Annotated in this window: 49 protein-coding genes and 3 pseudogenes (2 of these 52 only partly in view); 35 read left to right on the top strand and 17 right to left on the bottom strand. The window is 73.6% G+C overall.

Features of this window, described 5'->3' with window-relative positions; genetic code table 11:
- Positions 1-309, top strand: the 3' portion of a protein-coding gene (locus tag IE246_RS14430; RefSeq protein WP_189990785.1) for an HNH endonuclease. Its footprint begins 612 nt before the window's first position; the window shows 309 of its 921 coding nt (coding positions 613-921); its start codon lies beyond the left edge, outside the window; it ends in the stop codon at positions 307-309.
- A gap of 39 nt (positions 310-348) precedes the next feature.
- Here IE246_RS14430 and IE246_RS14425 read toward each other — a convergent pair whose 3' ends face one another.
- The 4 genes and pseudogenes from IE246_RS14425 to IE246_RS14410 all read right to left on the bottom strand — a co-directional run bounded on the left by IE246_RS14425 (position 349) and on the right by IE246_RS14410 (position 2,198).
- Entirely contained in the window at positions 349-780 is a 432-nt protein-coding gene (locus IE246_RS14425) for a TetR family transcriptional regulator C-terminal domain-containing protein (RefSeq protein ID WP_189990783.1), read from the bottom strand.
- 12 nt (positions 781-792) lie between these two features.
- A pseudogene (locus IE246_RS28245) lies at positions 793-909 on the bottom strand (TetR/AcrR family transcriptional regulator); the annotation flags it as partial.
- Positions 910-1,066: 157 nt separating this feature from the next.
- Positions 1,067-1,786, bottom strand: coding sequence for an SDR family NAD(P)-dependent oxidoreductase (locus IE246_RS14415; RefSeq protein WP_189990780.1), 720 nt, complete (start codon positions 1,784-1,786; stop codon positions 1,067-1,069).
- Between the two features lie 10 nt (positions 1,787-1,796).
- Complete coding sequence (locus IE246_RS14410) at positions 1,797-2,198, bottom strand: MAPEG family protein (RefSeq protein ID WP_189990779.1); 402 nt, start codon at positions 2,196-2,198, stop codon at positions 1,797-1,799.
- Positions 2,199-2,375: 177 nt separating this feature from the next.
- On the opposite strand from IE246_RS14410, the gene IE246_RS14405 reads away from it, so the two are divergent.
- From IE246_RS14405 to IE246_RS14330, 18 genes and pseudogenes are all read left to right on the top strand, one after another.
- The gene (locus IE246_RS14405; protein WP_189990778.1) at positions 2,376-2,729 is read left to right on the top strand and encodes a VOC family protein; all 354 of its coding nucleotides are present in this window, start codon (positions 2,376-2,378) and stop codon (positions 2,727-2,729) included.
- Between the two features lie 141 nt (positions 2,730-2,870).
- On the top strand, positions 2,871-4,478 hold the full coding sequence (locus IE246_RS14400; RefSeq protein ID WP_189990777.1) for a radical SAM protein: 1,608 nt from the start codon (positions 2,871-2,873) through the stop codon (positions 4,476-4,478).
- A 198-nt stretch (positions 4,479-4,676) separates the two neighbouring features.
- On the top strand, positions 4,677-6,077 hold the full coding sequence (locus IE246_RS14395) for an MBOAT family O-acyltransferase (RefSeq protein ID WP_189990776.1): 1,401 nt from the start codon (positions 4,677-4,679) through the stop codon (positions 6,075-6,077).
- 13 nt (positions 6,078-6,090) lie between these two features.
- Positions 6,091-6,339 carry an acyl carrier protein gene (locus tag IE246_RS14390; protein WP_189990775.1) on the top strand — a complete coding sequence of 83 codons (249 nt, stop codon included), beginning with the start codon at positions 6,091-6,093 and terminating at the stop codon, positions 6,337-6,339.
- Between the two features lie 118 nt (positions 6,340-6,457).
- Complete coding sequence (locus IE246_RS14385) at positions 6,458-7,255, top strand: thioesterase II family protein (protein ID WP_189990774.1); 798 nt, start codon at positions 6,458-6,460, stop codon at positions 7,253-7,255.
- 25 nt (positions 7,256-7,280) lie between these two features.
- Positions 7,281-22,997 (top strand): type I polyketide synthase, encoded by a 15,717-nt coding sequence (locus tag IE246_RS14380; RefSeq protein ID WP_189990773.1) that lies wholly within the window; start codon positions 7,281-7,283, stop codon positions 22,995-22,997.
- Positions 22,994-26,476: an SDR family NAD(P)-dependent oxidoreductase gene (locus IE246_RS14375; protein ID WP_189990772.1), complete on the top strand. Its 3,483-nt coding sequence runs from the start codon at positions 22,994-22,996 to the stop codon at positions 26,474-26,476. Before IE246_RS14380 ends, IE246_RS14375 begins: the two co-directional genes overlap by 4 nt.
- Positions 26,477-26,499: 23 nt before the next feature.
- The gene (locus IE246_RS14370) at positions 26,500-32,970 is read left to right on the top strand and encodes a type I polyketide synthase (protein WP_189990771.1); all 6,471 of its coding nucleotides are present in this window, start codon (positions 26,500-26,502) and stop codon (positions 32,968-32,970) included.
- Entirely contained in the window at positions 32,967-38,072 is a 5,106-nt protein-coding gene (locus IE246_RS14365) for a type I polyketide synthase (protein ID WP_189990770.1), read from the top strand. The genes IE246_RS14370 and IE246_RS14365 overlap by 4 nt, the downstream gene beginning before the upstream one ends.
- Positions 38,051-38,245 (top strand): annotated as a pseudogene (locus tag IE246_RS28300) (TubC N-terminal docking domain-related protein); the annotation flags it as partial. The gene IE246_RS14365 and the pseudogene IE246_RS28300, both read left to right, overlap by 22 nt.
- A gap of 33 nt (positions 38,246-38,278) precedes the next feature.
- Positions 38,279-39,187 (top strand): annotated as a pseudogene (locus IE246_RS28295) (condensation domain-containing protein); the annotation flags it as partial.
- Positions 39,188-39,442: 255 nt separating this feature from the next.
- Positions 39,443-42,163, top strand: a complete 2,721-nt coding sequence (locus tag IE246_RS14360) for an amino acid adenylation domain-containing protein (RefSeq protein ID WP_444545906.1) — start codon at positions 39,443-39,445, stop codon at positions 42,161-42,163.
- A complete protein-coding gene (locus IE246_RS14355) occupies positions 42,160-49,134 on the top strand; it encodes a type I polyketide synthase (RefSeq protein WP_189990768.1) in 6,975 nt (2,324 codons plus the stop codon). The genes IE246_RS14360 and IE246_RS14355 overlap by 4 nt, the downstream gene beginning before the upstream one ends.
- Positions 49,131-61,256, top strand: a complete 12,126-nt coding sequence (locus tag IE246_RS14350; protein ID WP_189990767.1) for a type I polyketide synthase — start codon at positions 49,131-49,133, stop codon at positions 61,254-61,256. Before IE246_RS14355 ends, IE246_RS14350 begins: the two co-directional genes overlap by 4 nt.
- Positions 61,243-67,653 carry a type I polyketide synthase gene (locus IE246_RS14345; protein WP_189990766.1) on the top strand — a complete coding sequence of 2,137 codons (6,411 nt, stop codon included), beginning with the start codon at positions 61,243-61,245 and terminating at the stop codon, positions 67,651-67,653. The genes IE246_RS14350 and IE246_RS14345 overlap by 14 nt, the downstream gene beginning before the upstream one ends.
- A complete protein-coding gene (locus tag IE246_RS14340; RefSeq protein ID WP_189990765.1) occupies positions 67,653-69,530 on the top strand; it encodes an HAD-IIIC family phosphatase in 1,878 nt (625 codons plus the stop codon). Before IE246_RS14345 ends, IE246_RS14340 begins: the two co-directional genes overlap by 1 nt.
- A 199-nt stretch (positions 69,531-69,729) precedes the next feature.
- Positions 69,730-69,975, top strand: coding sequence for an acyl carrier protein (locus tag IE246_RS14335; protein ID WP_189990764.1), 246 nt, complete (start codon positions 69,730-69,732; stop codon positions 69,973-69,975).
- Between the two features lie 23 nt (positions 69,976-69,998).
- A complete protein-coding gene (locus IE246_RS14330; RefSeq protein ID WP_189990763.1) occupies positions 69,999-71,171 on the top strand; it encodes a hypothetical protein in 1,173 nt (390 codons plus the stop codon).
- Positions 71,172-71,348: 177 nt separating this feature from the next.
- On the opposite strand, the gene IE246_RS14325 is transcribed toward IE246_RS14330, so the two are convergent.
- Positions 71,349-72,575 carry a cytochrome P450 gene (locus IE246_RS14325; protein ID WP_189990762.1) on the bottom strand — a complete coding sequence of 409 codons (1,227 nt, stop codon included), beginning with the start codon at positions 72,573-72,575 and terminating at the stop codon, positions 71,349-71,351.
- Between the two features lie 323 nt (positions 72,576-72,898).
- Here IE246_RS14325 and IE246_RS14320 point away from each other — a divergent pair, with 323 nt between their 5' ends.
- Positions 72,899-73,660 (top strand): thioesterase II family protein, encoded by a 762-nt coding sequence (locus IE246_RS14320; RefSeq protein ID WP_189990761.1) that lies wholly within the window; start codon positions 72,899-72,901, stop codon positions 73,658-73,660.
- Between the two features lie 13 nt (positions 73,661-73,673).
- Positions 73,674-74,183, top strand: a complete 510-nt coding sequence (locus IE246_RS14315; RefSeq protein ID WP_229837134.1) for a nuclear transport factor 2 family protein — start codon at positions 73,674-73,676, stop codon at positions 74,181-74,183.
- Between the two features lie 133 nt (positions 74,184-74,316).
- On the opposite strand, the gene IE246_RS14310 is transcribed toward IE246_RS14315, so the two are convergent.
- The 4 genes from IE246_RS14310 to IE246_RS14295 form a co-directional block, all read right to left on the bottom strand.
- On the bottom strand, positions 74,317-75,066 hold the full coding sequence (locus tag IE246_RS14310; RefSeq protein ID WP_189990759.1) for an SDR family NAD(P)-dependent oxidoreductase: 750 nt from the start codon (positions 75,064-75,066) through the stop codon (positions 74,317-74,319).
- A gap of 158 nt (positions 75,067-75,224) precedes the next feature.
- A complete protein-coding gene (locus IE246_RS14305; RefSeq protein WP_189990757.1) occupies positions 75,225-76,067 on the bottom strand; it encodes a sugar phosphate isomerase/epimerase family protein in 843 nt (280 codons plus the stop codon).
- Positions 76,064-77,869 carry a thiamine pyrophosphate-binding protein gene (locus IE246_RS14300; RefSeq protein WP_189990755.1) on the bottom strand — a complete coding sequence of 602 codons (1,806 nt, stop codon included), beginning with the start codon at positions 77,867-77,869 and terminating at the stop codon, positions 76,064-76,066. The genes IE246_RS14305 and IE246_RS14300 overlap by 4 nt, the downstream gene beginning before the upstream one ends.
- A gap of 20 nt (positions 77,870-77,889) precedes the next feature.
- Complete coding sequence (locus IE246_RS14295; protein WP_189990753.1) at positions 77,890-78,696, bottom strand: IclR family transcriptional regulator; 807 nt, start codon at positions 78,694-78,696, stop codon at positions 77,890-77,892.
- A 261-nt stretch (positions 78,697-78,957) separates the two neighbouring features.
- Here IE246_RS14295 and IE246_RS14290 point away from each other — a divergent pair, with 261 nt between their 5' ends.
- Positions 78,958-79,854: an NAD-dependent epimerase/dehydratase family protein gene (locus tag IE246_RS14290; RefSeq protein WP_189990752.1), complete on the top strand. Its 897-nt coding sequence runs from the start codon at positions 78,958-78,960 to the stop codon at positions 79,852-79,854.
- On the opposite strand, the gene IE246_RS14285 is transcribed toward IE246_RS14290, so the two are convergent.
- From IE246_RS14285 to IE246_RS14270, 4 genes are all read right to left on the bottom strand, one after another.
- Positions 79,845-90,323, bottom strand: a complete 10,479-nt coding sequence (locus IE246_RS14285; protein ID WP_189990750.1) for a non-ribosomal peptide synthetase — start codon at positions 90,321-90,323, stop codon at positions 79,845-79,847. The two genes, IE246_RS14290 and IE246_RS14285, sit on opposite strands and share 10 nt — an antisense overlap.
- A gap of 27 nt (positions 90,324-90,350) precedes the next feature.
- Complete coding sequence (locus tag IE246_RS14280) at positions 90,351-91,532, bottom strand: cytochrome P450 (protein ID WP_189990749.1); 1,182 nt, start codon at positions 91,530-91,532, stop codon at positions 90,351-90,353.
- 13 nt (positions 91,533-91,545) lie between these two features.
- A complete protein-coding gene (locus IE246_RS14275) occupies positions 91,546-92,436 on the bottom strand; it encodes a class I SAM-dependent methyltransferase (RefSeq protein WP_189990747.1) in 891 nt (296 codons plus the stop codon).
- A gap of 79 nt (positions 92,437-92,515) precedes the next feature.
- Entirely contained in the window at positions 92,516-94,219 is a 1,704-nt protein-coding gene (locus tag IE246_RS14270; RefSeq protein ID WP_189990745.1) for an ABC1 kinase family protein, read from the bottom strand.
- A gap of 492 nt (positions 94,220-94,711) precedes the next feature.
- Between IE246_RS14270 and IE246_RS14265 the strand changes: the two genes are divergently transcribed.
- The 7 genes from IE246_RS14265 (at position 94,712) to IE246_RS14235 (ending at position 103,986) form a co-directional block, all read left to right on the top strand.
- Entirely contained in the window at positions 94,712-95,086 is a 375-nt protein-coding gene (locus IE246_RS14265) for a DUF6312 domain-containing protein (RefSeq protein ID WP_189990743.1), read from the top strand.
- 58 nt (positions 95,087-95,144) lie between these two features.
- A complete protein-coding gene (locus IE246_RS14260) occupies positions 95,145-95,417 on the top strand; it encodes a DUF6200 domain-containing protein (RefSeq protein WP_189990741.1) in 273 nt (90 codons plus the stop codon).
- Between the two features lie 164 nt (positions 95,418-95,581).
- On the top strand, positions 95,582-96,658 hold the full coding sequence (locus tag IE246_RS14255; protein WP_189990739.1) for an efflux RND transporter periplasmic adaptor subunit: 1,077 nt from the start codon (positions 95,582-95,584) through the stop codon (positions 96,656-96,658).
- On the top strand, positions 96,658-99,780 hold the full coding sequence (locus IE246_RS14250) for an efflux RND transporter permease subunit (RefSeq protein WP_189990737.1): 3,123 nt from the start codon (positions 96,658-96,660) through the stop codon (positions 99,778-99,780). The genes IE246_RS14255 and IE246_RS14250 overlap by 1 nt, the downstream gene beginning before the upstream one ends.
- Before the next feature lie 82 nt (positions 99,781-99,862).
- Positions 99,863-101,284 carry a M20 family metallopeptidase gene (locus IE246_RS14245; protein ID WP_229837133.1) on the top strand — a complete coding sequence of 474 codons (1,422 nt, stop codon included), beginning with the start codon at positions 99,863-99,865 and terminating at the stop codon, positions 101,282-101,284.
- Between the two features lie 81 nt (positions 101,285-101,365).
- Entirely contained in the window at positions 101,366-103,573 is a 2,208-nt protein-coding gene (locus IE246_RS14240; protein ID WP_189990736.1) for an ATP-binding protein, read from the top strand.
- The gene (locus tag IE246_RS14235; RefSeq protein ID WP_189990734.1) at positions 103,570-103,986 is read left to right on the top strand and encodes a response regulator; all 417 of its coding nucleotides are present in this window, start codon (positions 103,570-103,572) and stop codon (positions 103,984-103,986) included. Before IE246_RS14240 ends, IE246_RS14235 begins: the two co-directional genes overlap by 4 nt.
- A gap of 27 nt (positions 103,987-104,013) precedes the next feature.
- Here the strand turns inward: IE246_RS14235 and IE246_RS14230 are convergent, their stop codons facing one another.
- Positions 104,014-105,120, bottom strand: a complete 1,107-nt coding sequence (locus IE246_RS14230; RefSeq protein WP_229837131.1) for an aminotransferase class V-fold PLP-dependent enzyme — start codon at positions 105,118-105,120, stop codon at positions 104,014-104,016.
- A gap of 14 nt (positions 105,121-105,134) precedes the next feature.
- Entirely contained in the window at positions 105,135-105,962 is an 828-nt protein-coding gene (locus IE246_RS14225) for an NmrA family NAD(P)-binding protein (protein ID WP_189990732.1), read from the bottom strand.
- Positions 105,963-106,050: 88 nt separating this feature from the next.
- Between IE246_RS14225 and IE246_RS14220 the strand changes: the two genes are divergently transcribed.
- Positions 106,051-106,653, top strand: coding sequence for a TetR/AcrR family transcriptional regulator (locus IE246_RS14220; protein ID WP_189990730.1), 603 nt, complete (start codon positions 106,051-106,053; stop codon positions 106,651-106,653).
- A 19-nt stretch (positions 106,654-106,672) separates the two neighbouring features.
- Here IE246_RS14220 and IE246_RS14215 read toward each other — a convergent pair whose 3' ends face one another.
- Positions 106,673-108,259 (bottom strand): helix-turn-helix domain-containing protein, encoded by a 1,587-nt coding sequence (locus tag IE246_RS14215; RefSeq protein ID WP_189990728.1) that lies wholly within the window; start codon positions 108,257-108,259, stop codon positions 106,673-106,675.
- Positions 108,260-108,478: 219 nt separating this feature from the next.
- Here IE246_RS14215 and IE246_RS14210 point away from each other — a divergent pair, with 219 nt between their 5' ends.
- The 5 genes from IE246_RS14210 to IE246_RS14190 all read left to right on the top strand — a co-directional run bounded on the left by IE246_RS14210 (position 108,479) and on the right by IE246_RS14190 (position 113,635).
- Positions 108,479-109,822, top strand: a complete 1,344-nt coding sequence (locus IE246_RS14210) for a substrate-binding protein (RefSeq protein ID WP_189990726.1) — start codon at positions 108,479-108,481, stop codon at positions 109,820-109,822.
- A gap of 109 nt (positions 109,823-109,931) precedes the next feature.
- On the top strand, positions 109,932-110,948 hold the full coding sequence (locus IE246_RS14205) for a branched-chain amino acid ABC transporter permease (RefSeq protein WP_189990724.1): 1,017 nt from the start codon (positions 109,932-109,934) through the stop codon (positions 110,946-110,948).
- A 3-nt stretch (positions 110,949-110,951) separates the two neighbouring features.
- On the top strand, positions 110,952-112,118 hold the full coding sequence (locus IE246_RS14200) for a branched-chain amino acid ABC transporter permease (protein ID WP_189990723.1): 1,167 nt from the start codon (positions 110,952-110,954) through the stop codon (positions 112,116-112,118).
- Positions 112,119-112,130: 12 nt separating this feature from the next.
- Entirely contained in the window at positions 112,131-112,886 is a 756-nt protein-coding gene (locus tag IE246_RS14195; RefSeq protein WP_189990721.1) for an ABC transporter ATP-binding protein, read from the top strand.
- Positions 112,883-113,635, top strand: a complete 753-nt coding sequence (locus IE246_RS14190) for an ABC transporter ATP-binding protein (RefSeq protein ID WP_189990719.1) — start codon at positions 112,883-112,885, stop codon at positions 113,633-113,635. The genes IE246_RS14195 and IE246_RS14190 overlap by 4 nt, the downstream gene beginning before the upstream one ends.
- A gap of 154 nt (positions 113,636-113,789) precedes the next feature.
- On the opposite strand, the gene IE246_RS14185 is transcribed toward IE246_RS14190, so the two are convergent.
- A protein-coding gene (locus IE246_RS14185; RefSeq protein ID WP_189990717.1) for a sensor histidine kinase crosses the window boundary here: on the bottom strand, positions 113,790-115,343 show its 3' portion. 1,182 nt of this gene lie beyond the right edge of the window; the window shows 1,554 of its 2,736 coding nt (coding positions 1,183-2,736); its start codon lies beyond the right edge, outside the window — the gene reads right to left on this strand; it ends in the stop codon at positions 113,790-113,792.

Here is a 115,343-nt window from a genome sequence, read left to right as displayed (position 1 = left end):
GGGATTCGCATCATCAACGGCGGTGGCCGCGCCGAGGTGCAGGCAGCCCACATCCGCCCCGTCGCGTCGGGCGGCTCGGACTCCGTACGCAACGGGCTTGCGCTGTCGGGCACCGTGCACTGGATGTTCGACCGCGGGCTGGTCTCGATCGACGACGACCTGACGATCCTGACCGCCGAAGGGCATCTGCCGCCGACGGTCACCCGCCTGTTCAACGAGGACAACCGTCTGATCGTCCCGTCGCGCGACGACCAGCGGCCGAACCCGAAGCACCTTCGGTATCACCGCAAGACGATCTTCAAGGGATAGGGCTTCAAGGGCTAGGGCGCGCCCGGCGCCGGGTCGCGTTCAGCCGGCCGGCTGCGCCGTCCCGCCCGTCAGCCCGTGCTTCAGCACGGCGATCACGTCGTGCAGCTGCGAGGCGTCGTTGGTGGTGCGCTTGACCAGCAGCGCGCCCTGCAGGGCGCCGAACACCAGCCGGGCCATCTTGGCCGGGTCGTCGCGCAGGGCGAACTCGCCGCGCCGGCGGCCGCGCTCCAGGGTCGCCGCCAGCCACGCCTGGTGCTCGGTGAAGAACCGGGCGACCCGGTCGCGCACCGGCTCCGGCAGCGCCGGCATCTCGCCGGCCAGCGCGCCGCACAGGCAGACCCGGTCCGGAGTGCCGGCGAATATCAGGTACGGCTCGAGATAGTGGTCGAGCATCGCCATCGCGGACTGGCCGTCGTCGGCGGCGATCACCTCGAGGGCGGCGCCGAAGCGGTCGGCGTAGCGGTCGACCACCGCCAGGCCGAGATCGGCCTTCGACGGGAAGTGATAGTGGATGCTGGCCTTGCGGATGCCGAGGGCGTCGGAAATGTCCTGGTAGCTGAACGCGTTGTAGCCGCGCGTCTGGATCAGCGTCTCGGCGATGTCGAGGATGTCCGCTGCGGTGTTCGATCGCGGGGACGGGGCTTTGGCGGGCGTGGTTATCGCTCGGGTTCCCGTGCTGCGGTAGGTGCCTGACGCTCCAAATACCCCGTGCCGGCGGCCGCGATCAATTCCTCGCGATCGGGGCCGCCGGGCGGGTTCAGAACTTCTCGGTGCTGGGGCGCAGGTCGAGCTCCTGGGTCCAGGCCGAGCGCGGCTGGCGGGCCAGGGCCAGGCAGGCGGCGGCGATGGCGTCGGGATCCATGCGTCCGTCCCCCGTGGGACCGTCCCCAGCGGGGCCGAACCGGCCGTCGGTCTGCGGCTCGTCGATCAGCCCGTCCAGGACGAGGTGGGCGACGTGGATCCCGGCCGGCCCGAACTCGCGGGCCAGCGACTGGGCGAGCCCGCGCAGCGCGAACTTGGCCGAGGCGAAGGCCGCGAACCGGGCGCCGGCCCGCACGCTGGCGGTGGCGCCGGCCAGCACGATCGTGCCATTCCCGCGCTCGACCATGGCCGGCAGCACGGCGCGGGCCGCGTGCACGGCGCCCAGGAAGCCGGTCCGCCAGACCGCCTCGAACTCGGCAGGCGCGGTCTCCAGGAACGGCCTGATCAGCAGCGTGTGCGCGGTGTGGACCAGCACCTCGACGCGGTCGGCGAACGGCGCGATCGCGGCCGCCGTCGCGGCGACGTCGGTCAGGTCGACGACGAGGTGGCTGTACCGGCCGGCGGCGACGGCCACCGCCTCGGTCGCCGGGCCGGTGGCGCGGTCCGACCGCGACAACCCGACGACGTCGTGGCCGTCGGCCGCGAACGCGGCCGCGAGGCTGACGCCGAGGCCTTCGCCGATGCCGGCGATCAGGGTGATCGGGCGGACGGTCATGGCACCTGCCTCACAGCCAGCCGAGGATCGAGGCGATGATCACGACCTGCGCCGCCCAGCCGGCGGCGAAGGCCAGCGTGCGGGCCACCGGGATGCCGGCGCTGTACACCACGAAGTGCGCGAGGCGGGCGAAGAAGTAGACGACGGCGGCCGCCTGGGTCGCCGGGGTCGAGATCGCCAGCGCGTGCGCGACCAGCACCGCCGGGACGAAGATCGCCAGGTTCTCGACCGCGTTGGTGTGCGCCTTGGCGGCGCGCTGCGCCCAGGCCGCCTGCGGCTCGCCGCGCTCCGGCAGCTCGGCGGACAGGGTCGCGCCGAGACCCCGGACCGCCATGCGGTTGAGGATGTAGGGCACCCAGAACAGCGCCGTCATCAGCACCGTCAACGTCATCCAGTACAGCTCGGTGGTCATATCCGTCTCCCTGTCGAGGCCGTTCCGTGGTGGACGAGCGAAATTTACCTACTAGAAGGTAGATTAGTCAATCTCCGACGATCGCCTCGACCGACGGTCGATTGTTCCTGATTTGTTCTGGACTCCGGATCGGGTGGGAGGCACAGTGTCCGCATCGAGACATCCGGTGAGGCGATCATGACGGCAACCGACAGCGACCGGCGGATCGACTACGTCGAGTTCGGCGTCGCCGACATCGCCCGCGCCAAGGCGTTCTACGGCGGGGCCTTCGGCTGGACCTTCACGGATTACGGGCCGGAATACTGCGAGTTCTCCGACGGCCGCATGAAGGGCGGGTTCACCACCCTGACGCCGCCGCGGCCCGGCGGCCCGCTGGTCGTGCTGTACGGCGACGATCTCGCCGACCTGCTCCGCCGGGTCGAGGCCGCTGGCGGAACGATCGCCCGGCCGGTCTTCGAGTTTCCCGGCGGCCGGCGGTTCCATTTCCTCGATCCGGACGGTTACGAGCTGGCGGTTTGGTCAGTCGCCTGAGCTGCGCGTTTTGCGCGAACATTGACACGAGGGCGGATGGCCGGTGAACTTCGGGCGTGGCCCCGCCGGCCCCGACCGCCGTTCCCCGACCGCCGTTCGTGCAACGCGAAGGCGGCACCCGCACCGAGGACGAGGCGACGCATGGCTGACCTCGATCTGATCCTGGTGACCCAGTCCAACGTCGTCGACTACGAGGGCTTCGGGGACCTGCCGCTGGACCGGCTCGACCTCTACAAGTCGCTGGTCTACCCGCGCATGGTGCACCACGGCGGCCGGTTCCGGTCGCACCTCGACTACCTGAACCACAAGCGTTTCGGGAAATACTTTGCCGACGCCAGCTACCCGGAACGGCGCGGCATGTACAACATCTGGAACCTCGCCTCGATGGCGGGCGTCCACCTCGCCAACTACCTGGCGCAGTTCGGCCTGCGGGTGCGGCTGATCAACAACCTGGATTCCGAGTGGGACTGGTTCGAGGAGGCGTATCGCGACTGCGCGACGCCGCCGCTGGTCGGGCTGTCTTCCACCTTCTATCTGTCCTGGAAGGAGGTCGGCGGCGTCGCCAAGCGGCTGCGCGGCCTCGACCCGGACATGGACATCGTGCTCGGCGGCGCCTTCGCCAATGCCGAGACCATCCACCAGAGCCCGGCGGCGTTCGAGGCGCGGATGCGGAAATACGGCTTCCGCTACGTGCTGCACGCCTTCAACTCCGAGCCCGACCTGCGCGACCTGCTGCTGGCCCGCCGGGCCGGGCGCAGCCCCGACACCGTGAACAACCTCGCCTGGATCGACGGCGCGCTGAAGACCGGCGCGTTCGCGGCGACCGGGACGCAGTGGAACACGCCGCTGCTGGCGCTTTCCGACGTGCCGCCGACCTGGGACCGGCTGGAGATGCCGTTCCTGAACCGCACCATCCAGATCCGCACGGCGGCGGGCTGCCCGTTCTCCTGCGCGTTCTGCTCCTACCCGACCACCGCCGGGCCCTGGAAGACCGTGGACGCAGACACGGTGCGGGCGCATCTCGACTCGGTCATGCGGATCCCCGGCGTCGACCGCGTGATCTTCATCGACGACACCTTCAACGTGCCGCCGCACCGCTTCAAGGAACTGGTCAGGATCTTCGCCGACTACCCCTTCGAATGGTTCTCGTTCCTGCGGGTGCAGTACGTGACCGAGGAGGTGATGGCGATGATGAAGGATTCCGGCTGCCGCGGGGTCTACCTCGGCATCGAGTCGGCCAGCGACCGGATCCTGAAGAACATGAACAAGCGGGCGACCGGCGCGCAGTTCGCCAAGGGCGTGCAGCTGCTCAACAAATACGACATCGACTACCTGGCGGCCTTCGTGCTCGGCTTCCCGGGCGAGACCGACGCGACCGTGCAGGAGAACGTGGACTTCATCCGCGACAACGGCGTGCGCTACTACTCGCTCAAGGAATTCTACTACATGCCGCACACGCTGGTGCACGAGCAGCGCGAGCGGTACGGCCTGACCGGCGACGGCGGCAAGTGGGCGCACGACACCATGACCCACGACCGTGCCGCCGAGATCAAGCTGGAGCTGTTCCAGTCGATCGACACCAGCACCCACGTCGATCCGGACACCAGCCTCTGGTACATGGCCTACCTGTACGACCAGGGCCTGTCCTTCCCCGAGATCCGGCGCGAGCAGGACGAGATCAACGGCCTGATGAAGGCGCAGCTGCGATCGCTCGGCAAGCCGGCCGATGCGGCGGTCGCCGCCGAGTGACCGTGTCCCGGGTTCGCGCGCAGGATCGCCCGATGGGTCCCGGCTCCGCCACGCCTGCGGCGCGCCGGTCCGGGATGAGGGTTGGAAGACGGTTGCCCCCCGAACCTCATCCCGGCCGCAGCGGCGCAGCCGCGGAGAGCCGGGACCCATGCAGGGCCCGTCGGCCGGCGGGCTCGCCTCCATGAACCACTCCCCCGCATGACCGTCGTCTCGCCGGTCTTCCTCGCCGTCGCCTTCCTGGCCGTCGTCGCGGTGCACGCGTTGCGCGGCCGGGTGCGGCGCGACCTGATCCTGCTGGTCGCCAGCCTGGGATTCGCGGCGGCGGCGCTCGACCTGATCTCGCTGGCCGGGATGGCGGTGTTCGTGGCCGCCGGCTTCGCCCTGCTGCGCGCAGTGGTCGCGGTCCGGCGCCCCGGCGTTCTGCCGGCGGCGGTCGCGGCGGCGGTGACGCTGTTCTGGCTGCTCGGCGAGAACGACGTGGCGCTCGGCCTGCCGCGGCCGGAGCCGGTGGTGCTGCTCGGCCTGTCCTACGTGATGTTCCGGCTCGTCCACCTGCTGGTCGACGTCGGCCAGGGCGAGCTGACCGAGCCGATCGGGGTCCGCGGCTATCTCGGCTACCTGCTGTTCTTCCCGAACCTGCTGGCCGGCCCGATCCAGCGCTACGAGCACCTGGCGCCGCAGCTCGCCGAGCCGATGTCCCCGCCGACCGAGGACGCGGTCCACGAGGGCATGCGCCGGGTGCTCGAGGGCGCCTTCCTGGTGATCGTGGTCGCCGGGCTCGCCCACCAGGGGTTCCTGGCCTGCCGGTCGGCGAGCGGCGGCATCGCCTTCGGCCTCGCCGCCCTGGCCTTCAGCCTCCACCTCTACGCCAGCTTCGCCGGCTACATGGGGGTGGTCGTCGGCCTCGGCCGGCTGCTGGGGCTGGAGATCCCGGAGAACTTCGACCGGCCGTGGCTGGCCCGCAACTTCCTGGACTTCTGGTCGCGCTGGCACATCACCCTGTCCGAGTGGTTCAAGTTCTACCTGTTCAACCCGGCGACCAAGGAGCTGCTGCGGGTGGTCGACCGGCCGGCCGCGGTACCCTGGCTCGGGGCGGTCGGGTACTTCCTGACGTTCTTCGTCATGGGCGTGTGGCACGGCACCAGCGCCACCTTCGTGGCCTACGGCCTGCTGCTCGGCCTCGGGGTCAGCCTGAACAAGGCCTGGCAGGTCTGGATGCTGCAGCGGCTCGGGCGGCGCGGCTACGGCGCGCTGATGGCCCGGCGCTGGTACGGCGTCGCCGCCCGGACCCTGGCGCTGTCCTGGTTCGCGCTCGCCCTGGTCCTGTTGTGGGCCGATCTGGGCGTCGTCGCCGCGACCGCGGCACAGCTCGGAGCCGGCGGCGTCGCCGAGGCCGTGGGCGTGGTGGTGGCGGCGATCGCGGTCGCCGCCGGCATCGGTTCGCTTACCGGCGTCGGGATCGCCTGCGGACGGCTCGAGGCCGTTGCCCGGCGTGACGGAATCGTCATGGCGGCCGGCGTCGCCCAGGTCGTCGCCATCGCCTACTATCTGCTGGTCCGGCAGGGAGACGTGCCGGTGCTGATCTACCAGGGGTTTTGAGCTGGAGGCGGGCGTGAGCGCGGAACGGTTCGAGACGGTGTGCGCGGTGGTGGCGGAGACCCTCGACGTCGATCGCGCCGAGATCGATGCGGATACATGCTCTGCGACCCTGCCGCTGTGGGATTCCCTGGCGCATCTGATGATCATCAACGCCGTCGAGAAACGCTTCGACATCGTCCTGCCGAGGCGTGACGCCTACACGGTCAGGAATGTGGGCGAGCTGGCCGGGCTGGTCGATCGCCAGCTCGCCACGGGTGCCTGATCGGCGTGCTGCAACGAAGAGTCGTATCGATGCGTCCGGAATGTAATTTATGGCGCGGGCGGCAGCGTGATACCGTCGCGCGGGGAGCGGGCGCCGCCTGAGGTTGCGGAGGGACGCGATGCCGATGGATGGACTGGGACCGCAGAGCCAATGGTTCGCGCGCGTCCGGCCGCGTCCGCAGGCCGCGGTCCGGCTGTTCTGCTTCCCGCATGCCGGCGGTGCCGCATCCAGCTACTTCCACTGGCCGGCGGCGCTGGACGGCGTTGACGTGCTCGCAGTCCAGCCGCCGGGCCGGGAGGGCCGGATCGCCGAGCCACCGGTCGCCGACATGGCGACCCTGCTGGAACGGCTGGTCGCCGCCGTCGAACCGTATCTCGACCGGCGGTTCGCGTTCTTCGGCCACAGCATGGGCGCGCTGGTCGCCTTCGAGCTGGCGCGTGAGCTGCGGCGCCGCGGCCTGCCGGCGCCGGAACGGCTGTACGTCTCCGGCCGCCGGTCCCCGACCGTGCCGACCGCCGAGGCGCCGCTGCATGTCCTGCCCGACGACGAACTGGTCGCCGAGCTGAATCGCCGGTTCGGCGGGCTGCCGGCGGCGATCCTGGCGGAGCCGGAGCTGATGGCGCTGTTCCTGCCGGTCATCCGGGCCGACCTGACGGTGCTGGAGCGTCACGGCTTCGCCACCGAGCCGCCGCTCGCAGTACCGATCACCGCGTTCGGCGGCGTGGACGACGCGCGGGCCACGGCGGACGGCCTCGAAGCCTGGGAGGAGCTGACAACCGGAGGATTTGCGATGCGGCGGTTCCCCGGCGGTCACTTCTATCTGCACGAGCGGCGCGAGGCGTTCCTGCGCGCCTTCGCCGACATGGTCGCTGCCGATCTCGGAACCGGACGGGCGCCGGGCGGCGCCGGTTCCTGATCCCGGCGACGGGAGCGCAGACGGCATGGCCCAGGTCCCGGATCCCGAAGACCTGAGCGGCGTCGTCGCGGACGCGGTGGCGGCGGCGGTCGGGATCGCCCCGGCGGCGCTCGATCTCGATGAGCGGTTCAGCCGCTACGGCCTCGACTCGCTGGCGGCATCCGGGCTGATCCGGGTGCTGTCGGAGCGCCTCGGCCGGCCGCTGCCGCCGACCCTGGTCTGGGATCACCCGACCACCGCGCGGCTGATCCGGTTCCTGTCGGGCGCGGCCGACCCGGCCGCCGACCCGGGCGCCATGCGGCCGATGGCCGAGGACGATCCGGTCGCCATCGTCGCCGTGGCCTGCCGGCTGCCGGGCGCTGCCGACCCCGAGGCCTATTGGCGGCTGCTGGTCGACGGCGTCGACGCGGTCGGCGAGATGCCGCGCAGCCGCTGGGACGTCGACGCGCTGTACGACCCCGATCCGGCGGCACCCGGTCGCATGGCGACCCGCTGGGGCGGCTATCTCGACCGGGTCGACGGCTTCGACCCGCTGTTCTTCGGCATGTCGCCGCGCGAGGCGGTCGAGGCCGACCCGCAGCAGCGCCTGATCCTGGAACTGGTCTGGGAGTCGCTGGAGCGCGCCGGGATGCCGCCGTCGCGCCTGCAGGGCAGCCGCACCGGCATCTTCATGGGGGCGATGTGGTCGGAGTACGGCCAGATCGCCGGCGGCCTGGACGCCATCGCCCAGCACTCGGCGACCGGCCGCGACACCGGGATCATCGCCAACCGGGTCAGCTACGTGCTCGGCCTGACCGGCCCCAGCCTGACGGTGAACACCGCCTGCTCGTCCTCCCTGGTGGCGGTGCACCTGGCGGCCCAGAGCCTGCGGTCGGGCGAGAGTACGCTGGCGGTCGCCGGCGGCGTGAACCTGATCCTCACCCCCGACAGCACGGTGGCGATGACCAAGTTCGGCGCGATGGCGCCGGACGGCCGCTCCAAGGCCTTCGATTCCCGCGCCAACGGCTATGTCCGCGGCGAGGGCGCCGGGGTGGTTGTGCTGAAGCCGCTGTCGCGCGCCATCGCCGACGGAGACCGGGTGCTGGCGCTGCTGCGCGGCAGTGCCGTCAACAACGACGGCCCGTCGAACGGCCTGACCGCGCCCAGCCCGGACGCCCAGCGCGGCGTGCTGCGCGACGCCTATGCCGCCGCGAAGGTGCCGCCGGCCGAGGTCGACTATGTCGAGGCGCACGGCACCGGCACCATGCTCGGCGACCCGATCGAGGCCGGCTCGCTCGGCGCCGTGCTCGGCACCGCGGAAGGGCGCGAGCGGACGCTGGTGGTCGGCTCGGCCAAGACCAACATCGGCCACCTGGAGGCGGCGGCCGGCGCGGCCGGCCTGATCAAGACGGTGATGGCGCTCGGGCACGGCACGATCCCGCCGGGCCTGCACTACCTGGCGCCGAACCCGCATATCGACTTCCCGGCCCTGAACCTGCGGGTGCCGACCGCGCCGGAGCCGTGGCCGGAGACCGGTCATCCGCGGCGCGCCGGGGTCAGCTCGTTCGGCTTCGGCGGCACCAACAGCCACGCCGTGGTCGAGGAATGGCGGGCCGAGCCGGTCGAGCCGCCGGCGCCGGGACCCGCATCCCGCAGGCTGGTGTTCGTCTACTCGGGCAACGGCGCCCAATGGGCCGGCATGGGCCGCGACCTGCTGGCGTCGGAGCCGGCGTTCCGGGCCACCGTCGAGGCCTGCGACGCGGCGTTCGCGACGCTGACCGACGAGTGGCGGGTGCTCGACCTGCTGGTCGCCGAGCCGGCGCGGGCCCGGGTGTCGGAGACCGCGGTCGCGCAGTGCCTGATGTTCGCGGTGCAGGTCGGGCTGACCCGGCTGCTGGAATCCTGGGGCTACCGGCCCGACGCCGTGGTCGGCCACAGCCTCGGCGAAGTGGCGGCGGCGCAGGCGGCCGGCGTGCTGGGCCTGGCCGATGCCGCCCGCGTGGTGTTCCACCGCAGCCGCCTGCAGGCCGAGGCTGCAGGACAGGGCGCGATGGCGCTGGTGCATCTGCCCTGGGACGAGGCCGAGGCGGCGCTGGCCGGTCATCCGGCGGTCTGCATCGCCGGCGCCAATGCGCCCGCGGCGGTGACCGTGGCCGGGCCGACCGAGGCGGTGGCGGCGGCGTCCGAGGCGCTGGTGGCCCGGGGCGTGACGGTGCAGCCGATCCGGGTCGACGTCGCCTACCACAGCCCGGCCATGGATCCGCTGCGGCCAAGGCTGGTCGAAGCGTTGGCCGGCCTGGTTCCAGGGCCCGGCAGCGTGCCGGTGCATTCGACGGTGACGGCCGGTCCCCTCGATGGGGCGGCGTTCGACGCCCGGTACTGGGGCCGAAACTTGCGCGAGCCGGTGCGCTTCGCCGAGACGGTCGCGGGCCTTCCCGATGACGCGGTGTTCGTCGAGGTGTCGCCGCATCCGGTGCTGTCTGGCGCGGTCGAGCAGGGGCTGGCGGCGCTCGATCGGGCGGGACCGGCGGTGCCGCTGCTGCGGCGGGCCGAGCCGGCGGCCGACTGCCTGCGCGCGGCGCTGGACCGGCTGGCCGCGGCCGGGATCGCGCCGGGCGAGCCGCCGGCCGACCGGCCGCTGCACGTCCTGACCCTGACGGCGAAGACCGCGGCGGCGTTGGCCGAGCTGGCGGCCCGCTACGCCGAGGCGCTGCCGGAAGAACTCGCGGATGCCTGTTTCACCGCCAACACCGGCCGCGATCCGTTCGACGAGCGCGCCGCCGTCCTGGCGCCCGACACCGGGACGATGCGACTGCATCTGTCGGCGCTGGCCCGCGGCGAAGAACCGGCCGGAAGCTGGCGTGGGGCGGTGAAGCCTGGTCGCCGGCCGGCCGTCGCGCTGCGGATCGGCGACGGTCCGCTGCCCTCGGGCCTCGACGACCTGGCGCGGCTGGCCCCGGCCTTCGCCGACGCGCTGGCGGAGGCCGACCCGGCCGCGGCGCTCGGCCGGCTGCTGACCGACTGGGGCGTGCCGTTCGCGGATGATGCCGGCGACGACGCCCTGGTCGTGGCGATCGGCGGCGCCGACGGCGACGTCCGGATCGGCGCCGGCGACGCCTGGGCCGAGGTGCTGGGCGCGCTGGCCTCCCTGTTCGTCGCCGGCGTGCCGGTCGACTGGCGGGCGGTCGACCGCGGCCTGCCGCGCCGGCGCGTGCTGCTGCCGACCTACCCGTTCCAGCGCCGGTCGTACTGGCCGGTGCCGTTGCGCGATGCGATGCCGGAATGGGCCTACGAGGTTGCCTGGGAACCGCGGGTGGGCGAGTTGCCCGATCCGGCGGCGCTGGTCGGCGGCCTGCCCTCGCCGCAACCGCCGACGGGCCTGGGTGCGGCGCTGGACCGGCTGGCCGGCGCCTACGCGGCCCGGGCGCTGCAGGGGCTTTCGACGACGGCCGCCGCGCCGCCGTTCCGCGACCGCCAGCTCGCCGCGCTGCGGGCGCTGGCGGCGGGCGCCGGCGATGCCGAGCCGCAAGCCCTGGTCGCGGAGATCGAGGCCGCCTGGCCGCAGGCTGCCGCCGAGCTGGCGGTGGTCCGCGCGGTCGGCGAGGCGTTGCCCGGCATTCTCGCGGGCACCGTCGACCCGGTCGGCCTGCTGTTCCCCGGCGGCTCGATGGAGCGGCTGGAGGCGGTGTACCAGCGCTCGCCGTTCGCGGCCGGGCTGGCCGAACGGTTGCGGGCCGCGTTCGCGGCGATCGCCGACGGCCGGCCGGGCCTGCGGGTGGTCGAGATCGGCGGCGGCACCGGCGGCACGTCGGCGCACCTGCTGCCGCTGCTGCCCGCCGCCGGCTCCTACCTGTTCACCGACGTCTCGCAGGCCTTCCTCGACCGTGCCCGCCAGCGGTTCGGCGCCGCGCCCGGGTTGGCGACCGGCCTGCTGGACATCGAGCACGATCCGGCGGCTCAGGGCATCGGCGCCGACCACGACGTCGCGGTTGCGGTCAACGCTCTGCACACGACCGCCGATCTGCGGGCCACCGTGGCGCACGCCCGCGCCACCCTGCGGCCCGGCGGCCTGCTGCTGCTCGGCGAGGTGACTGGCGCACCGGGCTGGCTCGACCTGGTGTTCGGCACCCTGGAGGGCTGGTGGCGGTTCGCCGACGGCGACCTGAGGCCGGCCAGTGCGCTGCTCGACGCCGATCGCTGGCGGACGTTGCTGGGCGAATGCGGTTTCGACGCCGTCGAGGTCGCCCCGGACGGCGACCGCCAAAGCCTGATCGTCGCCCGGGCCGCCGCGCGCCGGCTGATCCTCGCGGCCGGCGACCCGGTCCCCGAGACCGGTACCTGGGACGAGACGGTCCTCGAAGCCGCCGGCGACCCGGCGGCGGCCTGCCGGACGCTCGATCCGCTGGTCGCCGAGCCGCGGTTCGGACGGCTGTCGGTCGCCGGGCCGCCCGACGACCCGGCGACGGCCGCCGGCAGGGCCTACGGGCTGAGCGCGCTGCTGACCGATCCGGCGCGCTGGGACGGCGAGACCGGGCGGACGGCGCGGCTGCAGGCGCTGCCGGCACCGGTCAGCGACGGCCCGCCGGTGCGATCGGACGGCGTCTACCTGATCACCGGCGGCCTCGGCGCGCTCGGCCTCGCCGTCGCCGAGTGGCTGGTGGAGCGCGGTGCCCGGCATCTGGCACTGCTTGGCCGGCGGCAGCCGAATGCAGATGCATCGAATCGCATTGGGGTGCTGGAGGCGGCCGGCGCCGAGATCCTGACCGTCGCCGCCGACGTCGCCTCGCGGGCCGAGATGGAGGCGGCGCTGGCCGGCCTCGGCGACTGGCCGCTGGCCGGCGTGATCCATGCCGCCGGCGCCGTCTCGGACGACCCGGTGGCGGCGCTGGCCCCGAAGCTCGACGGCGCCCGCATCCTGGACCAGCTGACCCGGCGCGACGGCGTCGACCTGTTCCTGCTGTTCTCGTCGGCCGCCGGGACCTGGGGCGCCAGCGGCCGGGCGGCCTACGCCGCCGCCAACGCCGCCATGGACACCGTCGCCGCAGCACGGCGCGCCGCCGGGTACCCGGCGCTCAGCGTCGCCTGGGGCCGGTTCACGGTGCGCGGCCTGCTCGACGCGGCCGAGGACGCCGCGCTCGCCGAGATGGGGCTGCGGGCGATGGCGCCGGCGCCCGCCTTCGACCTTGCCCGGCGGCTGGCCGGGACCGACCGGGCGCATGCGGTGGTGGCCGATGTCGACTGGCCGCGGTTCCGGGCAGTCTACGAACTGCACGGCCCGAGCCCGCTGCTGCGCGACCTGCCGGCGGCGGAACCGGCCGGGGCGGCATCACGCCCCGAAACCGCACCGTCGGCCGACGGCTCGGCCTTCGACACGGTACGCCGTGTCGTCGCCGAAGCGCTGGGTTATGCGGCGGACGCCCTGCCGACCGATCGCGGCTTCTTCGACCTCGGCCTCGACAGCCTGATGACGGTCCGGCTGCGGGCCAGGCTGGAGGAGGCGCTCGGCCGGCCGGTGTCGACCGCGGCGCTGTTCGCCCATCCGACGGCCGAGGCGCTGGCGGCCTGGCTGGCGCCCGACGCGGCACCACCGGCCCCTGCGTCCGCGCCGGCTACCGCGACCAGCCACGCCGTCGCCGTCATCGGCATCGGCTGCCGGTTCCCCGGCGGCGTCGGCGACCCGGACGCGTTCGCGCGCCTGCTGTTCGACGGCGTCGACGCCGTCACCGAGGTGCCGGCGGCGCGCTGGGACTGGCGGGAGTGGGCCGCCGACCGGCCGGATGCGCCCGGCGCTATCGCCAGCCGCTGGGGCGGCTTCCTGGACGGGGTCGACCGGTTCGACGCGGCGTTCTTCGGCATCCCGCCCAAGGACGCCGCCTTCATGGACCCGCAGCAGCGTCTGCTGCTGGAGACCGCCTGGGAAGCGGTCGAGCGCGCCGGCATCGACCCGACAGGGTTGGCCGGCAGCCGCACCGGCGTGTTCGTCGGCATCACCGGCAGCGACTACGCCGCCCTCGCCCGCTGCGGCCGGCCGGAGGACCTGGAGGCCCAGGCGATCACCGGGCAGCCGGCCAACACCGCGGCCGGCCGGATCTCGTTCACCCTCGGCCTGACCGGGCCGGCGCTGGCGGTCGACACCGCCTGCTCGTCGTCGCTGGTGGCGCTGCACCTGGCCTGCCGGGCGCTGCGTGACGGCGAGTGCGACGCGGCGCTCGCCGGCGGCGTGAACCTGGTGCTGGCGCCCGAGACCTCGGTGATCCTGTCGCGCGCCGGAATGCTGTCGCCGACCGGCCGCTGCCACAGCTTCGACGCCGACGCCGACGGCTTCGTGCGGGCCGAGGGCTGCGGCATGGTGCTGCTGAAGCCGCTCGACCGGGCGCTGGCCGACGGCGACCCGGTCCTGGCGGTGGTACGCGGCAGCGCGGTCAATCACGACGGCAGGGCCAGCGGCTTCACGGTGCCGAACGGCTCGGCCCAGGCCGGGGTGATCCGGGCCGCTCTGGCCGACGCCGGCGCGGCGCCGGCGGACATCGCCTATGTCGAGGCGCACGGCACCGGCACCGGGCTCGGCGACCCGGTCGAGGCGCAGGCTCTGGCCGAGTTGCTGGCCGAGGGCCGCGACGGGCCGCTGGTCGTGGGCTCGGTGAAGAGCAACATCGGCCACGCCGAGTCGGCGGCCGGCATCGCCGGCTTCATCAAGACCGTGCTGGCGCTGCGGGCCGGGCGGATCCCGCCGAACCTGCATTTCGGCCGCCTGAACGAGCATATCCGCACCGATGCGATAGGCCTGCTGGTGCCGACCGCGCCGCTCGACTGGCCGGCGGGCGCGCCGCGGCTCGCCGGGGTCAGCGCGTTCGGGGCCAGCGGCACCAACGCCCACGTGGTGCTGGAGGCGGCGGCACCGGCTGAGCCGGCCGCGGTGGCACCGGCGCTCCGGATCGTACCCCTGTCGACCCGCGATCCGGCCGGCCTCGCGGCGCTCGGCGAGGCCGTGGCCGTCATGCTGGACGACGGCAACCTCGCCGACGTGGCGCGATCCGCCGCCGCGTCGCGGGCCGGGTTGCCGGTGCGCGGCTTCGCGCTCGGCGACGGCGCCGAGGAACTGCGGGCCGGGCTGCATGCCCTGGCGCCGGTACGCGCCGCCGAGCGGCCGAAGGTCGCGTTCCTGTTCACCGGCCAGGGCGCGCAATACGCCGGCATGGGTCGCGGCCTGTACGCGTCCGAGCCGGTGTTTCGCACGGTGCTGGACCGCTGCGAGGCGGTGGCGACGCCGCTGCTCGGCCGCAGCCTGCTGGCGGCGATGTTCGAGGAAAATGCAGGCGCATCGATCGACGGCACCGCCCTGGCCCAGCCGGCGCTGTTCGCACTGGAGTGCGGGCTGGCGGCGCTGTGGCGCTCCTGGGGCGTCGAGCCGGCCGCGGTGCTCGGCCACAGCGTCGGCGAGTACGCCGCCGCGGTCGCCGCCGGGGTGATGGAGCTGGACGCCGCGATGGCGCTGGTCGTCCGGCGCGGTGCGCTGATGCAGGCGTTGCCGGCCGGCGGCGGCATGCGGGCGGTGCTGGCGCCGGAGGCCGAGGTGGCGCCGCTGCTGGCCGCCGAGCCGTCGCTGTCGGTGGCGGCGGTCAACGGCCCGGCCAACACGGTGGTGTCGGGCCCGCTCGACGCCCTCGACCGGCTGAGCGCGGCGCTCGACGAAGCCGGGATGCCGTGGCGGCCACTGACCGTCAGCCACGCCTTCCACTCGGCCCTGCTCGAGCCGATGCTCGACGACTTCGTGGCGGCGGCGCGCGCGGTGGCCTACCGGCCGGCGGCGATCCCGGTGATCTCCAACCTGACCGGGGCGCCGCGCACCGAGTTCGATGCCGGCTACTGGCGCCGGCACGCCCGCGCGGCGGTGCGCTTCGCCGACGGCCTGCGGGCGGCGGCCGGACTCGGATGCACGGTGTTCGTCGAGCTCGGCCCGCAGCCGGTGCTGACGACCCTGGCCGGCGCCGTGCTCGACACGGCGACCCTGGTGCCCGGCCTGGCGCGCGACGGCGACGACCGGCGCCTGCTGTTCGAGGCGGCCGGCCGGGCCTGGCAGGCCGGGGCGCAGGTCGACTTCGCGGCGCTCCTGAACGAGCCGGCGGCCCGGCGCATCGCCCTGCCGACCACGCCGTTCGCCCGCAAGCGCCACTGGCTCGACTGGATCGATACCTCGCGGGCCGGCCGGCCGTCGGCGCCGCACCACGTCTACGAGATCGTCTGGGAGGTTGCCGAACCAAGCGCGGCGCCGGGCGGTACCTGGCGGCTGGTCGGCGGCGATCCTGCCTTGGCGGCGGCGCTGCGGGCAGCCGGCCTCGACCTTTGCGACGAGCCGACCGCGGGCGTGATCTGGGCGAACGGCCTGGGCTGCCGCGAGGACGAAACCGCCGCCCTGTGCGACGGGCTGCAGGCCCTGGTCGCCGCCTCGTCGGTTCCGGTGCATGTGCTGACCTATGGCGCCCAGGCGGCGTGCGGCGAGGCCGCGGATCCGGCAGCGGCGGCGCTGTGGGGCCTCGGGCGGGTGCTGGCGCTGCGCGAGCCGGAGCGCTGGGGCGGGCTGATCGACCTCGACCCGACAGCGCTGCCGGCCAACCAGGCGGCGGCGGTCGTCTCGGCCCTCGCGGGCGAGGAGCAGGTGGCGATCGGTGGCGGCCGGCTGCTGGCACCGCGGCTGGCGCCGGTCACCGCGACCCTGCCGGAGCCGATGCCGATCCGCGGCGATCGCACCTACCTGATCACCGGCGGGCTCGGCGCTCTCGGACTGGCGCTGGCGACGCACCTCGTCGCTGCCGGCGCCCGGCACCTGGCCCTGGTCGGTCGCACCGCCGGGCCGGACGGGCTGCCGGCGGCGCTGCGGGACGCCGGGGCGGAGATCCGCGTGTTCGCCGCCGACGTGGCCGACGAAGCAGCGATGGCTGCGGTCGCCGGGGCGATCGACGCCACCATGCCGCCGGTCGCCGGGATCCTGCATGCCGCCGGGGTGAAGGACGGGACGACGGCGGAGGTGCTGGCGCCGAAGCTGGCCGGTGCCTCGGTGCTCGACCGGCTGTCGCGGCGCTGGCAGAAGCGGGGCTGGCCGGTCGAGCTGTTCGCGCTGTTCGGCTCGGCCGCCGCGGTCTGGGGCGACCGCGACCTGCCGGGCTACGCCGCCGGCAACGCCGCGCTCGACGCCCTGGCGCACCGTCGCCGGGCCGAGGGGCTGCCGGCGACCGCCGTCGACTGGGCGCGCTTCGACGTGGCGGGCATGCTCAGCGACGCGGCAGCGGCGGATTTCGACCGGCTCGGCATCCGGGCGATCCCGGCCGAGCGGGCGTTCGCGACCATGCGGTCGCTGGCGGCGTCCGGCCGGCCGCAGGCGGTGGTCGCCGACGTCGACTGGGATGCGTTCCGGGCGGTCTACGAGGGCCGGTGCCCGCGTCCGCTGCTGTCGCGGCTCGGGTCGGAGAGGGCGCCGACCGCCGAGCCGCCGGCGCCGGCTTCCCTGCCGCCGCGCCCGGCCGTCGCCGCCCGGCTGCGGGTACTGGTCGCCGGCCTGCTCGGGGTCGAGGAGGCCGAGATCGACCCGGAGCGCGGGTTCTTCGCGCTCGGTCTCGACAGCTTCGGCGTGGTCGAGCTGCGGCGGGCGGTCGAGCGGGAGTACGGGCTGGAGCTGCCCACTTCGGCGTTGTTCGAGGCGCCGAATGTGGTGGCGCTGGCGGCCCGGCTGGTGCCGGATGCGACGGCGGAGACGGCGTTCGAGGCTCCGGCCGCGACCCATGAGCCGATCGCCGTCGTCGGCGCCGGGCTGCGGCTGCCGGGCGGGGTACGGGACCTCGACGGGCTGCGGCGCCTGCTGTTCGACGGGGTCGACGCCGTGGTCGACCTGCCGGAGGGACGGCGGACCGGGCCGGTGCCGGCCGAGCCGGCGCTGCGGCAGGCCGGCTGGCTCGACGCGGTCGACCGGTTCGACGCCGACTTCTTCGGGATCAGCCCGCGCGAGGCGGCACAGATCGACCCGCAGCACCGGCTGCTGCTGGAGACCGCCTGGGAGGCGGTGGAGAACGCCGGCTGGTCGCCGCCGTCCCTGCGCGACACCAGCACCGGGGTGTTCGTCGGCATCACCGGTACCGAGTACGCGGCGATGGCGCGGGCCGCCGGCCGGGCCGACGCCCATGCCGTCGGCGGCCAGTTCCTGAACGTGGCGGCCGGCCGGATCTCGCACGCGCTCGGCCTGCGCGGGCCGAGCCTGGCGGTCGACACCGCCTGCTCGTCGTCGGCGATGGCGGTGCACCTGGCCTGCCGGGCGCTGCGCGGCGGCGAGTGCGAGACTGCGCTGGCCGGCGGCGTCAACCTGGTCCTGGCGCCCGAGACCACGGCGATCCTGCAGGGTGCCCGCATGCTGTCGCCGGAGGCGCGCTGCCGGACCTTCGATGCCGGCGCCGACGGTTACGTCCGGGCCGAAGGCTGCGGGCTGGTGGTGCTGAAGCCGCTGTCGCGCGCCGAGGCCGACGGCGACCGCATCCTGGCGGTGATCCGCGGCAGCGCCGCCAATCATGACGGCGCGTCCGGCGGCTTCACGGTGCCGAGCGGGGCGGCGCAGGAGGCGGTGATCCGGTCGGCGCTGGCCGATGCCGGGGTCGCGCCGGCGGCGGTGTCCTATGTCGAGGCGCACGGCACCGGCACCGCGCTCGGCGACCCGATCGAGATGCACGCCCTCGACGCGGTCTACGGCGACGGCCGCGCCGACCCGCTGCTGGTCGGCTCGATCAAGACCAATATCGGCCATGCCGAGGCGGCGGCCGGGATCGCCGGGCTGCTGAAGGTGGTTGCCGGCCTCGGCGCCGGACGGATTCCGAAGCATCTGCATCTGCAAAGCCTGAACCCGCAGATCCGGGTGCCGCCGGAGCATGTCGCGGTGGCCACGGGGGAGACCGACTGGCGGCCGGTCGACGGCCGCCGGATCGCCGGGGTCAGTGCCTTCGGGGCCAGCGGCACAAACGTCCATCTGGTGGTCGAGGCAGGACCGCCCGTCGAGCCGCCGCGCGAAGCGGGGACCGCACCGTTGGTGCTGCCGCTGTCGGCCCGGCGCGCAGACGATCTGGCGGCGATCGGCGAGGCGGTGCTGTCGGCGCCCGACACGGTGGCCGCCTGCCGCGAGGCGGCGCTGTCACGCACCGGCCTGCCGTGGCGGGTCGCGGTGACCGCCACCGACCGCGAGGGGCTGCGGCGGGCGCTGGCAGAGGCGGTCCCGGTCCGCGCCGGCACCCCGCGCATAGCCTTCCTGTTCACCGGCCAGGGCGCTCAGCACCCGGGTATGGCCTGGTCGCTGTACCGGCACGAGCCGGTGTTCCGCGACGCCATCGAGCGTTGCGCCGCCGCCATGCGCGGCCGGCTGCCGGTACCGCTGACGAGCCTGCTGGACGGGACCTTGCCGGTGGTCGCGACCGAGCATGCGCAGCCGGCGCTGTTCGCCGTCGGCTGCGGCCTCGCGGCGCTGTGGCGGAGCTGGGGCGTGGTGCCGGAGGCGGTGCTGGGGCACAGCGTCGGCGAGATCGCCGCAGCCTGCGTCGCCGGCGCGATGAGCCTGGAGGACGCCGCGGCCTTCATCGTCGAGCGCGGCCGGCTGATGGGCTCGCTGCCGGCCGGCGGCGTGATGCTGGCGGTACCGGCGTCCGAGGCGGCGGTCGCCGACCTGTTGGGCCCGGAGGTCGAGATCGCCGCCCGCAACGGCCCGGACAACATCGTGCTGACCGGCGGGACCGAGGCGATCGATGCGGCGGCTTCCCGGCTGGCGGCGCGCGGCGTCGAGGGCCGGCCGCTGGCGGTCAGCCACGCCTTCCACTCGGCTCGCCTCGACCCGACCCTCGACGAGCTGGAGCGGGCGGCCGGACGGATCGCTTTCCGCCCGGCGACCATCCCGGTGGCCTCGAACCTGGACGGGGCGCTGCGGACGGCGTTCGACGCCGGCTACTGGCGCCGGCAGGCGAGGCAGCCGGTCGCGTTCGCCGACGGCATGGCGGCGCTCGCCGAGCTCGGCTGCGACACCTTCGTCGAGATCGGCCCGCAGCCGGTGCTGTGCGGGCTCGGCCGGCAGTGCGTCGAGGGCGGCAGCTGGATCGCCAGCCTGAGGCGCGACGCCGACGACGTCGCGACCCTGCGGACGGCAGCGGCGACCGCCTGGACCCTGGGCGCGCCGGTCGACTGGAGGGCGGTCACCGGGGCCCGGCCGAGGGATGCGGCGCCGCTGCCGGCCTATCCGTTTCGGGAGACCCGGCACTGGTTCGACGACGGGCGACCGGATGTCGGGCCGAGCCGACGTCGGTGGTTCGCGACGAAGCTGGACTCGCCGGGCCTGACGGCGCCGGCCTACGCCGACCGGCTCGGCCCGCCCGAGGTCCCGGGGCTGCAGGACAGCGGCGGCCTCGTGCATGTCGGTCTGCACCTCGCGTTCGTGGCGGCGGCGCTCGACCGGGCGGCAGCCGGCGCGACGGTGCTGGCGGACGCCGGGTTCCCGGCGGCGCTGGTGCTGGAGGCGCCGCGCGACCTGCAGGTGGTCGAGGGCCGGGACGGGCTGACCGCGCTGTACTCGAAGGCCGACGGCGGCGAGTGGGTGCGGCATTCGGAGATGCGCGTCGGGGATTTGGCGCCGGTGCCGTCCGAGTTACTCGATGTCGCAGCGGTCGAGGCACGCTGCGGCGAGACGGTCGCCGGTGACGACTTCTACCGCGACCTCGAGGCGCGCGGCTTCGCGCTCGGCCCGCGGCTGCGGCGGATCGAGCGGATTCGGCGCGGGGCGGGCGAGCTGCTTGCGGCGGTGACCCTGCCGCCCGACGACGATCCGCTTGCGTTCGGCCTGCCGGCCACCCTGTTCGAGGTGATGGCGCAACTGCCGGCGGCGGCGCACCCCGCGGCCGACGAGCCATTCATGCTGGTCGGCTGGCAGCGGCTGACGCTGACCGGGGTTCCGGCGACGGGATCCATGCTTCTGCATGCGGTGGCGAATCGGTCAGTGGACGGCGCGGTCATGACGGCGAGGATCAGGCTGGCTGACGCCGAGGGAAGGCTGCTCGCCGATGTCGAAGGCGCGGTGCTGAAACGGATCGAGGCCGGGGCGTGGCATGGCACGGCACCGGCGCCGTGGCTCGGCCGGGTGGAGTGGGAGCCGGTGGCGATGCCGCGCGCCGGCGCGGGCCCGGTCCGGCTGATCGCCACCGGCGACCGGACCGCGGCCCTGGCGGCGCGCTATGCGGGACCTGTCGACGACGTCGCGCCGGTGGTGGCGCTGCTGATCGAGCCCTCGGCTGCGGCCGAGCCGGAATCCCTGGCGCGGGCGATCGAGGCGCTCGACGGGGTCGCGGCCGGCAGCCGGCTGCTGCTGGTCACCCGGGGGGCGATGGTGCCGGCGGCGGAGATCTGTGCGCTCGCCGAGGGCGGGGCCGGGGCCTGGGGTCTCGCCCAGGCGATCCAGGCCGAGTATCCGGCCCTGTCCTGCCGGCTGGTCGACCTCGACCCGGCCGACGATTCCCTGGCGGTCCTGCAGGCCGAGGCCGCGGACGACGGGCCCGAGACCATGACCGCCTGGCGCGCCGGCCGGCGCCATGCGGCGCGGCTGGCGGACCTGCCGGCGAACGCGACGGACGGCCCGCGGCGACTGGCGGTCGGCCGGCCCGGCGAGCCCGAAAGCCTGTGCTGGGAGCCGGCCGTCGTTGCCGAGCCCGGGCCGGGCGAGGTGGCGGTCCGGGTGATCGCCGCCGCCCCGAACTTCCGCGACGTGCTGGCCGTGTACGGCCGGATGCCAGCGACGGCCGGGCTCGGGTCCGACGCCGCCGGCACCGTGGCGGCGGTCGGCGCGGGCGTCGCCGGGCTGTCGGTCGGCGACCCGGTGGTCTGCTACGTCCCCGGCGGCGGCGCGCTTGCCGACCGGGTCATGGGGCCGGCCCGGTTGGTCCGGCCGAAGCCCGGTCACCTGTCGTTCGCGGCCGCGGCGACCCTGCCGGTCGCCGGCCTGACGGCATGGCACGCCCTGGTCGAGCGGGCCGGGTTGCGGGCCGGCGAGACCGTGCTGGTGCATGCCGCCGGCAGCGGCGTCGGGCTGGCGGCCGCGGCGGTCGCGGGCATGCTCGGGGCCGAGGTGCTGGCGACCGCCGGCCCGGCCAAGCACGCGGCACTGCGGGCGCTCGGCCTGACGGTCGTCGGCAGCTCCCGCGACGGCGGCTTCGGCGAGGCCGTGCGGGCGGCGACCGGCGGGCGCGGCGTCGGCGTCGCGATCGGCGCGTTCGACGACACCGCCCGGGCGGCCGCGGCGGAAGCCCTGGCACCCGGCGGCCGGCTGGTCGACCTGACCCGGCGCGGCGACCCTGACGACGTCGACCTGGACCGCCTGGCCCGCGACGAGCCGGAGCGGTTCGACGCGCTGTTCGACGCGGTCATGGCGGCGGTCGCCGACGGCCGGCTGCCGCCGGTGCCAGTCGAGGCTGTCGACCGGACGGCCGCCGCCGACGGGTTCCGGCGGCTGGGTGCGGGCAGTGTCGTCGGCCGGCTGAGCGTGATGCTGGCGGACGAGCCGGCGCCGGAGCCGGCGGGCACCTGGCTGGTCACCGGGGCGGCCGGCGGCATCGGCAGAGCCGTGGTGCGTCACCTGCTCGACCGCGGGGTGCGCGGCTTCGTGCTGGTCGATCCTGCCGGCATCGCCGACGACACCGGCGCCGCCCTGGATGCGGCCGGCGCCGCGGCCGTGGTCTCGACCGCCGACGTCGCCGACGCAGCGGCGATGGAAGCGGTGTTCGCCGAGGCCGCGCGCCGATTGCCGCCGATCGAGGGGGTCCTGCATGCCGCGGCCGTGCTCGACGACGCGCCGCTGCGCGAGCTGGACGCCGGGCGCCTGGCACGGGTGTTCCGCCCGAAGGTCGAGGGGGCGCGGGTGCTTGACCGGTTGAGCCGGGGGCTGCCGGTCCGGTCGTTCGTGCTGTTCTCGTCGGTGGTGGCGAGCCTGCCGTCGGCCGGCCAGGGCGCCTACGCCGCCGCCAACGCGGCCCTCGACCACGTGGCCCGGCGCCGGCGCGCGCTCGGCCTGCCGGCCCGGTCGGTACGGTGGGGACCGTGGGCGATCGGCATCGGGGCCACGCTGGGCGAACGCAGCCGGGCGGTCTGGCGGTCCTGGGGGGTGGAGCCGCTGTCCGCCACTCAGGGCATGGAAGTGCTCGACGCGGTGCTCGGCGGGACCGGCGACCTGATCGCGCTGCGTGTCGACTGGCGGAGCTATGCGGCCCGCACCGAGGCGGCGCCGCCGCTGCTGGCCCGGGTGATGCCGAAGGCTGCGATGAAGGTCGAGCCCGAGGTTCCGGCCCCGCCCTCGGACGTCGCCGCGGTCTCGCCGGCCGACCTGCCGGGGGCGATCGATGCGATCGTCGCCGAGGCGGCGGCGTCGGTCCTGGGCCTGCGCTCCGCCGGCGACCTGGACCGGCAGCGGACGTTCAGCGAGCAGGGCCTGGACTCGCTGATGGCGACCGACCTGGCGGGTGTGCTGTCCCGGCGCCTCGGCCAGCGCCTGCCCGGCACCCTCGCCTACAATTTCCCGACGCCGGATTCCCTTGCCCGACATCTGGTCGACCGGCTGAACCCGATAGGGGAGGAACACCGGGGGTCGAATGTGCCATCCTCCGGGGCGTCCGACGGCGGAGGAGATGGCGTGACGGTGACTCTGCTCGACCGACTCGATGCGCAACTGGCCAGCATCGACCGGCTGCTGGGGGACGAGCCGTGACGACCGCGAATCCGCACGAGGACGCGCTGCAGCGCGCGATGCTGGCGCTCGAGCGCATGCAGGCGCGGCTCGAGGCGATGCAGAACGCGGCGCACGAGCCGATCGCCGTGGTCGGGCTCGGCTGCCGGTTTCCCGGTGCCGATGACGCGGACGCGTTCCTTGAGCGGCTGCAAGTAGGCTACGACGCGGTCGGCGCGGTTCCCGAGGACCGGGCCAGCCTGTTCGACGGTGCCGACGGCGATCTGCGGCGCGGCGGTTTCATGGCCGATGTCGCCGGTTTCGATGCAGGTGCATTCGGGATCGCCGAGGCCGAGGCGATCGCCATGGACCCGCACCAGCGGCTGCTGCTGGAGACCGCCTGGACCGCGCTGGAGGACGCCGGCGGGGCGGGCGGCGGCCTGGCCGGCACCCGCACCGGGGTCTGGCTCGGGCTCGGCGCCCAGAACAGCGACTATTCCTGGTGGCAACTGACCGACCCGGCGCGGCTGGACGCCAACGCGATCCCCGGCAGCTTCCACAGCCTGATGCCCGGCCGGCTGTCCTACCTGCTCGACCTGCGCGGCCCCAGCATGGTGGTCGACGCCGCCTGCGCGTCCGGGCTGGTCGCCGTTCACCTGGCCTGCCAGTCGCTGCGCCGGCGGGAGTGCGATGCCGCACTGGCGGCGGCGGTCAACCTGGTGCTGTCGCCGCTGGTCTCGCGGGCGGTACGGCAGAGCGGCCTGCTGTCGCCGTCGGGGGCCTGCCGCTCGTTCGACGACGCGGCCGACGGGTTCGTGCGCGGCGAGGGCGCCGGTGCACTGGTGCTGAAGCGGCTGTCCGACGCGGTCGCCGACGGCGACGCGATCTGGGCGGTGATCCACGGCTCGGCGGTCGGCCAGGACGGCCACAGCAACGGGCTGACCGCGCCCAGCGGTCCGGCCCAGCAGGCGGTGCTGCGGGCGGCGCTGGCCGACGCCCGGCTGGCGCCGGCGCAGGTCGGCTACGTCGAGGCGCACGCCACCGGCACGAGGCTGGGAGACGCGATCGAGGCCGAGGCGATCGGCGCGGTCTATGGGCAGGGGCGGCCGGCGCCGGTCCGGGTCGGCGCGCTGAAGCCTAATCTCGGGCATCTGGAGGCGGCGTCCGGCATGGCGGCGCTGGTCAAGGCGATCCTCGCCCGGCGCGCCGGCACGATCCCGCCGACCCGGCCGGTCGCGGCGCTGAACCGCGACATCGACCCGCACGAGTCCGGCATCGAACTGGTGACCGCCGAGACGCCGTGGCCGGCCGACGCGCCCTGCGCCGGCGTCAGCGCCTTCGGGATGAGCGGCACCAACGCCCACCTGATCCTGGGGCCGGCGCCGGAGCCGGCGGCCGCAGCATCGGCCGACCGACGGACCCGGGTCCTGTGCCTGAGCGCGGCGACCGACACCGCGCTGGCCGCGCTGGCGGGCGCGATCGCCGCCGCGCTGCACGACGACATGCCCTGGCCGGATTTGTGCGCGACCCTGAACCTCGGGCGCAGGGCGTTCGCCCGGCGCTGCGTGGTCGAGGCCGCCGACACCGCCGAAGGGCGGGACCGGCTGCGGGCCTTCGTGGCCGGCCGGCCGGCGGTACCGGTCACGCCGCTCGGTCGGGCGGCGGCGGCCGGGCAGCCGGTCGACTGGCTGGCCGAGCAGGGCCGTCCGGCCCGGCGGCTGCGGCTGCCGACCTACCCGTTCGAGCATCGCCGGTACTGGCCGGAGCATCTCGGCGGTCCGGCACGGGCCGAGACGGTCTTGCCGACGGTGCCGGCGGATTTCCTGCATCGACTGGCCTGGCAGCCGGCCGGCACCGCGACCCTGGGGCCGGCGCCGGCGCAGGTCCTGCTGTTCGGCGATCGCGCGCTGGCCGACCGGGTCGCGCCCGGGCTGGCGCGCGCCGGCATCCGCTCGGTGCTGGCCGACGGCCCGGGCGATCTGAGCCGCCATCCGGTGGCGCCGGTCCTGTGGCTGGTGGGGGACCTCGACCCGGCAGGGCACGCCGGGCATCTGGCCGGGCTGCTGGACCTGGTGCGGGCCCTGGCCGACGCACCGCGGCCGCTGCGGATCGTCACCGAGGGCGGAACCGGCGAGGCCGTGCTGCCGGCGATGGCCCTGGCGCTCGGCCGGGCGGTCGCCATCGAGCACGCCGACCTGGGTTGCCGCCGGATCGACCTGATTCCGGGCCAGCCGGATCCCGGCAACGCGCTGGCCGCCGAGCTGCGGCTCGACGACGGCGAGGAACTGGTGCGCCACGGTCCGGCCGACCGCGAGGTGGCGCGGGTCGTGCCGCTGTCGGTGCCCGCCGGGCGCTTTTCGGTCCGCCCCGACGCCGCCTATCTGGTCACCGGCGGGTTCGGCGGCGTCGGCCGGGCGGTCGCCGGCTGGCTGGTGGAGCGGGGCGCGTGCGAGCTGGTCCTGGTCGGCCGAACCGTCCGCGATCTGCCGGAGGCGACCGGATGGCGGGCCAGCGGCGTGCGGGTCCGCACCGAGGCGGCCGACGTCTCGGACGTGGTCGCGATCGCCGCGATCCTGCGGGCGCTCGACGCCGACGGCGTGCCGCTGGCCGGGGTGTTCCATTGCGCCGGAGTGACGGCCGACACGCTGCTGGCGAATGCCGGCGCGGCGGAGGTCGAGCGGGTGCTGCGGGCCAAGACCGAGGGGGCGCTGGCGCTCGACCGGGCGACCCGGGGCCGTGCGCTCGACGCGTTCGTGCTGTTCTCGTCGATCACCGCGCTGTGCGGGCTGGTCGGCACCGGCCTCTACGCCGCGGCCAATGCCGGGCTGTCCGCGATCGCCCGACAGCGGCGGGTGGCGGGGCAGCCGGCACTGTCGGTGATGTGGGGCACCTGGGCCGGCTCGGGCATGGCGGAGGCGGCGGGTGCCGACCTTGCCGCGCAGTGGGCGCGGCACGGCATCGCGCCGTTCGACGCGACGACCGGGCTGGCGGCGCTCGAGGCGCTGTTGGCGGCCGACGCGACCGAGGCGGTCGCCGGCCGGGTCGACTGGGACCGCCTGGCCCGCTGGTGCCGGCAGGAGGGCTCCGGCGCCAGCCTGTACGAGCGGGTGGCGTCGGACCTGCCGACGCCACAGCCGATCGGCGAGAGTCGAAGGTCCTGGACCTCCGGCGAGCTGGCGGCGGTGGTGCGGGCGGCGGTCGCCGCGGTGGTCGACCGGCCGGTCGGGGACCCGATGCTGGACCGGTCGTTCGGCGATCTCGGACTCGGGTCCCTGGCGGCGGTCGAGCTCCGGAATCGGCTTTCCGGTCAACTGGGTGTCCCGGTTCCGGCGACGCTGGCCTTCAACCATCCGTCGATCGCCGCCGTCGTGCGTTTCCTGGCCCGACGCGTTACGGTGTCGCCGGACCCGGCCGAGCCGGCGACTTCGGTGACTGCTCGCGTCGGTAGCATGACCGAGGCGGAGGCCGAACGGCGCATGGCGGCGCTGCTGGCCGAACTCGATGCAGCACGATCGAACTGACGACGACGGAGCAGAGCAGAGCCGTGGATACCGACGTCGATACCCTCAGCCCGCTGAAGCGTGCCCTGGTCGCGATCGAGGAACTGCGGGCGCGGCTGGCGCGGGCCGAGGGCGGCGGCGAACCGGTGGCGATCGTCGGCATGGGCTGCCGGCTGCCGGGCGGGGTCGACGGGCCCGAGGCGTTCTGGGACCTGCTGCGCGACGGCCGCGACGGGGTCGTCGAGGTGCCGGCCGAGCGCTGGAACGTCGACGCCTGGTACGATCCCGACCGTGCGGCACTCGGCAGGATGAACCTGCGGCGCGCCGGCTTCCTGGCCGGCGGGATCGACCGGTTCGACGCCGAGTTCTTCGGCATCGCCCCGCGCGAGGCCACCGCCATGGACCCGCAGCAGCGGCTGTTGCTGGAGGTCGCCTGGGAGGCGCTGGAGGACGCCGGCATCGCGCCGGACAGCCTCGCCGGCGCTCCCTGCGGCGTGTTCGTCGGGCTGTACAACGACAATTACGGGCTGACCGGGCGCGGCTCTCCCGCGGTCGAGGCGATCGACGGCTGGTCGGCGTCCGGCACCCACACCAGCGTGGCGGCCGGCCGGCTGTCCTACAGCCTCGGCCTGACCGGGCCGAGCCTGGCGGTCGACACCGCCTGCTCGTCGTCGCTGACGGCGGTGCATCTGGCGGTGCGGGCGATCCAGACCGGCGAATGCGCCATGGCACTGGCCGGCGGCGTCCACCTGATCCTCGGGCCGGAGGGGCTGGTCGCCAGCACCAAGCTCGGCGCCACCGCGCCCGACGGCCGCTGCAAGACCTTCGACGCGGCCGCCGACGGCTTCGGCCACGGCGAGGGCTGCGGCTTGGTGGTGCTGAAGCCGCTGGCGGCGGCACAGGCGGCCAGCGACCGTATCGTCGCCGTGATCCGCGGCTCGGCGGTCAACCAGGACGGCCGCTCGAACAGCCTGACCGCGCCGAATGGCCCGGCCCAGGAGGCGGTGATCCGGTCCGCCCTGGCGCGCGCCGGGGTGGCGCCGGGCGAGGTCGGCTACGTCGAGGCGCACGGCACCGGCACAAGGCTCGGCGATCCGATCGAGATCGAGGCGATCGCCGCGGCGCTGGGCGAGGGCCGGACCGACCCGCTGCTGGTCGGCTCGGTGAAGACCAATCTCGGCCACCTGGAGGCCGCCGCCGGCATCGCCGGGCTGATCAAGGCCGCGCTGTGCGTGAACCGGGGCGCGGTGCCGCCGCACCTGAACTTCAGGTCGCTCAACCCGGAGATCGATGCCGGGCCGGTCGATTTGCGGATACCGACCGCGACGGTGCCGTGGGACGGGATCGGCGGCCGGCGGATCGCCGGGGTCAGCGGCTTCGGCTTCGGCGGCACCAACGCCCATGTGGTGCTGGAAGGCCCGCCGGCGGTCGAGCCGGTCGAGGCGACCGCCGGTGCCGAGGCGCTGGTGCTGTCGGCGGCGACCGGGCCGGCGCTGACGGATCTGGCCGGCGCCTGGGCCGACTGGCTGGAGCGGACCGACGCGTCGCTCGCCGACGCCGCCGTGACGGCAGCCACCGGGCGGTCGCATCTCGGGGTGCGGCTGGCGGTCGCCGGCACCGACAGGACGACGGTCGCCTCCGCCCTGCGCAGGGCGGCTCCGGTGACGGCCGGCCGGCCGCCGAGGGTCGCTTTCCTGTTCACCGGGCAGGGCGCCCAGTATCCGGGCATGGCGCGGCAGGCCTACCGGCGCTGGCCGGCGTTCCGGGCGGCGCTCGACCGGCACGCCGCGGTGCTCGATGCCGAAATCGGCCGCTCGTCGCTCGACCTGCTGTTCGGCGACGCGCCGATCGACGACACCGCCCTGGCGCAGCCGCTGCTGGTGGCGGTCGAACTGGCGCTGGCGACGCTGTGGCGGTCCTGCGGCATCGATCCGTCGGCCGTGCTCGGCCACAGCGTCGGCGAGATCGCCGCGGCTGCGGTCGCCGGGGTGCTGTCCGCGGACGACGCCCTGCGGCTTGCAGTGGCGCGCGGCCGGCTGATGCAGTCGCTGCCGACCGGTGGAGAGGCGGGGAGCGGCGGCATGCTGGCGGCGTTCGCGCCGGCCTCGGCAGTGGAGCCGCACCTGGATGCGTCCCTGTCGATCGCCGGGCTGAACGGTCCGGCCAACACCGTGGTCGCCGGACCGGTCGCGGCCCTCGATGCGTTGGCCGGGCGGCTGGGCGAGGCCGGTATCGAGAGCCGGCGGCTGGCGGTCAGCCACGCCTTCCATTCCGCCCTGCTCGACCCGATCCTGCCGGAGCTGGAGCGCATCGCCGGCGGCATCGTCATGAACCGCCCGGCGATCCCGGTGGTGTCCAACCTGACCGGCCGGCCGCACGAGGCCTTCGACGCGGCCTACTGGCGCGACCATGCCCGCCACGCGGTGCGGTTCGAGGACGGGCTGCGCGCGGCCGCCGAAATCGGCTGCGACGTGTTCCTGGAGATCGGCCCGCAGCCGGTGCTGTCCGGCCTCGGCACGGCGGTACTGGAGGACGCCGCGTTCCTGCCGTCGCTGCGCCGCGGTACCGCGGATGACGAGCAGATCGCCGGGACCCTCGGCCGGCTGTACGAGCGCGGGGCGGCGATCGATTGGCGCGCCGTGCACCGGGACGGGCCCGGCCGGCGCTGCTCGGCGCCGACCTACCGATTCCAGCGCCGGCGCTACTGGTTCGACCTGCCGGACGCTTCGGCGCCGGCCCCGGTCGAGACCGCGGCCACCGGCTCAGCCGTGGTCTACGACTTCTACGACGAGCTGACCGTGGTCTCGCGTACCTACGACGCCAGCGCCGCGGCCGGCGACGACCTGGAAGGCCACCTTACCTTCGGGTTCCTGTCCGAGCCGGTGCCGGGGTTCTCCTGGGTCAGGGCGCTGTTCGAGAAGGACGAGGACCCGGCGGCCCACGACCTGTTCCGCCGCACTCAGCGCGCGCTCAAGGACAGCCTGTTCGACGGCGTCGACTTCACCCGCATGCGCCGGGTGTTCGACTACGGCTGCGGCCACGCCGCCGATCTGTGCAGCCTGGCCCAGGCACATCCGCACCTGAAGCTGCAGGGCTTCACGATCTCCGAGGGTCAGGTCCGGGTCGGGACCGAGCGGATCGCCCGGCTCGGCCTGGCCGACCGGGTGCGGGTCCACCGCAACGATTCCAGCGTCGTGCCGTTCCCCGGCAGCTTCGACCTGATCTACGGCTTCGAGGTCACCGGGCTGATCGAGAACAAGGACGGGCTGTTCGACAACGTCGCCGGGCACCTGGCGCCGGGCGGGCTGCTGGTGGTGGCCGACTTCGTGTCGACCGGCGACGCCATCGACAACCCGGACACTCACTCCTTCACGCCGAGCTACGACGACTGGATCCGCCTGTTGAGCAGCCGGCGTCTGCGACTGGTGCGCGCCGTCGACGCCAGCGCCGAGGTCGCCAACTGGCTCGACGATCCGGAGTTCGAGGCCAATGTCGACGCCCTGGTGGCGCGCTTCGGGCTCGGCGAGCTGACCCGCCGGCACCTGCTGTCGAACGGCAACATCGGCCGGGCGCTCAGGGCCGACGTCATGCGCTACCTGCTGCTGACGGCGCAGCACTCGCCTTACGAGGACGAGGCGGCGCTGACGGCGGCCAACACCGCGATGCTACGGGGGGCCATACCCTACCGCGACACGCCGCGGGCCCGCGCCGGCGGGCGGTGGCAGGGCTGGCTGTACGGGGTCGACTGGCGGGACACCCCGGCCGCGACGGCGCTGCCGGCCGCGGCGGAGATCGCCACCGGCCTCGCCGCGTCGGTCGAGCGCGAGCGGGCGGCCCTGCAGGCGTTCGGCGACACCGGGGCGGTGCTCGACCGGCTCAGCCTCGACTTCGCGGTGCGGGCATTCTGCGAGCTCGGCTGCCGGAGCGTCGACGACGCGCGCACGGTTGCGGTGGCGCCGGCGCACGCGCGGCTGCGGGACCGGCTGGTCGCGGTGATTCTGGCGGCCGGGCTGGACGAGCTGCCGGACCCGGGCGACGTCGCCGGGCGGGCGGACCGCGCGGCCGTGGACTATCCGGACGCCGAGGCCGAGCTGGCGCTGCTGCGGCGCTGCGGGCCGGAACTGGCGGCGGTGCTGGCCGGCCGGACCGATCCGCTGTCGCTGCTGTTCCCCGGCGGCAACACCGGCGCGGCCAACCGGCTGTACGAGACCTCGCCGTATTCGAAGGCGGTGCAGCGGCTGGCGGCCGAGGCGGTGGCGGCGCTGCCGCGCGACCGCAGCCTGTCGGTGATCGAGGTCGGCGGCGGTACCGGGGCGACCACGGCGCACCTGCTGGACGCCCTGCCGGCCGGCAGCCGCTACGTCTTCACCGACCTCGGCGCCTCGCTGGTGGCGCGGGCCGAGGAACGGTTCGCCGGGCGCGGGCTGGAGTTCGCGCGGCTCGACATCGCCCGGCCGGCATCGGGCCAGGGCATCGCCACAGGAACCTTCGACCTGGTGGTCGCCGCCAACGTGCTGCACGCCACGCCGGATCTCGCCCGCACCCTCGGGCATGTCCGTGAGCTGCTGGCGCCGGGCGGGCTGCTGCTGCTGGTCGAGAACACCGGTACCCTGAACTGGGGCGACCTGACCTTCGGCCTGACCGAGGGCATGTGGAACTTCACCGACACGACCTTGCGCGACTACGCCCTGCTGCGCCGGGACCAGTGGCGCGCGCTGCTGCCGGGCTGCGGCTTCGGCGACGTGGAGATCCTGACGCCGGGCGAGCCGGATCGTGGCGGCGTCTCGCAGCAATGCGTGATCCTGGCCCGTCGCGAGGAGCAGCGGCACTGGCTGCTGGCCGGCGGCGGGGATCGGGCGGCGGCGCTGGCGGCGGAGCTGGAGCGGGCCGGCGACCGGGTGACCCGCGCCGCGGCCGATGCCGTGCCGGCGCTCGACGGGATCACCGACACGGTGCTGCTGGAGCCCGCCGGCCGGCGCGAGGTCACGGACCAGAAGGCGATCCTCGCCCCGGCGCTGGCGCTGGCGCAGGCGGTGGCCCGGCTGGACACCCCGCCGCGGCTGACCGTGGTGACCGCCGGCGCGCTGCCTGGGGCCGGGCCGGTCGAGCCGGCGCAGGCGACCCTGCCGGGCTTCGTGCGCGCGGTCGCCGGCGAATTGTCCGACGCCCACCCGCGGCTGGTCGATGCCGAGCCGGATATCGAGGCGACTCTCCTGGCGGCCGAGCTGCGGCACGGGCGCGGGACCGAGGTGGCCCTGCGCGGAGACCGGCGGCTGGTCCCGGGCCTGGCGCGCCGGCAGCCGACGCCGGCACCGAACGTGCGGCTCGACCCCGACGGCAGCTATCTGGTCACCGGGGCGTTCGGCGGGCTCGGCCTCGAGGTCGCGCGCTGGCTGGCGGCGCATGGCGCGCGGACCCTGGTCCTGGCCGGGCGCAGCGAGCCGGCGCCGGATGCGGCCGCGGCGGTCGAGGCGCTGTGGAACGACGGCATGACCGTGCTGACCCGGCGCTGCGACGTCGGTGATCGCGCCGAGGTTGCCGCCCTGCTCGCCGACCTGCCCGCACCCCTGAAGGGCGTCATCCACGCCGCCGGTGCGCTGGCCGACGCCGGCCTTTCCCGGCAGAGCTGGGACGGCGTCGAGACCGTGCTGCGGGCCAAGCTGCACGGGGCCTGGAACCTGCACGAGCTGACCCGGGACCTGGCGCTCGACCACTTCGTGCTGTTCTCCTCGGCCGCCGGCCTGCTCGGGCCCGCCGGCCAAGCCAACCACGCCGCCGCCAACAGCTTCCTCGACGGCCTCGCCGCCTGGCGCCGCCAGCAGGGCCTGCCGGCGATCTCGATGGACTGGGGCGCCTGGGCGGAGATCGGCGCGGTGCCGAAGGCCGGGGTCGAGGCGCATGTCGAGCGCACCGGGCTGGTCCACATGGCACCGGACGAGGCGATGCGGGCGTTCGCCTGGGCGATGGCGGCGCAGCCGGAGCAGGTGACGGTCCTGGACGCCGACTGGGCGGCCTATCGCCGGCGGTTCCCGATCGGCGGCGTGCCGACCCTGCTGGCCGGGCTCGGCCGGTCGGTCGCGTCGACCGCGACGGCCCAGCCTGCCGAGGCGGTCGCCGAAACCCTGCGCGCGCGGCTCGCCGCCGCGCCCGCCGGACGCCGGATGGACCTGCTGGGCGACGCGATCCGCGACGAGGCGGCACGGATCATGCGGCACCCGGACCCGGCGGCGATCGACGACCAGCGGCCGCTGCGCGACCTCGGCCTCGACTCGCTGATGTCGGTCGAGCTGCGCAACGCCCTGGTGGCGAAGCTGGACCGCAAGCTGCCGGCGACCCTGCTGTTCGACCACCCGAGCGTGGCGGCGCTGGCGGCGTTCGTCGCTGCCGAGGCGTTGGCCGACCTGTTCGTGACGCCGTCCGCCGGTGCCGGGGCAGGTGATGGCGACGACCTCGTCGGCCTCGACGCCGCCGCGCTGTCCGACCTGCTGGACGCGGAGCTGGGAGGGGCGGCGTGAGCGCGGCGATCGAGGACCAGCTCCGGCGCGCGATCACCACCATCCGGTCGCTGCGCCAGGAGGTCGAGGCGCTGAAGGCGGATCGCCGGCCGGCGATCGCGGTGATCGGCGTCGGCTGCCGGCTGCCGGGCGGGATCGTCGACCTGGACTCGCTGTACGCCGCGCTGATGCGTGGGGCGGACGCGATCGTCGAGGTGCCGGCCGACCGCTGGGACGCCGACGCCTGGTACGACCCGGATCCGGACGCGCCGGGCCGGATGAACACCCGCTGGGGCGGCTTCCTGGAAGGCATCGACCGCTTCGACCCCGGCTTCTTCGAGCTGTCGGCCCGCGAGGCCGCTTCCATGGATCCGCAGCAGCGCCTGCTGCTGGAATGCGCCTGGGAGGCCATGGAGGAGGCCTGCCTCGCCGCCGACCGGCTGAAGGGCAGCGCCACCGGCGTGTGGGTCGGCATCAACGCGTCGGAATACTACGGCATGGGCATCGCCGACCCGGCGGCGATCGACGCCCACGCGATCTCCGGCGGGGTCGCCAGCGTGGCGGCCGGGCGGCTGTCCTACCTGATGGGGTTCAACGGCCCGGCGGTGGCGGTCGACACCGCGTGCTCGTCTTCGCTGACCGCGGTCCACCAGGCGGTGCGGTCGCTGCGCGCCGGCGAGACCGACCTGGCGCTGGCCGGCGGCGTCTACGCCGTGCTGCAGCCGAACCTGACGGTCGGGCTGTCGAAGCTGCACATGATGGCCGCCGACGGCCGCTGCAAATCCTTCGACGCCGCCGCCGACGGGTTCGTCCAGGGCGAGGGTTGCGCCGTCGTCGCGCTGAAGCGGCTGACCGACGCGCTGGCCGACGGCGATCCGGTGCATGCGGTGATCCGCGGCAGCGCCGCCAACCAGGACGGCCGCAGCGGCAGCCTGACGGCGCCCTCCCGAAGTGCCCAGGTGCAGGTCGTGAAGGCGGCGCTGGCCGACGCCGGGCTAGAGCCCGATGCCGTCGGCTATGTCGAGGCGCACGGCACCGGCACCGCGCTCGGCGATCCGATCGAGGTGCACGCGCTGGCCGACGCGTTGGGCCGCGACCGCAAGCGGCCGGTGGTGCTGGGGGCGTTGAAGTCCAACGTCGGCCATCTCGGCCCGGCCGCCGGCATCGCCGGGTTGGTGAAGGCGGTGGCGGTGGTGCGCGCCGGCACGATCCCGCCGAACCTGCATTTCCACGCGTTGAACCCGAACATCGCGCTCGACGGCCTGCCGGCGGTGTTCCCGACCGAGCCGACGCCGTGGCCTGAAGGCGACGGCCCTCGGGTCGCCGGGGTCAGCTCGTTCGGGTTCTCCGGTACCAACGTGCATGTGGTTCTGGAGCAGGCGCCGGAGCCGGCGGCCGCGGAGCACGCCACCGGGCCGGTCGTGCTGGCGGTGTCGGCGCGCGACGAAGCGGCCCTGGCGGAGAGCGTCGGGCGGACCGCCGACGCGCTCGCCGACGGCGTCGACCTGGCGGCGGCGAGCCGGACCCTGCTGCTGGGGCGGCGGGCGTTCGAGAACAGGGTCGCGGTGGTCGCCGGTAACCCGGCCGAGGCGCGCGAGCGGCTGGCCAAGGCGGTCCCGGTGAAGGCGGCGGCCCGGCCGCGGCTCGGCCTGCTGTTCGCCGGCCAGGGCGCCTGGGCCGCCGGGACCGGACGGGCGCTGGCCGAGGCCTTCCCCACTGTGCGCGCGACCCTGGACCGGGCCGAGGCGCTGGTGCCGGGCGTCAGGGCGACGCTGTTCGAGGACGCCTCCGACCGGGCCGACACCGCGAAATCGCAGCCGGCCCTGCTGGCGCTGCAATGGGCGCTGACCGAGCAGCTTCGGACCTGGGGCGTGGAGGCCATCGCCTGCGCCGGCCACAGCGTCGGCGAGATCGCGGCGGCGGCGGCTAGCGGCCTGATCGACTGGGAGGACGCACTGCGGTTCGCGCACCGGCGCGGGCGGCTGATGGGGGCGCTGCCGGCCGGCGGCGCCATGGCGGCGGCGATGCTGGAGCCGGAAGCCGCCGAGGCGCTGGTCGCCGGGACCGGCGGGGCGGTGTCGCTGGCGGCGGTCAACGGCCCACGCTCGGTGGTGCTGTCCGGCGATGCCGACGCGGTGGATGCGCTGACGGCAAGGCTGGAAGCCGACGGCGTGGCGGTGCGACGGCTGGCGGTCAGCCATGCCTTCCATTCGGCGCTCATGGAGCCGGCGGTGTCCGAGCTGCGCACGGTCGCGCCGTCGGGATCCGGCGGGTCGGCGACCCTGGTCTCCACCCTGACCGGTGACGTCGCAACGTCGGTCGACCCGGCGCACTGGGCCCGCCACGCCCGCGAGCCGGTGCGGTTCGCCGATGCTCTCGGGCCCCTGGCGGGGCTCGGCTGCACCAGCCTGCTGGAAATCGGTCCCGGCACCACCCTGCGCGACCTGGCGCGGCCGCAGCTCGGAGGTGTCCACGCGGTCTCGGCGCTCGGCGGGGCTGACGAGCGAACGGCTCTGCTGCAGGCCCTGGCCGACCTGCACTGCCAGGGCGTCGCCGTCGACTGGCGGACGCTGCTGCCGGCCGGGCCGCGGCTGCGGCTGCCGACCTATCCGTTCCAGCGCCGGCGTTACTGGCGCAACACGACGCCTGCGGCGGTGTCCTCGACCGGTGCATGGCCGCCGGGCGAGCGTGTGGTGACGCCGGCCGCCGAGGCGCAGTTCCGGCTGCCGGTCGGGCTCTCCGGGTTCCCGTGGCTGGGCGACCACCGGGTGCATGGGCGGGCCGTGGTGCCGGGGGCGTTCCAGATCGCCTGCCTCGCCGGGGCGTGGCGTCGCGTGAACGGCGACGGTCCGATCGGCATCGCCGACCTGACCTTCGCGCATCCGCTGGTGGCGCCGGAGGAGGGCACGGTCGAGGTCTGGACGTCGCTGGCGCCGGACGGCACCGCGCGGCTGCTGAGCCGCGACGGCGACGGTTGGATCCCCCATGCCGATGCGAGGCTCGGCGCGGCGGGCGGTGCTCCGGCCGCCGCTGACATCGAGCAGGTACGCCGACGCTGTCGCACGGAAATTGCCCCGGACGACTGGCGCGAGCGGCTGGCCGGAATCGGCATCGCGATCGGCCCGGCCTTCGCCGGCATTCGGCGGCTGTGGCGCGGCGACGGCGAGGCCCTGGCCGAGGTGCGGCTGCCGGACGGGCTCGCGGCGCCGACCGACGGGCTGCACCCGGCGCTGCTCGATGCCTGCCTGCAGGTGGCGGGCGGCACCCTCGCCGACGACCTGGCCGGCGAGCCGCTGCTGCCGGTCGGCATCGACCGGGTCGCGCTGTTCGGCCCGGCGGCCGGCCCGCTGTGGGTGCACGCGCGGGGTTCCGGCAAGGGCGAGGTGATCAGCACCGACCTGACGGTCTGCACCGAAGACGGCACGGTCGTCGCCACGATCGAGGGCCTGCACGTGCGCCGCGCGCCGGCCGGGCTGCTGCGCGGCGGGGCGGCGTCGCCGCTGTTCCATGCCGTCGACTGGCGCGAGGCCGAACCGCCGCAGGCAACCGTGGGAGGCCGTGTGGTGGTCGTTACCGCGGACCCGGCAAATGGGAGGACCTTGGCGGCGGCCCTGGGCGACCGGGCCGTCGTGATCGCCGATCCCGCCGACCTGCCGGTCCTGCAGGACGGCGATACGGTCGTCGACCTGACGGCGTGGGGCGAGGACGGCGATGCGTCCGGCGTGGCCCACAGCCTGGCCCTGGCCCGGCGAATCCTGCACGGCGCGGCGCGACCTTCTTTAATCGTGGTCACGCAAGGGGCGGTCCTGGACGGCCCGCGGCCCTGGCAGGCGGCACGTTGGGGGCTGGCGGCGACCCTGGTGCTGGAGCATCCGGAGCTGCGGGTCCGGCGGGTCGACGCCGATACCCTCGACGCCGTCGCGGCCGAGCTGGCCGGCGCGGACGGCGAGGACGTGGTCGCCTGGCGAAACGGGTCCCGGCTGGTGGCGCGGCTGACCGCGCGGCCGTCGGCGCTGACCGGGCGGCCGGCATTGCGCGGCACCGCGCTGGTCTCCGGCGGGCTCGGCGGGGTCGGTCGCCGGCTGGCCGGCTGGGCGGTGGATCGAGGGGCCGAGGCCCTGGTCCTGGCCAGCCGTAGAGCCGGTCCGGAACAGGTCGAGATGCTGTCAGCCGAGTTCGGCGTGCCGGCGCGGGTCGTTGCCGCCGACGTGTCGACCGAGGCCGGCGTGGCGGCGATGCTGGCCGCCGCCGACGGGCTGCCGCCGCTGCGAACCGTCGTCCACGCCGCCGGCGTGCAGGCGCCGGGGCTGCTGGCGGAGCTCGGCGAGGCGGACCTGCAGGCCGCGCTGGCCGCCAAGGCGACAGGGGCGGAGCTGCTCGACCGCGCGACCCGCGGGCTGGAGTTGGACCACTTCGTGCTGGTGTCGTCGATCGCCTCGGTGCTGGGGGCGGCGGGCCAGGGCGGCTATGCCGCCGCCAACGCCTTTCTCGACGCGCTCGCACGCAGGCGCCGGGCCGAGGGGCTGCCGGCGCTGTCGGTCGCCTGGGGGCGCTGGGCCGCGGCCGGCATGGCGGGAGAGCTGGACGAAGCGGCCCGGCAGCGGGTCGAGGCGCTCGGCATCCTGGCGATGGACGACGCGGCGGCGCTGCAGGCCCTCGACCTCGCTCTGACCGGCGGGCTCGTCGACCCGGTGGTCGCCGCCGTCGACTGGCGCCGCCATGCCGCGCGGCACCCGTCCGGCCGCACGCCTCCGCTGCTGGCATCGCTGGCCGGCAGTGCGGTGGCCGAGCCGGCGGCCGACGGGCTGCTGGAGCGGCTGCGCGAGCCCGGATTGGCCAACGGCGAGCGGGCATCCGTCCTGCGCGACTGGATGGCCGGCGAGGCGCGGCGGATCCTGGGGGCCGAGGCGGCCGGGGTCGATCCCGACCGGCCGCTGGTCCAGCTCGGCCTCGACTCGCTGATGGCGGTCGAGCTGCGCAACCGCCTGAACGCCGGGCTCGGCCGGGCGCCGTCGATCGCCCTGCTGCTGGGCGGCGCATCGCTGGCCGAGGTGGCGGAGCGGCTGGCCGGCGAGGCGGCGCCGGCGGCCGAGCAGACCGAGTGGGAGGAGCTGACGCTGTGAACGGCTCCGACCTCCCGAACCCCGCTGATCTTACCGCCGGCGAGCTGCTCGAGGACTTCGCGCGCCGCGGCGTCACCATCGCGCTCGATGGCCAGGGCCTCAGCATCCGCGCGCCCAAGGGCGTGCTGACCGACGCCGACAAGCGCACCCTGGCGCTCAACAAGGAGCGCATTCTGGCGCGGCTGCGTGCCGGCGGCTCGGACGACTTCCCGCTCACCGACGTGCAGCAGGCCTATTGGGTCGGCCGCCGCTCGGTAGCGCTCGGCAATGTCGGCTGCCACGCCTACCGCGAGTTCGCGGCCGACGACCTCGACATCGGGCGGCTGGAGACGGCCTGGCGCCGGCTGGTGGCACGCCACGACATGTTGCGCGCAATCGTCACCGAGGACGGCCGGCAGCGGGTGCTGGCGGAGGTGCCGGACTACCGGATCGACGTGCTGGACCTGCGCGGCCGGCCGGATGCCGAGGCCCGGGCGGCGGCGCTGCGCGAGACCATGTCGCACCACGTGTTCGAGCCGGCACGCTGGCCGCTGTTCGACATCCGGGTGACCCGGCTGGACGGCGAGGTCCGGCTGCACATGGGCATGGACCTGCTGATCGCCGACGCCGCCAGCATGCTGCAGTTGTACCGGGAATGGGGCGCTTTGTACGCCGATCCGGACGCCGCCCTGCCGCCGGTCGGGCGGCCGTTCCGCGAGTTCGTGACCGACGCGGCGCCGGACCCGGCCGAACAGGCGCGGGCCGAGGCCTACTGGACGCCGCGGTTGGCCGAGCTGCCGGGTCCGCCGGAGCTGCCGCGGGCCGGCGCGACCGAGGGACCGCCGCGCTTCGCCCGCCACAGCCTGATCCTGGACGGGCCGACGTGGCGCGCGCTCGGGGACCGGGCCCGCGACGCCGGCGTCACCCGCGCCAACCTGCTGATCGCGGCCTACGCCGACATCCTGGCGGCCTGGAGCAAGACCCAGCGCTTCCTGCTGACCCTGACCACCTTCAAGTCACCGCCCGGCTTCGAGCGGACGGTCGGCGACTTCACCTCGACCCTGCTGCTGGAGGCCGACGCCCGCGCCGCCACCTTCCGCGACCGCGCGACCGCCCTGCAGGCGCGGCTGGCCGAGGACCTCGACCACGACGCCTGGAGCGGGGTCCGCGTGATCCGCGAGCTGGCGCGCCGGCGGCACGGCGCGGTCGACTCGATCCCGGTGGTGTTCACCAGCGCGCTCGGCCACCGCGGCGAGGGCGAGGCGGCGCTGCCGATCGGCTGGCTCGGGCGCACCGTGCACGCCATCACCCAGACCCCGCAGGTCTGGATCGACCACCACGCCATCGAGGACGGCGACGACCTTGTGCTGTCCTGGGACGTGCTGGAGGGGATGTTCCCGGCCGGCATGGTGGAGGCGATGTTCGCCGCCTACGGCCGGCTGCTGCGGGCGCTGGCGGCGGGCGACGAGGCCTGGTCCTGGCCGCTCGGCCGGCATCTGCCGGCGGAGCAGGTCGAGCGCCGGGCCCGGGCCAACGCCACCGACGGGCCGCTGCCGCAGGGCTTCCTGCAGGACGGGTTCCTCGACTGGGCGGCGCGCCAGCCGGACCGGCCGGCGGTCGTCACCTCCTCGGTCAGCAAGACCTATGGCGAGCTCGCTGGCCATGCCCGCGCCGTGGCCCGGCAGGTGCGGGCGCGCGGGATCGGCCGCGACCGGCTGGTGGCGGTCGCCATGGAGAAGGGCTGGGAGCAGGTGGCGGCGGTGCTCGGCGTCGTCATGGCCGGGGCCGCCTACCTGCCGGTCGATCCGGCGCTGCCGGAGGCCCGGCGCGGCTATCTGGTCGAGAACGGCGGGGCGACCCTGGTGCTGACCCAGTCTCGGCTGGTGGGGGCGCGGCTGGCCGGCGTGGCCTGGCCGGCCGGTGTCGACGTGGTCGCGGTCGACACCCTGCCGCCGGTCGACGAGCCGGTGCCGCCGCTGGCCGACGCCGATCCGTCGGACCTCGCCTACGTGATCTTCACCTCGGGCTCCACCGGACAGCCGAAGGGCGTGATGATCGAGCATCGAGCTGCCCTGAACACCGTCGCCGACATCAATCGGCGCTTCGGGATCGGGGCCGGCGACGCGGTGCTCGGCCTGTCCTCGCTCAGCTTCGACCTGTCGGTCTACGACGTGTTCGGCCTGCTCAGCTGCGGCGGCCGGCTGGTACTGCCGGAGCCGGCGCGGCTGCGCGACCCCGGCCACTGGCTGGAGCTGATGCAGGCCCACGGGGTGTCGGTCTGGAACACCGTGCCGCAGCTCCTGGCGATGCTGGTCGAGCACGGAAGCGACATCGGCCCGGCCCTGCGGGTGGCGATGCTGTCGGGCGACTGGATCCCGCTCGGCCTGCCGGCGCGCATCAAGGCGCTGGCCAGCGGGGTGACGGTGTACGGGCTCGGCGGCGCCACCGAGGCGTCGATCTGGTCGAACTGGTTCCGGGTCGAGCGCATCGAGCCGGAGTGGCGCAGCATCCCTTACGGTTGGCCGCTGGCGAACCAGCGCTTCCACGTGCTGAACAAGGCGCTGGAGCCGGCGCCCGACGGCGTGCCTGGCCGGCTGTTCATCGCCGGCGCCGGGCTGGCGCGCGGCTACTGGCGCGATCCCGAGCGCACGGCGGCGAAGTTCGTCATCCACCCGCGCGGCGGCGAGCGGCTGTACGAGACCGGCGACCACGGCCGCTACCTGCCCGACGGCGCGATTGAGTTCCTCGGGCGCGAGGACGACCAGGTGAAGGTCCGCGGCCACCGCATCGAGCTCGGCGAGATCGAGGCGGCGCTGGCCGCCCATCCGGCGATCCAGGCGGCGGTGGCGGTCGCCTGGGGCGAGCCGCGCGGCGAGCGGCGGCTGGCGGCCTACGTGGTCGCCGACGACGCCCCGGCGCCGGATCCGAAGAAGGCGGCCGAGCAGGCGGCGAGGCTGGCGTTACTGCTGGAGCGCCCCGCCGTCCGCAAGCCGGCGCCAGGCGCCAACGCCCGGATCTCCCTGCCGGGTGCTGAGCCCGACGAGGAACTGTGGCACCGCCGCCGGTCGGTCCGGCGGTTCGACGCTGGGCCGGTGCCGCTGGAGCGGCTGGCTGCGGTGCTTGCGCAGTTGCGCCCGCGGCCGGCCGGCGTCGGACGCCTGCCGAAGTACCGCTACCCGTCAGCCGGCTCGAGCTACCCGCTGCAGGTCTGGGTGCTGGCCAAGCCCGGCCGGGTCGAAGGCCTGGACGGCGGCCTGTACTACCACCACCCGGAACGCCACGACCTGGAGCCGGTGGACCCGGACGCCGCTCTCGCCGCCGAGGCGCATGCCGAGACCAACCGGGCGATGGCCGAGGCGTCGGCCTTCATGATCCTGCTGGTCGCGCACTACCCGGCGATCCGGCCGCTGTACGGCGACCGGTCGCGCGACTTCTGCCTGCTGGAGGCCGGCGGCATCGGCCAGTTGCTGGCGGAGACCGCCGTCGGCGCCGGGCTCGGGCTGTGCCCGGTCGGCGTGCTCGACACCGCAGCGGTCGACCGCTCGCTCGACCTCGGGCCGGACCGCGAGCTGGTCTACGCCCTGGTCGGCGGCGTGCCCGACGGCTCGGACGACGACACCGCGGTACCGGCGGCAGTGGCCGACCTGGCGGAGGTTCTGCGGGACTGGATGCGCGACCGGCTGCCCGACTACATGGTGCCGGAGTCCGTCCAGCGCCTGGACGCCCTGCCGCTGACCGCCAACGGCAAGGTCGACCGCGCCCGCCTGCCGCAACCGGTGGCCGTCCGCCCCGCCATTGCGTCGGCGGCGGCCGAGGGCGCGCTGGAGGAAACCCTGGCCCGGGTGTTCGGCGAGGTGCTGGCGGTACCGGAGGTAGGCCGCGACGACGTGGTGTTCGACCTCGGCGGCACCTCGGTGCACATGGTGCGGATCCACCGCCGGCTGGAGCAGGCGCTCGGGCGCAGCATCGACATCGTCGACCTGTTCCGGTTCCCGAGCGTGGCCGCGCTGGCCGGGCATCTCGGCCAGGGCGGGTCTGGGGGGATCGCGGCCGATGCCGTGGCGCGCGGGGCGGCCCGCCGGGCGGCGCGGCGCGAGGAGCCGTCGTCATGAGTGCGGCCGGGAAGATCGCGATCGTCGGGATGAGCGGCCGGTTCCCAGGCGCGTCCGACGTCGCCGCCTTCTGGCGCAATCTGCGGACGGGACATGACGCGATAACCACGCTCGGCGCCGAGGACCGGGCCGCCGCCGGCATCGCCGAGGCCGAGTGGAACGACCCGCGCTATGTCCGGGCCACTCCGGTACTCGACGGCGTCGACCGCTTCGACCCCGGCTTCTTCGGCCTGAACGCCGAGCAGGCCGAGCTGCTGGACCCGCAGCACCGGCTGTTCTTCGAGTGCGCCTGGGAGGCCCTTGAGGACGCGGCGATCGTGCCGGAGCGGTTCGCCGGCCCGGTCGGGGTGTTCGCCGGCTGTGCCATCAGCTCCTACCTGCTGTTCAACCTGCTGCCCGGCCTGCGGGCCGGCGCCTCGCCGGCGACCCTGCTGGCGATGATCGGCAACGAGAAGGACTACCTGGCCAGCCACCTCGCCTACCTGCTCGGCCTGCGCGGCCCCAGCGTCGGCATCCAGACCGCCTGTTCGACCTCGCTGGTCGCGGTCCACACCGCCTGCCAAAGCCTGCTGGCCGGCGAGTGCGACGCGGCCCTGGCCGGCGGCGCCAGCGTGCGGGTGCCGCACCGGGTCGGCTACCGCTACGAGGACGGCTCGATCCTGTCGCCGACCGGGCGCTGCCGCAGCTTCGACGCGGCGGCCGACGGCACGGTGTTCGGTTCCGGCGTCGGCGTCGTGGTGCTGCGCCGGCTGGCGGACGCGCTGCGCGACGGCGACCCGGTGCACGCGGTGATCCTCGGCTCGGCGGTCAACAACGACGGCGCCGCCAAGGCCGGCTACACCGCCCCCGGGGTCGACGGCCAGGCGGCCGTGGTCGCAGAGGCGCTGGCGGTCGCCGGGGTCGAGCCGGCCGGCATCGGCTACGTCGAGGCCCACGGTACGGCGACGCCGATCGGCGACCCGATCGAGATCCGGGCGCTGACCCAGGCGTTCGCCGGGGTGCGGCCGGGCACGGTGGCGCTCGGCACCGCCAAGGCGTCGGTCGGGCACCTGGAGGCGGCGGCCGGGGTGACCGGGCTGATCGCCGCCGCCCTGGCGGTGCGCGAGGGCGTGGTGCCGCCGGTGGCGCATTTCCGCGAGCCCAACCCGCTGCTGCGGCTGGGCGAGACGCCGTTCGTGCCGGCCGGCGTCGAACGTCCGTGGCCGAAGGCTGGTATCCGACGGGCCGGGGTCAGCTCGTTCGGGATCGGCGGCACCAACGCCCATGTGGTGCTGGAGCAGGCACCGGAAGCGCCGGCCGTGGCCAAGTCGTTGGGGCCGTTCGTGGTGGCGGTGTCCGGGCGCGACGAGGCCGCCCTGGCCGAGGCCGTTCGGCGGCAGGTCGACGCGCTCGACGTCGATGCCGACCTGGCGGCCGTGGCGCGGACCGCGCTGCTCGGCCGCCGGGCGTTCGGGCAGCGGGCGGCGGTGGTGGCGCGGACCCCGGCGGAAGCGCGCGAGCGGCTGGCATCGGCAACGCCCGTCGCCGCAGCAGACCGGCCGCGGCTCGCCCTGCTGTTCACCGGCCAGGGCGCCTGGAAGCCTGGTGCCGGGAGGGCGCTGGCCGCGGCGTTCCCGGTGGTCCGCCAGACCCTGGAGCGCGCCGAGGCGCTGGTCCCGGGGGTCAGGGCGACGCTGTTCGAGGACACCGCCGACCGCGCCGATACCGCCCGGGCGCAGCCGGCGCTGGTCGCGCTGCAGTGGGCGCTGACCGAGCAGCTTCGGGCCTGGGGCGTCGAGCCGGCGGCCTGTGCCGGCCACAGCGTCGGCGAGATCGCCGCAGCGGCGGCGAGCGGCCTGGTCGGCTGGGAGGACGCCCTGCGGTTCGCCGCCGCGCGCGGCCGGCTGATGGGCGGGCTGCCGGAGGGCGGCGGCATGGCGGCGGCGATGCTGGAGCCGGCGGCGGCCGAGGCGCTGGCGGCGGAGCTCGGCCTGTCGCTGGCGGCGGTCAACGGCCCGCGCTCGGTGGTGCTGTCGGGCGCGGCGGCGGCGCTGGATGCGGCGCTGGTTCGGCTGGAGGCCGACGGCGTGCCGGCCCGGCGCCTGTCGGTCAGCCACGCCTTCCACTCGGGACTGATGGAGCCGGTGCTGGCGGACCTCGCCGCCGTCGCGCCACGGGGCGCCGGCAGCACTGTAAAGCTGGTGTCGACTCTGACCGGCGGCGTGGTCGAGGCGGTCGACCCGGAGCACTGGTGCCGGCACGCGCGCGAGCCGGTGAAGTTCGCGGACGCGCTGTCGACCCTGTCAAGCCTCGGCTGCACCGGCCTGGTGGAAATCGGGCCCGGCACCACCCTGCGCGACCTCGCCCGGCCGCAACTCGACGGCGTGGCCGCGACCTCGGCGCTGAGCTCCGGCGACGAGGTCGAGGCGCTGCTGCAGGCGGTGGCGGACCTGCATTGCCAGGGCGTGCCGGTCGACTGGGCGGCGGTGCTGCCGGCGGGCTCGCGGACCCGGCTGCCGACCTACCCGTTCCAGCGCAGGCGCTACTGGCGCGACCGGCCGGCTGCGGTGCCGGTTGCCGTCGGCACTGGCCTGCTCGGTAGCGAGATCGAGACCCCGCTGGCCCGCCGGCTGTTCGCGACCACCCTGACCCCGGCGTCGCCGGCCTGGCTCGGCGAGCATCGGGTGCAGGGGCGCGTGGTGCTGCCGGCCGCCGGGTTCGCGGCGATGGCGCTGGCGGTCGGTGCCGGGTCGCTGGGTGCGACCCAGATCGAGGCGCTGCTGGAGGTGCCGGAGGGTGGCGTCGCGGTCCAGACCGCGGTCGACGAGGACGGCACGGTGACGGTGCACGCCCGCACCCCCGACGGCTGGCGCCGGCACGCGACGCTGGCATCGGGATCGGCGGAAATGCAGGGCACGGTGGATATCGATGCACTCCGGGGAAGGTCCGGCGAGCCTGTCGACGCCGAGGCGTTCTACGGCCGGATGGCCGAGGACGGCATCGCCCTCGGCCCGAGCTTCCGATTGCTGAGCGAAATCCGGGCCGGCGCCGGCGAGGCGGTGGCGCGGGTGAGCGTGCCGAACGGCGATGCGCCGGTTCCCGCGCCGCTGCTCGATGCGATGTTCCAGACCCTGGGGGCCGTGCTCCAGCGTACCGACGCGCCGGGGCACCTGCCGACCGGGTTCGACGGGCTGGCCGTCGATGCCGGGGCCTTGGCGGGTGCCGGCGAGCTGTGGTGCCATGCCCGACTGCGCGACGGCACGGCCGATGCGCTGGTCGGCGACCTGGTGCTGGCGCGCGCCGACGGGACGGCGGTTCTCCGGGTCGACGGCCTGGTGTGCAGGCCGGCGGCGGCCGGCGAGGCGGTGCGGCGTCACCTGTACCGGCCGGTCTGGGTGCCGGCCGATCCGCGCGGCCTGCCGAAACCAACAGAGGTGGCGGCCGGGATTGTGTCGGCGGCCGACCTGTCCGACTACCAGGGCTTCGGCGAGGCGGTCGACGCGCTGTGCGGCGCCTATGTGGCGCAGGCGTTCGCCGGTCTCGGCGCACGGTTCGAGCCCGGTACGCATGCGGCGGTGACCGGCGTCGCGCCGGCCTTCGACCGGCTGCTGCCGCGGCTGTGGGCGATGCTGACGGTGGACGGCGTCGTCGACCGCTCGCACCGGGTGCTCCGGCGACCGGACGCCGACCCCGACGCCCTTCTCGCCGACCTGCGGGCCCGCTTCCCCCGGCAGGCGGCCGAGACCGCGATGCTGGCGCGCTGCGGCGCGGCGCTCGCCGAGATCCTGGCCGGCCGAACCGATCCGCTGACGGTGCTGTTCGGTGGCGGCGACGCCGAGGGACTGTACGGCGAGTCGCGCTATGCGACCGCGCTGAACGGCCTGGCGGCGGCGGCGCTGGAACGCGGAGTCGGCGACAGGACCGGCCTGCGGGTGCTGGAGATCGGCGGCGGCACCGGCGGCACCACGCGGCACCTGCTGCCGGTGCTGGACGGCCGTACCGCCGAGTACCTGTTCACCGACGTGTCCGCCGGATTCCTGGCCGCCGCCGAGCGCAGCTTCGGCGACCACGCGGGCTTCCGCACCGGCGTGCTCGACGTCGAGCGCGATCCGGCCGGGCAGGCGGTCGAGGCCGGCGGGTTCGACCTGGTGGTCGCTGCCAACGTGCTGCACGCGACCGCCGATCTCGCGGTCGCCGTTCGACATGCCGGCTCGACGCTCGCCCCCGGCGGCTGGCTGCTGCTGGTCGAGGGGCTGCGTCCGTCGCGCTGGCTCGACCTGACCTTCGGTCTGACATCCGGCTGGTGGCGCGCGACCGACCGGGAGCTGCGGCCCGACTACCCGCTGATCGACGCCGGGGCCTGGCGCCGGCTGCTGGCCGAGGCCGGGTTCGACGACGTGGCGGTGCTGACCCCCGGCGAGGGGCGCCTCGGCGAGCAGGCGGCGATCGTCGCGCGCAAGGCCCCGGCGGCCGCGGCGGCGACTGTGTGCCGGGCGGCGCTCGGCTCAGACGATCCGGCGGCGGCGGTGCTGCCGGCCCTGCAAGGCGCGGCCGGGCGGCTGGTGGTGGTCACGCAGGGCGCCCACCGGCTGCGGCCGTGGGAGGACGCCGACCCGGCGCAGGCCGCCGTACTCGGCCTCGCCAAGGCGGCCGGGCTGGAGCGGCCGGCGACGGCGATCCGGCTGGTCGATCTGGACCCGCTCGACCACGATCCCGAGACGACCCTGGCGGAAGAGGCGGCGATCGACGACGGCGAGATCGAGGTGGCGTGGCGCGACGGCCGGCGCATGGCGGCGCGGCTCGACCGGCTGCCGGCCCCCGCTTCGCTGCCCGACGTGTTCCGGCTGGCCCAGCGCGAGCCGGGGCGGCTCGACAGCCTGGCGATCGAGCAGGCCGAGCGTCCGGAACCGGGGCCGGGCGAGGTCGTGGTCCGGGTGCAGGCGGCCGGCCTGAACTTCAAGGACGTGCTGACCGCCGCCGGGCTGGTGCCGGGCGACGGCCGGTTCGGCGGCGAGTGCGCCGGCGTGGTCGCGGCGGTCGGACCGGGCGTCGCGGATCTCCGGGAAGCCGACCGGGTGGTGGCGGTCGCCGGCGGCAGCCTGGCCAGCCACGTCATCGTGCCGGCGGCGCGGGTCGCGGCGATCCCGGACACCCTGACGGTCGAGCAGGCGGCGGCGATCCCGGTCGCCGGCTTCACCGCCTGGCACGCCATGCAGGAACTGGCGGCGGTCAAGCCGGGCGAGCGGGTGCTGATCCATGCCGCCACCGGCGGGGTCGGGCATTTCGCGGTGTCGATGGCGCTCAAGGCTGGGGCCGAGGTGCTGGCGACCGCGGGCAGCGCCCGGAAGCGGGCGCATCTGCGCCGGCTCGGCGTCGCCCATGTGTTCGACTCGCGCTCCACCGGTTTCGCGGCCGGGGTGATGGCGGCGACCGGCGGCGCCGGAGTCGACGTGGTGCTGAACAGCCTGACCGGCGAGGCGATCCCGGCCGGGCTGTCGGTGCTGAAACCGGGCGGCCGGTTCGTCGAGATCGGCCGCACCGGGGTGTGGCCGGCCGACAGGGCGGCGGCCGAGCGGCCGGACGTGAGCTACTGGGTGGTGTCGCTGGACGCGGTGTCGGACCGGGAAGGCGGACGGCTGTTGCACACTGCCGTCGACGCCGTCGCCGACGGCCGCATGGACCTGCCGCCGCTGACGGTGCTGCCGATGGCCGAGGCCGGCGAGGCGTTCCGGCTGATGCAGCGCGCCGGGCACCTTGGCAAGGTGGTGCTGACGAACCCGGCGCCGTTCCGGTTCCGCACCGACCGTTCGTACCTGATAACCGGCGGCCTCGGCGGGCTCGGCCTCGCGGTCGCCGACTGGGCGGTGCGCAAGGGCGCGCGGCACCTCGTCCTGGTGTCGCGGCGCAAGCCGGATGCCGATACCGCTGCCCGGCTCGACCGGCTGCGGGCGGCCGGCGCCGAGGTCCGCACCGTCGCCGCCGACGTGTCCCGGGTGGCCGAGGTCGAGCGCGTGCTGTCCGGCATCGCCGCCGGTTCGGCGCCGCTCGCCGGGGTGTTCCATGCCGCCGGGGAGCTGGACGACGGGCCGCTCGCCGAGATGACGCCTGCGCGCCTGCACAGGGTCATGGCGGCGAAGATCGACGCGGCGCGGCATCTCGACCGGCTGTGCGGGCCGCTCGACGCGTTCGTGCTGTTCGGCTCGGCTGCCGGGCTGCTGGGGTCGCCGGGCCAGGCCAACCACGCCGCCGCCAATACCGCGCTCGACGCGCTGGCCGAGCGGCGGCGGGCGCACGGGCTGCCGGCGGTGTGCATCGCCTGGGGGCCGTGGCGCGACGTCGGCGCCGCCGACCGGCTGGGGATCGCCGATCGGCTGGCCGAGACCGGCATGGGCACGCTGTCGCCGGCCGAGGGCATCGCCGCCCTGGAGGCCGCGCTCGACGCACCCTTTGCCCGGGTCGCGGCCCTGCCGATCGACTGGCCGGCCCTGCGCCGGCATTTCGGCGACACGGTGCCGGCGATCTTCCGCAAGCTGGTCGAGCCGGCGCCGGCGCCGGCCGAAGCACCCGTTGCCGCGCCGGCGCCCGCCACCGATCTGCGCGCCGAGCTGGCGGCCCTGCCGGCGGCCCGCCGGGTCGAGCGGATGGCCGTGCTGGTCGAGGCCGAGGCGCGCTCGCTGCTGGCGGTCGGCGGCGCGGTGCCCCGTGACCGGCCGCTGAACGAGCTCGGCCTGGACTCGCTGATGGCGGTCGAGCTGCGCAACCGGCTCGGCGCGCTCGCCGGCGAGGCGCTGCCGGCGACCCTGCTGTTCAACTACCCGACGGTCGCGGCCCTGGCCGGGCACCTGGTCGAGCGCCTGCTCGGAGCCGAGGTTGCCGAGACCGCGGCGGACGACGGCATCACCGTGGTGGAAGAGGAGGAGATCCTGTCGCTGAGCTCGGAGGATTTGGATTCGATCCTCCGGGAGATGGAAGACAGGCACCTCGCGTCATGAACGACATTGACCTCCGCGAGAAGGACCTCCGCGAGAAGCAGCGCACGGTCCTGCTGCTCAGGCAGATGCAGGCCAAGCTCGACGCCGCCGAGCGGCGCGCGCGCGAGCCGGTCGCGGTCATCGGCATCGGCCTGCGCATGCCCGGCGGGGCCGAGGACGCTGACGCGTTCTGGGACATGCTGGAGGCCGGCACCGACGCGGTCACCGAGGTGCCGCCGGAGCGCTGGGACGCCGACACCTACTACGACCCGGACCCGGACGCGCCCGGCAAGATGAACACCCGCTGGGGCGGGTTTCTGCGCAATGTCGACCGCTTCGACGCCGAGTTCTTCGGGGTGTCGCCGCGCGAGGCGGTGTCGATGGACCCGCAGCAGCGGCTGGTGCTGGAGACCGCGTGGCGGGCGCTGGAGCATGCCGGCGTGCCGCCGCAGTCGCTGGCCGGCAGCCGGACCGGCGTGTTCCTCGGGATCTGCACCAGCGACTACGCCCGGCTCGGCGACGCTTCGGGTACGCTCGGCGCGCTCGACACCTATTCCGGCACCGGCGGCGCCTGCGGGGTGGCGGCCGGCCGGCTGTCATACACCCTGGGCCTGCAGGGGCCGAGCCTGGTGGTCGACACTGCCTGCTCGTCCTCGCTGGTCGCCACCCACCTGGCGGTGCAGAGCCTGCGGCTCGGCGAATGCCGGCTGGCGCTGGCCGGCGGCGCCAACCTGGTCCTGCTGCCGGACGGCACGGTGACCCTGTCGCGGCTGCACATGATGGCCCCGGACGGCCGCTGCAAGCCGTTCGACGCCGCCGCCGACGGCTTCGTGCGCGGCGAAGGCTGCGGCGTGGTGGTGCTGAAGAAGCTGGCCGACGCCCGCGCCGACGGCGACCGGGTGCTCGCGGTGATCTCCGGCAGCGCGGTCAACCAGGACGGCCGCTCGTCCGGGCTGACCGCGCCGAACGGCCTCGCCCAGGAGCGGGTGGTGCGCGACGCGCTGGCCAATGCCGGCCGCAAGCCCGCCGAGGTCGCCTATGTCGAGGCGCACGGCACCGGCACCGCGCTCGGCGACCCGATCGAGATGAACGCGTTGGCCGCGGTCATGGCCGAGGGTCGTACAGACCCGCTGGTGGTCGGCTCGGTGAAGGCCAATCTCGGCCACCTGGAGGCGGCGGCCGGCATCGCCGGACTGATCAAGGCGATCGGTGTGGTCCGCCGCCGCAGGGTGCCGCCGGTGCTGCACCTGAAGACCCTGAACCCGCACATCCAGCCGGGCGCCTGTCCGCTCGAGGTGCCGTCGGCCCCGGCGACGCTGCCGGACGGGGCGACCGTTGCCGGGGTCAGCTCGTTCGGGTTCTCCGGCACCAACGCGCATCTTGTGGTCGAGGCGGCGCCGGCCGAGGAACCGGCGGCGGTGGCCGGCCGGCCGGTCGAGGTGCTGCCGCTGTCGGCCCGGTCGCCGGAGGCGCTTGGCGAGCTGGCGGCGGCGGTGGCGGCCTCGCCGGCCCTGGCCTGGTTCGGCGACGCCTGCTTCAGCGCCGCGACCGGCCGCGGCGCCTTCGAGCACCGGCTGGCGGTCGTGGCGGCGGACGGTGCCGAGGCCATTGAGGCCCTGACGACCGCGCAGCCCCGCGAGGCCGGGTCGCCGCGCATCGCCTTCCTGTTCTCCGGCCAGGGCGCGCAGCTCTCCGGCATGGGCCGGGCGCTGTACCAGACCGAGCCGGCGTTCTGCGACGCCATCGACCGCTGCGCCGCCGTGCTCGACCCGCTGCTGGGGCGCCCGCTGACCGCGCTGCTGTTCGAGGGCGGGGCCGATCTCGACCGCACCGAATTCGCCCAGCCGGCGCTCGCCGCCTTCGAGCTGGCGATGGCGGGGCTGCTGGCGGAATGGGGGATCGTGCCGGACGCGGTGCTGGGCCACAGCCTCGGCGAGTACGCGGCGGCGATCGTGGCCGGGGCCGTCGAGCTGGAGCCGGCGCTGAATCTGATCGCCGCGCGTGGCCGCATGATGCAGGCGCTGCCGGCCGGCGGCGCCATGGCGGCGGTGATGGCCGGTGCCGACCGGGTGGCGCCGGTGCTGGCGCGGCATCCCGAGCTGTCGCTGGCCGCCGACAACGGCCCGGCGGCGACCACGATTGCCGGTCCGGCGGCGGCGGTCGAGGCGGCCTGTGCCGAGCTGGAGGCCGACGGCGTGACCTGCCGGCGCCTCGCGGTCAGCCACGCCTTCCATTCCACCCTGGTCGAGCCGGTGCTGGACGACCTGCGGACCGCCGCCGGCGCCGTCGAGTGGCGGGCGCCGACGGTGCCGCTGGTCGGCAACCTGGACGGCCGCGAGGTCGCCGGCTTCGACGCCGGGTACTGGGTCCGGCACAGCCGCGAGCCGGTGGCGTTCGCGGCCGGCATGCGGCGGCTGCGCGAGATCGGCTGCGATACCTTCGTGGAGCTTGGGCCGCAGCCGGTGCTGCTCGGCCTCGGAAGGACCGTAGCGGAGGGCGGCGAGTGGCTGGCGACGGCGCGCCGCGACGACCCGTCGACCCGGCCGCTGATGGCGGCGCTGGCACGGCTGTGGGAGCTTGGCGCTCCGGTCGACTGGAAGGCGGTGCACAAGGGGCGCGGGCGGCGGCTGGTTGACCTGCCGGGGCACCCGTTCCGGCGCCGCTCGTTCTGGCGGTCGCGCGGGAATCCGGCCCTGGCGCCCGGCGGTCACCCGCTGCTGCGCGAGCCGATCGCCCTGCCGGATGGCCGCACGGTGTTCCGGTTCGCGCTGCCGGCGCCGGGGGCGGCGTATCTCGCCGAGCATCGGGTCGGCGGCACCGCCATCGCCCCGGCGGCGGCCCTGTTGGAGGTCGCGGTGTCGGCGGCCGACCGGGCCGGGCTGCCTGCTACGCTCGCCGATCTGAGCTTCGACGCGCCATTACCGCTCCATGGGCCGCTCGACGGGCTGCGCGAGGCGACGGTGACCCTCGACGGCGACACGGTCGCCATCGACAGCCGGGGCGCCGACGGCGCCTGGACCCGGCACCTGACCGCCCGGCTGTCGACCGACGCGCCGGCCGACTGGACGCCCGCCGAGTCGGCGGAAGCGGTCGATCCGGCGGCCCTCTACGGCTGGCTGGCGGACGGAGGCGTCGACCTCGGTCCGGGCTTCCGGCGGATCGTCGAGGCGCGGCGCGGGTCGGACGCTGCGACCGTCACGATCTCCGGGGTCGATCCGGCAGGGCACCGGATCCACCCGACGGTGCTCGACGCCATGCTGCAGGCGCTGGCGGTCGTCACCTTGGGCCGCGGCGACGGGGCCATGCGGATTCCGGCGGGCGCCGGGCGCGCCACCATAGGTCCGGCTGCGGCCGGGGAGATCATCGTGCACGCCCGGCTGCGCGGCGATGCGATGCCGGAGGCCGATATCGTCGCGCTCGATGCGGATGGTCGGACCGTCGCGGCGATCGAGGGGTTGCGGCTGGCGGCCGGCGGCGTCGAGGAGCCGTGGCAGCGCTGGCTGCTGGCACGGGCATGGCGCGCGGTCGAGGCGCCGAACACCGCGGCCGAGATCGCCGAGGCGGTGGCCGCCGGGGTTCCGGATCGTCTCGCCGGGGCCGGGCTGGATGGTGCCGGGCTGGACGGGCTCGCCGACCTCGGGGTCGGGCTGGACGCGGCGGCCGGCGGCTATGCCGCGGCGGCGCTGGCCGCGGTGCCGGCGGAGCAGGTCGTGGAGCGGCAGCGGCAGCTGTACGCCCGCCTGCCGCTGCTGGCCGAGGCCGGGTGGGGGACCGACCCGGAGGCCCTGCTGGACGACCTCGCCGCCCGGCATCCGGGCAGTGTCACCGAGATCGACCTGCTGCGGCGCTGCGGATCGGCGCTGCCGGCGGTGCTGACCGGCGACCAGGACCCGCTGGCGCTGATCTTCCCGCCCGAGGATTCCGGCGCAGGAGGGGGAAACGTCTACCGCGACTCGCCGGTCTCGGCGCTGCTGAACGGCCTGGTCGAGGACGCCGTTCTGGCCGCGCTGCCGGCGGCCGGACCGATCCGGATCCTCGAAGTCGGGGCGGGGACCGGCGGCACCACCGACGGGCTGCTGGCGCGGCTGCCGGCCGACCGCATGGCCGAGTACGCCTTCACCGACATAGCACCGGCGCTGCTGGCCCAGGCCCGGTCGCGCTACGCCGACCGGCCGTGGCTCGAGACCCGGCAGCTCGACCTGGACCGCGATCCGAAAGCGCAGGGCCTTGAGGTCGGGCGCTATCACGTCGTGGTCGCGGCCAACGTGGTGCACGCGACCCGCGACCTGAAGGCAACCCTGGCCCGGCTGAGGGACCTGCTGGTCCCCGGCGGCGCGGTGGTGTTGCTGGAAGGTGCCGGGCCGCAGGGCTGGATCGACCTGGTGTTCGGCCTGACCGAGGGCTGGTGGCGGTTCGCCGACCGCGAGCGGCGTCCGGACTACCCGCTGCCGGAGCGCGACGGCTGGCGCGACGTGCTGGCCGAGAGCGGCTTCGAACCGGCCGAGGTCGCGGCGGACGCGCCCGGTGTGCTCGACCGACAGGCGGTGCTGGTGGCGCGGCGACGGCCCGGTGCCTGGCTGCTGGCCGGCGGCGACGACCCGGTGACGGTGGCACTGGCCGGTGCGCTCGGTGCAACCCGTATCGCGGCCGGCGACCCGATCCCGGACGGCAATTGGGACGGCTGCGTCTACACCGGCGCGCTCGGGCTGGACGAGGCGCCGGCCGATCCGGAGGCGCTGCTCGATGGCCAGCAGCGGCTGCTCGACCCGACCCGCCGGCTGGCGCTCGATCTCGCTGCGCGCGGTATCCCACTGGCGATGGTGACGGCCGGCGCCACGACCGACCGGCCGTTGCAGGCGCCGCTCTGGGGGCTCGGCCGGGCGATCGCCGCCGAGCTGCCGGCGCTCGGGGTGCGGCTGATCGACATCGACCCCGGCCTGGCGGCACAGGCCGTCGCCGCGGCGCTGGCCCGCGAGCTGGCGGCCGGCGATGGCGAGGACCAGGTACGGCTCGGCGACGGCACCCGGGCGGTGGCGCGGCTGGAGCGCGTGGTGGCGGAGCGGCCGGCGCTGCCGACCCTCGATCCCGAGGCGGCCTATCTGGTGACCGGCGGCTTCGGCGGGCTCGGCCTGCGCACCGCCGAATGGCTGGCCGATCGCGGCGCCCGCCGGATCGTGCTGATGGGCCACTCGGCGCCGTCCGCAGCCGCCGAGGCTGGTATCGCGAAGCTGGAAGCGCGCGGCGTGACGGTCGTCCGGTCGATCGGCGACGTGGCGAACGAGGCGGATGTCCGCGCCGCCCTGGCGGTGGCGCCGGGCCGACTGGCCGGCGTCATCCACGCCGCCGGGACCCTCGACGACGGCCCTCTCGCCGAGCTCGACTGGCCGCGCATGCGCCGGGTGCTGGAGGCCAAGGTGGTCGGTGCCTGGCTGCTCGACCGGCTGGCCGGCGACCTCGACCTGTTCGTCCTGTACTCCTCGGCGGTCGGGCTGATCGGCACGGCGGGGCAGGCCAACCACATCGCCGCCAACGCCTATCTCGACGCCCTGGCGGCGCGGCGCCGGGCCGAGGGCAGGCCGGCCGTCAGCCTGGCCTGGGGGGCGTGGAGCGAGATCGGCTCGGCCACCTCCGAGGCCCTGCACGACCGCATGCGGGCGTCCGGCATGGACCCGATCCCGCCAGAGCAGGGCGTGCGGGTGCTGGACTGGGCGCTCGGGGACCGGGCGCTCGGCGACGTTCCGGCCTGCGTCGGCGTGCTGCCGGTGCGCTGGCCGGCCTTCGCCGCCGCACTCGACGGCGAGGTGCCGCGGGTGCTGGCCGAGCTGGTGCCGGCGGTCCGGCAGGCCGCGAAACCGGCGCCGGCCGCCGTGCCGATTGCCGCACAGGGGCCGTCGCGGGCGGCACCGCGGTCGTTCGACCTGCTCGACACCATCCGCACCGAGGCGGCGGCTGTGCTGGCGGCCGAGGGGGCTGACGCCATCGATCCGCGCCGCAACCTGTTCGAGCTCGGCCTCGACTCACTGATGGCGGTCGAGCTGCGCAACCGCCTGCAGGCCCGGCTGGAACGGCCGCTGCCCTCGACCCTGCTGTTCGACCACCCGACCCCGGCGGCGCTGGCCGACTTCCTCGGCGATGCCGGCGCGGCCGAGGCGGTCGCGGCCCGGCCGCAGGCCGAGGGCGACGCCGTCGCCATCGTCGGCATGGGCTGCCGGTTCCCCGGCGGTGCCGACGACCCCGGCGCGTTCTGGCGACTGCTGTGCGAGGGCTTCGACGCGGTCGGCGAGTTCCCGCCGGACCGCTGGGCCGATGCCGGCGTGCGCGAGCGCATGACCACCAAATGGGGCGCCTTCCTGGACGGCGTCGACCGGTTCGACGCGGCGTTCTTCCGGATCGCCCCGCGCGAGGCGGCGTCGATGGACCCGCAGCAGCGCATCCTCCTGGAGACCGCCTGGCACGCCCTGGAGGATGCCGGGCAGGCGCCGGACCGGCTGGCCGGCTCGCCGACCGGCGTGTTCATGGGTCTGTGCAACTACGACTACGCCCAGATCGCCTCGGGCGGCGGGCGGATCGACGCCTGGTCCGGCACCGGCGGGGCGCCCAGCATCGTCGCCGGGCGGCTGGCCTATGTCCTCGGCCTGTCGGGGCCGGCGATGGTGGTCGACACCGCCTGCTCATCGTCGCTGGTGGCGCTGCACCTGGCCTGCCGCAGCCTGATCGACGGCGACTGCCGGATGGCGCTGGCCGGCGGCGTGAACCTGATCCTGGCGCCCTCCTCGACCGTGGCGCTGTCCGAGCTGCAGATGATGGCGCCGGACGGCCGCTGCAAAGCCTTCGACGCCCGCGCCGACGGCTTCGTGCGCGGCGAGGGCTGCGGCGTGGTGGTGCTGAAGCGGCTGGCCGACGCCCGGGCCGACGGCGACCGGGTGCTGGCCGTGGTGCGCGGCAGCTTCGTGAACCAGGACGGCCGATCGTCCAGCCTGACCGCGCCCAATGGGGCGGCGCAGGAGGCGGTGATCCGCGGCGCCCTGCAGCGGGCCGGGATAGCGCCGGCGGCGGTCGGCTATGTCGAGGCGCACGGCACCGGCACCGCGCTCGGCGACCCGATCGAGATCCACGCGCTGAAGTCGGTGTTCGCTGCCGGCCGGCCGGACAGCGAGCCGCTGGCGGTCGGTGCCGTGAAGTCGAACCTCGGGCACCTGGAGGCGGCGGCCGGCATCGCCGGACTGATCAAGGCGGTGCAGGCGATCCGCCACGGCGCGATCCCGCCGAACCGGCATTTCGAGCGCCTGAACCCGCATATCGACCTGGACGGCTTCCCGGTGCTGCTGCCGCAGGCGCCGACCCCATGGCCGGACCGCGACGGCACCCGGATCGCGGCGGTCAGCTCCTTCGGGTTCTCCGGAACCAACGCCCATGTCGTGCTGGAGCAGGCGCCTGAAGCGGCGGAACCCGAGACGGCGCCGGACCGCGTGCAACTCGTCGTGGCGTCGGGTGCGACGCCAGAAGCGGCCCGGGCGGTGGCCGAGGGCTATGCCGATGCGCTCGCCGGCACGGCGCTCGCCGACCTGGCGCATACGGCGCTGGTCGGCCGCGCTCAGCTCGGCCACCGGATCGCGGTCGCCGGGACCGATGCCGCCGGGATTGCCGCGGCCCTGCGCGACGCCGTGCCGTCGGACGCCGCCACTACGCCGCCCAGGGTCGGCTTCGTGTTCACCGGCCAGGGTGCCCAGTACGCCGGCATGGGTCGGTCGCTGTACGACGCCGAGCCGGCGTTCCGCGACACCGTCGACCGGATCGCCGCCGAGATGGCCGGCGAGCTCGACCGGCCGCTGCTGGAGATCCTGTCCGGCGACGGCGTCGACCGCACCGGCCAGGCCCAGCCGGCGCTGTTCGCGGTCGGGGTCGCCCTGGCCGAGCTGTACCGGTCCTGGGGGATCGAGCCGGCCGCCGTGCTCGGCCACAGCGTCGGCGAGTTCGCGGCGGCCTGCGTCGCCGGGGCGGTCCCGCTGGAGGATGCCGCCCGGCTGATCGCCCGGCGCGGCCGCATGATGGACGCGCTGCCGGACGGCGGCGCCATGGCGGCGGTGCAGGCCGGCGAGGCGACCGTGGTCGAGGCGATCGGCGCCGAGCCGGTGTCGGTCGCCGCTTTGAACGGCCCCGAGGCCACGGTGATCTCCGGCGAGGGTGCCGTGGTCGAGCGGGTGCTGGCGCGGCTGGAGGCGGCGGACGTGGCGTTCCGGCGCCTGACCGTCAGCCACGCCTTCCACTCGGCCTGCATGGACCCGGTGCTGGACGAGCTGGAGCGTGCCGCCGGCGAGTGCGCCTGGAGCGAGCCGCGCGTCCCGCTGCTGTCGAACCTGACCGGCGCCCCGGCCGGGGGCTTCGATGCCGCCTACTGGCGGGACCATGCGCGCCGGCCGGTGCGGTTCGCCGACGGCGTGGCCGCCATGGCCGGGCTCGGCTGCACGGTGTTCCTGGAGCTCGGGCCGCAGCCGGTGCTGACTGGCCTCGGTCGCCGTGTCGCCGGGGAGGCCGCCTGGATCCCGGCCCTGCGGCGCGACGCCGACGACGCGACCGCGGCGCTGGACGCGCTCGGCCGGCTTTTCACCGCCGGGGTCGACATCGACGGAAGGGCGGTCGCCGCCGGGCGCGGCGGCCGGATCGTGCGGCTGCCGACCTATCCGTTCGAGCGCCGGCGCTACTGGGTCGAGTCGGCCCCCGCCGCGGCGCCGCGGCCGCGTCGTGCCGGGCATCCGCTGCTGGGGGCGCCGCGCCGCTCGCCGGGCAAACGCCGGCAGTACGAGGCCGAGCTGTCGGTCGCCGCACTGCCCTGGCTCGCCGACCACGCGGTGCGCGGCGTGCCGACCGTGCCGGCGGCGGCGACCCTGGAGATGCTGGCGGCAGCTGCCGGAGATGGCCCGGTGGCGGTCGAGGACGTGCGGTTCGGCGGCCTGCTGACGCTGGATGCGCCGCAGCTCGCGGTGACCGATCGCGACGGCATGGCGCTGACGGTCGAGGCGACGCCGCTCGACGGCGACGACTGGCGGCCGGTCGCCGAAGCGAGCGTGGCGGACCCGGGCGAGATGGCGTCGGTGGACCTGGACGGGGTCCGTCGCCGCTGTTCCGACGCGGTCGACGTTGCCGGCTTCTACGACGCCTTTCCGGCCCGGGGCCTGGCCTACGGTCCGGCGTTCCGGGCGGTGGCCGGGCTGCACCAGGGCGACGGCGAGGCGCTGGCCCGGCTGGTGCTGCCGGACGGCCTTGATCCCGCCGGCTTCCGCCTGCACCCGAGCTTGCTCGACGGCGCGTTCCAGAGCCTTGGCGCGGCGGCGCGCGGGGTCGACGTTACCGGCGAGGGCCATCTGCCGGCCCGCCTGGACCGCATGACCTGGAGCGGCACGCCGGCCGGGCGCGAGCTGTGGGCCTGGACCCGGCTGCGGACCGGCCGGGGCGGCGAGCTGATCGGGGACGTGACCTTGCTGACCGACGACGGCGCCGTGGTCGCTCGGGCCGACGGGCTGCGGCTGGTCCCGGCGCGCGAGGCGGCGTCGCGGCCGGCGGCGGTCCACGACGTGGTCTGGCAGGAAGCAGCGGCGGATCGCGAGATGCCGGCGAGGGTCGCGGTCGCCGGGCCGGCTTCGCCCGTCTTGGCGGAGGCGCTGGCGGTGTCGGGCATCGCGGTTGCCGAGACGGCCGAGAGCCCCGAAACCGTGATCTGGTCCGCGCCGGCGTACGGCGAGCCGGCAGCGCTGTGCGCGGCCCTGACCGGCCTGGCGCTCGACCTCGCTGGCCGCGATGCGCCGCCGCGTCTCGCGGTCGTCGCGCTTGGCGCGGTGACGGTGCCGGACGACCCGACCCCGCCGTCGGTCGCGCACGGTGCCCTCGCCGGCCTCGTGGCGACTGTCGCACGCGAGCATCCGGAGCTCGACCCGGTGCTGATCGACGCCGAGCCGACTGGGGTTCCCGAAGCCCTGCGATGCGGCGGGCCGGTGCTGGCGGTGCGCGGTGGCCGGGTCTTCGTCCGCTCGGTCGAACCGCGCGCTGCGGCCGGTTCGGGTGCGGTGTTCGCCCTCGACCGGCCCGACAGCGGACAACTCGCCGAGCTGGCGCTGCGGCCGGCGGCGATGCCGCAGCCCGGCTCGGGCCAGGTGCGGATCGCGGTGACGGCGGCCGGGCTGAACTTCCGCGATGTGATGAACGCGCTTGGCACCTATCCCGGCGACGGTGGCCGGCTCGGCGGCGAGTGCGCCGGCATCGTCGACGCGCTCGGCGAGGGCGTCGACGGGCTGGCGATCGGCGACCGGGTGATGGCGGTCGCCCCCGGCTGCCACGCCAGCCACGCGGTCGGCGAGGCGCCGCTGGTGCTGCCGGTGCCGGCCGGCTGGAGCGACGAGCAGGCGGCGACCATGCCGACGGTGTTCCTGACCGCCGCCTGGGCGCTGCGCCGCGACGGCGCGCTCGGGGCGGGGCAGCGGGTGCTGGTGCACGCCGGCACCGGCGGGCTCGGCCTCGCCGCCATCCAGGTCGCCCGGGCCGCCGGAGCCGAGGTGCTGGCGACCGCGGGCAGCGACGAGAAGCGCGAGTACCTGCGCGGCCTCGGCATCGCCTGCGTCTCGGACTCCCGGTCGCGGGCGTTCGTCGACGACGTGATGGCGCATACCGGCGGCGCGGGCGTCGACATCGTCCTCAATTCGCTCAGCGGCGAGCTGATCGCCGGCGGCTTCGAGGTGCTGAAGCCCGGCGGCCGGTACCTGGAGGCCGGCAAGGCCGGGATCTGGAGCGAGGAGCAGGCCAGGGCGGCGCGGCCGGACGTCGCCTACCGCCCGGTCGCGCTCGACGCCGAGATCGTCCGCGACCCGGCGGCAGTCGGGGCATTCTGGCATGTGCTGATGGCCGAGTTCGCCGCCGGCACCCTGCAGCCGCTGCCGGTCACGCCGTTCGCGATGGCCGACGCCGAGGGCGCCTACCGCTTCATGCAGCAGGCCCGGCACATCGGCCGGATCGCGCTGACCCGCCGGTTCCTGCGCGGCGACGCCGCCTACCTCGTCACCGGCGGCACCGGCGGGGTTGGCCCGGCGGTTGCCCGCTGGCTGCTGATGCGCGGGGCCGGCCAGGTGGTGCTGACGGCCCGAAGCGAGCCCGAGCCGGCGGTGCTGGACCCGCTGCGGCGCCTGGGCGACGTCCGGTTCGTTTCGGCGGACCTGTCGGACGGCGCGCAGGTCGATGCCCTGGTGACCGACCTCGACCGACCGTTGGCCGGGGTGTTCCACGCCGCCGGTGCGCTCGACGACGGCGTGCTGGAGCAGATGACCGAGGACCGGTTCCGCGCCGTCATGGCGGCCAAGCTGGACGGGGCGCTGGCACTCGACCGGGCGACCCGCGGGCAACCGCTCGACCACTTCGTGCTGTTCTCCTCGGCGGCCGGCGTGCTCGGCTCGGCCGGGCAGGCAAATTACGCCGCCGCCAACGCCGGGCTCGACGCACTGGCGCATCGCCGCCGGGCCGAGGGGCTGCCGGCGCTCTGCATCGACTGGGGGGCGTGGCACGGCGCCGGCATGGCGGCCGGGCGGGCCGGTCCGGCGCTCGAGCCGGAACAGGCGCTGGCGGCCCTGGAAGCGTTGCTGGCCGACGGCACCGCCCAGGCGGTCGTGCTGCCGGAGCCGCTGTCCGTGGCCGATGCCGAGCCGGAAAGCCCGTCGGCGCCGGCCCTGCGCGAGCGGCTGGCGACGACCCCGGAGGCGGAGCGGCCGGCGATGCTGCGCGAGGCGGTGCGCGAGCAGGTCGCCGGCATCCTGTCACTGCCGGCCGCCGGCATCGATGCCCGGCGGGCGCTGAACGAGTACGGTCTCGATTCGCTGATGGCGGTCGAGCTGCGCAACGCGCTGGCGGGGCTGTGCGGCGAGCGTCTGCCGGCCAGCCTGATCTTCGACTACCCGACGGTGCAGGCTCTGGCAGGCTTCCTGCTGGAGCGGATGGCCGGCGCGCTCCCGGCGCCGCCGGCCGAACCGCCGCCGCCGACCGAACCGCCGGGCGCGCCGATGGGCGCACCGATGAGCGATGCGGATGCGGCGATCGACGATACGATGTCCGAGGAGGAACTCGCTCGGGCGCTGATGCTGGAGGTGGACCGTGCCGGATTTTGAGGCACCCGACCAGGACGCGGCGGCGGGCTCGGCGCCGGTCGACACCGCCCTGCAGTTGCGCCGGGCGATCGCGGCGGTCGCCGGCATGCGCCAGAAGCTGGAGGCGGTCGAGGCCAAGGCGCACGAGCCGATCGCCATCGTCGGCATGGCCTGCCGGTTCCCGGGCGCGCCCGACCTGGACAGCTACTGGCGGCTGCTGGACGAGGGCCGCGACGCGATCTCGGAGGTGCCGCGCGAGCGCTGGGACGTCGACGCCCTGTACGACCCGGACCCGGACGCGCCCGGCAAGATGAACAGCCGCTGGGGCGGCTTCGTCGACGGTGTCGACCGGTTCGACGCCGGCTTCTTCGGGATCTCGCCGCGGGAGGCGGTCGGTATCGACCCGCAGCAGCGCCTGCTGCTGGAGACCGTCTGGCATGCGCTGGAGGACGCCGCGCTGCCGCCGGACGACCTGGAGGGCAGCCGCACCGGCGTCTATGTCGGCCTCAGCACCGCCGACTACGCCCAGGTGCTGGCCGACCGCGAGGACGGGGTCGACTGGATCGACGCCCATGCCAGCCTCGGCAACTCCGCGGCGGTGGCGGCCGGCCGGCTGTCCTACACCCTCGGCCTGCAGGGCCCGGCGATGGTGGTCGACACCGCCTGCTCGTCGTCGCTGGTGTCGGTTCACCTGGCGGTCCAGGCCTTGCGCAGCGGCGAGATCGGCCTCGGCCTCGCCGCCGGCGTGAACCTGATCCTGAGCCCGGAGCTGACCATCGGGTTCAGCAAGGCGCGGATGATGGCGGCCGACGGCCGCTGCAAGACCCTCGACGCCGGGGCTGACGGCTATGTCCGCAGCGAGGGCTGCGGGGTGGTGGTGCTGAAGCGGCTGTCCGACGCTGTGGCGGACGGCGACTACGTCCACGCCGTGGTGCTCGGCAGCGCGGTCAACCAGGACGGTCGTTCGAACGGCCTGACTGCGCCGAACGGCCCGGCCCAGGTCGCGGTGATCCGTTCCGCCCTGGCAGATGCCGGGATTCTGCCCGAGGCGGTGTCGTACCTGGAGATGCACGGCACCGGCACGCCGCTCGGCGACCCGATCGAGGCGCGCGCCCTGGCCACCGTGTTCGGCGAAACGCACCGGCCGCATGTCGGCTCGGTGAAGACCAACATCGGCCATCTGGAAGCGGCGGCCGGCATGGCCGGGCTGATCAAGGTGGCCCTGGCGGTCGGGCGCGGCCGGATCCCGGCGCATCTCAACTTCCACACCCTCAACCCGCACATCGCGGCCGACGGCTTCCCGTTCCAGGTGCCGACCGCGACCGTGCCCTGGCAGCCGCCGGGCGGGCGGCGGGTCGCGGGGGTGAGCTCGTTCGGGTTCTCGGGCACCAACGGCCACGTGATCGTCGCCGAGCCGCCGGAACCGGCCCCGCCGTCGGGCGCGACCCGGCCGGTCGAGGTGCTCGCCCTGTCGGCCCGCGATCCCGAGGCGCTGGAGGACCTGCGCGGCGCGGTCGAGGCGACGCTCGGCGAGCCGGCGGTCGACCTGGAGGGCCTCGCCGCCACCCTGTCGGCCGGGCGCAGCCATCACCCGCACCGGCTGGCGGTCGCGGCCGCCGATCCGGCGGAGGCCCGCAAGGCGCTGGCCGCCGCGACACCGGAGCGCGCGGCCGAGACGCCCGCCGTCGGTTTCCTGTTCACCGGCCAGGGCTGCCAGTACCCGGGGATGGCGCGCGGGCTGATGGCCGAGCCGGCGTTCCGCGACGTGATCGAGCGCTGCACCGAGGCGCTGGGCGATCGCCTGGGCCGGCCGCTGTCGGCGCTGCTGGCGGACGATACCGCGGCACTGGACAGCACCGCGCTGGTGCAGCCGCTGCTGTTCGCGGTCGAGGTCGCGACCGCCTCGCTGTGGCGGTCCTGGGGGGTCGAGCCGGCGGTGGTGCTGGGCCACAGCGTCGGCGAGGTGGCGGCGGCCTGTGTCGCCGGTGCGATATCGGTCGAGGACGGCGTCGCCTTCATCGCCGAGCGCGGGCGGCTGATGCAGGAGCGCGCCGGGCTCGGCGGAATGGCCGCGGCACTCGCACCGGAGGCCGAGGTGGCGCGGGTCATCGACGGGACCGGGGCGGTGGTCGCCGCCCTGAACGGCCCGGCCAACACGGTGATCGCCGGCGATGCGGCCGCCATGGCCAGGGCGGTGGCGGCGCTTGAGCGCGCCGGGCTGTCGACCCAGAAGCTGGAGGTGGCGACCGCCTTCCACTCGCCGGTGCTGGATCCCTGCCTCGACGGCATCCAGCGCGCCGCCGATGCGGCCGAGTGGACGCCGATGCGGCTGCCGCTGGCCTCGAACCTGACCGGCAGCCTCGTCCAGCGCTTCGACTCCAACTACTGGCGCCGCCAGGCGCGCGGCGCGGTGCGGTTCGCCGACGGGCTGCGGGCGGTGCTCGACAAGGGCTGCCGGGTCCTGGTCGAGGTCGGGCCGCACCCGGTGCTGTCGACCCTCGGCCGCACGGTCGACGCCGAGGCCGTCTACCTGCCGAGCCTGCGCCGCGGCGGCGACGACCGGCGCATGGTGGCCGAGGCCCTGGCCCGGCTGTACACGCTGGGCGCGCCGGTCGAGTGGGAGGCCTATCACGGGCCGGGCTGGCGGCGAGCGGCCGCCCCGCTGTATCCGTTCCGGCGCGAGCGCTACTGGCCGGAGCCGAAGGCCCAGTCGGCGGCTAGGTCGGTCGCCGGGCCGCGGCGCCGGCTCGAGCACCCGCTGCTCGGCGCCCGCATCCCGTCGCCGATCGAGGCGACCCTGTACGAGGCCCGGCTCGACACCCGCAGCGTGCCGTTCCTGGCCGACCATGTGGTGTTCGGCGAGGTGGTGGTGCCCGGCGCCATGCACGCCGTGCTCGGCATGGCGATGGCCGAGATCCAGGGCCACGGGATTCCGGCGGTGGCCGACCTGGTGTTCTCCGAGCCGTTGACCGTGCCGGTCGGCGGCGTCAGCGTGCAGTGCGTGCTGGAGCCGGATGGCGGCTACACCGTCAACGGCCTGGACGAGGGGGGTCAAGCCGGGGGTGGGGAGTGGGTCCCCCATGCCAGCGGCCGGATCGATCCGGAAGCCGGCCCGGTGCCCGAAGCCCTCGACCTGGACGCGCTCCGCAGCCGGCTGGCGGAGGACGAGGCCGGGCCCGAGGCGCTGTTCGCCATGCTCGGGGAGCGCGGGATCGAGCTGGGAGCGAGCTTCCGGGGCCTGCACGCGATCTGGCGCGGCGACGGCGAGGCACTGGCCGAGATCGTCCGGCCGGCGGCGCTGGCCGAGGCCGCGGCGAGGCTGCCGATCCATCCGGCGGTCTTGGATTCCTGTTTCCAGCTGCTCGGCGCCACCTTCGCCGGGGAGGGTACCGCCGGAGGCTTCCTGCCGCTGTCGATCGACCGGGTGCGGCTGTGGCGACGTCCGGGCGAGCGGTTCTACTGCCATGCCCGGATCGCCGACAGCGGGCCGAGCCGCGAGATCGCCGTCGGGCATTTCGTTCTGACCGACGCCGACGGCACGGTTCTGGCGGCGGTCGACGGCCTGCAGATCAAGCGGGTCGTGGGACCCGGCGCGCGCGATCCGGTGGCGGATTCGCTGCTCGCGGTCGACTGGGTGCCGGCACCGGTTTCCGACATCGACTGGGCCGATCCGGCGGCCCTGGCGGCGGCCGCGGCAGCCGAAGCGGCGACTCGCATTGCCGAACTGCCGGCCTCGACCCTGGCCGACGACCTGGAGCGGCTGGCCGCCGCCTGCGCCCGCGACGCCCTCGCGGCGCTCGGTGCGGGATCGGACGGCGACCCGGGGGCGCACGGCGTGGCGGACCGGCACGCCCGGCTGTTCCGCCGGCTGTCCGTGCTGGCCTCGGCGGCGGGCGAGGAGGACGGCTACATGCTGGCGGCGCGGCTGCGGGCCGACTACCCGGACAACGAGCTGGAGGTCGAGCTGGTGGCGCGCTGCGGCGGCGGGTTGCCCGGGGTGTTGCGCGGCGAGGCCGATCCGCTGCAGCTTCTGTTCGCCGACGGCTCGTCGTCGGTCTATGCCGGCGGCGGGCTGGCCGAGACCGCCAACGCAATGGCGGCCGCTGCGCTGCGGGCGGCGGCCGGGCGGCGGGGGGACGGGCAACCCCTGCGGATACTGGAGATCGGCGCCGGTACCGGGGCGACGACCGGCGCGCTGCTGGCGGCGCTGGAGGACGTGCCCGCGGTGGATTACCGCTTCACCGACGTGTCGGCCGGCTTCCTGGCGTCGGCCGAGTCGGCGTTCGGCGGGCGTCCCGGCATGCGGTTCGAGCTGCTGGACCTGGAGCAGGACCCGGCCGGCCAGGGCTTCGCGCCGGGCGGCGCCGATGTGGTCGTGGCGGCCAACGTGGTGCACGCCACCGTCGACCTGCGGCAGTCGCTGCGGCACATCCGCCAGGCACTGGCGCCCGGCGGGCTGCTGCTGCTGGTCGAGAGCACGGCGCCGCAGTCCTGGTGGGACATCGTATTCGGCCTGACCGAGGGCTGGTGGCGGTTCCAGGACACCGACCTGCGGCCGGACCACCCGCTGCTGCCGGCCGGGCGCTGGCAGGACGTGCTGGCCGAGGCGGGTTTCGCCGGGGCCGAGGCGGTGGCGGCGGACAGCGAAGGGCGGCAGTCGGTGATCCTGGCGCGTGCCGCGGCCGCCCGGCCGTTCCTGGCGGTGCACGACGGGCGCGACGGTCCGGCGGCCGAGCTCGCCGAGGCCCTGACGGCGGCCCTGTCGGAGCGCGGGCACCCGGCCCGGGCCCTGGCTGCCAAGGCGGCGATCGGGGCGGTCGCGGCCGAGCCGGCCACGGTCGTCTACACCGGCGGCGTCGGGGCCGGCGACCAGCGCCATCTCAAGGATGCCTTCGGGCTGACCCGGGCGCTGGCGGAGGCCGGTCGCGACGGGCTGCTGCTGGTCACCCGCGGGGCGCAGACCGAAGGCGCGTCCCTGGACGGCGTGGAGGGCGCCAGCCTCACCGGCTTCGGCCGGGTGGCGGCGCTCGAGCTGCCGGAGCTCGGCTGCCGGTGGGTCGATCTCGATCCGGCCGGCGATCCGCTGGAGGCGCTGCTGACCGAGGTGCTGACCGGTGACGCAGAGGCCGAAATCGCCTGGCGCGACGGGACCCGGCTGGCGGCCCGGCTGGCGCCGCATCCGCTCCCCTCCGCCGAGCCGTCGTTCGCGGCCGACGGCACCTACCTGGTGACCGGCGGGTTCGGCGGGCTCGGGCCGCTGCTGGCCGACTGGCTGCTGGAGCACGGGGCCGGGTCGGTGGTGCTGACCGGCCGGCGGGAACCGGAGGCGGCCACGGCGAAGCGGCTGGCCGGCCGCGGCTCGGCGTTGCAGGCGCGGGTCGTCGACGTGACCGACGAAGCCGCAATGGCGGCGTTGCTGGCCGGGATCGATTCCGGCGACCGGCCGTTGAAGGGCGTGTTCCATCTCGCCGGCAGCGTCGCCGACGGGACCATCGTGGCGCAGTCCTGGGACGGCTTCGCCTCGGTGCTTAGGGCCAAGGTCGGCGGGGCGCGGATTCTCGACCGGCTGACCCGCGACCGGATGCTCGACCATTTCGTGCTGTTCTCGACCTCGGCGTCCCTGATCGGCAACCCCGGCCAGGCCAACCATGCCGCCGCCAACGCCTACCTCGACGCGCTGGCGCGGGCGCGGCGGGCGGCGGGATTGCCGGGCCTCAGCGTCAACTGGGGTGCCTGGGGCGAGGTCGGCGCTGTCGTCGAGGGCGCCTATTCCGAGGACATGGCGGGCCGTGGCGTGCGGCCGATCGACCCTCGCAACGGCCTCGACGGCCTGGCCCGTGCGATGGTGGGCGACCGCGGGCAGATCGGCTTCGTCGACGTCGACTGGCAAACCTTCCTGGCCGGCTACGGCGAGGCGGTGCCGGCCTATCTGGAGCGGTTTCGACCGGCGGCGACGGTGCGCAAGCCGAGGCGGGCGGCCTCCGCACCCGCCCGCAGGTCTTCGACCGATATCCCGGCCCGGCTGGCAGAGGCGAAGCCGGAGGCCCGGCAGGCGCTGCTGGGCGAGCTGCTGCTGGCCGAGGCGGCGGCAGTGCTGGGGGTCGGCGATCCCGCTCGGATCGACCCGACCCAGGCGCTGAACGAGCTCGGCCTCGACTCGCTGCTGGCGCTGGAGCTGCGCAACCGGCTGTCGGCCGCGCTCGGGGCGACCCAGCCGGCGACCCTGCTGTTCAACTACCCGAGCGTGGCGGCCCTGACCGAGCATTTCGCGGCCGGGCTGCTGGACGGCGTGCCGGCTGCCGCATCCAAGCCCGAGCGGGCGCCGGAACCGACCTACGACGCCGAGATCGGCACGATGTCCGACGGCGAGATCGAGGCGCTGATCGACGCCGAGCTGGCCAATCTCGGGGGCGGCTGATGCACGGTACGGCCGACAGTGCGGGAGGGTCGAAGGCCGCGGTGGCGCGGGCCAGGGCGGCGTTGGCGGCCGGCGACCATGCCGGCGCCTTCGCCGAGTTGCGCGCCGCGATCCGCCCGCAGGACGACTTCACCGAGCAGGCGCGGATCGCGCGCGCCTTCGCCAAGGTCGACGCCGGCGCCCTCGGGCTCAGGCCGCTGAAGGTCGCGGTGCTGGCCGGCAGCACGGTCGACCACCTGGCCGACGTGCTGCGGTTCTGGCTGGCCGCTTCGGGGTTCGCCGCCGAGATCTACCTGGCACCCTACGACACCGTCGCGCAGACCGTGCTGGACCCGGCCAGCGGGCTGTACGGGTTCGCGCCGCAGGTGGTGTGGCTGTTCTCGACCCATCGCGACGCCGGGGTCGCGGTCGAGCCGGGGGCGACCGTGGCCGAGGTCGAGGCGGCGGTGGACGCGGCGGTCGCCGAGCGGACGGCGCTGTGGCGGGTGCTGGCCGAGCGGCTGGACGCCCTGGTCCTGCAGAACAACGCCGACATCCCGGCCGACGACCCGTTCGGCAACCTGGCCGGGGCCGCGCCCTGGGGCATGCGCACGGCCCTGCGGCTGTACAACGCCCGGCTGGCGGCCGCAGCGCCCGCCGGTGTGGCGGTGTTCGACCTGGACCACGTCGCCGGGCTGTGGGGCCGGGCGCGCTGGACCGATCCGCGCTACTGGCACCACTCCAAGCACGCCTTCGCGCCGGATGCGACCGGCACCGTCGCCGCCGCCGCCGCGCGGCTGCTGGCCGGCGCCATGGGGCTGGGGAAGAAGTGCCTGGTGCTGGACCTGGACAACACGCTGTGGGGCGGCGTGATCGGCGACGACGGCGTGGCCGGGATCGCGCTCGGCACCGGCGCCGACGGCGAGGCGTTCGTCGCCTTCCAGCGCCACGTGAAGGCGCTGAAGGAGCGCGGCGTGATCCTGGCGGTGGTCAGCAAGAACGAGGAGGCGGCCGCCCGGGCGCCGTTCGAGAGCCACCCGGACATGGTGCTGCGGCTCGACGACATCGCGGTGTTCCGCGCCAACTGGAGCAACAAGGCCGATACCATCCAGGACGTCGCCGAGACCCTGTCGATCGGCCTGGATTCCCTGGTGTTCGTCGACGACAACCCGGCCGAGCGCGACCTGGTGCGCCGCGCCCTGCCGACGGTCGAGGTGATCGAGCTGCCGGACGATCCGGCGCATTACGTCGAGGCGCTGGCCCGGGCCGGCTGCTTCGAGGCGGCGGCGTTCTCGGCCGAGGACCGCCGGCGCGCCGGCTACTACGCCGACAATGCCCGGCGGGTCGAGCTGAAGCGGGCCGCGGTCGACATGGACGGCTACCTGGACGGGCTGGTGATGGTGGCGACGGTCGGCGGGGTCGACGACTTCCACCTGCCGCGCATCGCCCAGCTGATCAACAAGTCCAACCAGTTCCACCTGACCGGCACCCGGCTGACCGAGCGCGAGGTCGAGCGGCTGGCGGCCGCCGACGACACCGAGGTGTTCCACGTCCGGCTGGCCGACCGGTTCGGCGACAACGGCCTGATCGCGGTGCTGATCCTGCGCCGGGACGGCGAGGATTTGCACGTCGACACCTGGGCGATGAGCTGCCGGGTGCTCGGCCGCACGGTCGAGGAGTTCATCGCCAACGAGATCCTGGCGCGGGCCCGGCGGCGCGGCTGCCGGAGCGTGGTCGGGCGCTACGTGAAGTCGCCGAAGAACGCCCTGGTCGCCGGGCTGTACGACCGGCTCGGCTTCGCGCCGCTGGGCGGTGACGAAGCCGAGCGGCGCTGGTCGCTGGCGGTCGCCGACCGGCCGGACGGCTGGAAGACCCATGTACGGGTGGCGGAGGCTTAGGTATGCGATCGCGTCGAGACGCCCGTCGCGCCGTGGGTCCCGGAGCCGCCCGCTTGCGCGGACTCTCCGGGATGACGACCGTTTTCCTTGTTCCGTCATTCCGGAGGGGGCGCGTCAGCGCCCGGCTCCGGAACCCACCCGCCGCTCCGACATGCGGGCAAACTGACGCGACGGAATAAACACAGGAGAAGGGGAAGGCATGACGGTGCAGGACGAGGTCATGGCGAGGCTGACCGAGGTGTTCCGCGACGTGTTCGACGACGACGAGCTGACGGTGTTCCCGGCGATGACCGCCAAGGACGTCGACGAGTGGGACTCGCTGATGCACATCACCCTGGTGCTGGCGGTCGAGAAGGAGTTCGCCGTCAAGCTGAACGCCGCCGAGGTCGGCAAGCTCGAGAACGTCGGCCAGATGGTCGAGCTGCTGGCCCGCAAGGCCGCCTGAGCCCGCGACGAACGGACTCGGCCATGGATCGCCTGCTCAGCCCCAACGAGGCCAAGTTCTGGCTGATGGACTGGGGCGCGCCGATGAACACGGTGATCGTCACCCGCACCGCCGGCCGGGTCGATCCGGCGGCGCTGACGGGCGGCGACTTCGCGGTGCCGGTGGTCACGCTCGACCGCCACCAGCGGCCGCGCTGGGCGGCGAGCGATGCGGCTGGCACGGTCGAGGAGGTCGCGGCGACGGACGCGGCGGAAGCGGACGGGGCGGGCTGGCTCGGCGTGGCCGAGCGCCTGCTCGACCGGCGGATCGGCACCGAGGGTCACCCGCCCTGGCACGCGGCGGTGCTGCAGCACGGCGACGCCTCGACGGTGGTGCTGGCGGTCAACCATGCGGTCGCCGACTATCGTACCGGCCAGTGGCTGGCCGACCACCTGCTGGCCGGCACGCATCCCGGCGAGATCGCCCCGGCCTGCGAGGAGGTGCTGCCGTCGAAGCTGTACGGCGGCGAGGACTCCCTGGACCTGGTCGAGGAGTGGTGGCTGGCCCGCGCCGGCGCCCGCTGGGAGGCGATCGGCCTGGACCGGCTGGCCTCGGTGCTGCCCGCGGCGAACCGCAGCCGGCTGGACGTGGTGCGGCTGTCGGCGGACGACACCGCCGCCCTGCAGGCCCGGATCGAGGACGAGGGCGCCTCGCTGAACGGCGCGGTGGCGATCGCCCTGCGCGACCTCCTGGGCGCCGGGCGGGTGGCGCATGCGGTCGACATGAGCCGGTTCGTCCGCCCGCCGCTGCCGCAGGCACCCGGTGTCGCGGTCTCGCACGTGTTCGCCGAGAACCCGGCCGACGAGGATTTCTGGGAGGCGGCGCGCGGCGTGCGCGGCGCGATCTTCGAGCGCATCCAGGCCGGCGAGGCCGGCGACGCCCTGCTGATCCTGCCGCTTGCCCTGCTGCGCGAGGGCAGCGCCTTCGTCTCGGAGCCGTCGGCGGTGACCATCAGCGGCTTTCCCACGTACCGCCGCCCCGAGGATGCGGGCGACGGCCACCCCATGCAGATCGTGCTGAGCTCGGCGCGCGGCGGCGGCGACGTGGTGATGCTGACCTACGACGGCGCGCGGCTGCAGCTCATCGGCTGCCGCCCGGAGGACGGGGCAGGGGTGGATCTGCAGGGGCTGGCGGACAGGCTGGTGGCAGCGGCTTAACGCTCACGGAGCGGCGGGTGGGTTCCGGCTCGATCCGGTCCGCTCGTGCGGCCCGCCTCGTCCGGCATGACGTCAAAAAAGGGTAGGCACCCGGCTCCCCACCCCTGACGTCATTCCGGCCGGGCGCGCCGCCCCGGCGCGGCCGAGCCGGAACCCACCAGGCGACGGGCGCTGCCCCTACCCGACCTCCACGAACAGTTTGGTCAGCCCGCGCACCAGGATGCTCTCCTGGCGCTCGTGGCCGACCACCTTCAGCTCCGGCAGCCGCTTCGCCAGCTCGCTGAACACGATCTCGGCCTCCAGGTTCGCCAGGTTGGAGCCGGCGCAGGTGTGGATGCCGATGCCGAACGCCAGGTGCCGGCTGTCGTCGCGTGCCAGGTCCAGGCGGTCGGGGTCGGGGAACACGTCGGGGTCGCGGTTCGCCGCGCCCAGGCCGAAGCCGATGGTCTGGCCCTTGCGAATCCTCGTGCCGCGGAACTCCAGGTCCTCGAGCGCGTGGCGGAAGGCGATCTGCTGCGGGCTGTCGTAGCGCATCAACTCCGACACCAGCGCCTTGGCCGGCACTCGGCCGTCGCGGAACGCCGCGTACTGCGCCGGGTTGGCGGCCAGTGCCTTCAGCCCGTTGCCGATCAGCAGCGACGAGGCCTCGTGGCCGGCGAACAGGAAGAATACCGACGACGCCAGCAGCTCGTCGTCGGTCAGGTATTCGCCGTCGGCGCGGGCCTGCACCAGCAGGTCCATCAGGGTGACGCCGGTGCCGCGTTTGTGGGCGGCGACCAGGCCGCGGAAGTACTCGATCAGCTCGCGCGCCCGAGCGCTGCCGGCCAGGATCCGCTCGGGCGTGCGCACCAGGTCGAGGGCCAGCGTGATCTCGCGCACCCAGCCGCGGATCAGCGGGTGGTCGCGCTCCGGCACGCCCAGCAGGTCTGAGACGATGTCGATCGACAGCGGCGAGGAGAAGTCGGAGACGATGTCGACGGTGCCGCTCGCCGGCAGCCGCGCCAGGGCCGCCGCGACCAGCTCCTCCAGCCGCGGCCGCATGGCGGTGACCGTGCGCAGGGTGAACACCGGGGCGGCGATCCGGCGCAAGCGGGCGTGGTCCGGCGGGTCCTTGAACAGCATCCAGTTGGCGATCATGCCGTACAGCGGCTTGTGCTCGTCCGGGATCGGCGGGAACGCGTCGGGCGGGAACACCTTGGCCAGCTCGCGGCCGAACCGGTTGTCCTTCAGCCCGGCGACCACGTCGTGGTAGCGGCTGACGAACCAGAACCCGAGATAGCCCGAGGCCGGCGTGGTCGCCCAGGCCATCGGATGCTCGCGCCGCAACCGCGCGTAGATCGGGTAGGGGTCCTCGCGGACCTCGGGGTCGAGCGGCCGGAAGGCCGCGCGTCCGACTTGGTTCATGGCGTCCCTGGTCGCGTGTATCGAGCCGCCGCAGTGTGGCATGGCGGGACGGCGGCGGGTACCCGCGGTTGTGCCGGAGGAGACGGGTGGACGCCCGTCGCGGCGTGGGTCCCGGATGCGTCCCGCCGTCGGCGGTCCGCTCCGGGATGACGTCAGGGGGAGGGGGACGGCCCGTCACACTCTTTGCCGTCATCCCGGACGAGCGCGCCGCCCCGGCGCGGTCGATCCGGGACCCACCCACCGCTCCGTCGACGGGTGAAGGGCGACAGGCGGCGGCCCGGATGCTACGGATTCGGCACCTCCCACCGACCCTCCCAGCCCGCATGACCTCCGACTGGCTCGTCAGCTACCGCCCGACCCCTTCGGCCGCGTCCCTGGCGGCCGCGACCCGCATCGTCGCGCTGCCGCATGCCGGCGCCGGGCCGACGGTGTTCCGGCAGGCCGCCGGCCTGCTGCCGGACGACCTCGAGCTGCTGGCGGCCGAGCTGCCGGGCCACGGCAAGCGGCTGTCGGAGCCGCCGCACCGGCGCTCGGAGACGCTGATCGCGGCGCTGCTGCCGGCGGTCGTGGCGGCGGTGCAGGGGCGCGACTGGGTGCTGTTCGGCCACAGCATGGGGGCGTTCCTGGCGCACGAGCTGTGCCGGGCACTGCGCCGGGCCGGCCACGCCCTGCCGCGGCGGCTGATCGTGTCGGGGCGGCGGCCGCCGAACTACCCGGCCCCGGAGCTCGACCTGCACAAGCTGCCGGACGCCGACTTCGTGCACGAGCTGACCCGGCGCTACGACGGCATCCCGGCGGTGATCCGCAACGAGCCGGAACTGCTGCAGCTGTTCCTGCCGGTGCTGAAGGCGGATTTCGAGGTGTTCGAGACCTACCGGTTCAGCGACGAGCCGCCGCTCGACCTGCCGATCGCGATCTGGGGCGGGCGCGACGACCCGCAGACCGCGCAGATGGACGGCTGGGCGGATCTGGCGGCCGGGCCGGCGAGCCAGCGGCTGTTCGACGGCGGGCACTTCTACCTGACCGACCGGCCCGAGCGATTCGCCCGGGCGCTGGCCGAGGAAACCACCAACGACCGGACCTGAGAGAGAGGAAACCATGCGCGCGCACGACCTGGACAGCCTGCTGGCGCTCGAGGAGATCAAGCGGCTGAAGGCCGCCTACTGCCGCTATCTCGACACCAAGCAGTGGGACCGGCTGCGCAGCCTGTTCGCCGACGACACGGTGTTCGAGGGCTTCGGCTCGGCCCCGACCGGCTCGACCGCCGACCAGTTCGTCGCCGGCGTCGCCGGGCGGCTGACCGACGCCGTCACCATCCACCACTGCCACATGCCGGAGATCGAGTTCATCGCCCCGCATCGGGCGCGCGGGGTGTGGGCGATGATGGACCTGGTGGAGCTCGGCGGAGGGCGTAGCCCGAAGGAGGCGCCGGGCCACCGCGGCTTCCACGGCCTCGGCCACTACGAGGAGGAGTACCGGGTGGTCGACGGGGCCTGGAAGTTCTGCTTCCTGCGGCTCACCAGGCTGCGCGTCGATCCGCTGCCGCTGGACCATCCGCTGCCGCGGACCGACCTGCTGGCGCACTCGCCCGACTGGCTGCCGGGGTGAGGGGCGCCCGTCGCACCGTGGGTCCCGGCTCTTCGCGGCTTCGCCGCTGCGGCCGGGATGAGGAATGATGATCCTTCTTCCCTCATCCCGGCCGTAGCAAAGCGGAGAGCCGGGACCCACGGTGCGACGGGCGTCACGTCACCTGCAGGCCGCCGTCGACGAACAGGATGTGGCCGTTGACGTAGCTGGCGGCCGGCGAGGCCAGGAACAGCAGCGGGCCGACCAGTTCCTCGGGCTCGGCGAAGCGCTTGATCGGCACCTGGTCGGTCATCGCCTTGGCGCGCTCCGGGATGGCGCGCAGGTCGGCGTTCATGCGGGTGCGGATGAAGCCGGGGGCGATGGCGTTGCTGCGGATGCCGAACGGTCCCCATTCCAGCGCCAGCACCCGGGTCATGTGGGCGATTGCCGCCTTCGAGGTGCAGTAGGCGACCCGGCCGTCCAGCGCCTTGATCGAGGCGATCGACGAGATGTTGACGATCGCGCCCTTGCCGCGCGGCTTCATCAGCCGGCCGGCGGCGCGGGCGCACAGGAACGCGGCGTCGACGTTGACGCTCATCAGCGCGCGCCAGCGCTCGAACTCGGTGTCGTCCGGGGTCGCGCGCATCAGTACCCCGGCGTTGTTGACCAGCAGGTCGAGCTCGGCCGGCACCGCCTCGGCGAACAGCCGGTCGACCGCCTTCTCGTCGGTGATGTCGCAGGCCGCCGTGGTCACCCGGTCACTGGCCCACTGCTCGGCCGCGGCAGCCAGCCCGTCGGCGTCACGGTCGACCGCGACGACGCGCGCCCCGCCGCCGAGCAACCCGGCCACCAGGCAGCGCCCGATGTCGCCGGCCGCCCCGGTCACCACCGCGGTCTGGCCGGAGACGCTGAACTGGTCCGTCATGCATTCCTCCTGTTGTGGCGCCCGTCGCGTTGTGGGTCCCGGATCGCCGCGCTGCGGCGTCCGGGATGAGGGTGAGATGGGCGTGTCTTTAAGTCCTCATCCCGGCCGGAGCGGCACAACCGCGGAGAGCCGGGACCAAGTTTTGTCTGGGTGAAGCCCTAGCGCGGCACCGCCTCCCACCCCAGCCCGGCGATCGCCCGGTGACTCTTGGCGATGTCCTCGTCGCCGTGGGCCGAGATGATCTCCAGCATGGTCGGGACCTGGAGCCCGGTCTCGCGCATCGCCGCCGCCACCTCGTCGAACCGGACCACGCCGGTGCCGATGGTCGAGTGGTCCCACTTGTCGAGACGGGTGTCCGACAGGTGCACGACCTTGGCCCGCGAGGCCACCCGCTTCAGCCCCTCGCCCGGGGCTTCGCCGATGAAGGTGGCGTTGGCGGCGTCGTAGCAGATCCCGAGCCGGTCGTTGCCGAGCCGGTCGATCGCCTTCATCAGGCCGTCGGCGGTCGGAATGAACGCCATCGGGATGTTCTCCAGCACGATTCCGAGGCCGTTGTCCTCGGCCAGCCGGTCGAGCTCCGCGAGGGCCTCCTCGAACCAGCCCCACACCAGGTCGGAAGGGGCCGGCAGCAGCGGGTGGGTCTTGCCCGGCACCACCAGCACCCAGGGCACGCCCCAGTCGGCCGCCAGCTCGACCACCCGCCGGTAGTGGGCGCGGGTCATCGCCCGCATCTCCGGCGACGGGCTGACCAGGTTCAGGTCCAGGCTCGGCGGGTTCAGGACCTCGACCCTGAGATCGCGGTCGGATAGCAGCTTCGCCACCGCCCGCCGTTCGCCGGCGTCGAGCTCCTCCGGCCACAAATGCGGCCGGTTCACCAGCAGCTCCACCAGCCGGTAGCCCCGGTCCGCGAGGTGCGCGAGCGTGTCGCGGGCCGAGAGCTTCCAGATGTAGGAGTAGGTGTGGATGCCGACCGGCCATCCGTCCTGTTTCGGGCCGGTCACGGCTTCAGCCCCGCGGCCTCCAGCGCCTTGCGGAAGTTCGGCTCCGGATGCGGCAGCGGCGGCAGCTCCCAGCTGCCGGTGCCGATCGGCCGGACCTCGCGGTCGACCGGGACCTCCAGCAGGTAGGGCTTGTTCGCCTTGATGGCGTGGTCGAGCGCGTCCTCGAGCTGGCCGGCCTGGTCGATGCGGGCAGATTCCACGCCCATCGACCTGGCCATCATCGCGAAGTCGGCGCTGAACAGCTGCTGCGAGGCGTCGTGGATGAAGCCGGTCGCCAGCTCGCGGCCGCCGAACAGCCCGACCTGCAGGTCGCGGATCGAGCAGTAGCCGTTGTTGTTCCAGACCACCCAGACCACCGGGATGTCGTACTCGACGGCGGTCAGCAGGGCGTGCGGGGTCATCAGGAACGAGCCGTCGCCGACCACCGCCACGCACGGCCGGTCCGGGGCCGCCAGCTTGGCGCCGAGGATGCCGGAGGTGGCGAAGCCCATGGCGGCGAAGCCCCAGCTGTGGATCAGTTGGCGCGGCCGCCGGGTCTCCAGCATCTGGATCACCCAGTTGTGGTGCACGCCGACGTCGGAGGCGACGATGGCGTTCTCCGGCAGCGACTTCGACAGCGCGTGCATCAGCCGTTCCGGGCGCAGCGGCACCTGGTCGGAGGCGATGAACTGGCCCTGGTACCTGTTCCAGATCTCGCGGTCGCCCTGCAGCTTCTTCAGCCAGCCGGCGGTGCGCTGGTTCGGCTCGGTCAGCCGTGCCTTGGCCAGCTCGACCATGACCTCGAGGCTGGCCCGGGCGTCGCCGACGATGCCGAGCTCGGCCGGATAGTTCTTGCCGATCTCGAAGGTGTCGATGTCGATCTGGATCAGCCGCGACGGCGGGATCGCCAGGGTGTAGCCCTTGAGCCAGGCGCTGGTGGCGCGGTCGTCGAAGCTGAAGCCGATCGCCAGGATCACGTCGGCGCCGCGGCTGGCCTCGTTGCCGGCGAAGGTGCCGTTGCGGCCGATGGTGCCGAACGCCAGCGCGTGGCGGTCGTCGATCGAGCCCTTGCCGTTCGGGCTGGTCACCACCGGGATGTTGGTGGCCTCGGCGAACTTCGTCAGCGCCTCGGTGGCCTCGCTCAGCATCAGGCCCTGGCCGACGATGATCACCGGCCGCTCGGCCGCCAGCAGCATGTCGACGGCGGCGGCCAGCGCCTCGGGGGCGCCGGGCGAGCGCTGCTTCATGTGGTGGATCGGCTGCGGGACCTCGACCTCGGCCTCCTCGACGAACACGTTCAGCGGCACGTCGAGGTTGACCGGGCCGGGCCGGCCGCTGCGCATCAGCTGGCAGGCCTGGCGGACCGCCAGCGGCACCATGTCGACCCGGGTCGGCTGGTAGCTGCGCTTGACGTAGGGCCGGACCACCGACGGGAAGTCGCCCTGGTAGAACTGACCGGTCTCCTGGAACGGATTCCGGTTGAACTGGTCGGTCGGGACGTTGCCGGTGATCGCCAGGAACGCCGAGGAGTCCATCATCGCCGCGGCCAGCGCCACCACCAGGTTGGCCGAGCCCGGGCCGCAGGAGGTGAAGGTGGCGGCCGGCTCGTGCCTGATCTTCCAGTAGGCGTCGGCCATGTAGCCGGCCGACTGCTCGTGGTGCACCGAGATCGTCTTGATCCGGTTGCCGGCTTTGTAGGCGCCGTCCAGGAAGCCGACGTTGCCGTGGCCGCACACCCCGAACAGGTAGGGGATGCCTTCCTTGCAGAGCTGGTCGACGATGATGTCGGCGCCGTTCTGCAGCGCCTTGGTGGCCTGATCCATGGGGTCTCCTCCGGTATTGCTCAGACGGCCGCGCCGGCGGCGCGCCGGTGCAGGCCGGGGCTGCCGAGCAGCCGCGAGATGTCGAGTGCCGCGGCCTTGATCTGCGGCACCAGGGTGGCGATCCGTTCCGGCGTCATGCGGTCGGACGGGGCGGACAGGCTGACCGTGGCGAACGGCCGGCCGGTGTGGTCGGTGATCGGCGCGCCGATGCAGCGCAGGCCGATGGCCATCTCCTCGGCGTCCAGCGCGTAGCCCTGGTCGCGGATCTGCCGCAGCTCCTCGCGCAGGCGCGCCGGGTCGGTGATGGTGTTGGCGGTGAAGCTCTTCAGCCCGTAGGTCGCGACGTAGTCGTCGATCTCGGCGTCCGGCATGTAGGCCAGCAGGACCTTGCCGAGCGCGCTGGCGTGGGCCGGGCTGCGCTTGCCGACGAACGAGTGCATGCGCACCAGCTCGGTGCCGTCGACGATCTGCACGCAGACCGCGTCGCCCTCGTACAGGATGCCGACATAGACGGTCTCGCCGGTGCTCTCCGCCAGGTTCATCAGCGGCGGCAGGGCCTGCCACTTGAGCTGCTCGTGCCGCATCGCGGTCTTGCCGAGCGAATAGAACCGCATGCCGAGCTGGAACCGGCCGGTATCCTCGTCCTTCGCCAGGTACCCCGACTCCTGCAGGGTGTGCAGGATCCGGAACGCGGTCGCCTTGTTCAGGCCGAGATGGGCGGCCAGCTCGGTCAGGCTCCAGCTCTCGCGCTGGGCGAAGCAATCGATCACCTCCAGCCCCTTGCGGAGCGAGGCGATCAGGTAGGGATCGCGGTCGGGCTCGGTCACGGCACGCCTCCCCGGCGTTTCGGTTTCCCGGTGTTCCGCATTCGAAACATGGGTTTCTGAAATTGACAAGTTGTTTCGTATCGCGAAACCATGAGGCAATACGAGGCGGCGCCCGTCGCTTCGTGGGTCCCGGCTCTGCGCGGCGCCGCCGCTACGGCCGGGATGAGGGAGAACGGGGGCCACCCCACCTTCCTCATCCCGGCCAAGCGCAGCGCGAGCCGGGACCCAGGCGGCGACGGGCGCCCACAAACGGAGGAAGCGATGCGTTTCGAGAACGTCCTGGTGACCGGTGCCGGCGGGCTGCTGGGCGGCTACACGGTGGCCGAGCTCAGGGACCGGTGCCGGGTGTCCGGGCTCGACCTGCTGCCGGCCGAGGGCATTCCGCACGTCGAGGGTAGCATCGAGGACGCCGATGCGGTCGCCCGCGCCTGCGAGGGCCAGGACGCCATCGTCCACATCGCCGCCCGGCCGAACGTGTGGAGCGGCAGCGGCCGCGAGATCATCCAGACCAACGTGGTCGGCACCTGGAACGTGCTGGAGGCGGCCGAGAATGCCGGGGTGAAGCGGGTGATCGTGACCTCCAGCGACTCGGTGGTCGGCTTCACGGTGTTCGAGGGGGCGATGATCCCGCCGGACTACCTGCCGGTCGACGGCGAGCATCCGCGGCGGCCGACCGACCCGTACGCGCTCAGCAAGAAGCTGTGCGAGGACATGGCGCGCAGCTTCGCCGACCGCGGCAAGCTCGAGGTGGTGGTGGTGCGGCCGGTCTACGTGCTGTACCCGGAGTTCGAGTGCGAGGTGAAGGCGCGGGCCGCCGACCCGAAGGGCTACAAGGGCCCGGCGGCGGGCGGCCGGCAGCCGGCCGGCGGCGGACCGATGTGGCACTACATCGACCCGCGCGACGTCGCCCGCGCCTACCGCTGCGCGCTGGAGGTCGAGGAGCCCGGTTTCGGCCCCTACTTCCTGTGCGGCCCGACGACGCTGGCGCCGGAGCCGACGGTCGACCGCCTGCGCGACAGGACCGGGCGCGAGACCGACCTGCGCGACCCGGCGCTGTACCGCGACAACCCGCATGCCCCGCTCTACGATCTGACGGGGGCCGCGGAGCATCTCGGGTTCCGGGCGGCGCACGACCTTCGGCGCGTGCTCTACGGCTGACCCTCGATTGCCCCTCGTACCAGCTCGGCGACCAGGTCCGCCATCACCGGCAGATTATCACCGTCGAGAATCGACAGGTGGTCGCCGGGCATGGTCCGCACGTCGAGCCGGCCCTGCACCAGCTCGGTCCAGCCGAGCCCGGGGTCGGCCAGCGAGTCGGCCGGCTCGTAGTCCAGGAACTCGGCCGGGAAGCCGCCTTCGGTGCGGATCAGCGCCATGTCGCCGGGGATCGGGGCCGGCCGGTAGCCGCCGAGCGCCCGCCAGTTGGCCTTGAACACCGCCACTAGGCGGTCGATCGGCAGCGCGATCGGGCCGATCAGGCCGGCCCCGGCGACGGCGTCGGCGATGCGCTGCAGGGCGTCCGAGGGCGGCAGCGCGTCGAGGTCGGCCTGCGAGAGCGCCAGCCGGTCGCCGTACAGGGCGTACAGCGCCCGGGTCATGGCGGTGTGCGCGACCGCGTCGGTCTGGAAGGCAGCGAGGTCGGTCCGGGTGCGGACGGTGTCGCCGAGCAGCAGCAGCGGCACCTCTTCGCCGGCATCGCGCAGCCGGCGGGCGACCTCGATGGCCACGCACCCGCCGAACGAATGGCCGCCGATCAGGTAAGGTCCGTGCGGCTGCATCCGCCGGATTTCCTGCAGCACGAACTCGGCCTGGGCCTCGATGCTGTCGAGCGGCCGCTCGTCGCCCAGCAGCCCCGGCAACTGCGCCGAGACCAGCGCGACCTCGTCGGCCAGGGCCGTGGCCATGCCCTGCAGGTAGAACGGCAGCGACATGATGCCCGGCATCATGAACAGCCGCCGGCGGGTGTCGTCCGGGCGCGGCTGCAGGGTCACCAGGGCGTGGGTGCCGCCGAGCCCGTCGGCGATCGCCCGGGCCAGGGTGCGCACCGTCGGCTCCTCGAACATCGCCTGCAGCGGCACGGTGCGCCCCAGGCGCTCGCTCAGACGCCGCTGCAGGGCGACCATGGTCAGCGAGGTGGCGCCGAGCTCGAACAGCGAGCGGTCGGGCGGGCAGTCGTCCTGCTGCAGCAGCTCGCCGACCACGGCGGCGACCTCGACTTCCAGGGCATCGGCCGGGCCGGTCTCGGCCCTAGGCCGGGCTGCCGCCGCGACCATCCGCTGCAGCGCGCCGCGGTCGACCTTGCCGTTGGCCGACAGCGGCAACCGGCCGAGCGCGGTGATGGTCTGCGGGATCATGTAGGCCGGCAGCCGGTCGGCGAGATGGGCGCGCAGCCGCTCCTCCAGCCCGGCGGCGGCCGCGGGCGCGCCCGGCACCGTCGCCAGGATCACGTCGAGGCCCATGCGGCCGGTCAGGCTGTCCTCGGCGCCCGGCGTGGCGACCGGCACGAAGCCGGCCTCCGCCAGCAGCGCGTTCCAGGTGTCGCGCGACAGCAGCGGGTGGTCGGGGCGCAGGTCGCGGTCGGTGCGGGTGTCGAACCCGGCCTGCAGGCCCATGTTGAGGTCGAACCACGGGAAGAACCGGGTCTGCTCCGACAGGATCAGCAGGCCGCCCGGCTTCAGGTGGCGGCGCAGGATCGCCAGGGTGCGGCGGACGTCGGCGGCGGCGTGCAGGGCGCTGCTGGCGATCACGACGTCGACGGCCTCCGGCGTCCCGTCCGGCTCGCGGTCGAAGTCGAGAACCTCGAAGTCGACCCAATCGTAGGCGCCGAACCGCTCGCGCGCCCGGTTCACCAGGTGCCGGCTGACGTCGGTGAAGCGATAGCGCACCCGGCCCTCGGGCAGGGTCGGCGCGATCGCCTCCAGCGTGGTGGCGAGGCCGCCGCCGACTTCCAGCACGGAGATCGGCCGGTCTTCCGCCAGCCCGGCGACCGCGGCGGCGATCACCGCGTTCGGCCCGGCGAACAGGGTGTCGTAGACCGCCGGGGTCGCGGCCGAGAGATAGATCGACGACGAGTGCCGCCGCTCGGTCAGGATGTCGGCCAGGCTGCCGGTCACCATGTCCAGCAGCCCCAGCGCCTCCGGCCCGAAGCCGAGCCGGTTGACGCTGTCGACGGTCTCGAACGGCTGCGGCTCGGCGTCCCAGCCGACCCGCGCGACCTCCGGCAGCATGCGGTTCAGCCAGTCGCGATAGCGCTCGGCGACCCCGTGCTCGGCGATCAGCGCGTCGGCGTCCGGGATACCCGGCGTGCCGGACAGCCGACGCAGCGCGGCGGCGGCGGCGGCCGCGGCGTTGTCCGACAGCCGGTCCGACAGGGCTGAGTAGTCGTCGGCAGAGATCGCCACCGCCATCTCGTCAGCCGCCGCCTGGGCGGCCGCGACGACCGCGTCGAAGTCGGCCGGGGTGTCGTCCGCGGCGGTCGCTTCCGGCACCACGAAGGCGTGCAGCGACTTGGCCCTTCCGCCCTCCGAGGCGGTCACGGCGACCGCCTGGGCGACCTCCGGGTGCGATGCCAGGGTCGCCTCGATCTCGCCAAGCTCGATGCGGTGGCCCTGGATCTTGACCTGGAAGTCCTCGCGGCCGAGGAACTCGATCGGCGTCGGTCCCCCCTCGGGGGTGCCGGCATAGGGCCGGAACCGGCCGAGGTCGCCGGTGCGGTAGCGGCGCTCGCCGCTGACCGGGTCGAGGCGGAACCGCTCGTCGGTCCGTTCGGGGTCGCGCCAATAGCCGCGGGCCAGGCCCTGGCCGGCGATCTCGATCTCGCCGACCGTCCAGTCCGGGCATGGCTCGCCGCGGTCGTTGACCACGTGCAGCATGTGGCCGTCGAGCGGCAGGCCGTAGGGCACGCTCGGCCAGGTCGGGTCGAGCTCGCCGATCTCGTGGGCGTTCGACCAGATCGCCGCCTCGGTGGCACCGCCCAGCGCCACCAGTTCGACCCCCGGCGCCTGGGCGCGCAGCCGCGGGATCAGGTCGAGCGGCACCCAGTCGCCGCTCATCAGTACCAGCCGCAGCGTGTGGTCGGCCGGCAGCCCGTGCTCGACCTGCATGGCCATCAGCGCCGGCACGGTGTTCCACAGGGTCACCCGGTGCTCGACCAGCAGCCGCGCCCATTCCGCCGGGTCGCGGTTGGCCTCCGGCGCCGGCAGCACCACCGCACCGCCGACGGCGAGCGGCCCGAAGATGTCGTAGACCGACAGGTCGAAGTTTAGCGCCGACAGGCCGAGCGCCCGGTCGTCGGGACCGACCGCCCAGCGCCGGTTGATCTCGCGCACGGTCGCCAGCGCCGCCCGGTGGTCGATCATCACCCCCTTCGGCTGGCCGGTGGAGCCGGACGTGTAGATCACGTAGGCGAGGCGGTCCGGCCCCTCGATCGGCGCCAGGCCCGGCAGCGGCTCGCCGCGCTTGGCCGCGGCCAGTGCGTCGTCCAGCTCGTCCGGGTCGTCGAGCACCAGCGCCTCGCCCTGCTCGATCAACAGGCGGCGGCGCTCGGCCGGCAGCGACGGGTCGATCGGCAGGTAGGCGGCGCCGGCCTTCAGGATCGCCAGGCAGGCGACGATCTGCCGCCAGCCCTTCGGGAAGCACACCGCCACCAGCCGGTCGCGCGCCGCCTCGGCGCCGCACAGCTGCTCGGAGATCGAGAAGGCGAGATGGGTGGCGGCCCGGTCGAGCTGTCCGTAGGTAAGGGTCGTGTCGGGCGCGATCACCGCAACCCGGTCGGGCTCGCGCGCCGCTTGCTCCTCGAAGCCCTGGTGCAGCAGGCCGGAATCGTCGACCGGCCGGAACGCGGCGCGCGGGGCGGCCGGCAGGGTGTCGCACACCCGGTGCTCCCAGCCGGCGCCCTCGGCCAGTTCGTGCAGCAGCCGGCCATAGGCCTCGACCATCGCCTCGACCATGCCGTCCGGGAACAGCCCGACCACGGTGTCCCAGTTGCACAGCAGGTTGCCGTCCTCCTCGGAGATCTGGTGGTCGATCCAGACCTGCGGGGTGGACGAGACGTTGTAGACCGTGGTGCCGAGCCGGTCCCAGCCGGTGGCGTCGGTTTCCTCGGCGTCGAGCGATCCCGGCCGGCGGAAGCCGAGCGCGCTGGTGAACACCACCGGGACGTAACGGATACCTCTGCCGGGTTGCCGGTTCATCTCGCGCAGCACGTGGACGCCGCCGACCGCCGAGTGCTCCAGGTCCTCCGACAGCCGACGGGAGAGCGCCAGCGCGCGGTCCTGGAACCGCGGCGCTGTGGCGTCGACCTCCAGCAGGATGGTCGAGGTGAAGTCCCCCAGCAGCGACCCGATGTCGGGGTGGTGCTGCGGCCGGTTGAACGAGGTGACGGTCAGGCTGAAATGCGCCGACCGGCTCCACGCCGCCAGGGTGTCGGCATAGGCGGCGGCCAGCAGGGTCGAGAGAGTCAGGTTGCGGGCCTGGGCCTGGCGCTTCAGCGCCTCGGCGGTGTCCCTGGGCACCACCACGCGGTGACGCTCGAACACCGGGCGTTCCGGGCTGGCAGGGTCGCGCGCCAGTGGCAGCTCCGGGCCGCCCGGCAGGGCGGCGGCGCGCTCGCGCCAGTACACCTCGCTGGTCTTCCAGGCCTCGGTCTCGCGGTAGGCGCGCTCCTCCAGCACGTAGTCGCGGAAGCTGAGGCCGACCGGCGGCAGCTCGGCGTCGGGGTCGTCGTACAGCCGGCCCCACTCGCGGCGAAGCGCGAAGATGCTGGCGGCGTCGAGCGCGATCAGGTCGAAGCCGGTGTGCAGGCGGACGCGGTCGTCGAGCACCGTCACCCGCACGTCGAACAGCGGCCAGGTGTCCGGGTCGACCAGCCGCTGCGGCAGATCGCGGCGCAGCCGCTCCAGCTCCGACTCGGCCGGCCGGCCGCGCAGGTCGAGCACTTCGAAGCGGTAGTACGGGACCTCCGGCAGCACCCGCTGCAGCCCGTCCGGGCCGATCACCGCGCGCAGCATGTCGTGCCGGCGGATCAGGGCGTTGAACGCACGCTCGGCGTGCTCGACGTCGACCACCGAGGTGTCGAACTCGGTGTAGAGGTAGCAGCCGACATTGCCGAGCTCGACGTCGCTGCGCCGGCCGAGCCAGTAGGCCTGCTGCATCTCGGTCAGCGGGAACGGCTCGTACCGGTTGGCCGGGTCGGGGACGATCGTGCGATCCGGACTTGCCGGTTCGGCGGCGGTCGCGGCACCGCCGGTCAGGCTCTCGGCGATGCTCTCGATCGAGGCGCCCTCGATCAGGTCGCGGACCGACAGCGGGACGCCCAGCTCCTTCTCGACCCGGTTCTTGATCTCGACCGCGACCAGGGAGTCGAGGCCCATCTCGTACAGCGGCGCGCGCACGTCGACGCTGCCGGTCAGGCCGAGCACCTGGGCGACGATCGCCTCGACCCTGTCGCGGGTCTCCCTGAACCGGGCGTGGCCGTCGTCGGCCGGAGCGGCCGGTGCGTTGCCGGCGATCGCCTCGATCGAGGCGCCCTCGATCAGGTCGCGGACCGAGACCGGGATGCCGAGCTCCTTCTCGACCCGGTTCTTGATCTCGACCGCCACCAGCGAGTCGAGGCCGAGCTCGTGCAGCGGTGCACGGCGGTCGACGTGCTGGCCGGCCAGGCCGAGGATGTCGGAGACGATGCCGGCCACCCGGTCGACCGCGTCCGAGGCGACCTTGGCGGCGGGTGCAACCTGAGCGGGTGTCGGCGCTGGCGCCGGGGCGCTCTCGGCCGGGGGCGCCGCCACGTCGGCGTAGAGCGACGGCGGCGCGCCCTCGAAGTTGTCCAGGAACGCCGGCCAGTCGACCGACGGCAGCACCAGCAGCTGCGGCTGCCCGGCGGCCAGCGACTTCTCGAACGCCGCCAGCCCGTCGATCGGGTCGATGCTGCCGAGGCCGAGCTGGTCGGCCTGTTCGTCGAAGCCCATGCGGGCGGCGGCGCCGATCTCCCGCCACACCCCCCAGTCCAGGCTGAGCGCTGGCAGCCCGTCGGCGCGGCGGGCGCGGGCCAGGCCGTCGAGGAAGCTGCTGGCGAAGGCGTGGTTGGACTGCCGGGCCGAGCCGAGCACCCCGGCGGCCGAGGCGAACAGGATGAAATGCCTGACCGGATGCTCGCGGGTGGCCCGGTCGAGGGCGACGGCGCCGCCGATCTTGGCGTGCAGCACCCGCGCGATCGTGCCTTCACCCTGGGCAGTCACCGGTGCGTTGGCGAGCGCGCCGGCGGCGTGGATCACGCCCTCGACCTCGCCCATCCCGGCCAGGACGGTCGCGATCAGCGCGGTGTCGGCGGCGTCGCCCTGGTGGATCTCGACCGGCACCCCGAGGTCGGGCACCAGCTCCGGCGGGTTGCGGCCGAGCAGGGCGATCCTCGTGGCCCCGCGGGTCGCCAGCCAGCGCGCGACCGCCTGTCCCAAGCCACCGAACCCGCCGGTGATCAGCCAGGCCCCGGAAATCGTCGGCGGCTCGCCACGCGGGGCCGGCACCGGTGCGATCCGCAGCACCCGGCGCTCGCCGTCGATCCAGCAGACCTCGTCCTCGCCGCGGTCGGCCAGCAGCTCGGCGGCCAGGGTCTCGGCGTCCGGGGGGTCGAGCAGCAGGCGCGGCGCCAGCTCCGGCTCCTCCATCGCCAGGGTGCGCACGAAGCCGGACAGGCCGGCATGCCCCGTCGCGCCGGTGGCGACCAGGGTCAGGCGCTGCGGCACCGCGCTCTCGGCGGCCTCCTTGGCCAGCGCCACCAGGTCCAGCAGCAGCGCCGACTGGGCGGCCTCGTCGGCATCGGTGGCCGGTACGACATGCACGCGGTGATCGGCCAGCGACGGATAGGCGATGCTCTGCCCGGCCGCCGCCAGCGCCTCCGACAGGTCGCCGCACAGCCTGGGGTCGCCGGTCAGCGCCCAGCTTCCGGTCTCCGGCGCCAGCTTCTCCAGCGGGCGGCGGGCCAGGATGACGTCGCTGCCCTCGACCAGGCCCGGCTCGAACCCGGCCTCGGCCAGGGCGGCGCGCCAGCCGTCGGGCGACAGCAGCGGATGGTCGGGCCGGCGCCCGGTGTCCTCGAACCGCCACCAGCCCTCGGTCAGACCGAACACGATGTCGACCCAGCGCCGCGGGCTGGAGCTCTCGACCAGCATCAGCAACCCGCCCGGCGCCAGCAGCGCGCGGGCGTGCGCCAGGCTCCGGCCGATGTCGCGCGTAGCGTGCAGCACGTTGGCGGCCAGTACGATATCGGCGCCGCCGAGGGCGAAGCCCTGGGCCGCCGGGTCGGCCTCGATGTCTAGGATCCGGGTCTCGACGGCATCGGTCCCGAAGCGCTCGCGCGCCGCCGCCAGGAAGCCCGCCGACAGATCGGTGAAGACATAGGAGCGGGCGGTGCCGCCGAGGCCTTCCAGCACCGCGCCGGTGGCGCCGCCGGTGCCGGCCCCGACCTCCAGCACGCGCAGCTTCCGGCCGGCCGGCGTAGCGCCGGACAGGGCGGTGGTGGCGGCGCGCAGCAGGCCGTTGACCGTGCGGGCATAGCCGGAGTCGGCATAGAATGCGCCGGCCCCGGCGTCGTCGGCCGGGAACAGCAGGGTCAACGGATCGACCTCGCCGGCCAGCACCTCGGCGAGGGCGCTGCCGCAGCGCCGCAGCACCCGGATCTCGCCGGCCATCTGCGGGAACCGGTGCTCGACTTCCTCGGCCGCCGCCTCGGCGTCATCCTCCTCGGGTGCGGCCTGGACGCTCCAGCGCCGTTCGTGGCGGGCCAGGATGCCGTCCTGGCTCAGCATCTCCAGCATGCGGCGGAACAGCCGGTGGTGGCGCTCGGCGATGCCCAGGCTCTCGGCCAGCGCGCCGAACCCGAACTGCCGGCCCGGTTCCAGCCGCAGGCCGCGGCGGCGCAGGGCGTCGAGCACGTACAGGGTGGCCACCCGCTCCAGTGCCTCGCCGGCCTCGGCATAGGCGGCCATGTCGTTGGCCTCGGCCAGCCGCTCACCCTCGGCCGCCAGATCGGCGGTGAGGCCGGCGAGCCCGGGGAAGAAGTCGGGCGGGCCGTCGGAATCTGGCGGGGTCGGGCGCCAGGCCAGCTCGTACAGGCCGGAGGCGGGGCCGGCCGTCGCGGCGCGCTCGAACACCAGGTCGGAAACCTGCAGGCAGGGGCCGTCGGCGTCGCGGATCGTCACCTGGGCGCTCACCCGGTCGCCGTCGCGCCGGGCCGTCGCGGTCGCGGTCAGGGTCCCGGCGGGCGAGCGCGGCAGGCCGATCCGGCCGATCCGCGTCGGCACCATCAGGTCGTCGCCGGCTTCCGGCAGGGCGGCGGCCACCAGGGTCAGCGCGGCGTCCAGGGCCGCCGGGTGGATCGCGAACGGGCCGGGGGCCGGTGCCGCGATCTCGCCTTCGGCGACGCCGCTGCCGTGGCGCACCGACCGCAGCAGCCGGAACGCCGGGCCGTGCCTGACCCCCAGCCGCTCCATCGCCGCGTAGACCGCATCGGGCTCGATCGACGAGATCGCGGCCAGGGCCGGCGGTGGGGCGGGGGCGGTCGCCGGTTCCAGCCGGCCGGTGGCGTGGACGGTCGCGTCGGCGCCGTCGCCCTCGGGATCGAACCCGACGATGCGGAGCGCGCCGTCGGCGTCGACGATGGTCTGCAGGTGCCGGCTCGCGCGGTCGGCGAGGTGCAGGGGTGCGGCGATCCGCAGGTCGACCAGGTCGTGGCCGGGCCGGGCGGCCAGCGCCATCTCGGCGAACGCCGCCGCCGGCACCGTCGGCGTGCCGTCGACCACGTGGTCGGCCAGGAAGCCGAGGCCGGGCCGGCCGGTGCCGACAATCGCCTCCCACCGGGTCTCGCTCGACAGCGGTAGCGACAGCCGGCGGCCCAGCAGCGGGTGGCTGCCGGCGGGGAGTTCGGGTTCCGGTTCCGGCCCGGGCGCCGTGTCGACCCAGTACCGGGCGTTCTCGAAGGCGTAGCTCGGCAGCGGTACCTTGCGGCCGGGCATGGCCGGCAGTTCCGGCAGCGCCTCGTTGCTCGGCTCGGCGCCGTCCAGGTCCTCGGGCCGCTCCACGCAGATCCACCAGGGCAGCCGGGCCCGGCCGACCGCGGCGGTGTGGCAGATGTCGGCGAAGTCGTCGGGGGTCTCGGCCAGGAACCGTCGGTAGCGGTCCTTCAGCGCACGCAGCGCCTCCGGGGTGCGGGCCGAGATCAGCAGGCGCGGCGCCGCGGCGGTCGCGGGCCTCGGCTCGGCCGCGGGCTGCGGCGGCGCCTCCAGGATCACGTGGACGTTGGTGCCGCTGAAGCCGAACGAGCTGACACCGACCCGATCCAGCTTCGTCTCGACCCGCCCGGTCGGCACCCGGAAGTCGGCGCCGCCGAGCTCGATGTGCGGGTTCAGTCGGGTGAAGTGCAGGCTCGGCGGCACCGCCTGGCCGCGCAGCATCAGCACCGCCTTGATGATCCCGGCGACCCCGGCGGCGGCCTCGGTGTGGCCGATGTTGGTCTTGATCGAGCCGACGTACAGCGGCCTGTCGCGGTCGCCGTACACCGCCTTCAGGGCGTGCATCTCGATCGGGTCGCCGAGCGCGGTGCCGGTGCCGTGCGCCTCGATGGCGTCGACCGCCCGCGGCTCCAGCCGGGCGTCGGCCAGGGCCTGGCGGATCACCGCCTCCTGCGCCAGGCCGTTCGGCGCGGTCAGGCCGGCGCTGCGACCGTCCTGGTTGACCGCGGTGCCGCGGATCACCGACAGGACGCGGTCGCCGTCGGCCAGCGCGTCGGCCAGCCGCTTCAGCACCACCACCCCGCAGCCCTCGCCGCGGACATAGCCGTCGGCGTCGGCGTCGAAGGTCTTGCAGGCGCCGTCCGGCGACAGCATCCGGCCCTGGCAGAAGTTGATGGTGATGTCGGGCGCCAGCATCAGGTTGACGCCGGCGACCAGCGCCAGGTTGCACTCACGGTTGCGCAGCGCCTTGACCGCCAGGTGGGTGGCGACCAGCGACGACGAGCAGGCGGTGTCGACCGCCATGCACGGGCCCTGGAAGCCGAAGGCGTAGGACAGCCGGCCGGAGGCGACGCTGGCGGCGTTGCCGGCGCCGGCGGTGGCGTTGCTGCCGGACCCGTGGGCGGTCCGGCTGAGCAGGGCCGAGTAGTCGTTGGTGCTGATGCCGAGGAACACGCCGGTGCGGCTGCCGACCAGCGACGGCGGCGGGATCGCCGCGTCCTCCAGCGCTTCCCAGGCCACTTCCAGCAGCAGCCGCTGCTGCGGGTCGATGCCGACCGCCTCGCGCGGCGAGATCCGGAAGAACAGCGGGTCGAAGCCGTCGACGCCGTCGATGAAGCAGCTCTTGCGGACGTACATCTTGCCAGGCACGCCCGGTGTCGGGTCGTAGACCGCGTCGATGTCCCAGCGCTCCTTCGGGACCTCGCGGCTGCCGTCGCGGCCTTCCGCCAGGGCCTGCCACAGCGCATCCGGGCTGTCGCCGCCGGCGGCGTAGCGGCAGCCCATCCCGACCACCGCGATCGGCGCCGAGGCCGCCTGCTCCAGCTCGGCGATGCGGGCGCGCTGGGCCTTCAGCGCGACCGCGGCCTTCTGGAGCGGCGTCATCGGAACGGACTGGTCGTTCATCGCCTCGGACCTGTCATGCCGGACCCGTCATGCCGGTCGTACGATCAAGGGTAGCTGATTCCAGCCCAGGCTGCCGGCGCCGTAGCCGACGATCGGGCTGGGCGGCCGGTCCGGGGCGGGCTCGATCGCGGCGGTTCGCTTCAGCAGCACCTCGAAGGCGATGCGGGCTTCCAGGCGGGTCAGCGAGGCGCCGGGACACACGTGGATGCCGGTGCCGAAGCCGAGGTGCCGGCGGTTGTCGCGGTCCAGGTCGAGATCGTCGGGGACGTCCCACGCCTCGGTGTCGCGGTTCGCCGAGCCCGGCAGCAGCATGACCGAGACGTCGGCCGGGATGGTGGTGCCGGCGACCTCGACCGCGCGCGTGGTCCGGCGCATCAGCCGCTGCAGCGGCGGCTTCATCCGCGCCATCTCCTCGACGAACGCCGGGATCAGCGCCGGGTCGGCCTTCAGCCGGGCGAACAGGTCGGGGTCGCGGGCCAGGATGTGGGCGCCGTTGGCCAGCAGGTTGGCGGTGGTCTCGTGGCCGGCGATCAGCAGCAGCGCGCACAGGTGGCGCAGCTCGGCCCGGTCGACCACGCCGCGCGCCTCCTCGGCCACCAGGGCCGAGATGATGTTGTCCTTCGGCGTCGCGCGGTGCAGGGCGATCGCCTCGTCCAGGATCGCCATCAGCGCCGCCAGGCCGGCCTCGGCCTCGGCCCGCAACTCGGCGCTCCCCATGCCGGTCGCCGCGAAGCTGGCCAGCAGGGCGTCGCGGGCATAGCGGTTCATGCGGGCGCGCTGCTTCAGCGGCACCCCCAGCATCTCGCAGATCACCGTCACCGGCAGCGGGTTGGCGAACGCCTGCACGAACTCGCAGGGACCCGCCAGCCCGGACGCCAGGTCCTCGGCGATCGCCTCGATCCGTGGTGCGAGGTGCTGGATGTTCCGCGGCGTGAAGGCCCGGTTGACGGTCTGCCGCAGCCGGGTGTGGTCCGGCGGGTCCTTCATCACCATCGACATCAGCGGCACCTTCATGCCGAGGTCGGAGGAGAAGGTCTGGTGGTCGTGGAGGATGCGCTCGACGTCGGCGTAGCGCGACACCACCCACAGCGGCGCGCCCGGCACCCGGTACACCGGCGCATTGTCGCGCAGCCAGCGATAGGTCGGGTAGGGGTCGGCATGGACCGCCGGGTCCATGAGATCGAAGCCGCTGATCGTGCCGGTATCCACGTCCGCCGTCCCGTCAGGCCGGTTTCTCGGCCGAGACCAGAATGTAGTCGTAGGCCGAGTAGACGTGCTCCGGCGAAAAGAACAGTGTCATTTTGTACGGGAACCGGGCCAGCGGGTGGAACCGCGCGAGCATCCGCGGATCCCGCTTCATGTAGGCGTGCAGGCCCGGGTAGACGTGATGGCGGATCGATTCGATCCGCACGTCCCGGAACCCGGCCGACTCCAGCTTCGCCCGATAGGCGTCGTGGCTGTCGGCGTTGGCCGCCGGCACCGAATACTTCTTCGAGAAGGTGTTCCAGTTCATGCGCTGGACCCGGCGCGCGAGGCCGCCCGGCAGCGGCGCGTTCGGCACCACGTCGGCCAGCGCCATGCGCCCGCCGGGGCGCAGCACCCGGAACGCCTCGTGGAAGAAACGCTCGCGGGTGTCGAAGTGGAAGGCGCATTCCAGGCCGACCACCTTGTCGACCGACGCCGGCTCCAGCGGCATGTCTGTGGCCGATGCCTCCAGCAGCTCGATACGGTCGGCGAGGCCGCGCTCCATTACCCGCCGGCGGGCGGTCTCGACCTGCGACGGGGTGATGTTCAGGCCGACGATGCGCACCCCGTAGGTCGCGGCCCAGAACATGTCCTGGTCGCCGAACCCGAAGCCGACGTCGAGCACCGTGTCGTCGGGGCCGAAGCCGGCGGTTTCGGCCAGCAGCCGTGCCATGCCCTGGCAGGCCTCGTCGATGGTCGCGGCGTCCTTCCAGTAGCCGAGGTTCAGGTACAGTCCGTCGTTGCTGAAGGCGTTGGTGGACACCAGCTCGTAGATGTCCCTGGCCGACATCGAGCCGAACGGCCAGTAGAACCAGCGAAGGTAGCCCCATGTCTCGCGCAGGCGGCTGGCGGTCGGTCCGGCGATCATGCGCTGGTGCTCCTCGTTGACGGACCCCGTCGTCACCATAGCGGCCGCCATCCCCGAAATGCTACCGGCGATTGTCCGGTCAGCCGCGGTTCTCCAGGCGCCGCTCCATCGCCTTGAACGCCAGGTTCGCGACGAACAGCACGGCCAGGATGATCCACCACCACTCGTACGCGACGTCGTCGAACTGGTGCGCGAAGTGGGCGATGACGCTTTCCTCGGGGGCCGGCAGCAGATGCTCGTGGTGAATGACCAGGAACGATACGGCGCTGGCCAGGAAGGCGAACCCGACCAGGAACCGCACGAACCGCAGGAAGGTCGTGATCGCCCGCAGGATCCGCTCCGACGCGCTGCCGATGATGTTGCTGTAGAGCTGCTGGCGACGGACCAGGTGGTCGAGGGCGGAATTGTACTCCTCGACCCGGCCCATGACCTGGCCGATCGAGGATGCCGCCCGGGACAGCACCCGGCGCGGCGCCAGGTGGCGGCGTCGCGAATCCTCGAAGTAGTCGGCGAACAGCTCGATGTAGTTGGCGTCCGGGATCAGGTAGCTCAGCGCCGCGTCCATCGTCGACCAGGTGCGGTTGATCCGCATGAACGCCCAGCTCAGCGTGACCTTGTAGCGGGTCATGATCCGGCCGGCGTCGGTGCCGGCCGAGCCGAGCGACCGCTCGTGGTAGCCGATCCCGTTCAGGTGCGTGCGGTTCTCCCACTCGCGATAGGTCCGTACCAGGTCGCGGCGCAGGTTCTTGACGTCGCCGAGCGAGGGCGGCTCGATTGCCAGCCGCAGCATGATCTCGGCGGCCTTGCCGAAATCTTTCTGGGCCACGGCCTGCAGGCTGGCCTTGTAGTTGGACAGCAGGTCGCGCTCGCAGAACCCGATGGTGCCGAAATCGATCAGCGCGAACCGGCTGTCGCGCAGCAGGATGATGTTGCCGGGGTGGATGTCGGCGTGGAACAGGTTGTCCTCGAGGATCTGGCGGACCGCCGACCGGAACAGCCGCCTACCGGCCTTCTTGGGACTGAAATTGTTGGTGCGGCACCAGTGCTCGATCCGCCCGGGATCGCTCTGGCCGACCCGGATGAAGTCGGACATCAGCACGCCGTCGACGAACTCGGTCACCAGCACCAGCCGGTTGGACACCTTATGGAACACCCGGGGGACATAGATGTTGTGCCGCTTCAGGCTCTTGCGCATGCGGCGGGTGTTGGCGGCCTCGAACCGGAAGTCGAGCTCCTCCCGCACCATCTGCTCGAGCTCCCAGAGCGCGTCGCGCAGGTGCAGGTGGCGCCCTATCCCGAGGAGGTCGATGAAGCCGATCAGCTGCTTGATGTGCCGCAGATCGCGCAGGAACGAGTGCTCGGCGTTCGGGCGCCGCACCTTGACCGCGACCACCACGTTCGGGTCGCGGAGCAGTGCCAGGTGCACCTGGCTGATCGAGGCCGCGGCGATCGGCTCCTCGGAGAAATACTGGAAGATCGAGTCGAGTTCGGCTCCGTACTCCATGCGCAGGGTCCGCTCGACCTCGGCGAGCGGAAACCCGATGGCCGCGTGCTGCAGCTTCGAGAGCTCGCGGCAGGTCGCCTCCGAGAACACGTCGGTCCGCAGCGAGACCAGCTGGCCGATCTTGATCCACAGCCCGCCGAGTTCCTCGAACACCTCGCGCAGCCGGTGCGCCTCCTCGTCGATGCTCGACCGTCGGGTCACGCGGTTCCACAGCCGGGTCAGCAGGTAGGTGCCGAACAGCAGGACCACGCGCCCGAACGGCCACCGGGCTTCCGGCATCGGGGACCGGATCTCGACCGGTCTGCGTTCCTTCGCACGCTCGAGGAGCGTCGGCAGCAAGGCCTCATCGAGCATGGACGGGAAAACCGTGTTGCCATCGATCGAAGGTCATGCGCCCGTCCTGCCGGGGACGCGGTCGGTGCGTCATGGCGATCGCTCACAGTCAGTGGCCAGGCAGTATGAACGCCGCCCGGCGGATGCTGCCAACCGACGACCACCCGGGGACATACTGGCCTTTGACGAACGGCGGTTGCAAGCGCCGCTGGCGGAAATGACATCGACGGGACGGTCGGGTTCATGGTTCCATGTCGGCCGCGAGACCGAGTTGCCGCGAGGATGCGAGGGGGCGCGGCATTTTCGCGGATTGGTAATGCAGTCCCGATCCGGTGCGGTGAGCCGTCGATCGTCAGCGGCGTGGCTTCATGGCAGGGTTCGAGGTAAGGTTGACTCGGTCCAGGACGGCGTGGACGCGGCAACAGGAGGCACGGCGCCATGAGTCTGCATCTCAGCGACGATATCGAGCGAGTGGTGGTCGTCCGTCGCGACGCGGCCGGCCGGCGCCGCTTTCGCGAAGTGTACGTTTCCGACGACGACGACGTTCTCGACGACCTCGGGATGAAGTTCGTGGCGGTCCAGCCGTCCGGCCGGGCGTGGCGCGGGGTACTGCAGGAGGAGCTGGGGCCGCGCAAGAAGCAGTCGAAGTGGCTGCGGCCGATCGAGCGGCGTATCCGCAAGCTCGCCCGTCGCGAGTCGCGGGCCCTGTCGATGTACCTGGCGCTTCATGACCGTTCCAACCGCAAGAAGCGCAACGGGTGGATCCGGGAGATCGGCAGCAATCTCCGCAAGGCCATCCGGAAGTCGAAGTGACCCTTTGACGATCGCCATTCCGGCCGGGCCGGGGCGCAACCACGGAAAGGATCGGGCCATGAGTGCCGCTACCGCGGAAGCCAAGAAGGAAGTCCAGGATCAGGAATCCGAGTCGGGGATCGTGTGCGTCCTCGACCTCGGCGAGCATCGCCGCAAGCGGGTCAAGAAGCTCCGCAAGGGCGGCGGCCGGCTGATGGAGAAGGTCGAGGACGCGGTCGCGAGCCTGCAGGAGCAGGGCGTGCTGAAGCCCGACGCCCAGACCGTGGTCGTCGTGGTCCGGGAGGAGTGGAGCCTCCGCGGCATGCTCGACGACGACGACGACGACGATTGAGCGGACGCCGCCCGTGACGATCCGCTGACCGGCCTTGGAGGCGGGGGCGAGGCCGGGCTCGGGGTCGTCGGCGGCGCGGGCAGCAAGCGGCTGTTCGCCAGCGGTTGCGTTATGTAAGGTTTCCCTGCCGAGGGTCGGTGGTCCGGCTACCCCGTTGGGAGATCATGCGCATCAGGCTGATCGGACTTGCAGTGGCGATCGGGGCGGTCGCGGCAGCGGCGGCCGGGGTCTACTGGTACCAGATGGTCGAGCGGGCCAAGGGGGCCGGGGACGGCGGCACCCCCGCCGCGATCGCCGTGAAGACCGTCGAGGTCGGAACCGGGACCGCGGTGGACCGGCTGACAGCCGTCGGCACCCTGTACGCCCAGTTCAAGGTCGACGTGACACCGCCGGAAGCCGGGCATATCGACGCGATCCCGGTGCTCGAGGGCGCGGCCGTCGCCGAAGGTGACACGCTGCTCATGCTGGATGCGGTCACACAGACCGCCGCGCTCGAGGATGCCAAGGCCCAGCTTGAGCTCGAGACCGAGAAGTTCGACCGTGCGAAGGCCCTGTCGGGACGCGGCTTCGCCGCGCAGTCGCAGCTCGACGAGGCCAGGGCCGGGGTGATCGCCGCCAGATCGACGCTCGCCCGTGCCCAGGCCGAGGTCGACCACCGGACCTTCAAGGCGCCGTTCGCCGGCCGGATCGGCCGCACCAACTACGATGTCGGCGCCTACGTGCAGCCCGGCGACGTCGTCATGACGCTGCGCTCGACCGAGGTCCTGTACGTCGATTTCCACATTCCGGGGAGCCTGGTCGGGCGGGTCCGGCCGGGCGCGGTGTTCACGGCGACCATCGACGGGGTCGGGAAGCCGGTCGAGGGCGTCGTCTCGTTCATCGACCCGGAGATCAAGGAGGTCTCGCGCAGCATCGAGCTGCGGGGCGAGATGCCGAACGGCGACGGGGTGCTGCGCCCGGGAATGTTCGCGCGCCTCGTGCTGACCCTGGCCGAGCGCTCCGGGGCCCTGATGATCCCCGAGGACGCGCTGGTCTACGAGCTGACCGGCCGGTTCGTCTACCGGATCAGGGACGGCAAGGCGGAGCGCGTCGCGGTCGAGGTCGGGGCGATGAACGACGGCACCGCCGAGATCCTGTCCGGGCTGTCGACCGGCGACGCGGTGGTGACCGACGGCCGGTTCGAGGTCCGTGACGGCTCGCCGGTGAAGGTGGTCGCCGGCAGGGGGCCGGGGACCGGCTGATGCTGCTCTCCGATTTCTTCATTCGCCGGCCGGTGTTCGCGATCGTCGTGAACGCCCTGCTGGCGGTGCTCGGCCTGTATGCGCTGTTGCAGCTCTCGGTGCGGGAACTGCCGCAGTTCGAGGTGCCGCTCGCCACGGTGACGACCTCGTTCCCCGGCGCCGCTTCCGAGCTCGTCGAGGCCGAGGTCACGTCGCGCGTCGAGGATGCCATCTCGTCGATCGACGCGGTCGACTATTTCAGCTCGATCAGTTCGTCCGGCCTCAGCACCGTCACCGTGACCTTCAAGGGCGACGTCGACTCCGCCGCCGCGGTCGCCGAGGTGCGAGCCCAGGTCGAGGCGATCCGCGGCCAGCTTCCGGCCGATGCGCTGGCCCCGGTGGTCACCCAGCTCAGCGTCGACGCCGCGCCGATCCTGTACCTGTCGCTGTCCAGCACCGGGCGGTCGGCGATGGAGCTGACCGAGCTGGTCGACACGATCATCCGCACGCCGCTGTCGACCCTGGCCGGCGTCGCCTCGGTCAGCCTGCTCGGCGAGCGCAAGTACGCGATGCACGTCAAGCTGGACCCGTTCAAGCTCGACGCCTTCGGGCTGACGCCGGAGCAGGTCCGCACCGCGGTGGTGCGGCAGAGCGCGACGATCCCGGCGGGCTCGGTCGAAGAGGCTGGGCTGCGGGTCGACGTGGTGGCCGACACCGCGCTCAGCTCGGTCGAGTCCTACCGGCGGATCGTGCTGAAGGCGGACGACGGCTATCTGGTCCGGGTGCAGGACGTGGCCGAGGTGGCGATCCAGGCCGACGAGGTCCGGACCGGCGTGCTGATCAACGGCAAGCCCGGCCTCGCCATCGGCGTGCTGCGGCAGTCCGGGGCCAACGCGCTGGCGGTCTCGAAGGCGGTGCTGGACGCGTTGCCGGCGGTCCGGGCGTCGCTGCCGGGCGACGTCACGCTGGAGCCGTTCTTCGACAGCACGGTGTCGATCCGGCAATCGGTTGACGAGGTGTTCGCGACCCTGCGCGACGCGGTCGTCCTGGTGATCGCGGTGGTGGTGCTGTTCCTGGGGTCGTGGCGGGCGTCGGCGGTGACGGTCGTCACCATCCCGCTGTCGCTGATCGGCACCCTCGCCTTCATGCTGCTGATGGGCTACAGCCTCAACATCTTCTCGCTGCTGGCGATCGTGCTGTCGGTCGGGCTGGTGGTCGACGACGCCATCGTCGACGTCGAGAACGTCCAGCGCCACATCGCCCGCGGGCTCGACCCGGTCACCGCCGCGTTCGTCGGCAGCCGCGAGATCGGCTTCGCGGTGGTCGCCACCACCCTGACCTTGGCCTCGGTCTATCTGCCGATCGGCTTCCTGCCGGGCCTGATGGGGGCGCTGTTCCAGGAGTTCGCGTTCACGCTGGCGGCCGCGGTGATCCTGTCCGGGTTCATCTCGCGCACGCTGTCGCCGATGATGTGCTCGCGCATGCTGGTGCCCGAGAAGCCGAAACCGGCCGGCCGGGCGCAGCGCAGTCCGATGAAGGTCCTGGAGGCCGGTTACCGCCGCCTGCTGGAAGGCGCGCTGGCGCAGCGCTGGGTGGTCTTCGTGGTGTTCGTGGCGGTCGGCGCGATCGCGGTCGCGGCGGCCCGCACCCTGCCGTCGCAGCTGGCCCCGACCGAGGATCAGGGCTACGTCATGGCAGCGTTCTCGGGCGCGCCGGGATCGGCCTATTCGACTCTGGAGAAGAACGGCGAGGCGATCGCAGCGGTGTTCGACACCGTGCCGGAGAAGACCGGCTCGCTGATCCTGCTGGGCAGCCCGGACTCGCGCTCCGGCTTCGCGATCCTGCTGCTGTCGCCGATCGCCGAGCGCGACCGTTCGGCCGCCGAGATCGGGGCCTCGATCGAGCCGGCACTGCTGGAGGTTCCGGGAATCCGGATCAACGTGGTCGATCCTGGCGTGCTGTCCGGTGGCGGCCAGCTGCCGGTACAGATGGTGATCAAGTCGACCGGCGACTATCCGGCGCTGGCCGGCGTCATGGACGACGTGCTGGCGGCGGCGCGCGGGGTGTCCGGCGTCGCCAGTCCGACCAGCAATCTCCGGCTCAGCTCGCCCCGGCTCACCGTCGACATCGACCGCGATCTCGCCGGCGACCTGGGGGTCGACGTCACGGCGCTCGCCAACACCGTCGCCGCCGCGCTCGGCGACTACCGGGTCTCGACCTTCACCTACGGCACCCGGAACTACAACGTGATCGTCGAGCTGGACGACCGGATCGTCACCCAGGAGGAGGGGATCGGCCTGGTGCAGGTCGCCGACAGCGGCGGGCGCGAGATCCCGCTGCGCCGGCTGGTGACGCTCGAGCACACCGTTGGCGCCGACCAGCTGGCCCATTTCGACGGCCAGCGCTCGGCCACCCTGTCGGCGTCGCTGGCCGACGGGGCGTCGCTCGGCACCGTGCTGAAGGATCTCGAGCCGGCGGTCGCCGAGGTGCTGCCGCCCGGCTATACCGTCGACTGGACCGGGCCGTCGCGCCAGCTGAAGGATGCCGACGCCAGCGCCGGTCTGGTGTTCGTGCTGTCGTTCCTGTTCATCTACGGCTTCCTGGCCGCCCAGTTCGAGAGCTTCCGGGACCCGTTCATCATCCTGCTGGTGGTGCCGTTCTCGGTGCTCGGCAGCCTGCTCGGCCTGGCCGAGGCCGGCGGCAGCCTGAACCTGTACAGCGGCATCGGCCTGATCACCCTGGTCGGGCTGGTCGCCAAGCAGGGCATCCTGGTCACCGAGTTCGCCAACCAGCTGCGCGACGAGGGCCGCAGCATCCACGACGCGGTGCTCGAGGCGTCGGTGACCCGGCTGCGGCCGATCCTGATGACCACGGTGTCGATGATCGTCGGCGCCATGCCGCTGATCTACAACGTCGGCTCCGGCTCGAACGGCCGGTTCCAGATCGGCGTCGTGCTGATCGGCGGCCTGATCGTCGGGACCCTGCTGTCGCTGTTCGTGGTGCCGGCGACCTACTCGTTCGCGACCAGGCGGGTCCGCAGGCCGCTGGTCGAGCCGCCGAGCGACGCCGAGGCCCGGCGCCTGCTGCACGGCGCGCTCGACGCTCCCCCGGCCGTCTCCGCCAAGCCCGCCGCCGGCACCTGAGCGACCCTGGCCGCTTGCGTCGCGTTCCGGGCCGGCGTCACATGCACCGGTCTCGGCAACCGGCCCGGAAAGGCACCCCGGCATGATCAGGAACACCGACGAGGCCTGGTCCCTCGTTGAAGCGAAGCGCGACGCGTTCTTCGACCTCAGCGACCGGGTCTGGGAAACCCCCGAGCTGAACTACGAGGAGGACCGGCCGGCGGCCGAGCACGTCGCCATGCTGGAGCGCGAGGGCTTCCGGATCGAGACCGGGCTGGCCGGCCTGCCGACGGCGGTGATGGGCGAGGCCGGCGAGGGCGGCCCGGTGATCGCCATCCTCGGCGAGTACGACGCGCTGCCGGGGCTGAGCCAGCAGGCCGGCGTGACCGAGCGGCGCGAGGTCGAGGCCGGCGGCAACGGCCACGCCTGCGGGCACAATCTGCTGGGCGCCGGGGCGCTGCTGGCGGCCACCGCCGTGAAAGACTACCTGGCGGCCAACGGGCTGGCCGGACGGGTCCGCTACTACGGCTGCCCGGCCGAGGAGGGCGGCTCGGCCAAGGGCTTCATGGTGCGGGCCGGCTGCTTCGACGACGTCGACGTGGCGATCTCCTGGCACCCGGGGCCGTTCGCCGGCGTCAACACGCCGGTCTCGCTGGCCTGCAACGAGATGGACTTCCACTTCACCGGCCGGACCAGCCACGCCGCGGCGTCGCCGCATCTCGGCCGCAGCGCGCTCGACGCGGTCGAGCTGATGAACGTCGGCGTCAACTACATGCGCGAGCACATGCCGAGCTCGGCGCGGGTGCACTACGCGCTGACCGACGCCGGCGGCACCGCGCCCAACGTCGTGCAGGGCCGGGCCACCGTCCGCTACCTGGTGCGGGCCAGCGACCTGCCGCAGCTTCAGGCTCTCGTAAGGCGCGTGCAGAAGATTGCCGAGGGTGCGGCGCTGATGACCGAGACGGCGGTGTCGTGCCGGATCGTCAGCGGCGACGCCAACCTGGTCGGCAATACGCCCCTGGAGGAGCTCATGCACAGCCATCTGGAGCGGCTCGGGCCGCCGCCCTTCGACGAGGCCGACCGGGCGTTCGCCGCGCAGTTCCAGGCCACTCTCAGCGACGAGGACATCGCCGCGTCGTTCCAGCGCTTCGGCATGGCGCCGCGCCCGGGGCTGTCGCTGGTCGACCGGATCTACCCGCTCGGCGCCGGCGACGGCAGCTCGGTCGGGTCGACCGACGTCGGCACCGTCAGCTGGGTGGTGCCGACCGTGCAGATGCGCGGCGCCACGGTGGCGATCGGCACGCCGGGGCATTCCTGGCAGCTGGTCGCCCAGGGCAAGGCGCCGGCCGCCCACAAGGGCATGGAGCACGCCGCCAAGATCATGGCTTCGACCGCGGCCGAGCTGATCCGCGACCCGGCCCTGGTCGAGCGCGCCAGGGCGGACTTCAGCAGGCGCCTGGCGGGCATGCCGTTCGTCAACCCGATCCCCGACGACGTCGACCCGCCGCTGCCGGGACGCCATTGACGGGCGGGTATTGAGGCAGGTCATTCGCGCGACCCGGCCCGTCTGCGAGGGTTGTGAACGGGCCAAGGGAAGGAGAGCCGCGTGTCGGCCGAGGGAACCGATCCGTCAACCGGTGCGACCGGCGGGATGCTGCAGGGCGAGCTGGGGCCGCGTGCGCTGATCGTGCTGATCGTCGGGGTGCTGGGTCTGGCCGCCGTGCTGCTGGTGGTGGCGGTCGACCGGATCCAGACCACGCTGCTGGAGCACGACGCGATCGCCAAGGGGCTGCGCTGGACCAACGGCCTGCTCGACTCCCTGGAGACCGTCGACACGGTGTTCGACGGCGGTCAGCTGTCGGAACGCGACCGGCGCACCATCGACCTCGCGTCCCGCATCGGCGGGCTCAAGGCGTTCCTGATCTGGGATCGCGATGGCCGGGTTATCGCCGCCTCGGACCCGGCCGAGCTGGGCCGCGTCAACGTCTCAGGCTACTGGGCGAGCGAGGTGCTGCGCGGCAGCCCGCACGCGGTCTTCGAGGAGACCAGGGGGCCGGACGGCGAGATCGTCGGCATCGTCGCCGAGACCTACGTGCCGGTGCGCGACCACCGGCGGACCGACGGACGCGTCGTCGGGGCGTTCGAGGCCTATCTGGATGTCTCCGACAGCGCGGAGTCGTATCGCCGCATCGGGCTGTACGCCTCCACCGTGGGCGTCGTGCTGATCGCCGTCGCCGGCGCCGTGGCGGTGGCGTTCGTGCGCCGTACCATGGCCTTCCGGCTCGAGCGCGAGCGCATGCTGGCGGCCGCGCGGCGGGCCGCCGAGGCCTCGAACGCCGCCAAGTCGCGGTTTCTCGCCACCGTCAGCCACGAGATCCGGACGCCGATGAACGGCGTGCTGGCGACCGCCGAGCTGCTGGAGTCCAGCCCGCTCGCCGACGACCAGCGCGACATGGTCTCGGTCATCCGCCGGTCCGGCGGTGCGCTGCTGGAACTTCTCAACCAGATCCTCGACCAGTCGAAGATCGAGGCCGGCAAGCTGGAGATCGTCGCCGCACCGTTCGTGCTCGCCGACCTGCTGGCCGGGGTCGCCGACGTGGTGCGGCCGTCCGCCCGGGCCAAGGGGCTGTCGCTGTCGGTCGAGGTGTCGGGCGCGCTGCCGCCGGTGGTGGCCGGCGACGAGGCGCGGCTGCGGCAGATCCTGCTGAACCTGTGCGGCAATGCCGTGAAGTTCACCGAGCGGGGCGGGGTGTCGATCGCGGCCGCCCCGGCGCCCGGTGGCGGCGACCGGGTGGCGATCCGGGTGACGGATTCCGGAATCGGCATCGCCGCGGACGCCCTCGCCCGGCTGTTCAACCCGTTCGAACAGGCCGACGCCTCGACGACGCGCCGGTTCGGCGGGACCGGGCTCGGGCTCTCGATCGCCCGCGAGCTGGCCGAACTCATGGGCGGCACGCTGGGCGTCGCAAGCGCGCCGGGGCGGGGCAGCACCTTCACGGTGGTGGTTCCGCTGCCGGCCTCGGATCTGACGGTGCCGGAGCGGAGCGCGCCGGCCGGGGATGCCGTGCTCGGCCTCGACGTGCTGGTCGCCGACGACGACCCGACCAACCGCTGGGTGGTCGGGCGCCAGCTCGAACGGCTCGGCTGCCGCGCCACCATCGTCGCCGACGGGGCGGAGGCACTCGAGGCCTGGCGGGCGGAGCCCGAGCGCTGGCGGGTGCTGGTGACGGACTGGCACATGCCGGAATTGGACGGCCTCGGCCTGCTGACCGCCCTGCACGGCGACCCGCGGTTCGCGCGGGTCCGCCCCCTGGTGGTGATGATGACGGCGTCCGGCCTGCCCGAGGAGATCGACCGGGCCCGACGGGCGGGAGCCGACCGGGTGCTGGTGAAGCCGGTCACCCTCGACCGCCTGGCCCCCGTGCTGTCGAGCGTCGCGCCGGACCCGGGGACGGCAGCGGCGGCCGGAGCCGTTGACGAGTCGGTCGGCGTCCTCGATACGTCCGAGCTGGAGGCCATGTGCGGCGGCGAGGCGGCGATGACGGCGGCGGTGCTGGCCCGCTTCGCGGTGCGGCTGGACGAGGGCCTGAACGCGATATCGCAGAGTCCGGACGCTGCCGCGCGCAAGGCGGCGGCGCACGCCTTGCGCGGTGCCGCGGCGTCGGTCGGGGCGGCGGCGATGGCTGCGGCCTGCGCCGACCTCGAGGCCGCGACCGGAGAGGCCGGGCCGGAGATCGACGCCCTGGCGGAAGCGGCGGCGCGGCTGCGGATGGCGCTGCACGACCGGATCGAACGAGCAGGGGTGACCGCATGACGTCCGAGACCGAGATCCCCTACGAGACCCTCGACGCGCTGGTGATCGAGGACGACGAGTTCCAGCGCGGCCTGGTCGTGCAGGCGCTCAAGGTGATCGGCCTAGGCGGGGTGCGCGAGGCCGAGGACGGCCAGAGCGGGCTGAAGGCCTGCATGGCGCGGCTGCCGGACCTCATCGTCTGCGACATCGAGATGGCGCCGATGGACGGGCTCGAGTTCCTCAAGGCCCTGCGCCGGACCCGGTCGGGCGCGGTGCGCTCGATCCCGATCGTGTTCCTGACCTCGCACAACGAGTCGGAGACGGTGCAGGCCGCGGTCGCCGCCGGCGTCGACGCCTTCATCGTCAAGCCGCCGACCCTGAAGTCCCTGAAGACCCGGATCGACGCGGTGCTGACCGGGCCGCGACGGTACTAGGGGCTCACTTGGTGGGCGCCGGCGTCGCTAATCCAGCAGGTCGGTGAGACGCCGGCCGACGGCCCTGACTTCGTCCTCGGAGAGCTGGACCAGCTCGAAGACGATATCGCCGCTCGAAAGCCCGTGCTCCATGACGTGGATCTGCGGCGACCCGGACCGGAGGGCGACGGCCAGCGCCTCGGCACTCAGCCGGGCGTCCCGGCCGTCGAGGCGCAGATGGACGCGCCCGAACGGCAGGCCGGTCGGATCCGGGACGGCGCGGGCCGCCACGCCGGCGAGACCGTCGACACGGGCGAGGAAGGTCGCGACCTTGCGGTCCTGCTCGCGTTGCCAGCCGTCCCTTTCTGATCGCTCGCGCTCGTCGATGGCGGCCATGACGCCGAGGATCGCCTCCTTGGACGCCTTCATTGCCCGACCGATCCCCTTCTCCTGGGCGCGGACCGCCTCGACCAGGCCGCGACGGCCGACGACCAGCCCCGCCGTCGGAGACGCCAGGTATTTCTGGCCGCTGACCACGACGATGTCGGCGCCGGTACCGAGCAGGTCCGGGATCCGCAGGTCCTGTGCGGCGCCGTCGACGATCGCCGGGACGCCGCGCCGGTGCGCGGCCGAGACGGCGGCGGCGAGGTCGACCGGTTCGCCCCGCGTGAGCCGGGAGGCGACCAGGAGCAGGCAGCAGACATGGGTCGACGCGAGCGAACGCTCCAGATCAGCGACCGGGCAGCCCGCTTCGGTTCCGGCGAGCTCCGGGGTGGCGCCGCTGAGGCGGACAGCCTGCAGGATCGACTGCCCGTAGTTCACCGCGTGGCCGGCCGGGAGAACGACGCGGTCGGCCATGCCTTCGGTAACCGGAAGGGCTGCCGCCCTTTCGGCCGAACGCCCGGTCATGGCCGCGGCGACGGCGAGCGTTATGCCGGCAGCGGCGCAGTGCGTGACGGTGCCGGCCTCCGCGCCGGTGAACCGGGAGATCGACTCGCTCGCCCTGTCCTGCAGTTCGTCGAGCAGGAAGTGGTGCGACAGGGCTTCCGCGACGACGGCCGCGGTCTCGCCCGAGGACCGCGACACGCCGATCGGCGTGAACGGACCCCGGGCGTTGATGACGCGAGTCAGCCCGTAGCGCCGGTGGAGGGACACCGTCGCCGCCTCCGTCAGGCGGCCTGCGCCCAGGCGCCGGCCGCGGCGGCCGCCCGGCAGAACGCTGTGAAGTCGCGGGGTTCGCGCCCGAGCGCCCGTTGCACGCCGTCGCCCAGGGACTGGTTCCGGCCGTCCAGCGTCTCCCGGCAGATCTCCGTGAACACGTCCGCGATGAACGCGCCGCCGATCCCGGTCATGTGCGCGTGGAACTGCTCGAGCGTGATCGGGACGTAGCGGACCGGGTGGCCGACCACCTTCGACAGCTCGGCCGCGGCCTCGGTGAAGGTCAGGAGGTGCGGTCCCGTCACCTCGTAGAGCTGCTTCGAGTGGCGGGGCTCGGTCAGTGCGGCGACCGCGACATCGGCGATGTCGTCGACGTCGACGATCGGCTCGCGGACCTCGCCCGCCGGCAGCGCGACCATGCCTTCGAGCGCCGGGTCCCGCAGGTAGCCCTCGCTGAAGTTCTGGGCGAACCAGGAAGCCCGGACGAGCGTGTAGTCCAAGCCGCTGCGCCGGACGATCTCCTCGCAATGCTGGGCGTGCGGCTCGCCGCGGCCTGACAGGAGGACCAGCCGGCCGACGCCGGCATCGGCCGCCGCCCTCGTCAGGGCCTCGATCCGGTCCGACGCCCCGGGAAAGGCGAGGTCCGGGAAGTACGAGACGTAGGCCGCCCGCACGCCGGCCAGTGCCGCGGGCCAGGTCTCGGGCTCGTCCCAATCGAACGGCGTCGGCGCGTTGCGGGAGCCGTGGCGTACCGGGAGGCCTTTGCGCTCGAGGCTTCGGGCGATCCGGCGACCGGTCTTGCCGGTGGCTCCGATGACCAGGATGGGTGACACGCTCATGGTCCGCTCCTTCCGTGCCGGCGGCACGTTGCTCGTGGGTTTACATTGTGTAAAGTGACGCCGTGTCAATTAGGGTGGAGTTTACACTGTGTCAAGCGGCAATCCGGAAACCCGGGCGCGAATCCTCGACGCGGCATGGCACCTTCTGGAGGCGGCCGACGGCCGCGAGGTGCGGATGGGCGACATCGCCAAGCGGGCGGGGGTCAGCCGGCAGGCGGTCTACCTGCACTTCCCGAAGCGGGCGGAGCTGCTGATCGCGACCACCCGGCACATCGACCGCGCGAAGGGCGTGGACGCCCGGCTGGCGGCGAGCCGGAACGCCGGCTCCGGCGTCGAGCGCCTGGACGCGTTCGTCGAGGCGTGGGGCAACTACATTCCGGAGATCCACGGGGTCGGGCGCGCCCTGATGGCGATGCGGGAGCACGACCCCGACGCGAAGACCGCATGGGACGATCGGATGCAGGCCGTCCGCCAGGGTTGCGAGGCGGCGATCCGGGCGCTGGCGGCCGACGGCGACCTGACCGACGCGTTCTCTCCGGCCGAGGCGACCGATCTGCTGTGGACGATGCTGTCGGTCCGGGCCTGGGAGGCGTTGCGGACGGACTGCGGCTGGTCGCAGCGTGCCTATGTCGACGGCATGAAGGCGGCGGCCCGGCGGTTGCTGGTGGCTCGGGACGGACGGAGCGGCTGAAGTCGCGGGCGACCGCCGGTCAGCCCGCCGGCTGCTCGCGCCCGACGATCGGCTCCTCGGCCCGGTGCAGGCAATCCAGGCGGAGGCACAGGCGGCAGGACGGGCCGACCGGAACGGCGGTCCGGCCGGCGCTGCCGAGGTCGAGACCGTCGGCATAGACCGTCTTGTCGGCGTGCATGACGTCGCAGGCCAGCATCACCGAGTGCGGCACCGGCGGCTCGTGGAAGCTCGCCGGTTGCTTGGTGACGGTGCCGGCGACGAACAGGTAGCGGGCGTTGTCGGGAAACTGCACCAGCTGGCGCAGTACCCGGCCGGGCGTCTGGAACGCCCCGTAGATCGCCCAGAGCGGGCAGCCGTGGCCGTGGCGCGGCAGCGGCAGGTCGGGCAGCGGGAACCGCTTGGTGGTGAAGCCGGCCGGGTTTGAGCGCAGGAACCCGAACGGGATGCCTTCGCGCCCGGGACGGCGCAGGGTCACCAGCCGGTGGGCGACCTGCTCGAAGCTGGCGCCATAGCGCTGCCGCAGCACCTCGACGTCGTAGCGCACCTCCTCGGCGTCGGCATGGAACCGGTCGTAGGGGAAGATCACGGCGCTGGCGACATAGGAGGCGAACGCCCGGTACGCCTGGGTTCGCGATGCCGGCGAGGTCAGCCGCGGGTCGTCGATCTCGCGCTCGATGAGGTCGCGGGCCGCCAGCTCGGCGGCCAGCCGGGCCATCTGGAACTGCCGGGTGCCGGTCGAGGCGTGGTCCAGGAACTCCAGGCGGCGGGCGTCGCCGTCATAGGCGCAGAGATTGCGGAACCGCATGCCGCCGATGTCGGCCGGCGGGCGGTTGGCGACGGTAACGCCGTGCGCCTCCCGCAGGTACTCGGGCAGAGCGCCGAGCAGGATGTCGCCGTGCCGACGGATCTCGCGCGACAGTTCCTCGGCCGCCTGCTCGAGGGCCGGGAAGTGGTTCTCGCGCTCGATGATGACGTCGTCCACCTCCTCGGCGGCGGTGATCGAGCGGGTCCGCGAATGCGGCTTGTCGAAGAACGTCGCGAGTGCCTGGGTCACTTCCGACAGCCGTGCGCTCTCCGACGACAGGATGGCGTGGAACCGGGCGCGCATGGCGGCCGGCAGGTCGTCGGTGGTGTCGAGGATCTCGGAGGTCGAGCGCACCGTCGTAACGTGGGTCAGAAGCTGGTGCACGGCGTCCGCCAGCGCTGGGTCCTGGTTCAGGCGGTCGCTGAGGGCGGCGGCGGTCTGTGCCTGGTCGCGGTAGGCCCGCCAGCATGCCAGCAGCGCCCCGGCCCAGGCCGGATGCCGGCCGACCAGGTCGCCGACCGAGGTGTCGTCGAGCCCGAGGTCGCGCAGCATCGGCTCGGCCGCCAGCTCGACCAGGTCGTCGATCATCCGCTGTTCGGTCCGGCCGGTCAGGGTGTCGGGGTCGAGATCGAGAACCTCGGTGATACGGCGCAGCGTCGCCCCGGCGATCGCCCGCTTGTTGGCCTCTATCAGGTTCAGGTAGGACGGCGAGATGCCGACGCGCTTGGCGACTCCGGCCTGCGTCAGGCCGAGCTGCCGGCGGCGCTCGCGGATCCGGTACCCCGTCAGTTGACGCGCCATTCCCCCCGTCCTCCCGCGCTGATCCCGGCGAGGCCGGTTGTCACATCTTGACAGCGACGCAGTAATTAACGGCGAGAACTTTACACAATATCGACGATTTTTCAAGTAGTTATTGACCATGTTTTCTTGTCGGGTACCGTCTGGCCCGATGCGGTTCGCAATCAAGACGCCCGGACATGCGAGGGCGCCGCGTTCGGCTCACCCCAAGGGAGGATCGACATGACCATTTTCGACAGGAACGTGAATCGCCGTCGCCTGCTGCAGGGCGGCGTCGCGGTGACCGCCGGGCTGGCGGCGCCGAACTTCTTCGTGAAGGGTGCCTGGGCGGAAGAGTTCCGCAACAACCCGGGCAACGCCAAGAGCATCAAGCTCGGCTTCAACGTTCCGCAGACCGGCGCCTATGCCGACGAGGGCGCGGACGAACTGCGGGCCTACAAGCTGGCCGTGAAGCACCTCAACGGCGAGGGCGACGGCGGTATGATGAACACGCTGAAGCCGTCGTCGCTGAAGGGCAACGGCGTCCTGGGCAAGAAGGTCGAATACGTCACCGGCGACACCCAGACCAAGTCCGACGCAGCGCGGGCCTCGGCCAAGCGCATGATCGAGAAGGACGGCGTCATCATGTTCTCGGGCGGTTCGTCGTCCGGCGTGGCGGTCGCGGTGCAGTCGCTCGCCCAGGAGATGGGCGTCATCTTCATGGCCGGCCTGACCCATTCCAACGACACCACCGGCAAGGACAAGAAGCGCTACGGCTTCCGTCACTTCTTCAACGCCTACATGTCGGGCGCCGCGCTCGGCCCGGTGCTGAAGGAAGAGATGGGCACCGACCGCCGGGCCTATCACCTGACCGCCGACTACACCTGGGGCTGGACCCAGGAGGAGTCGATCAAGAACACCACCGAAGGGCTCGGCTGGCAGACCGTGAACGCGGTCCGCACCCCGCTCGGTGCCGGCGACTTCTCGCAGTACATCACGCCGGTGCTGAACTCCGGCGCCGACGTGCTGATCCTGAACCACTACGGCAAGGACATGGTCAACTCGCTGACCCAGGCCGTGCAGTTCGGGCTCCGCGACAAGATGGTCAACGGCAAGAAGTTCGAGATCATCGTGCCGCTGTACTCGCGCCTGATGGCGCAGGGCGCCGGCGAGAACGTGAAGGGCATCCTGGGCACCACCAACTGGCACTGGTCGCTGAAGGACGAGGGCTCCCAGGCCTTCGTGAAGTCGTTCGGCCAGGAGTACGGCTTCCCGCCGTCGCAGGCCGCCCACACCTGCTACGTCCAGGCGCTGCTGTACGCCAACGCCTGCGAGCAGGCCGGCACCTTCTATCCGCCCGAAGTCATCAAGGCCCTGGAAGGCTTCGAGTTCGACGGCATGGGCAACGGCCCGACGCTGTACCGCGCCGAGGATCACCAGTGCTTCAAGAAGGTCCTGGTGGTGCGCGGCAACGAGAACCCGACCAACCAGTTCGACCTGCTCGAGGTGGTTAAGGAAGTGCCGCGCGAGGCGGTCACCTACGACTGGAAGATCTTCGGCGGCGAGCTCGGCCCGTACAAGGTCTGAGCCTCCGTCGAAGGAATCCCGGCCGGGCCGTCCGTCGCATGCCGACGGGCGGCCCGGCGCGGTGTCCTAGGACACCCGTAGGACGGTCAGCAGGTGGGATGGTGACGTCATGGACGCGTTGGTTCTCCAGGCCCTGAACGGGCTCGACAAGGGCGGTGCCTATGCGCTGATCGCGCTCGGGCTGACGCTCATATTCGGCACGCTCGGCGTGGTGAATTTCGCGCACGGCGCGCTGTTCATGCTGGGCGCTTTCTGTGCCGTCACCATGCAGAAGATCCTCACCCTGTCCAAGCAGATCGAGGATACCAGCGTCACCTTCTTCAAGGCGTTCAAGGAGGTGCCGTACCTGGAGATCTGGCTCGGCGACACCGGTCGGATGCTGATCGACTACTCGGTGCCGATCGCGATCCTGCTGACCATACCGTTCATGCTGCTGGTCGGCCTGGTCATGGAGCGCGGGCTGGTCCAGTTCTTCTACAAGCGCAGCCACGCCGAGCAGATCCTGGTGACCTTCGGCCTGGCGATCGTGATTCAGGAGATCATCAAGTCGGTGTTCGGGGCGAACCCGATCCCGACCCCGGCGCCCGACGTGGTGTCCGGCAGCGCCGACGTCGGTGCCTGGATCGGCTTCGGCGACGGTCTGTACTATCCGTACTGGCGCCTGATCTACCTCGGGTTCTCGCTGACGATCATCGGCGCCGTGTTCGCGTTCCTGCGCTTCACCACCTTCGGCATGGTGGTGCGTGCCGGCATGCAGGATCGCGAGACCGTCGGCCTGCTCGGCATCGACGTGCAGCGCCGGTTCACCATCGTGTTCGGTATCGCCGCCGTGGTCGCCGGGCTGGCCGGCATGATGTACACGCCGATCCTGCCGCCCGACTACCACATGGGGATGGACTTCCTGGTGCTGTCCTTCGTGGTCGTCGTGGTCGGCGGCATGGGCTCTCTCGAGGGCGCGGTGCTCGCCGGTTTCCTGCTCGGCATCCTGCAGTCCTTCGCCTCGATGAACGAGGTCAAGGCGATCATCCCGGGCATCGATCAGATCATCGTGTACCTAGTGGCCGTCGTCGTGCTGCAGGTTCGTCCGCGCGGCCTGCTGGGCCGGCGCGGCGTCATGGAGGGCTGAGGCATGAGCGCCGCCACCGTCGACACGCTGCGCCGCGGCAACGCCGCCGCCTCGGTTCCCGCGGGCGACACCGCGTCGAGCCGGAGCGATCACATCAAGTTCGCGGTCTTCGCGATCGCCGTGCTGACCATGCCGGTCTGGCTGTCGCCGATCGGCGCGGGGTACCCGGACCTGGTGCAGAAGTTCGCGATCTTCGGGATCTTCGCGATCGGCTTCAACATCCTGTTCGGGCTGACCGGCTACCTGTCGTTCGGTCACGCTGCTTTCCTCGGCGTCGGCTCCTACGCCGCGGTGTGGTCGTTCAAGCTGCTGACCATGAACGTGGTCCCGGCGATGATCTTCGGGGTCCTGGCGAGCGGCGTGTTCGCGCTGCTGATCGGCTATGTCAGCCTGCGCCGGACCGGCATCTACTTCTCGATCCTGACGCTGGCCTTCGCCCAGATGTCCTACAACCTCGCCTACTCGGTGCTCACCCCGATCACCAACGGCGAGACCGGCCTGCAGCTGGCGCTGCACGACCCGCGCGTGCTCGACGGGCCGGCCGAGGCGGGGTTGCCGACCACCACCCTGTTCGGCATGGAGACCATCGGCTACCCGGGCTTCTACGTCTGTGCGGTCATGCTGATCGTCGCCTACTACGTTGCGATGCGGATCACCCGCTCGCCGTTCGGCATGACGCTGCGGGCGATCAAGTCGAACCAGAACCGGATGAACTACACCGGCTTCAACACCCGGCCCTACACCCTGGCGGCGTTCGTGATCTCGGGCATGTACGCCGGGCTCGCCGGCTCGCTGATGGCGGTGGTCGACCCGCTGGCCGGGGCCGAGCGCATGCAGTGGACGGCGTCCGGCGAGGTCGTGCTGATGACCATCCTCGGCGGCACCGGCACCCTGCTGGGGCCGGTGCTGGGGGCCGGCATCATCAAGTACTTCGAGAACATCTTCTCGGCGTTCAACGACCAGGTCCTCGGGCGGATCTTCGATTTCCTGCCGGAGGTCCTGCAGAACCTGATGGTCACGCTGGTGCACCCGTTCGTCGGCGAGGGCTGGCACCTCACCCTCGGCGTGGTGTTCATGCTGATCGTGATCTTCCTGCCCGGCGGGGTGATGGAGGGGATCGGGCGGATCTCAGCCCGGATCTCCCGATCCCGCAGCAACCGGTCGAGCTGAGGAGAGCGGACCATGGCCATTCTCGACGTCCAGGGCGTGTGCAAGGACTTCGGCGGCCTGCGGGCGCTGAACCAGGTCAACCTGCAGGTCCGCGAAGGTTCGGTCCACGCCATCATCGGCCCGAACGGCGCCGGCAAGTCGACCCTGCTCAACTGCTTCGTCGGCCGGCTGAAGCCGGACACCGGCAGCGTCACGTTCAATGGCAAGTCGCTGCTCGGCATCAATCCGCACGAGATCAACCAGGCCGGCGTCGCGCGGGTGTTCCAGACGCCGGAGATCTTCGCCGACCTGTCGCTGATCGAGAACGTGAAGATCCCGGCCTTCGCCAAGCGCGACGGCGCCTTCCGCCTGGACCTGTGGTCGCGGACCGACAGTCACGCCGAGGTCCGGGACCACGCCGAGGCGGTGCTGGAGGACGTCGGCCTCGCCGACAAGCGGCACATGCACGCGGGCTCGCTGTCGCGCGGCGACAAGCGTCGGCTGGAGCTGGCGATGTGCCTGGTCCAGGACCCCAAGCTGCTGCTGCTCGACGAGCCGACGGCGGGCATGTCGCGGGCCGACACCAACGCCACCATCGACCTGCTGCAGCGCATCGGCGAGCGCGGCATCACCAAGATCGTGATCGAGCACGACATGACCGTAGTGTTCACGCTCGCCCACACGATCTCCGTCATGGCCCAGGGCGCCGTGATCGCCGAGGGCGAGCCGGAGGCGATCAAGGGCAATCCGCGGGTTCAGGAAGCCTATCTGGGAGGGGCGCACCTATGAGCGAGGCGACCACCGTCGAGCGCGCCGCGCCGGCGCACGGCCGGGAGGCCTACTTCAGCGTCCGCAACGTGCACGCCTATTACGGCGAATCCTACATCGTCCAGGGCGTGTCGTTCGATGTCGCCGAGAACGAGATCGTGGCGCTGCTGGGCCGCAACGGCGCCGGCAAGACCTCGACGCTGCGGACCATCGCCCGGACCGACGACCCGGCCCTGATGCAGGGCGAGATCTGGCTGGCCGGCACCGCCATCCACCCGATGAAGGCGTTCGAGGCGGCGCGCCAGGGCATCCAACTGGTGCCCGAGGACCGGCGCATCATCCCCGGCCTGACCGTCGAGGAGAACCTGGTCCTGTCCCAGGTCGCCAAGCCGATCGGCTGGCCGCTGGAGCGGATCTACGGTCACTTTCCGCGACTGGCCGAGCGCCGGACCCAGGAAGCGGTGACGCTGTCCGGCGGCGAGCAGCAGATGCTGGCGGTGGCCCGGGCGCTGGCCCGCGACATCAAGCTGCTGCTGCTGGACGAACCTTACGAGGGTCTGGCACCGACCATCGTGCGGGAGATCGAGAAGATCCTCGTCGAAGTGAAGGAACTCGGGATCACCACGATCATCGTCGAGCAGAACGCGATCGCCGCGCTGCAACTAGCCGACCGTGCGCTGATCCTCGACATGGGCGAGATCGTGTTCGACGGCACCGCCAAGGAAGTGCTCGAGGACGCCGACCTCCGGCATCGCTACCTGGCGATCTGAGCGGGGCTACGGCACGGGGTACGCCCGTCGCGGCCAGGATCACGCCACCGGCCCTCGCTCGGGCCGGTCCGGGACGAGGGGGAAGGGCGGGGGCAACTCCCTCTCGGTCCGCAACAGGCGTTGGAATCCGGTCTGCGACGGGCGTCGCCGTTCGTCACCCTTCGGCGGCCGCGCGCGGCGACTGATCGGCGTTCTGGCGCAGCGGCAGGGTCACCCGGAAGCAGGCGCCCTGGCCGGTCGCCGGCAGCAGGTCGAGCGTGCCGTTCATGCGTCGCAGGATCGCCCGGCTGATCGCCAGGCCGAGGCCGGCCCCGGTGGTCGACGGGCGGTCCGTGCTCCAGGCCCGCGAGAACTTGCTGAAGATCCGTTCCCGGTCGGCCGGGTCGATGCCCGGGCCGTTGTCCTGGACGTCGACCACGAAGCGGCCGTCGATGATCGTGCTGTGGATGCTCAGCCGCGGATCGGCGCCGGTGTTGTGCTTGATGGCGTTCGAGATCAGGTTGATGAAGACCTGGGCCAGCCGGTCGCTGTGGCCGAGCACCTCCACCGACCCGGCATCGTTGCGGACCTCGACGGTCACGCCCGCGGCCATGCCCTGGCAGGTCTCGACGGCCCGTGCCAGCACGGCCGAGGCGTCGATCGGCCTCAGCGACCAGTTGAGTTCGCCGCGCTCCAGATGGCTGAGGTCCAGGATCTCGTCGAGCAGGCGGGTCAGGCGCAGGGTCTCGTTGTGGATGATTCCCAGGAACCGCTTCGACTGTTCGGAGGTCAGGTCGTCGCCCGACAGCAGGATCTCCGAGAACGAGCGGATCGAGGCCATCGGGGTGCGCACCTCGTGGCTGACCTGGCTCAGGAAGTCGTCCTTCTGGGCGTCCAGGGCGCGCAGCCGTTCGTTGGCCTCGCGCAGCTGCCGGGCGGTGATCTGCAGCTCCTGCGACTTGTGCTCGAGCTGCTGGCTGTACTCGATCACCTGCTGGGTCTCGTCGACCAGCCGCATCAACTCGTCCAGGCTGATGGTCTCGCCGGTGATCACCTGGCTGACCATGACCCGGGCCGAGGCGGCGCCGATGCCGCCGGCCAGCTGGCGCTCCAGGTGGGCGATGAACTCGGTGTCCGGCTGCGGCAGGGAATCCCGGCTGCCCTGTTGGCGGGCGAAGTCGCGGAACAGCCGGTAGGCCTGGTCGGTGCCGAGGATGCGCTGGGCCAGGATGTACAGGTCGTCGATCGCCGCCGAGCGCCGGATGAACCGGGCCTCGTTGTCGGCCGGGTTGCGGAACACGTCGATGAACAGCGTCGCCTGCAGGCGCTCCAGCGGTTTCTGGTCGCGGACCAGCGACACCAGCACGAACAGCGCGACGTTGATCCCCAGGCTCCAGACCAGGGAATGGACCAGCGGGTCGACGCCTTCGGTGCCGAACAGCGCCTGCGGCCGCAGGTCGGCGATGCCCCAGGGACCTTCCTGGAACAGGCTGGCCGGGATCACCGAACCACCTTCGAAGCTCGGCAGCAGCAGCGTGTAGCCCCACACCAGCACGCCGCCGAGCAGGCCGACGAAGGCACCGGCCTTCGACGCCTGGTACCAGTACAGGCCGCCGATCAGGCTGGGCAGGAACTGGGCGACGCCGGCGAACGCGATCAGCCCCATGGAGGCGAGCGCGTCGGACTGCGCGCTCGCCACGAAGTACGCGAAGCCCAGCAGCAGGATGAC

This window comes from Thalassobaculum fulvum, assembly GCF_014652915.1.
Classification (GTDB): domain Bacteria; phylum Pseudomonadota; class Alphaproteobacteria; order Thalassobaculales; family Thalassobaculaceae; genus Thalassobaculum_A; species Thalassobaculum_A fulvum.
The sequence above is the reverse complement of the archived record's forward strand: the minus strand, read 5'-3'. Positions and strand labels throughout refer to the sequence as shown.

Coding starts and splice junctions, on each gene's coding strand:
- IE246_RS14415 (WP_189990780.1), bottom strand. CDS start 1,786: ATGACCGTCCGCCCGATCACCCTGATCGCCGGCATCGGCGAAGGCCTC.
- IE246_RS14410 (WP_189990779.1), bottom strand. CDS start 2,198: ATGACCACCGAGCTGTACTGGATGACGTTGACGGTGCTGATGACGGCG.
- IE246_RS14405 (WP_189990778.1), top strand. CDS start 2,376: ATGACGGCAACCGACAGCGACCGGCGGATCGACTACGTCGAGTTCGGC.
- IE246_RS14400 (WP_189990777.1), top strand. CDS start 2,871: ATGGCTGACCTCGATCTGATCCTGGTGACCCAGTCCAACGTCGTCGAC.
- IE246_RS14395 (WP_189990776.1), top strand. CDS start 4,677: ATGACCGTCGTCTCGCCGGTCTTCCTCGCCGTCGCCTTCCTGGCCGTC.
- IE246_RS14385 (WP_189990774.1), top strand. CDS start 6,458: ATGCCGATGGATGGACTGGGACCGCAGAGCCAATGGTTCGCGCGCGTC.
- IE246_RS14380 (WP_189990773.1), top strand. CDS start 7,281: ATGGCCCAGGTCCCGGATCCCGAAGACCTGAGCGGCGTCGTCGCGGAC.
- IE246_RS14360 (WP_444545906.1), top strand. CDS start 39,443: ATGTTCCCGGCCGGCATGGTGGAGGCGATGTTCGCCGCCTACGGCCGG.
- IE246_RS14355 (WP_189990768.1), top strand. CDS start 42,160: ATGAGTGCGGCCGGGAAGATCGCGATCGTCGGGATGAGCGGCCGGTTC.
- IE246_RS14350 (WP_189990767.1), top strand. CDS start 49,131: ATGAACGACATTGACCTCCGCGAGAAGGACCTCCGCGAGAAGCAGCGC.
- IE246_RS14340 (WP_189990765.1), top strand. CDS start 67,653: ATGCACGGTACGGCCGACAGTGCGGGAGGGTCGAAGGCCGCGGTGGCG.
- IE246_RS14335 (WP_189990764.1), top strand. CDS start 69,730: ATGACGGTGCAGGACGAGGTCATGGCGAGGCTGACCGAGGTGTTCCGC.
- IE246_RS14330 (WP_189990763.1), top strand. CDS start 69,999: ATGGATCGCCTGCTCAGCCCCAACGAGGCCAAGTTCTGGCTGATGGAC.
- IE246_RS14325 (WP_189990762.1), bottom strand. CDS start 72,575: ATGAACCAAGTCGGACGCGCGGCCTTCCGGCCGCTCGACCCCGAGGTC.
- IE246_RS14320 (WP_189990761.1), top strand. CDS start 72,899: ATGACCTCCGACTGGCTCGTCAGCTACCGCCCGACCCCTTCGGCCGCG.
- IE246_RS14315 (WP_229837134.1), top strand. CDS start 73,674: ATGCGCGCGCACGACCTGGACAGCCTGCTGGCGCTCGAGGAGATCAAG.
- IE246_RS14310 (WP_189990759.1), bottom strand. CDS start 75,066: ATGACGGACCAGTTCAGCGTCTCCGGCCAGACCGCGGTGGTGACCGGG.
- IE246_RS14300 (WP_189990755.1), bottom strand. CDS start 77,869: ATGGATCAGGCCACCAAGGCGCTGCAGAACGGCGCCGACATCATCGTC.
- IE246_RS14290 (WP_189990752.1), top strand. CDS start 78,958: ATGCGTTTCGAGAACGTCCTGGTGACCGGTGCCGGCGGGCTGCTGGGC.
- IE246_RS14285 (WP_189990750.1), bottom strand. CDS start 90,323: ATGAACGACCAGTCCGTTCCGATGACGCCGCTCCAGAAGGCCGCGGTC.
- IE246_RS14275 (WP_189990747.1), bottom strand. CDS start 92,436: ATGATCGCCGGACCGACCGCCAGCCGCCTGCGCGAGACATGGGGCTAC.
- IE246_RS14270 (WP_189990745.1), bottom strand. CDS start 94,219: ATGCCGGAAGCCCGGTGGCCGTTCGGGCGCGTGGTCCTGCTGTTCGGC.
- IE246_RS14265 (WP_189990743.1), top strand. CDS start 94,712: ATGAGTCTGCATCTCAGCGACGATATCGAGCGAGTGGTGGTCGTCCGT.
- IE246_RS14260 (WP_189990741.1), top strand. CDS start 95,145: ATGAGTGCCGCTACCGCGGAAGCCAAGAAGGAAGTCCAGGATCAGGAA.
- IE246_RS14255 (WP_189990739.1), top strand. CDS start 95,582: ATGCGCATCAGGCTGATCGGACTTGCAGTGGCGATCGGGGCGGTCGCG.
- IE246_RS14250 (WP_189990737.1), top strand. CDS start 96,658: ATGCTGCTCTCCGATTTCTTCATTCGCCGGCCGGTGTTCGCGATCGTC.
- IE246_RS14245 (WP_229837133.1), top strand. CDS start 99,863: ATGATCAGGAACACCGACGAGGCCTGGTCCCTCGTTGAAGCGAAGCGC.
- IE246_RS14235 (WP_189990734.1), top strand. CDS start 103,570: ATGACGTCCGAGACCGAGATCCCCTACGAGACCCTCGACGCGCTGGTG.
- IE246_RS14225 (WP_189990732.1), bottom strand. CDS start 105,962: ATGAGCGTGTCACCCATCCTGGTCATCGGAGCCACCGGCAAGACCGGT.
- IE246_RS14215 (WP_189990728.1), bottom strand. CDS start 108,259: ATGGCGCGTCAACTGACGGGGTACCGGATCCGCGAGCGCCGCCGGCAG.
- IE246_RS14210 (WP_189990726.1), top strand. CDS start 108,479: ATGACCATTTTCGACAGGAACGTGAATCGCCGTCGCCTGCTGCAGGGC.
- IE246_RS14205 (WP_189990724.1), top strand. CDS start 109,932: ATGGACGCGTTGGTTCTCCAGGCCCTGAACGGGCTCGACAAGGGCGGT.
- IE246_RS14200 (WP_189990723.1), top strand. CDS start 110,952: ATGAGCGCCGCCACCGTCGACACGCTGCGCCGCGGCAACGCCGCCGCC.
- IE246_RS14195 (WP_189990721.1), top strand. CDS start 112,131: ATGGCCATTCTCGACGTCCAGGGCGTGTGCAAGGACTTCGGCGGCCTG.
- IE246_RS14190 (WP_189990719.1), top strand. CDS start 112,883: ATGAGCGAGGCGACCACCGTCGAGCGCGCCGCGCCGGCGCACGGCCGG.